Genomic DNA, 115,343 nt, shown 5'->3' with positions numbered 1-115,343 from the left:
GAGCAGGGTGTCGTCCGCCGACAGCCCGGTCACGCTCGTGACCGCGTCGAGGAAGTAGGCGAGGTTGGCGTGGGTGACGGCGATGGCCTTGGGCTCGCCGGTGGAGCCGGAGGTGAACATCAGGTAGGCGACGGACTCGGGCGCGCACAGCACCCTCTCGTCCACCGCGTCCCCCGCGCCGTCCAGAAGGCTGTCGACCGGCACGCTCACGGCGGTGTCCGTGTCCTCCGCGGCCGCCGTCCGGGGCACCTCGCCGGTGTCCGGCGAGGTCACGACGACGGCGGGCGCGGCCTGCCGCATGATCAGTTCGCGCCGCCGGGCGGGGAGGGCCGGATCGACGGGAACGTGGACCGCGCCGGTCCGCCAGGCGGCCAGCATGCTGACGACGGTGCCGACGCCGCGTGCGGTGTGGACGGCGACCCTTCGGCCCGGTCCCGCGCCCGCCGCCCTGAGCCGGGCCGCGGCGGCGGTGACGTACGCGTCCAGTTGCCGGTAGGTGAGTGTGGTGGTGTCGTCCCGCAGCGCGGGGGCGTCGGGGCGGACGCGGGTGTGCTGGTGGATGCGGCCGGACACCGTCGTCAGCGGTGCGGTGTGCGCGGGCGGGCGGGGCCACGGCGCGGCCGCGTCCCGGAGGGCGGCGGCCACCTCGTCGTCGGGGCAAGCGGCGAGCCGGCCGAGGACGGTGTGCATGTGCCGGCCCAGCCGTTCGACGGTGGCCGCGTCGAAGAGGGCCGTGGCGTACTCCAGGAAACCGCTGACGGCTCCCTGGGGTTCCTCGAACAGGAAGAGGGACAGATCGAGCCGGGAGGTGCCGGTGTCCAGGTCGGTCATCTCGGCCCGCAGCCCCGGCATGTCGTGGTGGCGTGCCGCGTCGGGCTGGAAGCCGAACATCACGGAGAACAGCGGGTTGCGGTCCAGCAGCCGGGGAGGGTTGAGGGCTTCCACCAGGTCGCCGAAGGGCAGGTCGGAGTGCTGCATCAGCCAGCCGATCTCCTCGTGCACCCGCTGGGCGAGCTGCCGCAGTGTGCGTGGGGCGTCGAAGCGGGCGCGCAGGACGCAGGTGTTGGCCAGGTAGCCGACGGTGGTCGCCAGTTCGGGGCGGCACCGGTTGGCCACCGGGATGCCCACGGCGATGTCGTCGCTGCCCGCGGCGCGGTGGAGCACGGTGAGGTAGGCGGTCAGCAGCAGGGAGGAGAGGCTGACGCCGCAGTGCCTGGCGGCGCCGCGCAACCTGTCGGTCTCCTCCCGGCCGAGGGTGAAGGGGACACGGGCGCCCTCGAAGCTCTGGCGTGCCGGGCGGCGCCGGTCGGTGGGGAGGTCGATGCCGTCGGGCAGCCCGGCCAGGCGCGTGCACCAGGCGTCCAGGAGTTCCCGCTGCCGGGCGCGCCACCCCTCGTCGGGGTCGTCGCCGCCGGCGCTCCAGACCACGAAGTCGGCGAACTGCAGCGGTGGTTCGGGCTCGCCCTGGGCCTGTCCCGTGCGCCGCTGACGATAGGTCTCGAAGATCTCGCCGAGGAGGACCTGGAGCGACAGGCCGTCGCAGACGGCGTGGTGCACGCACAGGCCGAGCACCGCGTGCCGGTCGGACAGCCGTACCAGGGCGGCGCGCATCAAGGGCGGCCTGCCCAGGTCCCATCCGCGCCGGGCGAGGTGCCGCAGCACCCGGTCGAGTTCCCGCGCACGGTCCTCGGCGCCGTCCCCGCTCGGCTCCACCTCCTGCAGGACGACGGAGACCCCCTCCTGGACGATCTGGAGCAGGCCCTCGTCGCTCTGGCGCAGTGCGGTACGCAGTGCCTCGTGCCGGGCCACCACCTGGTTGAGCGCGTGCTGCAGGTCGTCGGCGTGCAGGTCGCCGTGGAGGTCGACCCGGGCGGCGAGCGCGTAGGCGGGTACCGATTCGGGGCTCACCTGGTGCAGGAACCACAGCCGCCGCTGCCCTGGGCTGCTGGGGAAGGCGAGGTCTCCGGGGAGTCGGGTGCTCGTCATCGTGCCTCCTGCCGGGTCTGCGGCCAGTGCATGTGACGGGTGCGGTCCAGGCGGCGCACCGGACGGTCGGTGTGCGCGGTGCCGGCCCTGGGCGCCGCCGCGATCACGCCCTCCTGCTCGGCGATGGTCCGGGCGTTCCACAGCTGGGCGACCTGCACGTCGGCGCCGAACTCCGCGGTGACGAGCTGGGCCAGCCTGGCCAGCAGGAGGGAGTGGCCGCCCGATTCGAAGAAGTCGTCCCGGGCGCCGATGGCGGGCACGTCCAGCAGCTTCCGCCACAGTCCGCCGAGCCGCTCCTGCACCTCGCCGACGAGGGGGGCGTCCTCTCCGTGCCCTATCCGGACGGCGGGAAGACGTGCGAGGCGCTGCCTGTCGGGTTTGCCGTTGCGGTTCTTCGGCACCTCGTCCAGCACGGCGTAGTCGGAGGGCACCATGTAGCCGGGGACGAGCGTGGCGAGCCGGTCCCGCACCTCGCGGAGCCAGGAGGTGACGTCGCCGGGTACCGGTTCGGCGGGGACCAGGCAGGCCAGCAGGCGGCGCTGGGTGCCGGTGCCGACGGCGTGCACCACGACCTCACGCAGGGGGGTGGTCCGGCGCAGGCAGGCTTCGACCTCGCCGAGTTCGATGCGGAAGCCGCGGATCTTCACCTGGTGGTCGACACGGCCGGCGAAGTCCAGCAGGCCGTCGGGCCGCCAGCGCACGAGGTCGCCGGAGCGGTAGAGGCGCGCGCCGGGACGGTCGGGGTCGGGCAGGAACCGGGCCGCGGTCATCGCCGGTTCGCCCGCGTAGCCGAGTGCCACGCAGGGGCCGCCGATGAGCAGTTCGCCGGTGGCACCGAGCGGCACGTCCCGCAGCCGCTCGTCCACCACTCTCAGCGTCGTCCCGCCGAACGGACGTCCCAGCGGCACCGGATCGCCCGTGCCGGGGCCGACCTCGGACCAGGTCATGTACGTCGTCGTCTCGGTCGGGCCGTACATGGCCACGATGCGGGCCCGTGGGCACTGGCGTGCGATGTCCCTCACGAGCGTCCCGCTGATGGTGTCCCCGCCCATGGTGATCAGCCTCAGCCCCGGCGGCAGCGCCTCCCGCTGGACGCAGGCGGCCACCGCCGAGGGGACGCTGCTGAGGAAGGTGCCGGACGGCGGCTCCGCCAGGTCGATGAGTTCCAGGGCGTTCTCCAGCAGCCGCACCCGCCGCCCGGCGGACAGCGGCAGGAAGATCTCCCACACCGACAGGTCGAAGTGGACACCGCTGACGGCGAGGGACTCGCCCAGTTCCTCCGCGGTGAAGCAGCGCCGGCCGAATCGCAGCAGGTTGACCGCGGACCGATGCGCGATCACGACGCCTTTGGGCCGCCCGGTCGAGCCGGAGGTGAACATCAGGTAGGCCGGGTCGCCGGGGGCGACCGCGGGTTCGGCATCGGTGCCGGCGGGGGCGGCGGGCCGTGCGGGGACGGTGGCCGCGGGCACGGTCGGACACGGCAGCGCGCGGCCGAGTTCCTCGGTCGTGGCGTCGGTGACCACAGCGGCGCAGCGCGCCTGGGCCACCACCTGTGCCAGGCGCTGCGCCGGCGCCGACCGGTCGAGGCCCACGTACGCGCAGCCGGCCCGCAGTACACCGAGGAGCGCCGGGACCAGGTCCCTCCCCCGGCGCAGCAGGACGCCGACGGTGCTGCCGGGTGCGGCTCCGGCACGCCGCAGCTCGGCGGCGAAGGCGGCGGAACGCTCGGCGAGTTCGCGGTAGGTCAGCTCACCGTCGCGGGTGAGGACGGCGGTCCGGCCGGGGTGGCGCGCCGCCGCGTCCAGCACCTCGCCGTGCAGGGTCGACTCGTCGATCCCCGGTTCCTCCGCCGCGCTGCTCCAGGCAGCCAGCAGCTCCCGGTCCGCCGGGGAGACGGTCTCCACCTGCTCCAGCGGTGTGTCGGGGCCCGTGATGAGCGCGTCGATGACGGTGGGCAGCATGGCCGCCAGCCGCTCGGCGAGCCAGGCCGGGTGGTGCGCCGGGTCGACGTCCACGAACCCGCACATGTTCCGGCCGTCGTCGGCCAGTGCCGTGGCCAGCAGCCACGGTCCGACGCTCACCGGCGGAACGACCGTACGCATCGTGAGGCCGCCGAGCGGGATGGGAGCCTGCGAAAGGAGCGCCGCGCCCAGGCCCTTGAGCCCCGCGGGGTCCTGGAACATGGCGAGGGTGGCTTCGGGCGCGGGCATGCCGATGCCTGTCCCGCCGTCCGGGGCCACCAGGTCGGGATAGCCCAGGCAGTTGTGGGCGAGCGCCCCCCGGAGCGTGCGGTGGACGCGCAGGATGTGCTCCCGCGCTGTCCCGGTGACGGTGTCGACGGGCAGCACCGCGGTGGTCAGCGCGTAGCCGACCGCCCGAGCGTTGTCGCTGTTGCGTCCGTGCATGGAGACGGCCAGGGGTGTTCTCGCGCTGTTGCCGAGGCGGCCGAGGGCGAGGGCCTGTGCGGCGAACAGCACGGTGTAGCGGGAGACGCCGCACTCCTTGGCGAACTCGCGGAGCGCCTTCGTCCGGGCCTCGCCCAGGTCCACGGGCACCCGGCAGGTGGCCCGGGACATCCCCGGACGCTGGGGGCCGGCTGTCGCGCGGGGCAGGTCCACGGGGTCGTGCCCGTCCTCCCACAGGCCGCTCCAGAACGTCCGTGCCCGCGCGAGGCGCGCCGCCGGGGCGGGCGTGTGCGTCAGGGGAACGGCCGGGGGCAGTACGGTCTCCCAGGAGTCGGGTTCGGTCAGACAGAGCTGGTACAGCTCCGCCATGAGGACGCCCACGGCCCACAGGTCGGCGACCGCGTGGTGGACGCGCACCACGAAGCGGACCGGCGCCGTCCCGTCCTCCTCCGCGACCAGCACGGTGGCCCGGAACAGCGGGCCTTCGGACAGGTCGGGGCACTCCCGGCAGCGTTCTTCGAGCAGCGCCTCGACATGTGTGCCATCGGCCCGCGCAGGGAGCGTCTCCAGCTCGCAGTACCGGTGCGGTTCCGCCTCGACCCGCTCCACGGGATCGACGACCCGCAGCCACCGCTCCTGGGAGCGTACGAACCGGGCCCGCAGCGCCTCGTGGCGTCTGACGAGTTCCCGCAGTGCGCGCACCAGCAGCGCCGGATCGCACCCGCCCCCGACCTCGAAGGCCATCGCCAAGGTGAGGCCGGGGCGCTGGGGGTCCAGTTCCTGCGCCAGGCACAGCACCTGCTCGTGGGGCAGCGCCGGGCGGCTGCCGGGTGTCCCGGTTTCTTCCGGGTGTGTTTCCCAAGCAGGCGGCCCGCCGGGACCCGCGCGGTGTCCGCCTGTCGTTTCCCGATCCATGCGCACTGCGTTCCTCCACTCGGGAAAAAGCGTGCCGGGTATCGACGTCCAGCGATGTTAGGGAGATTCGCGGCGGGCGCCAGGATCTCTGTCAGTCTACGGAAGGAAGGTGAAAAGAATCGCCGCTCAGCGGCCTGTGCGGACCGCAACGGCAATACGGGCGGGTTTCTTTCCCGCTTCTTTCCTGCCCTCTCCCGGGCCCCGGCGGTTGCTTGTACGGTGTGGGGCCCGGCCGCGATAAACGCCTGCTCACCGCCGCGGCCACCGGATCGCGAGACCCATTTTCATGGACCAGCTCTCTGGAGGCTCCATGAGCAACGCTGCGGCCGTCTCAGTTCCCGTGCAGCTCCCCGGCCCCGTACAGATTCCCCTGGTGGGCTGGCGGACCCGGGGCCTGCGGATGCTGGGTGATCCCGCCGAATACTTCATGCGCCAGTACGCCAGGTACGGGGTAGTCAGCGCGTGGAACCCGCAGAACCCGCGCCACGTTTTCGCGTTCGGCCCCGAATACCTGAAAAAGATCTTCGCGGAGCCGGAAGTTTTCATAGCGGATTCCTTCCGGGAGGTCCGCATTCCGGAGCAGAGCTCCTTCTACCGGCTCACGAACGGCCTGCTGCGGCGCAACGGGGATCCGCACCGCAAGCATCGCCGGCTCATGCAGCCCGCCTTCACCGCCCGCCGTGTCCTGGTGCACCGGGAGACCGTCGCCGACGTGACCGAGCGCTGCCTTTCCGACTGGCGCACCGGCGACGTCGTACCCATGCACGACGCACTGGCGCGGATCATCATGCTCACCGCGATGCGGACCGTGTTCGACATCGACGCGCCCGCCAAGATCGACCGGCTCCAGGGGCTCATCAGCCGCCTCCTGCGGGTGGCCGCTTCCCCCCTGACCCTGCTGGTGCCCTACGACCTGCCGGCCAGCACGTTCCGCACGGCGCTGCGCACCTGCGAGGAGATCGAAGCACTCCTGCTGGAGATGATCCGCGAGCGGCGGGCGGGCGCGAGCGCCGGCCGGGACGTGCTGACGAGCCTGGTCAACGCCGTGGACGAGGACGGCAGCAGGCTGACCGAGGCCGAACTCGTCGGAGAGGCCTACACCGCCTTCTGCCACGACAGCAGCACCGCCACCCTGATGTGGACGCTCCTGCTGCTGGACCAGCATCCGCAGCTGATGAACGACGTGGTCGACGAGGTGCGGGCGGTCTGCGGCGGCAGTCCCCCCGACGACGAACAACTCGGCCGCATGCCGCTGCTGGAGGCGGTCCTCAAGGAGACCCTGCGCCTGCTGCCGCCGGCGCCGATGCTGATCCGCTACACCTCGCGGCCGACCCCGTTCGGCAGGTACCAGCTGCCCTCCGGCGCGATGGTGTTCTTCAGCTCGTACGTGACCCATCGTCTCGAAGAGGTCTACCACGACCCGCTCCGCTTCGACCCGGGCCGCTGGGAGCGCGAGAGCCCCTCGACCTACGAGTTCCTGCCGTTCGGGGCCGGCGCCCACAACTGTGTCGGACGGCACTTCGCGATGCTGGAGATGAAGACCGTGCTGGCCGTGCTCCTGCAGAAGTTCCGGCCGGCGCTGGTGCCCGGTACGCGGGTGGACAGGTCGATGCGCGTCTCCCTCGTTCCCAGCCACGGCCTGCCGATGCGGCTGCTGCCCCGCGGAGCCAGGACGTCACCGGCCCCGCTGCGGGGCAACATCCGCGACAGCGTGCGGCTGCCGTAGCCGGCCGGATCCGGCCGCCCCCACTGACAGAGCACCATCAGGAGTCCTCGTGTCCACCGATACGCCCACGGTCATTGTTTCCGGCGCGGGTCCCACCGGCCTGGCCCTCGCCTCCGAACTCAGCGGTGCCGGTATCCGGTGCCGCGTCGTCGAGAAGCGGCGCCAGCCCTCACCGTGGTCCCGCGCCTTCGGCCTCATGCCCCGCACGATGGAACTGCTGGACATGCGCGGGCAGCTGGACCCCTACCTCGACGCGGGGCTCCCCTGCACCCGCCCGCCGCTCGGGGACCTGCGCGGCCACCTGGACTACCGCCGCCTGGACACCCCGTTCCCCTACATCCTGATCCTCCCCCAGTCGCGCACCGAGGAGCTGCTGGAGAAGGCGGCACTGGAGACGGGCGCGGAGATCGAGCGGGGCGCCGAGGTCACCGGCGTGCACCCGGGCCCGGACGCGGTCCGGGTCGAGGTCACCGGCTCCGACGGTGTCCGGCGCACCGAGCGGGCCGACTTCCTGGTCGGCTGCGACGGGGTCCGCAGCACGGTGCGGCAGAGTCTGGGCATCCCCTTCCCCGGGCGCGACTACCACCAGTCCCTGATGATCGTGGACGCCCCGCTGGGCAACCCCCCGGAGCCGGAGGTGTACGCGCGGATCACCCGGCGGGGCATGGTGGCCGCCTATCCCTTCGGGGACGGCACGTTCCGCCTCATCATCCTCGACCGGGAGAAGATGGGCGTCCCGGTGGAGCAGCCCCTGACGCTGGAGGACGCCTCGGACAGTATCCGCGGCATCCTCGGCCTGGACCTCGCCCCCTACGATCCGCTGTGGCTCTCCCGGTTCCGCAGTGCGCAGCGGCATGCCGCCCAGTACCGGCGCGGCCGGGTCCTCCTGGCCGGCGACGCCGCCCACACGCACATCCCCTCCGGCGGGCAGGGGCTGCAAGTGGGCATCCAGGACGCCATGAACCTCGGCTGGAAACTGGTGGCCGAGCTGCGCGGGTGGGCGCCCGACGGCCTGCTGGACTCCTACGAGCGGGAGAGGCTGCCGATCGCCGAGGCCACGTTGCGCAAGACTGACATGAACTTCCGTTTCGAGACCTCGGACTCACCGCCCGCCCGGCTGGCGCGGTGGCTCATCATGAAGGGCGGACGCATCGGGCCGCTGCAGACCCCGGTGCTGAAGGAGTTCGCCAACTTCACGCTGCGCTACCCCCCGCCCGCAGGCTTCGAACGGAACCCCCTGGTGGGCACCCGGGTGCCGGACGCGACCTTGCACGGCGGCGGACGGCGGGGCGGGCGGTTGTTCGAACTCTTCCGGGAGCGGCGGTTCGTCCTGCTGGACCAGTCCCCCGGCGGCCGGGCGGCGACGCTCGCGGCCGGCGGCTGGGGCGACCGCGTCCACACCGCGCACAGCAACGCGCAGGGCAGGGTCCGGCTGCCCGAGGTGCTGCTCGCCCGCCCGGACGGTTATGTGGCATGGGCCGGTGACGCCGAGGACCCCGACGGTCTGCGGAAGGCACTGACCCGCTGGTGCGGCGCCGCCGGGAACGGCCGGACGGACCGCTGACTCCTCCTCACCCTCCTCGCACGTTCCGACAACCACGAGATCCGAAGGGAACCTTCCGTGTTGGACCGACGTACGATTCTCCGCCTGGGAACCGGGGTGGCGGCAGCGGGTGTCATCGGCGCCGAGGCGCAAGTGGGGCTCGGCCTGGCGCGCGAGCGCCTCCCCTGGGACAAGCTGCGGGACACCTTGCGCGGCGACGTGGTCCTGCCCGCCGACCGCGGCTACGAGCAGGCCAAGAGGATGGTGCTGGGCCAGTTCGACTCGGTCAGTCCCCAGGCGGTCGCGTACTGCGAGACGGCCGGGGACGTGGCGCGGTGTCTGCGGTTCGCGGACAAGCACGGGCTGCCGGTCGCCGCCCGCAGCGGCGGCCACAACTTCGCCGGCTGGTCCACCACACCCGGTCTCGTGGTGGACGTCTCCCGGATGAACCGGGTCCGCCCGCATCACGGCTCGGTCCGTCTGGGTCCGGGCGCGCAGGCCGTGGACATCGTCTCCCAGTTGGCGCCGCACGGTCTGCAGACCATCTCGGGGCTCTGCCCGACGGTCTGCCCGGGTGGATACATCCTGGGCGGCGGCATCGGCTGGGCGACCCGCAAGTACGGCATGGGCTCCGACAAGCTCCGGTCCGCCGAGGTGGTGCTCGCCGACGGCAGCGTGGTACGGGCCTCGGAGAAGTCCGAGGCCGATCTCTTCTGGGCGCTGCGGGGCGGCGGTGGCGGCAACTTCGGCATCGTCACCGAGTTCCAGGTCGAGCCCGTCTCCATCCCCTCGCTGGTCAACTTCAACCTGACGTGGAAGTGGGAGGACGCGCTCGACGTCACCCAGGCCTACCTGGAATGGCTGCCGCACGCCCCCGACTCCTGGGGATCGACCCTGGTGATGTTCATGGCGGAGTCGACACCTGAGGCGGTGCCGCAGCTGCTCCTCCAGGGTGCCTACCTCGGCGGCGAAGCCGGCTTCCGGGCCGCCCGTGACGAACTCGTCGACGCGATCGGGCGGCGGCCGGCCACCGAGGACATCGCCGACCTCCCCTACGACCAGGCTTCGATGCAGTTCTACGAGTGCGAGGACTTCTCCGTCGAGGAGTGCCACCTGGTGGGCAACAACCCCGAGGCGAAGCTGCCCCGGTACCACTTCGCGGTGGACCGCGGACGGCTGGCCGACCGGCCGCTTACGCGCACCGCGGTACGGGAACTGATCGAGGCGTTCGGCGCCGACCGCGTCAAGGAGCAGTTCCGCTACCTGACCTTCTTCGCGCTGGGCGGCGCGGCCAACCGGGTGGGCCGTTCCGAGACCGCGTACGTGCACCGGACGTCGCAGTACTACATCGGGTACACCGTCGGACTGAACGACGACACACCCGACGCGGACAGCCGCGGGGCCGCGCAGTCGTGGGCCGACAAGGCCTTCGAGGTGTGCGACCGGTACGGGATCCCCGAGAACTACATCAACTTCCCCGACCCGCATCTCGACGACTGGCGGACGGCTTACTACGGGGAGAACTACGCGCGGCTCACCGAGGTGAAACGGGCCTACGACCCCGACAACTTCTTCCGGTTCGGCCAGAGCATCGGAAGCTGACCGGCGAAGGGGGCGGTGCCGCGCACACACGCGGCACCGCCCCCTTATACGTGCCCGGCGGGCCTCACAGACGGAAGACGGCCTTGAGCCACTCTTCCGCGCTCTCGGAGCGGAGCAGCGCACGCCTCTCCTGCGCGCTGCCACCGGCCGCACCACCGGCAGCGCGCAGGGCCTGCTCCATCACGCGGCTCGTCTGGTCGATGTCGAACGGGTCGAGGGTGAGAGCGAAGGCACCGAGCTGCTCGTGCACCCCCGCGTTGGCGGACAGCAGCAGCGAGGCGTCGTCACGCAGCAGATAAGCCGCCTCCTTCGCGAACAGGTTCAGGCCGTCGTACGTGGAGTTGACGACCGCGGCGGTACTCATCCGCAGCGCGGCGACGACGCAGTTGCGCGAATCGCGGCCCTTGCCGGGCTGGACGAGAGTGGCCGCCTCCCTGCCCGGTGCGCCGAAGCGCTCGTTGATGCGGTGGATCGCCGCCTCGGTGGCCTGCTGGTAGGCCAGATGCCGGCCGGCGGCGCGGCTCGCCGGTGTGGCCACGGCGACGAACCAGCACTCCTCGGCCAGCCGTGGATCGCGCTCCAGAGCGGCTTCGTAGGCGGCGAAGCCACGGGGCATGTTCTTCCACAGGTCGATCCGGTCCGCCCGCACCATCACGCGCCGGCCGGCCGCCATCCGGGCCAGCCGCTCGGTCCACCGGTCGGTCGCGGGCTCCTCCACCATCGTGTCCAGCACGTCCACGTCCAGCGGGAACGGCACGGACACCAGACGGGTGACATGCCCGCGGTGGGTGACGGTGTCGCCCTCGACCTCGGCCTGCGGCAGGAACCTGGCACAGCAGGCGAGGAACGCGTCCGACCAGCGCCGGGCGTGGAAGCCGACGACATCGCACGCGAGGAGCGATTCCAGGATCCGGGTGCGGACGTGCGCGGGGAGGACGGTGAAGTAGTCGGGCTCGCACCACGGCGTGCCCAGGAAGTAGGTGAGCTTGCTCTTCCTGCGCACCTGCTGGGAGGCGAAGAACTCCGGGACCAGCATGAGGTGCGGGTCGTTCAGCAGGATCAGCTCGTCGGCGCTGTTGGCGGACAGTTCGGTGAGCCGCTTGGCGTACTGCCGGTTCACGGTCTCGTATCCCGCCCAGGCGTCACCGAGCGCGCTGTCGAAGACGGGCTCGACGGAGGTGTCGTGCATGTAGTGGAGCATGCCGAGCAGCAACTGGATGGAGATCGTGTCGTAGTGGCGGCGCCGCAGTTCCTCGTCCAGTGCCACGGGGTGCAGCGTGATGCCGCCGTCCAGGGACACGGACTCGGACATGTCGCTGCCCGGCGGCGCGGTGAAGACCCACTCCCCGCCGTGCTCGTTGAGCAGCGCGATCAGCATGGGCACCAGGCCACCGGGTGAGCGGGGATTGAGCTGCCCGTCTTCCCACTGCGGGCAACTGTTGCTGCAGGTCAGTATCTTCATGTCAGCGTCCTTGGGGTCTGGTGGAGCACTCTGGCCGCGACGCGGCGCAGCTGGACGAGGGCGAGCGCTGTCAACGCCGCGGCACACAGGGCCAGCAGGTGGTAGCCCCACGCACCGGGAAGCGCGGCGACGAGAGGGGCGACCACCACGGCGGCCGTGCCCATCGTCGCCTCGCCGATCCCCTCCGCGTGGGGGCGCAGCCCGTCGGGAACCGCTCCGGTCAGCAGCGTGCTGGCGCCGACCACGCCGCAGTTCCAGCCGAGCCCCGCCAGCACGAGGTAGGTGGTCGTCAGCGCTGTCGCGTGGCCGTCGCTCAAAGCACCCAGCACACAGGCCGTCAGGGAGACCACCGCGCCGACCAGTACGACCGGCACGGGCCCGTGCCGGTCGGCCACCCGGCCGGTGAGCGGCGCGGGGGCGAACATCCCCACGACGTGCAGCGCGACCAGCAACCCGACGGTGCCGTGACCGGCGCCGTGCTGGTCGAGGTGGACGGGCGCGATCGTCATGATGCCGACCATGACGAAGTTGGTCCCGGCCAGCGCGCTCAGCGCGACCATGGTGGCCGGCTCGCGCAGCGCCGACAGCAGTCCGGCCGCGCCCCGGGTATGACGGGCGCCGGAGGTGAGTATCCGCGCGGCCCGGCCCAGCAGGGGCGTCCGCGGTGTCGATCCCGCGGCGAGCAGCAGGGCGGAAGAGCCGAAGGTGACCAGAGCCACCAGGTACAGGCCGGAGAGCGCGGGCAGGTCCATCGCACCTGCGACCGAGCCGCTGGGGCCGAGCAGCAGCGGGCTCACCACCGCGCCGAACGCGGTGGCCAGGAACACCGCGCCCACCGCTCTCCCCCGGCTTCCCTCCCCCACCGCCTGCGCCGCCGCGTAGCGGACGAGGAAGATGGAGGAGTTGGCGGTTCCGAGCAGGGTGCTGCCGACGAGCATCACCGGCAGGCTCCCCTGCCGCGCGGCGAACACGACGGTCAAGGCGCCCACGGCGCCCAGGAGCAGTCCGAGGGCCAGGCCGCGCCCCCGGTGGCCGAGACCCGCCTGGTGCGACACCAGGAGCGCGCCGACGGCCGAGCCGCCCAGATGCAGGGCCACGGGCAGGCCGGCCACGGATGGGGTGCCGGCCAGTTCGGTGGCGAGCAGGGCGCCGGCCGTGCCGCCCGCCGCCAGTCCGATACTGGCCAAGGCGGTGGCACCGGCGAGGAACGCCGGTACGCCCCGCCACGGGTTGTCCGGTTCGGTTGTGGGTGGAACATGGTCCGGGGTGGCAGCACTGCTCACCGAGCGCCTCCGGTGGGGCAGTTCACTGCACAACGGATCAGCCTCAAGGTCCTCCCCTCGTCCGCCGACCGAGAGGCCCCGGTTCCTCCCGGGCTCCTCGGCCGGCATCGCGGCGGCTCTCGGCCGGCCCCCCGGCCGGCCGGTGCCGATGGCGTACGTCGTGGCGCGGTCGATGCCTCAGGCGGCGAGCTTCTCGGGCATCGGTCCCGACTCGTAGGCGAGCCGCCCCGCGGTGGTCGCGTGCCGCATGGCGAGCGCCATCTTCATCGGGTCCTTGGCCTTCACCAGCGCGGTGTTGACGAGCGTGGCCGCGGCACCCATCTCCATCGCGAGCGCGACGTGCTTGGCACTGCCGAGCCCGCCCTCGACGACGACCGGGACACTGGAGGCGTCGATGATCTCCTGGATGGGTCCCGGGTCGATGATGCCGTGTCCGGAGCCCACCGGCGCCGCCATCACGCGCAAGGCGGCGCAGCCGGCCTCTTCCAGTGCCATGGCGGTCTTCAGGTCGGGCAGGATGAACGGCAGCAGTTCCCAGCCCTTGTCGCGCAGTTCGTGGGCCGCCTCGACGGTCTGCTGGTTGTCCGGCACGTTGTCCTCGCCGCGCACGTCCAGCTTCAGGATGCCGATGCCCAGCGAGTCACGCAGGATCTCGGCCGTGCGCAGGGCGCTGTCCTTGGAACGGGAGAAGGAAGTCGTTCCTATCCAGACGAACCGGTCGAGGTCCAGCGCGTTGTCCAGGTCCGAGAGCAGCAGGCTGCTGCGTCGGTTGTCCGGGTCGACCGTGGTGATGAAGACATCGGCCCCCGTGACCGTGAGCACGTCCCGCACCACGGGCACGGAGTCGTACTGCTCGATGCCGACGATGAGCCGGGAACGGAAGACGTGTTCGCCGATTCTGAGCCAGGGCTCGTCGAGGATCTCGGTGGACGCGGAACTGTGAGTGGTCAAGGGATCATCCCCATAGGTCCGTGGAAGAAGCGGTACGCGGCAACAGCCGCGTCACGTTGCCGCAACATTGGACAGCGGGGAGGAGGACCTGTCAGCCGTTCCTGTCCGGGCTCTTTCCACGCTCCGGAAGACGGCGCCCTTCCGTCTGCCGCGGAGGGCTGAGGCCACAGCGCCCGGCGGCGACTTCCGGTTCCGGGGAACCCGCGGGAGTCTGTCGTCTTCCTTTCGCCGCGCCCGTCTCGTGGCCCCTCGTGCTGCACCATGTCCATCCTCACAGCGAAGGATGGGGGAATCCGATGGGTGAGGACGGCAGACTGAGGCGCGCCGAACGCCCGCAGCATTCCGGTGGAACGGGCGCCGCCGCAAGCGCATACGCCACCGCGCCGACGCCGAGACGCTTCTTCCCGGGAATCGAAGGTCTACGCGGCATCGCCGCTTTACTGATCCTCTTCTATCACGTCGGTGTCTATTCGGGTGAGGTCGCCTCTTCACTGTGGCACCAGTCGGGGAACCCCGTCGGCGCGGCCGTACTGGCCAACGCGGAAGTCGGACTGCCGGTGTTCTTCCTGCTCTCCGGAATGCTGCTGTACCGGCCGTTCGTGATGGCCACACTGACGGACACCCCGCCACCGGCGACACGGCCGTACCTGTGGCGGCGGGCACTGCGCATCATGCCGGCCTTCTGGGTACTGGCAATCTTCTCGCTGGTCCTGCTCGCCCGGGACTCGCTGCACAGCCCGTGGGACGTGGTGCGGCCCCTGCTGCTTCTGCACATCTACCAGCAGGACGTTCTTCCCCCCGGCATGGGGCAGACCTGGAGCCTCGCTGTGGAGGTCAGCTTCTATCTGCTGCTTCCGCTGTTCGCCGCCCTGTGCGCGTCATGGGCGAGGCGTGCCGTGGACACCGCTGCCCGGACTCGTCGTGCGCTGTGGATACTCGCGGCCGCCGCGGTGCTCAGCGTCGGCTGGACGGTGGTGTCCCATCTCCCGCGTATGGGCGCCTATCCGTTCATCTACCTGTGGCTGCCCGAGTACCTGGTCTATTTCGCGGCGGGCATGGCCCTGGCCACCTTCTCGGTCTGTCTCCAGCTGCGGATCCGGGTCTGGGAACCCTACCGGTGGCTGGTCGCCCACCCGGGGGCATCCTGGCTGCTGGCGGCGGCGGTCTTCGCCTGCGCCTGCACGCCACTGGGCGGCCCGCACACCATCGACTACCCGTCGGTGCCGCAGGCGCTGCTGACCAAGATGTGGTACCTGCTCATCAGCGTCCTGCTGGTCACCCCGTTCACCGCGACGACCGCGGAACCACGTTCGCGCGTCCACATGGTGCTCGCCAGCCGCCCGGTCCAGTTCTGCGGAAGGGTCTCCTTCGGCGTCTTCCTGTGGCATCTCTTCGTCCTGGACGCCTATTACGCCTGGGGCGACACCCCGCAGGGCACCGCGGACTTCGCCCCGCTGCTCGCTCTGGTGCTGCTCACCTCGCTGGCCGCCGCGACGGTGAGCTTCTATGTTGTCGAGCGCCCCGCCATGCGGCTGCGTCCCCAGCTCGGCCGGGCCCCCGAGGCGCGGAGCACGCCGGTCGCCGCCGGCACTCCCACGGCGTCACCACCCAAACTCTCCTGAGCAACACGGCCGGCGGCACCGGGGAACGGGTCAGCGGTAGTCCGCCGGGTCCACCTGGGCCGGGTCGAGGCCGCCGGAGACCACTTCCTTCATCCAGCGCGGCCAGTCGGGACGGGAGCCGTCCAGATCGTCGACCTGGTAGGCGTCGGCCAGCTCGTGCGAGGTCACGATACGGCCGTTCCAGCGCGCCCGGTCGTCGTCGGCCGCGAGAGCGGCGATCCCCCGACCCAGCAGATGCGGGGTCTCCGACAGCACGAAGTGCGGGTCCACCGCAATGCCGTCGCGCCAGTTCTCCTCGCCGACCTGGAAGTGGTCGAGCATCGCCTCCGAGCGGAGGAAACCGGGGGTGGCCGCGAGGGCCGTTCCCCCGCGTTCGGGAAGCTGTTCGGACAGGCCCAGCGCCAGGCGCCGCACTCCGGCCTTCACCTGGTCGTAGACGAGCGAGCCCGAGTTGCCGTCCGCCACGCCGTCGGTCACCTCGACCACCAGCCCGCCGGGCCGGGCCGTCAGGAGCGGCAGAAGAGTGTGCAGGGTCCGCAGATGCGTCTCCAGTCCGTTGCGCCAGGCCCGCACCGACCGCTCCACGTCCTGCTCCCAGAAGGGGGTGTCCCAGTCGATGAGAGGGTCGCCGCCCCACACGTCGTCGATCAGGATGTCCAACTGCCCGCCGGCTTCCGCGACGACGCGGTCGCGCAGGACGTTGATGTCCTCCTGTTCGAGAAAGTCGCAGCGCACCGCCACGCCGGTCCCGCCCGCCTTGGAGACCAGCTCCGCGGTCTCCTCGATCGTCTCCGACCGGTTCATCTCACTGCGCCGGGTGCGGGTGGAGCGCCCGGCCGCGAACACCGTCGCACCCAAGGCGCCCAGTTCGACCGCGATCGCCCGCCCGCAACCACGTGTCGCTCCGCTGACCACCGCGACCTTGCCGTCGAGTGCTGACGTCATCGTCTGCCATCTCTCCTTGAAGTAACCGAAAATGTGCGCGGCGCGTAGGTGCGCGGCACGCAGGGCCGGAGGGGCCCGGACGAGGGCTTTTCACGGCCGCACCCGCCACCGGCGCGGGCCGGGTCAGAGGGCGCTCCTTGGCCCACGCCACGCGGACATGACCGAGTCGAGATCCTGGCGCAACCGGTCGGCCAGCGCACCTTCCGGGCTCAACGCCCAGTCCTGCTGCAGGCCGTTGACCAGCGCGGCCAGAATCCCCGCCGCCTGCCGGGCCGGAGGCGCGTACGGCAGGCCCGCCTCCTCCAGGAGCGGCGTGAGCACCGAACGGACAGCCCTGCGTTGAGCCGCGAACCCCTCGCGGAGTCCGGGATCGGCCAGATCGGCCCCCAGTTGCGCCAAGTGCTGCGCCGCCGTCTCCGGATCGTCCACCCCGACCGCAGCGAGCACCAGCGACTCCCGCACCGCGGCCACAGGGTCGGGCTGTGCCGCGATGATGCTCCGCATACGGGCCTCGAGCGCCGCCGTGCCCCCCGCCATCAGGGCCAGCAGCAGACCGTGCTTGGAACCGAACCGCCCGGCCACGGTTCCCACCGATACACCCGCGACATCAGCGACCTGCGCGAGCGTGAAACCGGGGCCGTGCCGGCCGATCGCCCGTTCGCAGGCTGCCAACAACTCGCCGTCGGAGATCTTCTTGGGACGCCCCATGCCGCTATTGAACCACGGTTCGGAAACTGTCTGACGGCTCGGCAACACACTTTGCGCCGCGCTGTCGACGCTTCCGCTTACCGGCACGGACCCGCCGCGGAGCAGCCGCGCCGAAGGTGGCTCACAAGGGGCAGTGCCACCGTCGGGCAACGGGTTCGGGAGCGGTCTGACCAGAGGCTGTGCAGGCTCCGCCCCAGGCCCCTCGGCCAGTGCCGGGGCCCGGGTGCGGAGGGTGTGTGGCTCGTGGAGGAACAACGGCCCAGCACGGAGATCGCCTCGGGCACCGGCCCCACGTGCACAGTGGTCACGTCGACCACGACCCGCTCGCGATGCGCCATTCCGAGGCGCCCGGCCCAGCGTGAACATCCGTTACCTGTACGCGGACATGGGACACACGGACGTCGTCGGTCCCGTCCGGCAGTCGGCTCGCGACGAGCCGCTCCACCGCGGCCGACAAGGAAAAGAAACACGAGAAGGCCCAGGAGCTGTACAACGGCAACGGCGCGATCCCCTGCGATCCCCTGCATCTTCCGTGAGCCCTCCCAGACGGTGGAGCTCTTCCACGGAGACTGTGACAAGGCATTGCCTCCGGAGCCGGACCTCCTGGATGCTGGAGCGATGAGCGGGTGGAGGACGAAGCGCTTATCCGCGTCAACCGGGGTCACGCCGGTGGAAGACCCGGCGGCGGAGGCAGCGGAGCCGTCGGCCCAGATCGTCGACGGGAAGATCGGGGCGCATGCGCGGTCGCTCCTCCCGGTCGGGGGAGCGACCTCTGCTCCTTCCGTCTTCGTGCTGTCGACCCCGCGACCCGACTCGGGGACCATCGCCATCCACTGCGGCCCGGAAGTGTTCCGCCAGTGGTGGAAAGCCGGGATTGAGTACGAACGCACCGTCATCCGGATCGCGGACGAGATCCGGAAAGCCGAACGGGCGGTGGAGCGTGCCCGGGTATGGATCCCCTTCGAGCGACGACGCGCCGCGCGGGCGCTGGAGAACCTCCGTAGCCGCTGCGGAAAGGAGCTCATGGAGGCGGAGGCGGCCTACGCGCCCGTACGCAAGGAGATCGCCGGCCGGCTGAGCCTGGAGCGGTGGATGCGGCAGCGCCGCGTCATCGACGAGGAGATCTGGGGCTGGACGAAGGCCGCCCGCGAAGACGGGACGGTGGTGGTCCACCTCTTCCGTCACGACGTCCCGCCCTCGGACCTCGACCAGGCGGCCACGGCCGGCCGGCCGCGCCTGTCCCTTCCGCAGCTGCGGGAGGTCATGATCGAACTGGGCCGGACGAACGCCCGCTGGGACAAGGCCGCTCTCGCAGCCACCGAGAGGGCGTTGGCGGGCACCGGTTTCGCCGCCCTGTGGCACAAGGAGTTCCGCGAGGACTTCTTCACAGGCCACTCATACGCGACCGGCCCGGTGACAGGCCGGGGCAACTCCTCCAGCGGCAGCTCCACCGGCGGCACCGGCGGCTACACCGGCGGCGGTTTCTTCTTCTGAGCGGCTTTGTGGGCGTACAGCGTCCAGGGACGAGTCGCTCACACACGGGGCCTGAGTGCGGTGGGTACCGCCGGCCGTGCGTCCCTGCCGCGCCGGGGAAGCCGCTGTTCCCGGTCTCAGCAGCGGAGTCCGACGATGCCCCAGCCACGGCGGTCGGCTTCGGTGACGACGTCGCCCCATGCACCGAGCACTGCGGTGAACGCCTCGAAGTCCCTGATCCAGCCGGTTTCCGTCCGGGCGTGCTCCCCGAACGGCTCGCGCAGTGCCGCGAGTCCGCTCCTCGCCCGGGTCCAGAAATCCTTGAGCAGGGCGACGTCCTGCGGGGGGCACCAGGTCAGGACCTCCGTGTCCCAGGGGCACTCCCGCTCCGGAACAGCGCCGGGGTCCTCCCCCACCAAATACGCGAAACCGTGCTGCCAGAAGAGCGGTCCGGTGAAGCGGTCCAACGCGGTACGCAGGCCGGGTTCCGCGAAGTCCCGGACGTCCTCCCAGCGTTCGCCCGCCCAGAAATGGAGCTTGTAGGAACCGTTGCGGTGGAAGGCGTACCGGCCGTACCAGTCGGCGCCGGCCGATGCGGGCCAGGACCAGCCGAACCCGTCCGCGCTCCCCTCCCACACCGTGTCGCCGAAGGCCGCCTCATCCACCAGTTCACCCCGCTGCTCCGCGGGGGCGGCTTCGACTCGTTTCCAGTCGACGATCAGGACTTCGATACCGATTCCCACGTCCGGAAGCGTATGACGAGGAGCCGGTGGCGTGTGGGGGCGGCGGACAAGGAAGAGCGCGTGAGGTCGGCCGACGGGCAGCTGGGGCAGGCAGCGGCGGCGCACGCCGGTCAGCGACCGCTTCGGGCCCGGCCCTCTGTCGTAAGCAGCTTGCACAATTGCGGTTACTCAGGATCACGACGCCCTTGAGCGGGGTCTTGTCAAGTTTGGTGCGGCGAGTTATATAAGGAAGTGTCTTCAAGTGGGCATCCCGTCGTCGGGAAGGAGGAGGCACCGATGCTCATGCGAACCGACCCCTTCCGCGAGCTGGACCGGCTCACCCAGCAGGTGCTGGGAACCACCGCGCGGCCCGCGGCCATGCCGATGGACGCCTACCGGGACAAGGACACCTTCGTCGTCGAGCTGGACCTGCCGGGTGTGGACCCTGAGCGCATCGACCTGGACGTCGAGCGCAATGTGCTGACGGTCAGGGCCGAGCGTCTCCCCAGCACCGGTGAGGACACCGAGGTCGTGGTCGCCGAGCGTCCGACCGGTGTCTTCAGCCGCCGGCTCTTCCTCGGCGAGACCCTGGACGCCGAGCGTATCGACGCCTCGTACGACGCCGGTGTGCTGCGGCTGCGCATCCCGGTCGCCGAGCAGGCCAAGCCCCGCAAGATCGCCATCAGCGGCGGCGAGGGCCGCAGGCAGATCAGCGGCTGACGACCGGCTCCGTCAGGTTGTCCAGGTGCCGGGACCGGTGCCGTGCGCACCGGCCCGGCCTTCACCGCACGCCCCGTCTCGCGGGGCCCGGCCCGTGTGGGAGGAAGCAATGCGCATGCGGTGGGAAGCGTTCCTCTCAGCCGTCCAGGAACGCGGCGAATACCCCTCCCGGGGTGAGGCACAGCGGGTGGCCCGCGTCGTGCTCGCCCTGCTGGGAGCGCACCTGGTCGGAGAGGTGCGAGCCGAGGTGGCGGCCAGGCTGCCCGAGGCGTTCGCACTCGTCCTGCTCAACCCCCTCCCGGCTGCCGAGCCCCTCTCGCCGGAGCGGTTCATCAGGGCCACCGCGGCATGGATCGAGGGCGCCACCGAACAGACAGCGACATGGGATGTCAGCGCGGTGCTCAGCGTCGTGGCCGACTCCCTCGGCGGCGATCTGCTGAACCGGACGCTGCTCCAGCTCCCACCGGGCTACGACCTGCTCTTCGGACGGCCGGAACCGGCCTGAGCCGCCACCGCCCCGCCGGTCCCCGCCGGCCCCCTCCCTGCGGTGATCCGGTATCCGGCGGCGAATCAGTCGTCCCTTTTGTGTACACCTGGACGAACTGGACCGCGCCGAGCCCAGAGTCGTTGTGTGCCCGCTCCCGGTGCCGGCGCCGGTAGGCGGCCTCGGGACGGGGCCGGCGGCGGGAGACCGGGGGCACTGCCAGGGCGGCGCCCCTCACGTCCGGAGGACGACGCCACCGGGGTCGCGGGAGACGACGCCGCCGGCCGGGGCTACTGTCCCGGGGAACCGAACGAGGAATGACGCCGGGTGGCGTGGAGGGAGCCGAGGAGTTCCAGGGCCTGGGCGCTCGGGCTGCCCGGTTCGGCGTGGTAGATGACGAGTTGCTGGCCCGGGGCGTCGCGGACGTCGAAGGACTGGTAGGTCAGCGCGAGAGGGCCGACGTCCGGGTGGAGGAGGTGCTTGGCGTCCTGCGTCTTGCCGCGCACGCTGTGTGCCTCCCACAGCCGCCTGAACGCGCCGCACCGCTCGGTGAGCGTGTCCACGAGCGCGCGTAGCCGGGGGTCGTCGGGGTCGAAACCGGCTGCCTGGCGCAGGTTGGCGACGACGGCCTGGGCCGACCGGTCCCAGTCCGCGTAGAACTGCCGTCCCGCCGGGTCGAGGAAGGTCATGCGGGCCAGGTTGTCCGCCGGGTCGAACGGGGCGTAGAGCGCGTCGGCCAGGGCATTCGTCGCGAGGATGTCGAGGTTCCGGCTCATGACGAACGCCGGAGTGTGGGCGTAGCCGTCCATCAGCTGGCACAGGGCGGGGCTGACCCGCTCGGTGACCTGCGCGGAGGCCGGATCGCCCGGCGGAGCCCCGGCCAGCCGGTACAGGTGGGCCCGGGCGTCCGCGTCGAGACGCAGGGCGCGGCCGAGGGCGTCCAGCACCTGCGGGGAGGGGTGGCGCTCGCGTCCCTGCTCCAGGCGGGTGTAGTAGTCGGCGTTGACCCCTGCCAGGACGGCGACCTCCTCACGGCGCAGTCCCGCGACGCGGCGCACGCCGTAACTCGCCATGCCGACATCCTGCGGCCGCACACCGGCGCGGCGCGCGCGCAGGAACTCTCCCAGATGGTTGCCGTCCATGCCCCCAGGCTAGGCGGTGGCCCGCCGCCCTGCCTGGGTGTGCCGCACCCAGGCAGCACACGTCCTGGTCGCCCCCTGCTGACCTGCGCAGACTCGGTGGAGCACGGCATCACCGCACCCCACGAGGAAGGCAGGCCCCATGGGAGGGACCACCGACGGGAACCGAGCCGGCCGGGCCGGACAGGCCGGGCCCGGCAGCAGCGACGGCACCCTGGAGAACGCGAACGCCGACGTCGTCGGCATGTGGGTGACCGCGGACGGCCACATCCGACAGGAGCTGCTGCCCGACGGCCGCTACGACGAGGCCCGGGGCAACCGGAAGAGCGCGTACACGGGCCGGTACACGGTGACCGGCAACCACCTGGACTACGTCGACGACACCGGCTTCACCGCCACGGGCGACATCCGGGACGGCGTGCTCTACCACGAGCACCTCGTGCTCTATCGGGAGCAGAAGGCACCGTGACGGCTTCGCGGGACTCCGGCATCGACCAGAAACAGAGGGATGTATTCATGGCAGGCAAACGACTTGACGGCAAGGTCGCACTGATCACCGGCGCGACCGGGGGCCTCGGCACGGCGACCGCCGAGCTTTTCGCCCGGGAGGGCGCCCGGATGGTTCTCACCGATGTCGCCGAAGGCCCCCTGCGGGGCCTGGCCGACCGGCTCGAGGCACTCGGCGCGGAGGTCGCCACGTCCCGCCTCGACGTCTCCTCCGCGCGGGAGTGGGGGGAGGCGATCGCCGTCGTACGTGAGAGGTTCGGCACGCTGGACGTGCTCGTGAACCTCGCCGGCATCGTGGACTGGCCGGGTATCGAGGAAACCAGCGAAGAGGCTTGGGACCGCGTCATCGACGTGAACCAGAAGGGCACCTGGCTCGGCATGAAGGCGGCGATGCCGCTGCTGCGTGCGAGCGGCAACGCGTCGGTGATCAACACGTCGTCGGTGCTCGGCCTGGTGGGGAGCGGCTCGGCCGCCGCCTACCAAGCGTCCAAGGGCGCGGTGCGCCTGCTGAGCAAGACCGCCGCGGTCGAGTACGCCCGGCAGGGCGTCCGAGTCAACTCGGTGCATCCCGGAGTGATCGCCACGCCGATGATCCAGGAGATCCTGGACGAACAGGGCGACCAGCAGCCGGACATCCAGCGCACCCCCATGCGCCGGGCCGGCCGCGCCGACGAGATCGCACCCGCGATCCTCTTCCTCGCCTGCGACGACTCCTCGTTCGTCACCGGCTCGGAGGTCGTGGTCGACGGCGGGCTCACCGCGCACTGAGCCGCCGGCCCCGGCCCCGGCGGGCACTGAGCCGCCGGCCCCTGCTCCCAGGGACCCCACCACGGCACCACCTCACCGCCGCACCAGACACGCGGGCGTCCCGGCGCCTGAACCCACCCTCTCCAAGGAACACACGAACACACCATGACATCCGCGATCCCACCCACCGAAGCCGCCGAGTTCGCCGGAAGGACCGCCCTCGTCACGGGGGCGGCGCGCGGCGTGGGCAAGGAGACGGTGGCGCTCCTCCATGCCCGTGGCGCACACGTCGTCGCCGTCGACATACGCCCCGAACTCGACGCGCTGGCGGCCGAGTTCCCCGACACCGTGACGCTGAGCGGCGACATCACCCTGGAAGAGACCGCCACCCGGGCGGTCCGGTCGGCCGTCGAGACGTTCGGCGGACTGGACATCCTGGTCAACAACGCCGGGCGCACGCTGAACAAACCCGTCACCGAGACCACCGCCCAGGACTGGGACGGTGTGATGGCCGTCAACGCCCGCGGGGCCTTCTTCTTCGCCCGCGAAGCCTTCCGGGCAATGGAGGAGCGAGGTGGCGGTGCCATCGTCAGTACCGGCTCCTACACAGCCACCGTCGGCCTGCCCGAGGGCGCCGCCTACAGCGCCTCGAAGGGTGCCCTGGCCCAGCTGACGAAGGTGCTCGCCCTGGAGGGCGGCCGCCTGGGCATCCGTGCCAACCTCGTGGCGGCGGGCGTCATCGAGACCGACTTCCTCGACGGTTTCCGCTCCGACAGCCGCTCGTACCTGGCGTCCTTCGCCGATGTCCACCCCCTGGGGCGGGTGGCGCAGCCCCGGGAGATCGCCGAGGTCCTGTGCTTCCTCGCCTCTCCGCGGTCCGGTTTCGTCACGGGCGCCGTGGTCGCCGCCGACGGCGGCTTCACCGCGGCCTGACATCCTCCGCGGCGTCGCGCGCTCCCGGCGGAGTCCGCCGGGAGCGTGGACGCGCGGTGGGCGGTGTCATCGGCGATCCGTCCTGCGGGTCAGGAGTGGCCGAGAACCGGGTGGGGTCGGTAGGGGGCCTCCAGCCGGGCGACTTCCTCCTCGCCCAGCGACACCTCCACCGCCGCGATCGCGTCGTCCAGATGGTTCAGCTTGGTCGCGCCGATGATCGGCGCGCTGATCACAGGCTTGCGCAGGAGCCACGCGAGGGCGATCCGCGCGGGCGGAAGCCCCCGTTCACGGGCCACCTCGCGCACCGCGTCGACGACGTCGAAGTCGGCGTCCCCATACAGCTGTCCGGCGATCTGGTCGCTGCCCGCGCGGACCGAGAGCGAGGTGCCATCACGTTCCCGGGTACCGGCGAGCAGACCGCGGGCCAGCGGGCTCCAGGGGATGCAGCCGACCCCCTGGTCGAGGCAGAGCGGGATCATCTCCCGCTCCTCCTCGCGGTAGGCCAGGTTGTAGTGGTTCTGCATCGACACGAACTTCGTCCAGCCGTGGGTCTCCGCGACGTGCTGGGCCTTCGCGAACTGCCAGGCGAACATGCTGGACGCGCCGATGTAGCGGGCCTTGCCGGAGCGCACCACGTCGTGCAGGACTTCCATCGTCTCCTCGATCGGTGTCGCGTCGTCCCACCGGTGGATCTGGTACAGGTCCACGTGATCGACGCCGAGACGCCGCAGTGAGGAATCGATGCCGGACAGGATGTGCTTGCGCGACAGACCGCCGTCGTTGGGTCCCGAGCCCATCGGGAAGTGGACTTTCGTCGCGAGCACGTAGTCGTCGCGGCGGGGGAGGAGTCTGCGGAGCAGGCGCCCGGTGATCTCCTCGCTGATGCCGCGCGCGTACATGTCCGCGGTGTCGAAGAACGTCACCCCGGCCTCCACCGCCCGCCGCACGAGGGGTTCGGCTGCCTGCTCGTCCAAGAGCCACTCCCACTGGGCGGGATCGCCATAGCTCATCATGCCGAGACAGACCCGTGAGACCTTCAGTCCTGTCGAGCCGAGCCTGGTGTATCGCATCACGTCTCCTTGTGCTGGTCCGGCTGCCGGAACCGCCGACGCCGGGCCAGGGTGAGGGAAGAGCGCGCTCTCCCCGATGCGGGGCCGGCACCGCATGCGTCGCTGTGCGGGCCATGCGCGGTATCTTGCAGAGCGCTGACGCCGCATGGAATGTGTGTTTGAAGCTGGGGGGTGCGAGATGCCTGGAGAATCAAGGTCGGCAAGCCAGAAGGCCTGCAGCGAGCGGGGAAAGCTCCTCGACGCGGTGAATGTGCGTCTGCTCTCCCAACTCCACGACGACCCGCGGCTGTCGATGTCGGAGCTGGGCCGCCGCGTCGGGATGTCCGCGCCGGCCGTCACCGAACGGGTGCAGCGCCTGGAGCGGCTCGGCGTCATCACCGGCTACCGGATGAACGTGGACCCCGCGTCGCTGGGGATGCCCGTGACCGCTCTCGTCCGCGTGCGCCCGGGGCCGGGGCAACTGCCGAACATCACCAGGGCCGCCCGCGAGAACCCGCAGGTTGTCGAGTGTCATCGGATCACCGGAGAGGACTGCATCCACCTCAAGGTCCATGCCCCGTCGATCGAGGGCCTGGAGAAGATCCTCGACACGTTTCTTCTCTTCGGGCGGACGACCACCTCGATCGTGGTGTCGACACCCGTGCCCCTGCGTCCGCTTCCCGTCTCGCCGCCCGGCCAGGAATGACCCGGCGGGCGCCGAGGACGGCGCCGCCTCGACCGCCCGTGCCCTCTCGCGCATGTGTGCGAAAGTATGGCAGGCTGCCCGGTCACATGCCCAACGCGTGCCGTTCCGGGAGCCGTTGACGCCCAAGGGGCGGCACGCGCCGTCGAGAGGACCCCCCATGCGTGTTGCCCACGCTCCTCTGACCGCCGTGCTCGGCGCCTCGGCACTGCTGGCGCTGGCCCCGGCACCGGCAGCGGCGATGCCGCTCGGCCCCGACTCCCCCGACTCCCCCCGCGCGTCCGTCTCCGCCCCCTACGCCGCACCCGACGACTACTACCAGGACGCCGAGGGCAAGACCGGACCTGAGTTGAAGGCGGCGCTCCACGAGATCATCAAGAAGTCCGACACGCTCTCCTACGACCAGGTGTGGGACGCGCTCAAGTCCACCGACCAGGACCCCGACGACCCCTCGCACGTCATCCTCCTCTACACCGGCCGCTCCCAGAACGCCGACGACCACGGCTCAGGCGCCGACCAGTGGAACCGGGAGCACGTGTGGGCCAAGTCCCACGGCGACTTCGGGACCGCGCCGGGGCCCGGCACCGACATCCACCATCTGCGGCCCGCCGATGTGTCGGTCAACAGCGAGCGCGGCAACAAGGACTTCGACGAGGGCGGCGACGAGGTCGGTGAGGCTCCCGGCAACTTCACCGACGCCGACTCGTTCGAACCCCGGGACGAGGTCAAGGGCGATGTGGCCCGCATGGTCCTGTACATGGCGGTCCGCTACGAGGGAGAGGACTCCTTCCCCGACCTGGAGCCCAACGACAAGGTCGACAACGGTTCCGCCCCCAGCCTGGGGCGGCTGTCCGTCCTGAAGACGTGGAGCGAACAGGACCCGCCGGACGCCTTCGAGAAGCGCCGCAACGACGTCATATACGACCAGTTCCAGCACAACCGCAACCCGTTCGTCGACCACCCGGAATGGGTCGGCGTGATCTGGTCGTAAGAACCGCGACGTCTGGTCGTAAGAGCCGCGACGTCCTGACCGTCCCCTCGCGGGGCACCCGAGGCCGGGGTGCCCCTGGTGCGACGGCTGCCGCCGGCCGAGGACGGGGCCGCCTCGGCCGGAGGCCGCACGGTCATCCGTCTTTGGCCGTGCGGTCCTTCGCCGAGGCGAAGCCGAGCCAGGTGTGCCGGTTGTTCCACCAGCACCAGCCGACCTTGGGAGCGTTGCGGCGCTCGCGGCCGTCCCTCCCGGTTCCGTTGCTGATCCAGAGGGCCGGGGTGCGGGCGTCCATGGTGCCGTTGGCCTTGCGGAGCCGGGAGCCGATGGTCATGAAGCAGCGGTTGCGTTCGAGTGCCTCCGGCTGCTGGAGCACCCAGTGGATTCCTTCGGTGAGCAGCAGCGGAGTACGGCCCTCATCCGTGAGGGCGGGCAGTGCCTCGCTGGGGCTCCAGTTGGCCATGTGGTCCCCGCGGTCGGGTGCGGTGACGAGGTAGAGGGGGGCGTCGGGCAGCTCGACGGCGCAGGGGGTGAAGAGGTCGACGTCGGGCATGTCGGTGACGACGAACCCCGGCTTGCCGTCGCGTCGCAGCAGCGGCGCGAGCGCCGAGGCGGGGGCACGGCCGGGGTGGACGGCGAGCAGGGCACCGTCACTGCCCTGAGAGCCCTCGGCGTTCGCCGCGAAGGCTCGGATCTCGTCGGCGGCCAGTCCCGAGAACGCGTGCACTCCCAGCTCGATCAGCCGCTCGGCCTGGGCACCCAGGGCCGGGAGCGCGGGGAGGACGGTCGAAGCGGTGGGTGTGGCCTCGGACATGGTGCTCCAGGGTCGGTGGGCGAGTACGGGCTCAGCGACAACGTGCCGGCCCGCTCGCACGTTCCCGCCACCACCCCTCGATCGAGTGGCCGGGCCGCGGCACCTTTTCGCCGCGCCGGGGAAGGAATCAGAGCGGAAAGGGCGATACCGGTCCACCTTCACCAAGTGAGGTTTTCCGTCATGTTCGCGTATAGCGCTTCTTTTCTCTCCGGTTACGATCTGCTCGTCCACAAGGTGACCTGCCCGTTGTTCTGGCGGTGCTCGACGCGGCACCTGATCCGGCTCTACCGGCGCCACACCGGGGACCGGCACCTCGATGTCGGACCCGGGACGGGCTCGCTGCTGCGGCGCTCGGGGCTGCGTTCCACGACAGCTGTGCATCTGCTGGACCGCGATGAAGCACCCTTGCGAACGGCACGCGAGGCGCTGCCGGACCATCATGTCCAGACCTATCAGCAGGATGTGTTCGAGCGGTGGGCGCTGGACGAGGCGAGCGTGGATTCCGTCGCCATGTCGCTGGTGTTCCACACGCTTCCGGGGCAGGGCATCGGGGCCAAGGCGCACGCGGTCGAGGAGGCGGCACGTGTGCTCGGACCGGACGGGCGCTTCTTCGGCGCCACCCTCGTCCGCCACGGCCGCGGCGTGAAGGTGCCGGCGCGGGCCCGATGGCTGATGGACGCCTACAACCGGCGGGGCATCTTCGCCAACGCCCACGACGACGCCGACGACCTCGAGGCGGCCCTGCGTGCGTCGTTCCGTTCGGTGCACCTGTGGTCCCGTGGCTGTGCGGCCCTGTGGGTGGCGTTCAAGTAACCACGAGAGGCCGCACGTGACCGGCCTCGGCCCGGCCCGGTCCGGCCCCGGCCTCAGCCGTTCCCGGCTTCGGCTCGGCGTCCGGCCCGCGTGCGCCCGCGCCTCCTCTTACACGTCCGAAGCCTCGTGCGCCTCCGCCACCAGGGCGGCCAGGATCACGGCTGCTTCGGCCAGCGTCGTCCCGGCGTCGAACCGGGCCCGCGGCACCGGAACGCCGATGCGGGCGGCGATCCGGCCGCGGATCTCCGTCGCGGTGAGCGAGTCGACACCCGCTTCCGGAAAGGTCAGGTCCGGCTCCAGCTCCGCCGGGTCGTGGTAGCCGAGCACCGACGAGGTGCACTCGGTGACGACATCCAGCAGGAGGCGCTCCCGCTCCCCGGCGGACATACCGCGCAGCCGGGTGCTCAAGGACGGGTCTGCGGCAGGCACTCCGACTCCTCTGTTCCGGTCCGTCCCTCGTTCCGGTCCGTTCCTCGTTCCGCACAGTGCTTCCGCGGCGTCCCGGCCGGCGTGTCGCACGCGGCGTTCACCGGGCCGCGTGCGCGCCGGTGCCCCGCGCGTCCTCGCCGGTTCCCCCGGTGTGCCCTCCGGAGCCGAGCCATGCTCCGAGCACGGCCATGAAGCCTTCCGGCTCGTCGTGGTGGAGCAGATGCCCGGCACCCGGCAGCGTGACGACCTCGAATCCGCGCCGTGCCAGTTCCCGCTCGTCCAGCTCCGGTGCCACCCCCGGGATGCCGGCCCGCAGCACGAGGGAGGGGGCCGGGGTCCTGCCGGGTATCCGTGGCATGTCGTGGGCGTGGAGGTCGACCATGGTGCGCGGGTCCCAACGGGCCCTGGCCGCCGCCTCGGCGGCGACGATCCGTTCGGGCCAGGTGGGGTGCTGGGCGGCGATCCGCTCCGGGGTCACCGCCATCAGCCGGTTCGCGGACGAGGCGTCGGGCAGCTCGGAGACGGCGTCGATGTCCCAGTAGGGCTCCGCGTAGCCGAGCCGCCGGGGAGCCAGTGCCCCGGCGGCCAGGCTCAGCACCGCCGCGCCGACGGAGTGCCCGAGGGCGAGAGCCGCTCCGACGGGGAGCGTCTGGCAGAGGTCGTCGGCGAGCGCCCGCGGGCTGTAGTAGCCGCGCGGGCTCCTTCCGTGTCCGCGCAGATCGGGGGCGAGGACGCGGTAGCCGAGCCGGGCGATGCGCGGCGCGACCGCCTCCCACGTCCCGGAGTCGGAAGCGAGCCCGTGCACGAGCAGCACCGTGCGCTCTGCTCCCCCGCCGCCGCTCTCCTCCCCCCACGACCGCAGACGCAGTCTCATCGCCCCTCCCCCGCACCGGTCCCCGGCCGCGTCCCTTCACCGGCACCGGCACCGGCACCGGCTTCGCGCAGCCGCGCCACCACGCGGGCCGCCAGTTCGGTCACCGTCGGGCCGGAGGCGATCTCGACGACGGCCGGCTCGCAGCCGAACTCCTGGCGGACGGCGCTGATCAGTTCGGTCGCCATGATGGAGTCGATGCCGAGCTGGTCGAGAGGACGGGAGCGGTCGATGCCGCCCGGCGGGGTGCCGAGGACGCGGCCGACGACGCGGCTCAGCATCTCCTCGGCGACGCTTCGCGCCTCGTCCGGCGGGCCGTCGACGAGACGTTTGCGCTGGGCCTCCAGCGCGGTGGAGTCGACGTGCCCGGACAGCGGGGCGAGGTGCCGCAACCGGGCGCGCTCGCGGATGTAGGGGCGGACCTCGGCCAGCCGCTCCCAGTCGATATTGATCACGGCGGTGACGTCGGTGGCGGCGGTGTGCTGCTCGCCGGGGCGATCACCGCCGCCGTGGTCGAGCAGCTCCTCCAGCGCGGCGAACGCTTCCTCCAGGGTCACCAGACCCATCCCCCGCTTGCGCACGCTCTCCGCGAGGACCTGGTCGGCCAGCGCGCCGACCCCGTCGATGCCGCCCCACTGCACCGCGAGGCCGGGCAGCCCCGCCCGGCGCCGTTCGCGCACGATGGCTTCGGCCGCCGCGTTCGCCGCGGCGTAGGTCGCCTGGTGCGGGTTGCCGACGGTGTTGGTCACCGAGGAGTAGACGACGAAGAAGTCGAGGTCGAGCGTGCGCGTCGCGGCGTCCAGCACGCGGGTGCCGGCCAGCTTGGGAGCCAGGACGGCCCGGTCGGCGTCCTCGTCCCCGTCCTCGAACGCGGCGTCCCGCAGCACGACCGCCGCGTGGATCACGCCCCGGAGCGGGGTTCCCTCCGCGGCGAGTTCCGCGAGCAGGGCCCGCACCTGCGCGGGCTCGGAGACGTCGACGGCGTGTGCCGTGACATGCGCGCCCGACTCCCTCAGTTCGCCCAGGAGCGTGCCGGCGCCCTCGGTGGCCTGGCCACTGCGGCTGACCAGGGCCAGACGCCGGGCGCCTCGCGACGCCAGCCAGCGGGCCGTCCGGGCACCGAACCCGCTCAGACCGCCGGTGACCAGATAACAGCCCTCCCCGTCGAGTGTGAGGCGGGGGTGCCGTCGGCGGATGCGAGGGGGGCGGCCGAGGTCCAGCACCGTGTGTCCCGTGCTGAAGCCCTTGCGCATCCAGTCGAACGCCTCAGCCGCCCGGTCTCCCTGGTGGCAGGTGAACGGCAGCGGCCGGTAGGCGCCCTCGGCGACCAGCCCTGCCACCTCCCTGAAGAGCCGGGCGGTGGCAGTTGGGCGCGCGGTGACGGCCCACTCGGTGTCCACCGAGGCCAGGAGCACATCGCTGTGCCGCGGTCGCGGCGCCCGGCCGTCGTCCTGTGCTCCCTGTACGACGCGGACGAGACGGCCACCGGGAGGCAGCAGTTCGGCGGCGTCGGAGGCGTCCGGACCCGCGCAGTCCAGCACCACGTCGGGTCCCTGCCCGGTGAGCCTTCGCAGGTACCGGGGAAGTGCGGGATCGCCGCTGTCGAAGACCTCGCTCACGCCCGCCGTCCGCAGCATGGCACGGTCCGCTTTCCGCCCGGCGGCGGCGATCACCCGGGCCCCCACCTGCCGGGCGTGGTCGAGGGCCGCGAGGGCGAGGCCGCCCCCCGCGCCGCGCAGGAACAGGGTCTCGTCGCGCTGGAGCCGCGCCAGCTGCCCCAGCCCCCGCCGGACGGTGAGGTAGGCCGCGGGCAACGTGGCCGCCTCCGTGAACCGCATGCCGTCGGGGATCTCAGCCAGCAGGTCGGCCCGTGCCCGCACCCGGGTGGCGCAGGCCCCACGGGCGAGGCCGTAGACCCTCCGGCCGGCGGTCAGACCGGTGACCCCTGGCCCCACACCGACCACCACGCCCGCGAGTTCGGCGCCGGGCCGGTGGCGGCCGGCTCCGTCGGCGGCCGCCGCCACCTCGCCCCTCGCCCGTGCGACGTCCCTGGGGGCAACCGAGGCGGCCCGGACCTCGACGAGGACCTCACCCTCCCCCAGGCCGCCCGGCTCCTGCGGTGCCGCCTCCTCCCATGCCAGGCCGTACCCGGGCCCGGGGTCGTGGACGAGCAGTTCGCGGGTGCCCTCCCCGGACGCGGTCAGCGCGCGCGGTGCGGGCAGCAGCCGGGAGACGAAGCGGCCCTGCCGGGTCAGTACGATCTCGTCCTCGTCACCGGGAGAGAGCAGTTCCTCGACGAGGAGGCGTGCGTCGGTGTCCGGGTCGCCGGTGGGGCGCAGCGCGATGTGCCGCACGCCCAGATCGGGGCGCTCGGCGTCGAGTGCGTGGGCCAGCCCCCATGTCACGGCCTCGACGGGCGACGGGGCGGCACCGGGGACGGGGAGGGCGCCGGCGGAGGTGTTCACGATCCAGAGGCGCGGGACGGGCGCCCTGCCGCCCCTCCGCATGCCGCCGGTGGGGTCCGCTGTGCCGTCCACCGCCTTGAGGAGTGCCCGGAGCGCGGCGATGCGAGCGAGCGCCGCCGCCATCTCGCCGTGGGCGGTGCCCGGCCCGGACGTGCCGGAGTGCGAGGTGTCGCCCTCCGCCTGGGCGGCCGGTGAACCGGTCACCAGCACCACCTCGTCCGGCCGGACCTCACCGACCAGCGTGTCCCATTCCGCGGCCGTTCGGCGGGTGCGCACGACGGTGACGTCGCCGCCCGACTGCGCCAGGCAACCGCAGAGCACGTCGGCCAGTGGTCCGCTCCCCTCCTCGCCGACCACCGCCCAACGCCCCCGCACCCGCCGCCCCGGTACGAGGAGCGCGGGCGACGGCTGCCGGACGCTGTCCGGCAGCTGGGCGAGCAGCGCCGATTGCTCCTCGCCCGCGGAGGATCCGGCTTCCCCGGTTCCCTCCGCCGCCCCGAGGCGGACGACCGACTCGAAGCCGCACGTGTGCAGCACGTCCCGCCAGCCTTCCGCGCCCAGCAGGGGCGACGAGGCGCGCAGTCCGGTGTCGCGGTAGTTCCAGAACCCCTCGAGCAGGCCGAACACGAGCGCCAGCGGCCGTGGGTCGTGGTTCTCGATCACCAGCAGTCGCCCGGCGGGGGCGAGGGTGGAGGTCACCCGTCGTACGGCGTCCGTCAGATCGGAGGCGACGTGCAGCACGTTGACCGCCACCACCAGATCGAACCACTCCCCGTCCAAGTTCTGCTCGGCAGGGTCCCGTTCCAGGTCGAAGGGCTGGTACCGCACGAAGTCATAGGGCGCGAACCGGGTGCGGGCCTGCTGGAGCAGGTGGGCGGAGACATCGGTGAAGACGTACTCGGTCCGGTGTGCGGGCAGCAGCGGCAGCAGCGCCGCGGTGAGCGAACCGGTTCCGCCGCCGACCTCCAGGATCCGCAACGGACGGTCGGAGGGCCAGCGTTCGGCCAGTGCCGCGACCGCCGCCGTGGCCCGCTGGATGCCGTTGCGCACCCCGGGCGCCGACTCGTAGCAGTACTGCGCCTGGTGCGTCTCCCCGTCGGGGAAGACGACCTGCACCGCGTCCGCTTCCCCCGTCAGCACCGCGCGCAGATGACGGCTGCACCTCTCGTACAGCAGGCGAATCGGCGTGTGACCCGGAAACGCCCGGTCGATCGCTTCCAGCTGTTGTGCCGTCCCGGTCCTGACCGGTGCGCACACCCGCCACCGCGGCTGCTGTCCGGACGGGGAGAGGTTCTCCAGGAGGCCCTGCTGTTCGGCGGTGGTGGCGAGCAGCGAGACCAGCTTCCGGTACCGCGGCAGCACCCCCGCGGCGGACAGTTCGTCCAGTCCGAACGGGCCGTCGCCGGCTGCCAGTTCGCGCAGCACCTTGGCGCCGTGGTGTCCGGTCACAGCGACCAGGGCCCGGTACAGGGCAGCCGCCGTCTCCTCGTCGCTCTTCTCCACCGCCTGTGCCGCCGCCTCGGCCAGCTCCTGGGGGGAGGGGAGTGCGCGGGGCGGGGGTGCGTCGGGCCGCGGGGCCGGGCCGGGCCGCGACGCCGCGCGCAACTCGGTGCGGTAGTGGCGTGCCCCCTGCGCCGTGCCGCGGAACCGCTTCGCCCGGTACTCCTCGATCTCCAGCGTGACCACCCCGGCGGGGTCGGTCAGGACCATGTCGAAGACGGCCTCGTCGGCGGTGGCCGCACGGAGCCGGACGTGGATGTGACCGGTGTCGGTGGGCGGTCGCCATCGGCGGACGGAGCCGAGGAAGTCCGGGAGGAAGGGGTCGCCGCCCGCGTCCGCCAGCAGTACCGCACCGGCCTGCAGCGCCGCGTCCAGCAGCGCCGGGTGGACCTCGAACCCCGGTCCGGGCCGCTCCAGCGAGTAGGCCGCGACCGCACGCGAGCCCTTTGCGTGCAGCGTGCGCAGGGTACGGAAGGCGGGGCCGTAGTCGATTCCCGCCGCCGCCATCCTCGCGTAGTGCTCCTCACCGCTCCAGCGGCGTGCGTCCGGGGCGCGGGTCACCTCGCGGACATCGGGCGGAGCCGGGGGCTCGCCGCCCAGCGGCCGCACGAAACCCCGGGCGTGGGTCCGCCACTCGCCCTCGCCCGCGTCACCCGCCCGGGCCGCGATCTCGACACGTCCGCCCTCGTCGACGGACACCTGTGTGCGCACGTCCATCTCCGGGTCGTCCCACGGAAGGGACAGCAGGCGCCGGATGTCGAGGTCGTACACCTCGGCACCGGCCGCGACGGAGGCCGGGTCCACGGCGGAGGCGGTTGTCCGGAGGGCGTGGCGTCCGGCCGCCATCGCCATCTCGGCGAACGCCGCGGCGGGCATCACGACCGTGCCGCCCAGCCGGTGGTCCGCCAGCCACGGCAGCCGGGACGGCTCCACCTCACCGTGCCAGCCGGGTGCGCGGAGCGGTGCCCGTACGCCGAGGAGCGGGTGCTCGTAGCGTCCCCGCCCCTTCCCGGTCAGCGGAGCCCACCACTCCCCCGCACCGTTCCAGTGCCGTTCGCGCTGCCAGGCGATGCGTGGGAGGTCGGTCACCTCGGCCCGGACGGGGAAGAACGCGCCCCACTCGACCTGTGCGCCGCAGGCGAGCACCGCGCAGGTGGCGGCGTCCAGCTGTGCGGGCCCCCGCCCGCTTCCGCGACGCGGCTCGTCGCCGCACTTCTCAGGCGCTCCGTCCTTCTCAGGCGCTTCGTCGCGTGGCCTTTCACCGGCGCGGGTGCTGCCCGCGGGCCCCTCGGCGGCGGGCGGCCTCAGCAGCGTGGGGATGACGGCGGTCCGTCGCCGCCTCCGGCCTCCCGCCCGCTTCAGGTGGCCGCGCAGTACAGGATGGGGGGCGATCTCGACGAAGATGTCGTGCCCCTCGGCGGCGAGTGCCCCGACCGCCTGTGCCAGCAGCACGGGTTCCCGTACGTTCCGCCACCAGTACTGGGCGTCCGCCTCCCCCGGTCCGAGTGGGGCGCCGGTGACGGTGGAGATCATCGGGATGTGCGGGGCCCGCGGGCGGAGCCCCGCCAACGCCCGCAGCAGCGGCTCTTCGAGGGGGTCCATCACCCGGCTGTGAAAGGCGTAGTCGAGATCGAGTGCGCGGAAGAAGACACCTTCGAGTGAGAGCCGTTCTCCCAGCTCCCGCAGCGCCTGGGCAGCCCCCGCCACGGTGACGTTCTCCTCGTCGTTGATGCCGGAGATCTCCAGCCGGCCACCGAAGGCGTGCAGTTCCTTCTCGGCACGTGCCACCGACAGACCCACCGCGGCCATCCTGCCCCGCCCCGCCGTGCCGCCCTGTGCACGGCTGCGCTCGGCCACGACCCGCGCGGCCGATTCCAGGTCCAGCGCTCCACAGGTGTAGGCGGCGGCGACCTCGCCCACGCTGTGGCCCGTCACGGCTGCCGGCCGTACGCCCCGTTCGGCCAGCTCGGCCACCAGCCCGGCCTGCACGGCGAAGAGCGCCGGCTGGGCGAACTCGGTGCGGTGGAAGCGCGCGCGTCCGGCCGGTGCGCGCAGCTCCTCCAGCACGGACCAGCCGACGAGTGGACGCAGCGCGGCGTCCACCCGGGCGGCCTCGTCGCGGAAGGCCGGCAGGGTGTCGAGAAGGTCGGCTCCCATCCCGGCCCACTGCGAGCCGTTGCCGGAGAAGACGAACGCGGTTTTCCCCGTCTCCACGGCGGTGCGGAGTGCGCCGGAGGCGTCGGGGGTTCCGGGCGCGGGCGTGTCCGTGGCGGTGGCGGCGGCCCGCGCGTCGGTGGCGGTCCGCGTGTCGGAGGCCAGTCCGGCCAGCAGTTCGGCCGCCTCCGCCGTGTCCGAGGCCAGCACGGCGGCGCGGTAGGTGTGGTGCCCCCGGCGGGTGCAGGCGGTCGCCGCAAGGTCGTAGAACTCGGCGGGATCGGCGGAGCGGAACCGTTCGGAGAACGCGCCTGCGGCCTGGCGCACGGCTGCCTCGGTGTGCCCCGAGACGACAACGGGAAGCCGCTTGGAAGTCGCCTTGGCCGCTCCCCCGGCGCGCACCGCCCTCCCCGTTGCCGTCGGGTCCGGTGGCGAGGTCGCGTCCGGGCCGGCCGTACGGACCGACCGGGTCGCCGCTGCCGGCCGGACCGGCCGGTGCCGGCGAGGCGACCGAGGCGGCGGTCCGAGCACGGCGTGGGCGTTGGCGCCGCCCGCGCCGAAGGAGTTGATCCCCACCAGGCCCCGGCCCGCGCTCTCCAGGGGCCGCAGGGTGCGTACCGGATCGATTCCCAGGCCCGTGAAGTCGATCTCGGGATTGAGTGGCTCCGCGTGGAGGGAGGGGGGAACACTGCCGTAGCGGAGCACGGAGATCGCCTTCAGCAGCCCCGCGACCCCGGCCGCGGCCTCCAGGTGCCCGATGTTGGTCTTGACGGAACCGATGGGCAACGCCGTGGACCGCTGCCGGCCGAGGGCTTCCCCGATGGCGGTGCACTCTGTCAGATCCCCGGCGAGGGTGCCGGTGCCGTGCGCCTCCAGATAGGCGAGGTCGTCTGGCACCACACCTGTACTCGCGTACACGTCCCGCAAGAGGTCCCGCTGCGCCGCCACGTTGGGGTGGGCCAGCCCCGGTGTGCGTCCGTCGCAGTTGGTTCCGCTGCCGAGGAGCACGGCGTGCACCCGGTCCCCGTCGGCCACCGCGTCCCGCAACCGCTTCAGCAGCACCACCCCGCCGCCCTCGGCCCGTACGAAGCCGTCCGCGGCGGCCGAGAAAGCGCGGCTGCGCCCGGTCGGGGAGAGCATCTGCGCCTTGGAAGCGATGATGTACTCGTACGGGTCCAGGACGAGATTGACCCCTCCGGCCAGCGCCAGACCGCAACTGCCCCGCTCCAGCGCCTCGCATGCCTGGTGCACGGCGATCAGGGAGGAGGAGCAGGCGGTGTCGACCGTGAGGCTGGGACCGCGGAGATCGAAGTGGTAGGACACCCGGTTGGCGACGGCTGTGCCCGCGCTGCCCATGGCGGTGGGGGCGTCGATCGACGCCGGGTCCCGCGTCTGGAACGCCCCGTAGGTGTGCGAATAGACGCCCATGTAGACGGCGGTCGAGGAGCCGCCCAGCCCCGCCGGGTCGACTCCCGCGTCGTCGAACACCTCCGCGGCCATCTCCAGTGCCATGCGCTGCTTGGGATCGATCCGCGCGGCCTCGCGCGGAGAGATGCCGAAGAAGGCGGCGTCCCAGCTCTCGATGTCGTCGAGAAATCCTCCGGCGAAGGTGTAGCTCTTGCCCGGCCGCCGTGGATCGGCCGAGCCGAACCACGCCTTGTCGAAGCGGTCGTCGGGCACCTCACTGATCAGATCCCGGCCCTCGCTGAGGGCGCTCCACAACGCGTCGATCCCGTCGATCCCGCCTGGGAGGCGGCAGGCGACTCCGATGACGGCGACAGGCTCGTGACGTACGGGACGTGGCGCGTCGGCCATGGACATCCTTTCAAGAGCGGTAGGAGCCGGAGGAGAAAAAGGGGTGGGGAGGAGAGGGGAACGGCGAGAGGGCACCGCTCAGGAGGGCGCGATCGTCTGGCTGCTGGGAGCGGCCTGCTCCCCTTCCCCGTGCACCAGGCGCCGGACGGCTGCTTTGTCGACCTTGCCGATGCCGGTGCGGGGCAGCTTCCCCACCACGAGGAGCCGGTCGGGAGATTTGAACGCGGCGAGCCCTTCGGTGTGCAGGAAGGCACGCAATTGACGGAGCGTCAGGGGCGGGGGAACCGGCCGCTGCCCCGGCGGTCGCTGTGCCGCCGGCTCCGCCGCTTCGGAAGCCGCCTGCCGTGCCGTCCCGGGCTCGGCCACGATCACCGCGCAGGTCGCCTCCCCGTAGAGAGGGTGCGGGAAGCCGACGACGGACACCTCGCGCACCCGCGGATGCCGTCCGATGACGGCCTCCACGTCGTCGGCGGCGATCTTCTCCCCGGCCCGGTTGATGACGTCCTTGGCGCGGCCCGTCACCAGCAGGTTGCCGTCAGGCGTGAGGCGCACCAGATCGCCCGTGCGGTAGTGCCCCTCCGGCCCGAACCTGCCCGCCTCCCGCGCGGCCCTGCCCGCGTACGCGGTGATCGTGCTGGGGCCCCGCGTCCACAGCTCCCCCTGCTCCCGGCCGTGCACGGGACGCCCGTCCTCTCCGACGACCAGCAGTTCGTCGCCGGGCGCGATCGGCCGGCCCTGGGTGCCGGCGACGACTTCCCCGGGATCGTCCAGCCGCGTGAAGCACAGCAGCCCTTCGCTCATGCCGTACACCTGCTGGAGCCGCCAGCCCAGCTCCGCGTGGACGCGCCGCGCCGTCGCCGGGGCGAGACGCGCGCCGCCGACCTGGAGGACGAGCCCAGGGGGCGGCGGTGCCGACTGGTGGGGCGCTCGGGCCAGCAACTGCTCGACGAGGGCGGGGACGAGTGCGCAGTGCGTGGGCCGTTCCGCCCGGGCCAGCTCCAGCACCAGTTCGACGTCCCCCGACTCCGCGAGGACGACCGCACCGCCTTGGGCCAGCGCCCCCAGGATCCCGGGGTGGGCGAAGGAGAAGCTGTGTGTGGTCGGCAGGGCCGCCAGATAGACGCTCTCTGTGCCCAGCCCGGCGGCGACCGCGGCGTGCCGCATGACGAACCCGAGGGACTCGTGGCTGCGCGGAATCGCCTTGGGCGGGCCGGTCGTACCGCTGGAGAGGAAGTACAGGGCGACGTCCTCGGGCGCCGCGCGGTGCACTCGGTCGGCAGGAGGCGGGCCCGGGCGCAGCAGGTCGTGGAGATCCGCGTCACCGCCCTCGCCGTCCAGCACCAACGTCGTGGTCAGTCCCGGGTGGTGCCGCCGCAGCTCGCGCACCATCGCGGGGGAATCACCCAGCCTGGTGCGGCCCGGCACGGCCGCCGCGACCGGAGCCAGATCGGTGACGAGGGGTGCGAGTTCGTGTTCCCTCAGCGCCGGGTGCGCCAGGATCGGCGGACAGCCCATACGCATCAACGCCAGGCTGAGCACGAGCATCTCGACGCTGTTGGGCAGTTGCACCAGCACCGGGTGCGGTGCCCTCAGCCCCAGTTCCGCCAGCCGGACCGTGGCCGCGTCCACGGCGGAGGCGAGCTGGGCATGGGTCAGCGGTCGCCGTCCCAGTACGGCCGGCCGCTCCCCCGCACCGGGGGCGTGGCACAGCACCACGTCATCGAGCCGTTCGGGACGCCACCAGCCTCTGGCCCGGTACAGCCCCGCCCGACAGTCCTGCGCCGCCTCCACATGTCTCTCCCCCCAGCCGGCTCACCACAAAGAGCATCGGCAGCGGCGGTCAAGCTAAACGCGGCAAACCCACTAAAACGTACATGTCACTCTCTTGGGTGACAGATCGGCGCGGCGTGCGTGAGCGGCGCCGGGAATCGGCTTCGTTCGATTGCACACAGTAGCCAATCTGGTGCCGAGCGCTGTCACGCCTCACTTCTCGCCCGTAGGACTCCTCGCGCGCGAGCGTCCTGGGGCCCGCTGTTGCACACTGGGAAGTGCGGGGTCGGCCTCTTGACCGTAGTGACCCCAGCCACTACTTTGCGGTGGACGCCCGACCCCTCATCACCGGAAGGAGGCGACCAGCGGATGAACACCAGCTCTGATCTGTGTCGCCTCGCCCACCGCACGGTCTGGGTTCCGGGTCGGATCGCGCACGGCTGCTGAGCACGCCGTTCTGATGTGCCCTTCCACGGCGCATTCCGGGTTTCCCGCCATCATCTGCTGACACGTCGTCGCTACGTGTCGTCCTGCGTCCGCTCCTCCCACGTGGCGCGTCTGAACACAGAAAGCTGCCTGAAATTGGCGAACATGATGAATCGACCTGCGCGGGTCACGGTCAATGGGACAGAAACCCCGATCTCACCGGCCGCACCGCACACCACAGTGCTGGACTTCCTGCGCGAGCGTGGCCTCACCGGCACGAAGGAGGGCTGTGCCGAGGGTGAATGCGGTGCCTGTTCGGTCCTGGTCGCCCGGCCCGGGGTGACCAAGCCCACCGACTGGGTGGCGGTCAACGCCTGCCTGGTCCCGGTCGCGGCGTTCGACGGTCAGGAGATCGTCACCTCCGAGGGCCTCGCCAGGGCCGACGAGCCCGGTGTGCCGCCCGCCCTGCACCCGGTGCAGGAGGAGATGGCGGTCCGCGGCGGCTCGCAATGCGGCTACTGCACGCCGGGTTTCGTCTGCAGCATGGCGGCCGAGTACTACCGGCCCGACCGCTGCGCGCACACGGAGCCGTCCGACAGCGCGGACGCCGAGCACGGTCCGAACGGTTTCGACCTGCACGCGCTGAGCGGAAACTTGTGCCGCTGCACCGGCTACCGCCCGATCCGCGACGCCGCGTTCGCCGTCGGGGAACCCACCGACGACGATCCGCTGGCGCGGCGGCGTGAGCAGTCACCGCCCGCGCCGGTCACCACCGAGTACACCCGGGACGACAGCGCGTTCGTGCGCAAGAGCACGCTGGCCGAGACGCTGCGGCTGCTGCGCGAGCGGCCCGACGCGGTGGTGGTCGCCGGCTCCACCGACTGGGGTGTGGAGGTGAACATCCGCTCCCGCCGGGCCGCTTGCGTGGTCGCCCTCGACCGGCTGCCCGAGTTGCGGGAGCTGCGCGTCGAGCCCGACCGCATCGAGATCGGGGCGGCGCTCACCCTCACCGAGATCGAACGCCGGCTCGATGGCAGCGTCCCGCTACTGGCGGAGCTGTTCCCGCAGTTCGCCTCCCGGCTCATCCGCAACGGCGCGACCCTCGGCGGCAACCTGGGCACCGGCTCCCCCATCGGTGACAGCCCGCCGGTGCTGCTCGCGCTGGAGGCGTCGGTGGTGCTCGCCGACGCCGACGGTGAGCGCGAGGTCCCGCTGGCGGAGTACTTCACCGGCTACCGGCAGAGCGTGCGCCGTCCGGACGAGCTGATCCGCGCGGTACGCGTCCCGCTGCCGCTGTCACCGGTCACGGCCTTCCACAAGATCGCCAAGCGGCGCTTCGACGACATCTCCAGCGTGGCGGCCGCCTTCGCGCTCGACATCGAGGACGGCATCGTCCGCAAGGCACGCATCGGCCTTGGCGGTGTGGCCGCCACCCCGATCCGCGCCCTGCCGGCCGAGGCCGCCCTGGAGGGCGAACCGTGGACGCCGGAGACCGTCGAGGCCGCCGCCCAGGTGCTGCGCGCCCAGGGCACGCCGATGAGCGATCACCGCGCCAGCGCCGACTACCGGGCGGCGATGCTCGGTCAGAGCCTGCTGAAGCTGTACGCACGAACCACCGAGGCGGTGCCGTCATGAGCCAGCTGTCCGAGCGCCCCGAAAAGCCCCTCGTCGGCGTGGCGATGCCGCACGAGAGTGCCCGCCTGCACGTCACCGGTGCCGCGCTCTACACCGACGACCTGGTCCCTCGCACCAAGGACGTGCTGCACGCCTATCCGGTCCAGGTCATGAAGGCCCACGGCAGGGTCACCGCGCTGCGCACCGAGCCGGCGCTCGCGGTGCCGGGCGTGGTCCGGGTGCTGACCGGTGCCGACGTGCCCGGTGTCAACGACGCCGGTATGAAGCACGACGAACCGCTGTTCCCCGACGAGGTCATGTTCCACGGCCACGCGGTCGCCTGGGTGCTCGCCGAGACCCTGGAGGCGGCCCGGCTCGGTGCGGCGGCCGTCGAGGTGGAACTCGACGAACAGCCCTCCCTGGTCACGCTCCAGGACGCGATGGCGGCGGGCAGCTATCACGGCGCCCAGCCGGTGATGGCCACCGGTGACATCGACGCCGGTTTCGCCGACTCCGCGCACGTGTTCACCGGCGAGTTCCAGTTCTCCGGCCAGGAGCACTTCTACCTCGAGACGCACGCGGCGCTGGCCCAGGTCGATGAGAGTGGGCAGGTGTTCGTCCAGAGCAGCACCCAGCACCCCTCCGAGACCCAGGACATCGTCGCGCACGTGCTCGGCGTACCCAGCCACGAGGTCACCGTGCAGTGCCTGCGGATGGGCGGCGGCTTCGGCGGCAAGGAGATGCAGCCGCACGGTTTCGCGGCCGTCGCCGCACTGGGCGCCAAGCTGACCGGCCGGCCGGTCCGGTTCCGGCTCAACCGGACGCAGGACCTGACGATGTCCGGCAAGCGCCACGGGTTCCACGCCAAATGGAAGATCGGTTTCGACGCCGACGGCCGCATCCAGGCCCTGGACGCCACGCTGACCGCGGACGGCGGCTGGAGCCTGGACCTGTCCGAGCCGGTGCTGGCCCGCGCGCTGTGCCACATCGACAATACCTACTGGATCCCCAACGCGCGCGTCGCCGGTCGTATCGCCAAGACCCACACGGTCTCCAACACCGCCTTCCGCGGCTTCGGCGGCCCCCAGGGCATGCTGGTGATCGAGGACATCCTGGGCCGGTGCGCGCCGCGGCTCGGTCTGGACCCCATGGAGCTGCGGGAGCGCAACTTCTACCGGCCGGGCCAGGGACAGTCGACGCCGTACGGGCAGCCGGTCACCCACCCCGAGCGGATCGCCGTCACCTGGCAGCAGGTGCACGAGAGCGCCGGCATCGCCGACCGCAAGCGCGAGATCGCCGCCTTCAACGCCGCGCACCCGCACACCAAGCGGGCGCTCGCGGTCACCGGTATCAAGTTCGGCATCTCGTTCAACCTCACCGCCTTCAACCAGGGCGGCGCGCTGGTGCTGATCTACAAGGACGGCTCGGTCCTGATCAACCACGGCGGCACCGAGATGGGCCAGGGGCTGCACACCAAGATGCTGCAGGTCGCCGCGACCACACTGGGCATCCCCCTGCACAAGGTGCGGCTCGCCCCGACGCGTACCGACAAGGTGCCCAACACCTCCGCCACGGCAGCCAGTTCAGGGGCCGACCTCAACGGTGCCGCGGTGAAGAACGCCTGCGAGCAGTTGCGCGAGCGGCTGTCGCGGGTGGCCGCCACCCAGCTCGGTGCGAACGCCTCGGACGTGCGCGTCGTCGAGGGCGTCGCGCGCGCCCTGGGCAGCGACAAGGAGCTGGCCTGGGACGACCTGGTGCGCACCGCGTACTTCCAGCGGGTCCAGCTGTCCGCGGCCGGCTTCTACCGGACCGAGGGCCTGCACTGGGACGCCAGGACGTTCCACGGCTCCCCGTTCAAGTACTTCGCCTACGGCGCCGCCGCGGCCGAGGTCGAGGTGGACGGCTTCACCGGCGCCTACCGCATCCGGCGGGTGGACATCGTCCACGATGTCGGCGACAGCCTCTCCCCGCTGATCGACATCGGTCAGGTCGAGGGCGGTTTCGTACAGGGCGCGGGCTGGCTGACGCTCGAGGATCTGCGATGGGACGTCAGTGACGGGCCGAACCGCGGCCGGCTGCTGACCCAGGCCGCGAGCACCTACAAGCTGCCGAGCTTCTCGGAGATGCCCGAGGAGTTCAACGTCACCCTGCTGGAGAACGCCACCGAGGAGGGCGCCGTATACGGTTCCAAGGCCGTGGGCGAGCCTCCGCTGATGCTGGCGTTCTCGGTGAGGGAAGCGCTGCGGCAGGCCGCCGCCGCGTTCGGACCCAGCGGGGTCGCCGTCGAGCTGGCCTCGCCCGCTACGCCGGAGGCGGTGTACTGGGCGATCCAGGCCGCCCGCCAGGGTGATGCCTCCCGCGAGGGCCAGACCCGCGGCGGCTCCGCCGCCAACGGCCACGCCGGGAACGGACGCGGCGCGAACGGACAGGCCGGAGACGGGCACACCGCCCACGGCGCGTCCCGGGCCGCCACCGACGCGAAAGCGCCGAGCGGTGCCTGACATGACATGGGTCGCCGCGGTCGCGCGGTTGCGAGCACGCCGGGAACCGGGCGTGCTGGTGACCGTCGCGACCGTGCGCGGCCACGCCCCCCGTGACGCCGGTGCCAAGCTCGTCGTGGGGCGTTCCGGGACGTGGGGCTCGATCGGTGGCGGCAACGTCGAGGCCGTCGCGATCGACCGGGCCCGGGAGATGATGGCCGCCGCCGCTCCGGAGCCGGAGCTGATCGATTTCGCGCTGAACGACAAGGTCACCAACCAGCACGGCGTGCAGTGCTGCGGCGGCACGGTCTCGGTGCTGCTCGAACCGCTGCCGGTGGTACGAGCGGTCGCGATCTTCGGCGTCGGGCACGTCGGCCTGGAACTGGCACGCGTCCTGGCACGCCAGGACCTCGACCTCCACCTGATCGACACCCGCTCCGACCTCCTCACCGAGGAGCGGCTCGACGTGCTGGCGGACGCGGTGGCACAGGTCCACGTGCACCACACGCCCCTGCTGCCCGAAGAGGTGCTGGAGCAGTTGCCGCACGGCACCCACGTCCTGATCATGACCCATGATCACGCGGAGGACGCCGCCCTGTGCGACGCCGCTTTGCGCACGTCCCATCTCGGTTCCATCGGGCTGATCGGCTCGGCCGCCAAGTGGGCGCGCTTCCGCAAGCGCCTCGCCGACGAGGGCGGTCACGGCGAGACCGCCATCGACCGGATCAAGACCCCGATCGGGCTGGCCGACATCACCGGCAAGGACCCCGCGACCATCGCCGTGAGCGTCGCGGCCGATCTGCTGCGCACCTTCGAAGCCGAGGAGAAGCGACTGTCCGGCCGGGCGAGCTGAATCATCGGCACCATGTGAGCCGGCAGCACCATCTTGCGAGCACGCCCGCCCGGAACGGCGTCGTCGGCGCCGCGCCGAAAGCCGGCCGTCGAGTACACCCGCCGCCGCACCGCCGAGATCCACCACGCCGCCGCTCACACGCCGAGCGTGCCCGTCCTCGCTGCCGGACAGCGGGACCGCAGTGCTGTGGTGTGTTTGAGCGCGTTCAGGGGCTTGCCCGGCGACCGCGCAGCAGGACCCAGCCCCGGCGGTCCTTCTTGGGGAAGGCGATCGCGGGAAGAGACCGCAGGTGGGAGACCTCGACGAGGGTGGCATAGGCGCAGTCGGCGCGCTCGGCCCAGAACTCCTCGCCGGTGGCGCGGATCCGGGCGGCGAACCGCTCGCGCAGCTCGTCGATGCGGTCCCCGGTGAGCTGGTAGCCGGCGACCGGACCGGCGATGAACGCCCCCACGACCGCGCCGCCCGTCTTCTTCACCGCGACGACGTCTCCTTCGGCCAGGCAGCCGTAGGGGGCACATCTCACCCGCGAGAACCGCGACTCGATCGTTTTGCTGCCGTCCATCAGCAGACTGAGGAACGGCTCGGCCAGCAACGCCAGGTGCAGTGACACAGCACCGCTGCCGAGCCGGCCGAGCGCGTCCGCCCAGACGGGGTCGCCGCCGAGCTGATCGGTGAGGTGGCCGAGCAGTTCCCTGGTCGGTCCCTGGATGGTGTCCTCGCTCACGAAGCTCCCTGGTGCGCCGGAATCGTACTCGTGGCCAACGGCGGTCTACCTCAACCAGCGGACCACGGGCGCCCACTTGCGACTGCGTGGTGCGGTCCGTTTGCGGGCCCCGGAAAGCTTTCACGAGAGCCCCTGTCAGTGCCGGAGACTACGCTCATACGGTGCACGCTCCGTGTGGTCTCATCCGTTCGCATTGCTGACGCCTCCTAGGAACGAGAGTCTCCCGTGTCCGATCGCCTTGTCGTTCGTGGAGCCCGCGAACACAATCTCAAAGACGTCACCCTCGACCTGCCGCGCGACTCGATGATTGTTTTCACCGGCCTGTCCGGGTCCGGAAAGTCGAGCCTCGCCTTCGACACGATCTTCGCCGAGGGCCAGCGCCGCTATGTGGAGTCACTGTCGGCATATGCGCGCCAGTTCCTCGGTCAGATGGACAAACCCGACGCCGACTTAATCGAGGGGCTCTCCCCCGCGATCTCCATCGACCAGAAGTCCACCTCGAAGAATCCCCGCTCGACGGTCGGTACGCTCACCGAGGTCTACGACCACCTGCGGCTGCTCTGGGCGCGGATCGGCAAGTCGCACTGCCCGCTTTGCAAACGCCCCATCACCCGGCAGTCCCCGCAGCAGATCGTCGACCGGGTGCTCGAACAGGACGCGGGCGCCCGCTTCCAGGTGCTGGCCCCCGTGATCCGCGGCCGCAAGGGGGAGTACACCGAGCTGTTCCGGGAGATGCAGACCAAGGGGTTCTCGCGGGCCCGGGTGGACGGCACCCTGGTCAGGCTCGACGAGCCGCCGGTACTGAAGAAGTACGAAAACCACGACATCGAGATCGTCGTCGACCGGCTGTCGGTGAAGGAGTCGGCACGGCGCCGCCTCACCGACTCCGTGGAGACCGCCCTCGGGCTCTCCGGCGGGACGATCCTCCTGGACTTCATCGACCGGGCGGACGACGATCCGCACCGCGAGCGGCTCTACTCCGAGCACCTGTACTGCCCCCACGACGACCTGTCGTTCGAGGAGCTGGAGCCCCGGTCGTTCTCGTTCAACTCCCCGTTCGGCGCCTGCCCCGAATGCACCGGCCTGGGCAACCGGTTGGAGGTCGACCCGGAGCTGATCATCCCCGACCCGTCGAAGACGCTCAGCGGCGGGGCGATCGCGCCGTGGTCGGGCGGGCCCGTGAGCGAATACTTCGGCCGCCTCCTGGTCGACCGCATGCTGGAGGCGCTGAGCAAGGCCATGGGGTTCGACCTGGACACGCCCTGGGAGCAGCTGCCGACGAAGGTGCGGGAGACGATCCTGCACGGCCACAGCGAGCAGGTCCACTTGTCCTACAAGAACCGCTTCGGCCGGCAGCGCTCGTACGACGCCGACTTCGAGGGCGTCATCGCCTGGGTCCAGCGCCGGCACTCCGGCACCGACAAGGAGCTGACCCGGGAGCGCTACGAGGGGTTCATGCGGGCGATCCCCTGCGCGGCCTGCCAGGGCGCCCGCCTCAAACCGGCCTCGCTTGCCGTGACCGTGGCCGGGAAGTCGATCGCCGAGGTCTCGGCGATGTCGGTCAGCGAGTGCGCCGAATTCCTCGGAGCACTCGAACTGTCGGACCGCGACCGGCAAATCGCCGAGCAGGTGATCAAGGAGATCAACACGCGGTTCGAATTCCTGCTCGATGTCGGTCTCGACTACCTCACCATCGACCGGTCGACCGACTCGCTCGCCGGCGGCGAGGCACAGCGGATCCGCCTCGCCACGCAGATCGGAGCCGGACTCGTCGGCGTTCTCTACGTCCTGGACGAGCCCTCGATCGGACTGCACCAGCGCGACAACGAGCGTCTGCTGAGGACGCTGGAGCGCCTGCGGGACATCGGCAACACGCTGATCGTCGTCGAACACGACGAGGACACGATCCGCGCCGCGGACTGGGTGGTGGACATCGGCCCGGAGGCGGGAGAGCACGGCGGCCAGGTAGTGGTCTCGGGGACAGTGGAGGAGCTGCTGGCCTGCGAGCAGTCGCTGACCGGTGCGTACCTCTCCGGCCGGCGCGCGATAGCCGTACCCCGGCAGCGGCGAAGCGGCGACAGCAAGCGCGCGCTGGTGGTGAAGGGCGCTCGCGCCCACAACCTCCAGGACATCGACGTGGAGTTCCCGCTCGGTGTCCTCACCTGCGTCACGGGCGTCTCCGGCTCCGGCAAGTCGACTCTGGTCAACGACATCCTCTACAACGCGCTCGCCCGGGAGCTGAACAGAGCCCGCACAGTCGTCCCCGGCAAGCACACCCGGATCACCGGCACCCAGCTGGTCGACAAGGTCGTCCATGTGGAGCAGTCGCCCATCGGACGCACGCCGCGCTCCAACCCGGTGACCTATACGGGCGTGTGGAACCACGTGCGGAAGCTCTTCGCGCAGACCACCGAGGCGAAGGTGCGCGGATACGGACCCGGCCGGTTCTCCTTCAATGTGAAGGGCGGTCGATGCGAGGCATGCTCCGGAGACGGCACCGTCAAGATCGAGATGAACTTCCTGCCGGACGTCTATGTGCCGTGCGAGGTCTGCCACGGAGCCAGGTACAACCGGGAGACCCTCCAGGTCCACTACAAAGGGAAGACCGTCGCCGACATCCTGGACATGCCGGTCGAGGAGGCTCTGGAGTTCTTCGGCCCGATCCCGGCGATCAAACGTCATCTGCAGACCCTCGACGATGTAGGACTGGGCTACGTCCGGCTCGGCCAGCCCGCCACCACTCTCTCCGGAGGGGAGGCGCAGCGCGTCAAGCTCGCCGCGGAGTTGCAGAAGCGCTCCACCGGCCGGACCGTCTACGTGCTCGACGAGCCGACCACCGGCCTGCACTTCGATGACGTCAACAGGCTCCTCGGGGTGCTCGGCCGGCTCGTGGACGCCGGCAACACGGTCATCGTCATCGAGCACAATCTCGACGTGATCAAGACGGCGGACTGGATCATCGACATGGGCCCGGAGGGAGGCTCACGCGGTGGAACGGTCATCGCCGCCGGCACCCCGGAGGAGGTGGCCGCCGTCGACGGGAGCCACACGGGCCGCTTCCTGCGAGAGCGCCTCGTCCAGCCGTGACGTCATGTGCCCGGTGCCATACGGACGTTCATGGCGGCACCAAGGCTCACCGCCCCATGACCGGCCGAAACCATCGTCAGACGTCCGGACAGATCGGGAGGCACCATGGGTCCCATGCCCGCACTCGAGATGTTCTCGCGGGTGACGCGGGAGTGGTTCACCGCGTCCTTCGCCGCGCCGACACCCGCGCAGGAGCAGGCGTGGCAGGCGATCGCTCGCGGCGAGAACACCTTGGTGATCGCCCCGACCGGTTCCGGTAAGACGCTTGCCGCCTTCCTGTGGTCGCTGGACCGGCTCGCCCAGGGCACGGCCCCGGGGGCCGACGGAGCCGGCAGTCGGCCGGGCCGGAAGTCGAGGCGGTGCCGCGTGCTGTACGTTTCGCCGCTCAAGGCGCTTGCCGTCGATGTGGAACGCAATCTGCGGGCCCCGCTGACCGGCATGAAGCACACCGCGCGGCGGCTCGGTGCCCCGGAACCGGACATCTCGGTCGCGTTACGCTCCGGGGACACGTCCGCGAAGGAGCGGCAGCGGTTCCTCCGGGAGGCCGCCGACATCCTCATCACCACCCCCGAATCGCTGTACCTGCTGCTGACCTCGCAGGCCCGGGAAACGCTCCGGGATGTCGAGACCGTCATCGTCGACGAGGTCCATGCCCTCGCGGGTACCAAGCGCGGTGCCCACCTGGCGTTGGCGCTGGAACGGCTCGATGTGTCGCTGTCCCGCCCCGCGCAGCGGATCGGACTGTCAGCGACGGTCAGGCCGGTCGTCGAGGTGGCCGCCTGGCTCGGCGGCCCCCGCCCCGCCACGGTCGTCCAGCCGCCGGCCGACAAGCGCTTCGACCTTCGGGTCGTGGTGCCGGTCGAGGACATGGCCGAGGCCGCGGAGTCGGGTGAGCGGAAATCGATCTGGCCACACGTCGAGCGCCACCTGCTCGAGGAGATCGAGAACCATCGCTCCACGATCGTCTTCGCCAACTCGCGGCGCCTCACCGAGCGGCTCTGCGGGCGGATCAATGAGCTGGCCGCGGAGACCGAGCCGCCTGGCACGGACCCGGCGCGGACGGCGGGGCGGGCGCAGGGCGCGGCGGCCCCTCCAGCCGTGACGGCCCCTCCAGCCGTGACGGCCTCTCCAGCCGTGGTGGCCCGCGCCCACCACGGCTCGGTGTCCAAGGAGGAGCGCAAGGAGATCGAGGAGGCCCTCAAATCCGGGCGGTTGCCGGCCGTGGTAGCCACCTCGAGTCTGGAGCTGGGCATCGACATGGGCGCGGTCGACCTGGTGGCTTGCGTGGAGTCACCGCCCAGCGTGGCGGGCGGGCTGCAGCGGATCGGCCGAGCCGGACACCAGGTGGGTGCGGTCTCCAAGGGGCTGATGTTCCCGAAGTACCGCGGCGACCTGATACCCACGGCTGTCGTTGCCGAGCGGATGAAGTCCGGCGACATCGAGGAGCTGCGCTATCCGCGCAACCCGCTCGACGTCCTGGCCCAGCAGATCGTCGCGATGACGTCGATGGACGTGTGGACCGTCGACGAGCTGGCAGCCGTGATCAAACGCGCGGCCCCCTACGCCACTCTCCCCCACAGTGTGCTGGAGGCCACGCTCGACATGCTGGCCGGCCGTTACCCCAGCGAAGAGTTCGCCGAACTGCGGCCGCGCATCGTGTGGGACCGGGTCGCCGGCACCCTCACCGCCCGCCCGGGCGCGCAGCGGGTCGCCGTCACCAACGGTGGCACCATTCCCGACCGCGGGCTGTTCGGAGTCTACCTCGTCGGTGAGCGCAAGTCCAGAGTGGGCGAACTCGACGAGGAGATGGTCTACGAGTCCCGTGTGGGGGACGTGTTCGTGCTCGGGGCGTCGTCCTGGCGGATCGAGGACATCACCGCCGACCAGGTGCTCGTCACCCCCGCACCCGGCCAGCCGGGCAAGCTGCCGTTCTGGACCGGTGACACCGCGGGCCGCCCCGCCGAGCTGGGCCGGGCGATCGGCGCTTTCCTGCGGGAGATCGCCTCCTCGGCGGATCCCGCCGAGCGGCTGCGCGCCGCCGGACTGGACGCGTACGCGGTCGGCAATCTGATTGGTTATCTGCGCGAGCAACGCGAGGCCACGGGCCACGTCCCGGACGACCGCACGATCGTGGTCGAGCGGTTCCGCGACGAGCTGGGCGACTGGCGAGTCGCCATCCATTCACCCTACGGGTCGCGGGTCCACGCCCCCTGGGCGCTGGCGATGGCGCAGCGGCTGCGGGAACGGTACGGAACCGGGGCCGCCGCCGACTCCCAGGTACTGCACGCCGACGACGGAATCATGCTGCGCATCTCGGATTCCGCCGAACCGCCCCCGGCCGATGTCGCCGTTTTCGAACCCGATGACATCGAGCGGATCGTCACCGCCGAACTCGGCGGTTCCGCGCTGTTCGCCTCCCGGTTCCGCGAGTGCGCCGCGCGGGCGCTGCTGTTGCCGCGCCGCCGTCCCGGCAAGCGGACCCCCCTGTGGCAGCAGCGGCTGCGCTCGTCCCAGCTGCTCGCCGTGGCGGAGGGATACGGCTCGTTCCCGATCACCCTGGAGGCCATGCGGGAGTGTCTGCGGGATGTCTTCGACATGCCCGGCTTGGTCGAGCTGATGCGCGGCATCGCGAGCCGCCGGATCCGGGTGGTCGGCGTCGAGACACCCACTGCCTCGCCGTTCGCGGCCTCTCTGCTGTTCCGCTACGTCGGGGCGTTCATGTACGAAGGGGACGCCCCGCTCGCTGAACGCCGAGCCCAGGCGCTCACCCTGGACTCCGCGCTGCTGGCCGAGCTGCTCGGCCAGTCCGACCTGCGGGATCTCCTCGATCCCGAGGTGGTCGAGCAGGTCGGGGTCGAACGCGCCCTCCGGGTGCCGAGGGACCTGGAAGACGCCGCCGACCTGCTCCGCACCCACGGCCCCCTGGAGGACGGGACCCCCTTCATGGCCGAGCTGGAGGCCCGGCACCGCGCCATCCGGGTACGGATCGCGGGAGAGGACCGGTGGGCCGCCGCCGAGGACGCCGCCCGGCTCCGCGATGCCCTCGGCGTGCCGCTGCCGCCGGGCATCCCCCAGGCGTTCCTGGAACCCTCGGCCGACCCGCTCGGCGATCTCGTCATGCGGTATGCGCGCACCCACGGGCCCTTCCACTCCGCCGACGTGGCCGCCTGGTTGGGCGTCGGCGTCGCCGTGGTGACCGATACCCTCAACCGGCTCGGCGACCGTGTCGTCGCCGGACGGTTCCTCCCGACCTCGGGTGGCGGAGGCCGCGGCGAGGAGTGGTGCGACGCCGAGGTTCTCCGGCTGATCCGCCGTCGCTCCCTGGCGAAACTCCGGCACGAGGTGGAACCGGTGCCGCCGGAGCAACTCGCCGTCTTCACTCCCCGCTGGCACGGCATACACGCCGGCAAGGAATCCCGCCGGATCCCCGCGATGGACGCGCTGATAGCGGCGATCGAGCAGTTGCAGGGCGCGGTGGTACCCGCATCCGCCCTGGAGACACTCGTACTGCCCGCCAGGGTGCCCGGCTACTCCCCCGCACTGCTGGACGAACTCACCGCCGCGGGCGACGTCGTCTGGGCCGGACACGGCGCGCTGCCCGGCGCCGACGGCTGGGTCGCGCTCTACTTCTCGGACACCGCGCCCCTTCTGCTGCCCTCACCGGAGGAGATCGCCCTCACGCCGCTGCACGAGAAGATCCTCGCCGCCCTCACCAGCGGCGCCCACTTCTTCCGCACCCTGTCCGGCCAGGTCACCGCCGATGACGCACCGGTCGGCGACGCGGCGCTGGTCACTGCCCTGTGGGACCTGGTGTGGGCGGGCCACATCACCGGCGACACCCTCGCACCACTGCGGGCGACGCTCTCCGGCGGACGCCCCGCACACCGGCCGCGGACGAGGTCGCGACGGGTCGTACTTCCGTCCCGCAGCGGCCCGCCCACCGCCGCCGGACGCTGGTGGCGGCTTCCCGAACCGGCCGACCGTCCGGAAGAGCGCGCCCGAGCCCGGACCGAGGTGCTGCTGAACCGGCACGGTGTCTTCACCCGGGGCGCGATCGCCGCCGAACGCCTGCCCGGTGGTTTCGCGGGCGTCTATCCGGTGCTGCGGGCGTTCGAGGAGAACGGGCACTGCCGCCGGGGCTATTTCGTGGAAGGGCTCGGCGGGGCACAGTTCGCCCTCGCCGGAGCGGTCGACCGGCTGCGGGCCGACAGCCCCGGCGAGGGATGCGTGGTCCTGGCTGCCACGGACCCGGCGCAGCCGTACGGCGCGGCACTGCCCTGGCCGTCCGAGGAGGGAACCCGCCCCGATCACCGGCCTGGACGCAAGGCCGGTGCCCTGGTCGTGCTCGACGGCGGTCGGCTCGCCCTCTACCTGGAGCGCGGCGGAAAGACCCTTCTCACCTTTGTCGAGGACCCGGGGCGCGCGATCGAAGCGCTCGCGTCAGCCGTACAGCACGGAACTCTCACCACCCTCACCATAGAGCGGGCCGACGGTACGCCGGTGCACCAGACACCGGTCGCCGGCCTGCTCGAGGGGGCAGGATTCCACGCCACGCCCCGTGGCTACCGGTTGCGCCGGCCCTGACCCACCCCATGGCCCTCGGACGGGGATCAGGGCTGGAGGCGGACGGTCCGCCAGCCGTCCTCGGTGAGGTCGTAACGGAGCCTGCGGTGCAGGCGGGAGGAGGACGAGGCCCAGAACTCCACCGACGTCGGTTCCAGCCGATAAGTGGCGAACCGGTCGGGCCGTGCCAGCGTTTCCTGGAGTGGTGTCAGACGTTCGGCTTCCTTCAGCATCGCCTCGGGATCGTCCAGCCGGTCACTCTGCCAGGAGACGGTGGACATCGGACGCAGGGGTGCCGGCCTCGCTTCCCAGTGACGATCGGCCTCGGCCGCATCGAGTCGTACGACCGGCCCCGAGAAGATCAGCTGCTGGGCGGTCTCCCGCCAGTACAGCAGCCCGGACGCCCAGCCGTTCTCGGCGATCTCCCGGCCCTTCCGGCTGGTGGAGTGGGTGCTGAAACGCAAGCCGTGCTGGTCGATCTCCAGCACGACCACCGTCCGGCTGGAAGGGCGGCCGCGGCGGTCGGCGGTGGCCAGGGCCAGAGCCTTGGGTTCGCGCACACCGGTGTCGATGGCGGACGCCAGCCACTGGGCCGCCAGCTTCAAAGGCTCGGGCGGCGGGTTGTCGTACTCCGGGAAGTCCGGATCCGCGGGACCCGTGAGGGTTTCGTACTGGCTAGACATGGATCACTCCTTCGGCAACGGGTACGGCTTCACCGGAAACCAGAGCGCGGCCCCCCGCTTCCGCGCGGGCCCGCATCACTGAGTGCTTTCCCATCTCGACGCCCTGATGGATCTCGATCCAGGTGTCGAACCCGATACGTCCGTTCCGTCCCAGGTGCAGGGCGAGCGGGCCGGCGGCGGAGCCGGTGGCCGCGTCCTCCTGCACCCCGTACGCCGGGGAGAACATGCGGCTGCGCCAGCGCGTCCCCGATCCGGCGAAGCAGTTGGTCGCCATGTCCTCGAAGGCTGCCAGCGCCCGGTGGTCGGGGCGGAGTGCCGCCAGGTCCTCGATGCTCGGGAGGCCGACGAAGACATGGCGGGGCCCGTTGACGTAGATCTCCACCGGGAGGGTGGAGCTGTCCAGCCCCAGTGCCGCCAGTAACTCATCCTCCCGCTCGAACCTGGAGAAGGTCGGGGTCGGCTGCTCCATCGTCGCCGCGACCACGTGGCCGCCCGTGCGCTCCAGGTCGAAGGGGATCACGCCCATCTTGGTCTCCAACCGCAGCCGGTCCCCGTCGACGGATCCACCGAGGGCTACCGCGGTCCCCAGCAGCGGGTGACCTGCGAACGGCAACTCGTTGACCGGGGTGAAGACACGGACGTGGTAGTCGCTTCCCTCGCGGGCAGGCAGGACGAACGTCGTCTCGGAAAGGTTCATCTCCTTGGCGATCGCCTGCATACGGTCCGCGGTCAGGTCCCCGGCGTCGAAGACAACGGCGACCGGATTGCCGGACAGCGGGGTTTCGGTGAAGCAGTCGACGACCGTGTAGCGATGGGTCATGAGGGATGGTCCTTCCGATGAGGGAACAGAGTCTCAGGTCGGGGTGCCGTCGCGCTTGACCCTTCGTCACGGCACAGGGTCCGGCCGGGTCAGGACAGCCGGAGGTGAGGGCGGTAGATGTCCAGCCACGCGCTCATATCGAGCACTTGCTCAATACGGTTGCGGTCACCGATGGGCATCGTGGCGGAACCCCGCCGCACGATGTCGTCCAACCGGCTGCGCTCGACGAGGTCGAAGACGGGATCGTCGGTGGTGAGCAGCTCCTTGGCCTGCTGGAGCAGAGCGCCGGCATACAGGGGATCGCGTGTGGCCGGGTAGGGCGCCTTCGCCCGCTGCAACACGGACCGCGGGAGCAGATCCGCGGTCGCGGCGCGCAGCAGGCTCTTCTCCCTTCCGTCGAACGCTTTCATCGACCAAGGGGTGTTGTAGACGTACTCGACGAGCCGGTGGTCGCAGAAAGGGACCCGGACCTCCAGCCCGACAGCCATGCTGATGCGGTCCTTGCGCTCCAGGAGCATGCGGACGAAGCGGGTCAGATACAGGTAGCAGATCACCCGCATCCGTCTTTCGTGCTCGCTCTCTCCCCCGGCCGGCTCGACCTCGGATACCGCGCCGGCGTACTGGTCCCGAATGTAGTCGGGCAGATCGAGGGCCGCGGTGATGTCGGCGTTGAACCGGTCCGACACCTGGGCTCGCGCACCGCTGACGGGGACCGCCATCCAGGGAAACGTATCCGCTGCCTGCACGACGGGGTGATGGAACCAGCTGTAACCGCCGAAGACCTCGTCGGCGGACTCCCCGGACAGGGCGACCGTGGAGTGCTCACGGATGGCCTGGAACAACAAGTACAGCGACGTATCCATGTCGCCCATGCTGAACAGGCTGTCGCGCGCGGTGATCACCGCGCGGCGTACCTCCCGGTCGGCCATCGCGGAATGTTCGAGCACGATGGCCTCGTGCCGCGAACCGACGTGCGCCGCCACCTCTCGCGCGTAGGGCGCGTCGGGAGTGCCACGCAGGTCATCACCGACGAAGTTGTCCGCCTGTCCGACGAAATCGACCGCGAAACTGCGCACCTGCTCGTCACACTCGGCAGCGGCCAGCGCCGTCACCACGCTCGAATCCAGTCCCCCGGAGAGCAGCGAGCAACGCGGCACGTCGGAGACGAGCTGACGGCTCACGATGTCTTCGAGCAGCGAGCGAACGGTATCGACGCTGGTCTGCTGGTCATCGGTGTGGGGCCGCGTCCGCAGGGTCCAGTAGCGGCGTTCACGCAGTCCGGCGCGATCGACGACGACCATGCCGCCCTGTACCACCTCGCGCATGCCGCGCCACACAGCGGCCCCGGGCGGCTGGGTGAAACCGAACAGCCCGCGCAGGCCGTCGAGGTCGACGGTGCGGTCGGACAGCGGGTTGGCCAGAATCGCCTTCGGTTCGGAGCCGAAGACCACCCCGTCGTCGGTGCTGAAGTAGTAGAGCGGCTTGATGCCCAGCCGGTCACGGACCAGGAGGAGCTTCGCGGCCCCGGCGTCCCAGACGGCGAAGGCATACATGCCGTTGAGGTGCTCGGCCACGGCCTCGCCCCACTCCAGGTAGCCGTGGAGCACCACCTCGGTGTCGCTGCGGGTCCGGAACCGGTGGCCGCGGCGGACCAGTTCGGCTCTCAGCTCGGTGAAGTTGTAGACCTCGCCGGTGTAGACGATCGTCACCAAGCCGTCGCCGGTGCGCACCGACATGGGCTGGGTGCCGCCCTCGATATCGATGACCGCCAGTCTTCGGTGCCCCAGGGCCGCATGCCGGTCGGACCATGTGCCTTCGTCATCCGGCCCCCGGCAGGCCATGGTCGCTGTCATCGCGTCGAGGTCTGCCTGGTGCTGCACCAGATCCCTGTCGAACGAGACCCAGCCGGTAAGTCCACACATCGATTACCCCTCTTGCTTGCAGGTGGCCCGGTTCGGCGCCGTCGGGGCGGCCGGTGCGGCTGCAGACCCCGGAGCATGACCGCGCCTCAGCGGTTGGTCGGACGGTCGCAGGTCCTCAAGGCCGCGACGTTCACGCGGTCGGCACCTCCCCGGTGTCCATCAGCGGCGGCAGCGGGGCGGTGAGAATGCTCGCCCTGTCCTGGGTGAGTACCGATTCGAGGGAGCGTTGGCAGGAAGTCGGAGGCCAGGACGGTCATTCCCCTCCTCAGACCTGCTCCGTCGTCGGCCGCCAGGCCGAGACCACCGAGACGGCCTGCCGGGGGTTGAGCCTGGGGTCACAGAGCGTCGTGTATGTGTCTCCGCCTCCCCCGACGTCGTCCTGGGTCTCCACGCATTCGGTCACGTCGTCGGGGGTGGTCTCCAGGTGGATGCCGCCCGCGACGCCGCCGGCCTTGTGCACGGCGGTCTGGAATTCCGCGACCTCGCGGACAAGCGTGTCCACGACCCGGGTCTTGCGTCCTTCGGAGGTGAGCACGGTGTTGGCGTGCATCGGGTCCACCATCCAGATCACCGGGTGCCCGGCGGCACGCACCGCCTCCACCATCGGCGGTAGTACGTCCGCGGCCGCGTCCGCGCCCATCCGGGCGATCAGTGTGAGCCTGCCCGGCTCCCGTTCCGGGTCGAGCCGCGCGCAGAGCCCGAGCAGTTCGGCGACCTCCGCCTTCGGCCCGATCTTGCACGCCACAGGATTGACCACGTCGGACAGCAACGCGACGTGTGCGCCTTCGAGTTGACGGGTCCGTTCACCGATCCACGGCCAGTGGGTGGAGGTGAGCGCGAGTTGGCCCACCCGGTCCCGGCGTTTCATCGGGAGTTCGTAGTCGAGCAGCAGCGCCTCATGGCTGGTCCACAGAGGCGGATCGATGGTTGCGGGGGACGGCGAGCCGAGGTGGGTCATCACCTCACTCGCCGCCCAGTAGCCTGCCAACAGGCGCCAGGGATCGGATCGGCGTTTCGCGGGGTCCGGCTCCGGGCTGTTCACCATGTGGCCCCGGTACACCGGGATCTCGGCCCCGTCGATCCACTCGGTGGGCGCCGACCGTGGCTTGGCGTATTGCCCTGCGATCCGGCCGACCCGCATCACCGGTTGCCGCGTGGCCTGCTCCATGACCCTGGCGAGCAGGCCGAGAAGCCCCGCCTTTCGTTCCACGTCCTCCGCCGTGCATTCCGCGGGATCCTCCGCGCAGTCGCCGGCCTGCACCACCAGCGCCTTCCCGGAGGCGACCCGCGCGAGTAACCTCCGCAGCCTGCTCAACGACTCGCTCTGCACGAGCGGGGGAAGCGCCGCGAGCAGGTCCCGGACCTGCCCGACCTCTACGGTTCCTTCCCATGGAGGCTGCTCCCGGGCGACCGAGATGACATTCATGCTTGCTCCAAACTCATGACATGCCGAGAACTCGACTTTGTGCCTGCCGTGCTGAGCCCGGCGAGGTGTCCCCCGGCAGCCACGGCGATACCGAAGCCGAGGGCGCGGGGGTACGGCGAAGAAACAGACCGGCGGTACGGCGGAAAGCTGTCACAGGCCAGTCAGTCGGACCCAGGGAAGACGCGAGCGCCGCCACAGCGGTCGGAGCTTGCGTGAAGCCTCTGTCCCACCACTGCGGACTTGTGACCTGCGGAGACGACGAAGCGGAGAGAGCCCTGAGATCCTCGGATCAGGTTCCGGGGATGGGCGGGTACGGGTTGTCCTGGATGTACAGCCACGTACCGTTCGGCTGCTCGTGCAGCGTGTTGCAGAAGTACCCCGTGTACCTGACGCGGTTACCGTCCGGGCCTGTCTGCTCCAGCACGTAGTCACCCATGGTGACTGCCGTGCGGCCACGAACCTTGCCGCCGCCTCCGCGCTTCCCGCCCGAGATGACGGTGCTACGAGGGTGCACCGTGAGCTGCGGGTTCGACTTGAACCATTCCACGTAGAATTCTCGGATCGTCGCCAATCCCCTGATGGTTGAGCCGTTCCGTTCGACAAGAGCGGCCTCGGGCTCATGGATGGCGACGACTCCGTCCACGTCCTTGGCTTTGATCATCCTGCTCATGGCCTTTATCGCCTCAGCAGGAGTATCGGCACCGGACGAGACGGCCTCGCGGGCTCCCGTCTGCGTCGTGGCGCCGGTCCGCTCGTTTGCCGCGGGCCGCTGGGCGGAAGCGGGAGCGGCAGCATAAACGGCCGCCAACAGAAGAGCCGCGACCGATCCCCCGGAAATGATTTTCTTCATGACAGTCCCCCGACTCTTCATGACAGCCCCTCGAATGGCGGTCAGGATCACGCACTCCCCCCGTGCCGCCATGGGGCCTTGCACAGAAAGTAGTTGTCTCGTCAAGCCGACGTCAAGTGTCCGACTTCTCCAGATTTACTCAACTATGCAGAGCTTTTCGGCGTCCCGTTCGGTGCGGGTTCGGCAGTCGGCAAAGACCGTCCACCGACGTATTCCGGAACCCCATGACGGCAGCCCCGGCAAGAGCGAAGTTCCTGGTCAGGTGCGTGGAATTCCAGCACTGGCGCACGAATCAGAGAGTCATGACGGGGAGCGGAACGACCAGCTCGTTCCTCCCTGCGGCATCATCTGTCACGTCGGCCTCCACGAATTTTCCCCCACTCACGATGTTCCGTAGGCGGCTTTCATGCAGGGCCTGATCGGTGCCCGGCCGGAGACATTGTTCCGCGCACGTACGACCAGGCGACCCCGTGGATTCCCGCTGGCAGGGGCCGCTCCTCCTGATATTCGTTGACAGCCCCTGATGCCCCGGTTACCGTACCCGAATCAGACCGGAAACGGGTTTCTGACGGTTCTCGACCTCAGTTCTCCCGGCTGGTAGAGGAATCCATGATTCCTGATCGGTACCGACCGGTGGCGGAATCGAGTATTCCCGCCCTCTCCCTGTTGGCGAGGGAATCGAGGATTCCTGATCTCTCCCAGCCGGGAGAGGAATCCGGGATTCCTGATGGCCGACTCACGGTTACTGGCACAGCCGGCACCGGCCTCAGCCGCCGGCGCCGGCCTCAGAAACCATGACCAGACGTCGTCATGCGGCCTGCCGCACGATGTGACGTGTTGTCGGGCGCTCGGCGCCCCGAGTAACGGAGGCACTCGCATGGCAGGTCCCGAAAGCACCGCGGAAATGCACGGCATTTTCAACACCACGGCCGCGGAGTACGACCAGGGTGGTGTGGAATTCTTCGGTCCCATCGGCCGGAACCTGGTCGAGTTCGCGGCGATCGGGCGCGGGGACCGCGTACTGGACGTCGGCTGCGGACGTGGCGCGGCCCTGCTGCCCGCAGCCGCGGCCACCGGCCCGGAAGGCGAGGTCATCGGTATCGACATCGCCGAGAACATGGTCAGCTACGCCGAGCGGGACGCACGGGAACACGGCTTCACCCATGTGACCACCCAGGTGGCCAACGGTCAGTCACCGGGCTTCCCGCCGGGGCACTTCGACGTAGTGATCGGCAGCTTCAGCATCTTCATCTGGACCTACGGACCGGCCGACCTCGAGCCCTACTCGCGGCTCCTGCGCCCAGGAGGACGATTCGCCGTAAGCGCCCCCTCGTTCATCCTGAAGCCGGGTGAGAAATGGGGCTTCCTCCCCGAGCCGGTGCACGATCTGCTCTTCCCGCACCTGGTCGACCCCAAGGACCCCGACGGCTACGACTGCCCGTACAGCAACGTCCGCAACAACTGGCTGGCCTCCCAGAAGCTGGCCGCGAGCACGCTCCGGCAGGCCGGATTCACCGACATCACGGTGTGGGAGGAGGACCGGCAGCTCGTCCTCGACTCCGGTATGCAGTGGGTCCGGTGGACTCAGACACACGGGATGCGGCGTTTGTGGCAGATGCTCGGCGAACAGGAGCGCGAGGAACTCGCGAACGAGGTCGCCGACCGGCTCGACACCACCATGCGCAAGCCGGACGGCACCCTGACCGTTCCCCACCCGGTCGTGTACGCGAGCGGGCACGCACCAGCACAATGAGCCCCCCTTCGTTCGGCCCTCCATCGGCACGGCCTAGGCACTTCTCAAAGCCGTTGCCGGGCGGGAAGAACCGCGGGGCGATGTCCTGCCCGCACAGCCGGGCCGGCTGCTCGGTGGAGTGGTAGGCGATTTCGGTGCCGGGCCTGCCCGGGCCGCGCCTGCCGGGGGCACGTCGCGCGCGTCCAGCAGACGGCCGACAGCTTCGTACTTCAGCTCGGCGTTCTGTATTCGACTCGGGCAGGCGCCGCATACGGCCGGGCGGACCTGGCGTGGCGGTTTCAGTCCCGAGATCTCCGGTGCTCAGGGAGGCGACTTGTCATGCGTGAAACCCTTCCGGACGGCGCGCGGCGACCGCGGATCGCGGTGTTCGCCGGGCCGACGGCGACGATTTTGAACACACCGGACCTGATCACATCGAACAAGGCACGCATACGCCACGGCCTTCCGCTGCGGCCCTCGCCGTTCGACGTGCTGCGCCCGCAGCGGCTCGCGGCGCCCGTGACGGTGTACATCGAGGCGTTCAGCGCGCACCCGCTCGAACGAGACGCAGCTGCTTTGTACGCGCCGCCGGACGGCTGGCTCGACGGCGACGGCACGTTCCACGACGAGCGGCCTTCCGAGGACGCCACGCCGGTGTATGTGGCCGAACTCCGCCCCGACGACGGCCTCTACCCGCTTCCCTACATGGCGAGGCAGGCGAACGGCTCCGCTTGGGAAGAAACCGGGACCGCTCCGTTCGCACCCCCTGGAGCCGCCCGGCAGACCTTCTACCCCGATGCCCGCCGCCTCTACGAGGAGATCGAGCGGTTCGGCCTCGCCGACTACGGCACTTCCGTCGAGCTGGGGACGAGCGCCGACTTCGACTTCTTCCGGGCCGCTCCGTCGGGCGGGTACACCGCGGACCCCGACTCCGAGTGCCCCGGGCAGGACTTCTTCGTCTACTACCCCTATCACCTGCAGCAAGAACCCGGTCTGGCGAACCTCGCCCTGGCGACCAACCAGGTACAGGCCGTCCTCGCCACTGGTGAGCACGTCGGCGTCCAATGGCTGGAGGGAAGCCCGACCGTGGACGAGACGTTGTACTGGCTCGGACTCGTCGTCGACACCACGGTGCCGATCATCGGACACGCGGCCCAACGCCGCCACCAGTCATTGAGCGCCGACGGCGACCGCAACGTGGTGGACGGCGTCAAATACCTGGTGTCGGGCGTCTCCTTGAACGAGCGGGGCGAAGACCGCGTGGGCGCCTGCCTGATCGTCGACGAACTCGTCTACACAGCCCGGGACGTGACCAAGGTCGACGCGCGGCCGGGGGGTTACGAAGTCACCGGCGGCCACGGAGGAATCGTCGCCGACCTGGGCGGTTACGGTCCGCCCCAACTCACCTACCTTCCCGCCCGCCGCCACACGCACCGTTCGGACCTGCGCCTCACGGTGCTCCCCGAAAAGGTGAGCGGCGTCACCGGAACACTGGACGCCGGCGTGTCCCTGGTCGATGTTCCGACCAAGGACACCGAGGGACTGGTGCCCGCCGCCATGCCGCACGTCGTGATCACCAAGTACGGCCGGTACGTAGCGGCGCGGACTGGCGCTGATGGCCTGCCCGCTCCTGACGACGAAGTGGAGGTCCTGGCGCGGATCAAAGCCAACCTTGCCGCGGCGCCGCTGGCCGGTTTCGTATGTGAGGGCATGTCGCCGTTCGGGATGGCTGATCCGGCGAGGAACGCGGCACTGAGCGTCGCCATCTTCGCGGGCATGCCGGTGGTCCGCACCGGCCGCGGCAACACCGGGGGCATGGCGTATCGGACCGACCCGACGTTCATCTCAGGGAACAACCTCACAGCCACCAAGGCACGCATGCTTCTCATGGCCGCGCTGCTCAAGCTCGGGGCGCTGCCCCCCGCCCAGGATCCTTTCCACCCGACCCCTGACGAACGTGCGGCCACACAAGAGGCAGTCGCTCGGTACCAGGCCTTGTTCGACACCCACTGAAACGCTGCTGCCCGGGTCGAGACTGCGAGGTACTCACAAGGTGATGTTGACCATCCACGTGATTCCGAACTGGTCCACGAGCGAGCCGGCCTCGTCACCCCATGACTGCTTCTCCAGGGGTAGCGTCACGGTTCCGCCGACGGACAGTTTCTCGAAGTATTCGCGAAGTCTGGTGTCGCCTCCGAGGAAAACCGCGACGTTGTTGCCTGACTGAAAGGGCATCCCGTCCCGGACGTCCCAACCCATCAGCGTGTAGCCGTCCGGGGTGTCGAGCCGGGCATGCATGATCTTGTCAGCGTGTGCGTCCGTAGAACCGAACTCGGCGTAGGTGCCCATCTCCAGCTTGCCGCCGAAGATGTCCCGATAGAACTCTATCGCCTGCCGCGCGTTTCCGTTGAGGGCGAAGCACGGGTTGAGTCGAGATCCCATCTGAGGCTCCTGGGCATGAGTGGTTGCGAATGTCGTGATCCTGGCAGCGGGCTACGGAGGATCGTCCGAGCCCTGGCGGCGTCGCAGGTCGCTCAGCACGCCCCAGCCGTAGGGCGACGCGCGTCCTCGGCCTCGGCCGCACCCTGCTAACGAGCGAGCAACCCAACCGTTCCGGCTCCATACCGGACACGGTTCCGGCTCAACAACTGTCGGACGCGGCAATTCCGCAGCAAGCGGGCCCGTTGAAAGCCCGCACTGCCACCGGGAGTTCGCGCCGATGGCAGCCGAGATATCGGCCCCGAGCAGCCCTTTCGGGGCAGCTCGGGACCGTTATACGGTTCGGTCACGGGGGAGGTTCTCATGATTGATCTGGCACATCGTTCCGCCCGCGAACACGCTGCCGCCATCGCGGGAAAAGAAATATCGAGCCTGGAACTGCTCGACCACTATCTGCATCGTGGAGAACAGTTCGACGCACAGGTGAACGCCATCGTCGTCCGGGATGTGGAAGGGGCGCGAGCCGCGGCGCGCGAAGCCGATCGCGCCCTCTTCCGCGGCGAGCCGCTCGGCCCGCTGCACGGCGTCCCGGTGACCGTGAAGGACAGCCTGGAGGTCGCGGGCATGCGAACCACCGGGGGCTCCACCCGTTGGGGGTATCACGTCTCGACCAGGGACGCCGAGTCGGTCGCGCGGCTGCGGGCCGCGGGAGCCATCGTGTTCGGCAAATCCAACCTGCCGGCCGACGCCCGGGACTGGCAGACCTACAACGACATCTACGGAACCACGAACAACCCGTGGGACCTGGCCCGCGGGCCCGGCGGTTCCTCCGGCGGATCCGCCGCAGCACTCGCCGCTGGGCTGACGGGCCTGGAACTGGGCGCGGACTCGGCGGGTTCGATCCGCGTACCTGCCCACTTCTGCGGCGTCTACGGACTGCGTACGTCGTACGGGATCGTGCCGGGGCTCGGCAGTGTCTCCGGACACGCCCCGGGGACTCTGACGGAGTTCGACATGGCGGTGCTCGGTCCGCTCGGCCGGCACGCGGACGACCTCGGCCTGGGCCTCGACGTCCTGGCTGGAGCACCTCTTGACCTCGCGCCGGCGTGGCGACTGGAACTGCCCCCTGCCCGGGCTTCCAGCCTGCGGGAGTTCCGGGTCGCGGCCTGGCTGGACGACCCGTGCTGCCCCGTCGACAGCGAGGTGGTCGCGGTGATGCGGAGGGCACTGGACGCGGTGCGCGACGAGGGCGCGACCGTGATCGAGCGCGAGGGTCCGGTCGGACTCGCTGAGACCATGGAGCTCTACCGCCCGTTGCTGCTGGCGCAAGGAGGGCTGATCGAGCCGGAGGAGTCGTACGCCCGGCTGGTGGAACGCGCCGTGTCGGAGGGGGCCGGGGGCGGGATCGCCTCGGGCCTGACGGTCAGCTTTCGCGACTGGCACGCGCTCGACGAACGGCGGCAGCACTCCCGCCGGCGCTGGGCCGAGTTCTTCCGCGAGGTCGACGTGCTCGTCTGCCCCGCGGCCCCCGTCAGCGCGTTCCCCCACGACCAGCGCACCGATCCCGGCCGGACCATCCGCACCCTACGGATCAACGGTGCGGACCGCCCGTACGGCGACCTGCTCCCCTGGACAGCGCCGTCGTCCCTCAACTACTTGCCCGCCGCCGTTGCTCCGATCGGGCTCACCGGAGGCGGGCTTCCCGTCGGTATCCAGGTGATCGCGCCCTACCTGCACGACCGCACCGCCGTCCGCTTCGTACAGTGCCTGGCGGAAGTGATCGGGGGCTTCCAGCCGCCGCCGGGATACTGAACGTCGCCGCCGGCTCGCCTCGGCCCCGCCCACCCCGCCCCCACGGGGAGGGGTGTCGGACGCCGACCCGCCGTTCAGTTCCCCGGAGAGGAGCGCGGTGCCGCGATCAACGCGGTTGTGTCCATGGGCAGTTCGGCGACCCGCTCGACGTCCAGGCCGGCCCGGTTCAGCAACTCCGTGAACCTGCTCACGGTGCGGTGCCGGCCACCGGTCGTCATCAGGAGGTGCAGATCCCACAGCGGCGGAAGTATGGGAGAGTGCTCGGCGTCGTCGACGACACGGTCGAAGATGATGAGGCGTGACGAGCTGTCCACCATGCCGCGTCGGCAGTGCTCGAAAACCTTGACGACCGCGTCGTCGTCCCAGCCGGCAAGGATTCGGCAGAGGGTGTATACGTCCCCGCCTGTCGGAACGCCGTCGAACATGTCACCCGCGACCAGTTGGACCCGGTCCAGTCCGACCGTGTCGGCCAGGTGCTTACTGGCCGCAGGCATCATGTGTGTGCGGTCGAAGAGCGTACCCCGGGCATCCGGTGTGGCTTTCAGGATCGCGGCGAGCAGATCCCCGCCTCCGCCACCTATGTCCACGACCATCTTGTCGCCGGAGAAATCGAAGACCTCCGGCACTTGCGGGAAGAACATGTTTCCGGCGTTCATGGTGCGCTGGAAACGTTTGGCGGTGCCCTCGTGCTGGCCAAGATGCGTGTAAAAGGAATGGCCGTAGGCCGCCTCAAAACCTGACTCGACCTTGCTGATGGCCTGGTGGGCGTGGCCCCAAGCGGTGTAGAACTCCTCGCCGTGCAGCAAGCACATATCGCGCAGGGAATGAGAACCGTCGATCAGTGCTGCGCTCACAGCGGTGTTCCGGTAACCATCCCGCTCGTTCCCCTGAAATACCCCCATGGCCACCAGAAGACGCATCAGGCGGCGGATGCCCTCTTCCTTCGCCCCCGTAGCCTCCGCGAGTTCGCCGCAAGTGGCCCGGCCGGCTTCTATGTGGTCCGGTATTTCGAGTTTGACCGCCACATAGAGGGATTGCGCTCTCCATCCGCCGGTGATTATTTCTATGACATCCCGAGTCGCCTGCACGTCAACTGCCATCCGCTCTCCAAGGGAGTTCTGCCGAGCTGTACCGTTCCAGGGATTCGGCCCCCGTTGACAGCGTGGATCGGGTCACGCGGGCGGAGTGCGGGGGGCGTACTGCTCCGCGATCCATCGGCAGATCACTTCGACGACGTAGTCCTGCTCTGCCGCATCAAGCGCACGTCCGACGGGGATTCCGTGCCAGCGTGACAGGCAGGTACGGCAGCACGTGGCCGTGGCGTGCTGTGCGACGAACACCGGATGCCCGCGATAAGGCGTCTGACGGCCGTCCTTGTACGGTTCGGCCGGAGCCAACCTGCGTTTGATCAATTCCTCGGCGTGCCTGCGTACAGTGGCGATACCCCGCAGGTCCACCACCGCACGGTCCCGGCCGCGTAACCGGAACTTCGCGCGGAAATCCTGCTGTCCGATCCGCTGCAACCGCGCGTCCAAATCATCCATAGCGGGATTGTACCCATGGGCTCGTTCCCCCGGCCATACGCTTTGCACAACAGAGCGGACGCAATCCTGGTCGAGCGCACCAGAGAAATCGCCAACGATTTCCTTGGTCCACTCCAAGACCGTGCTCATTCGACGACACACACATTGATTTTCTTTGATCCGTGTGCGCCGGATCGCTGCGCAGAGGTACAGACAGAGATACGCATGAGCGGTGATCGTGTCGAGAGCCGGGGCGGTGTTGGCCGGGGCCGCCTTGGTGGTACTGCGGGCGGGGACGACGGGGAGCGTCAGGGCGGCGCCGGCGACCAGCAGCCCGCCGAACAGCGGGCGCCGGTGACCCAGCCGTCGTCGCGCGAGCCGGGAGCCGAGCCCGGAGCCCTCCCGATGGCGATGATGCCGATCGGGACGTTGACGAACAGCACGGCCTCCGGCCGAACCAGTCGGTGAGCAGCCCGCCGAGGAGCGCCCCGGCTGCGCCACCCGCACCGACGACGGCGCCGAGAAGTCCGAAGGCCCGGTTGCGCTCAGGGCCGGGCGCGAACAATGTCGTGATCAGCGACAGTGCGGCGAGGGCTACCAGCGTCGCGCCGAGGCCCCGCGCGGCGCGCGCCGTGACCAGGGCCGCCGGAGTGGGCGCCAGGCCGCCCGCGAGTGAGGCGACGGTGAGCAGGGCCGACCCCGGATCGAACATCCGGCGTCCTGCCAGTTCGGCGACCCGACCGCCGAACATCATGAATTCGCCGAACGCGAGCGTGCAGGCGTTGCTGCCCCACGACGAGTCGGCCTGAGCGAAGTGCAGGTCACGGCCGATGGCCGGGAGCGCCATGTGCACGATGGAGGCGTCAAGGGCCAGCACGAGCTGCATGGTGACAAGCAGAGCGAGTGCAAGGCCCTGGGCCTGCGCCGACTCCTCACACGAACCCGGATTCCGCTACCGCGGGAAGGGTCGGACAATACGGAATCCGGCTTCACCTTGTCAACTTCCCTGTGATTGACTGGTATTGATGACCAACCAGATGCCGTCTCGCGCCGATCGGCCTCTCCGAGCCGACGCGCGCCGCAACCGGCAGCGCGTCCTGGAGGCCGCGCGCGACGCGTTCGTCGAGGACGGCACCGACGCGCAGATGGAGGACATCGCCCGGCGCGCCGGGGTCGGTGTCGGGACCATCTACCGGCACTTCCCGACCAAGCAGGCGCTGATCGACACGCTGGCGGACCAGTGGCTGGCCGACAGTGCCGCCATCGCGGCCGAAGCGCTGGAGCTGCCCGACGCCTGGGAGGCCCTGAGCGCGTATGTGCGGCGGAGCGCCGAGGACATGATGCGGAACCGCGGGCTGCGCCAGGTCTACGGCGGCCTCGGCAGGCTGTTCGAGAAGGGCACCGGCGGCAGGAACTCGGAGCTGGTCACCAACGTCCGCAGGCTGATCGACAGGTGCCACCAGGCCGGGGTGCTGCGCGCCGATGTGGGTTTCGCCGAGTTCCGGGCACTGATGTACGGGCTCGCGATGGCCACGAGCAACGCCGACACCCTCGGCGCCCAGCAGTTGTACGCCGACGTGATACTCAAGGGCCTCCGCCCCTGACCCCGGCCCCACGCAAGGGCCTCCCCCTCCCCCCGGCGGCGTCAACGGCTCACGGCGGTCTCGCGCTCCGCGGCCGACAGCTTCTCCGGGTTGCGTTCGGCGTAGAGAGCCCCGCGCCGAGGCCGTCCTGGGAGTGCATCGTCATGAAGGGGCAATCGCGCCACCTTGCCGACTTGCTCGGCCGAGCAAGTCGGTGGTGTCGGCGGTTCGTTCGCTTCCTTCTCTCTTGCCCAACCCTTGCCCGTTCACCCCTGGTGCTGCCACACGCAGGACGCCGGGCACCCGCATTTTGTGTCACCCCGCATCCAGTGGCCCACGGCACGTCATCCGCCGCCGAACGGATCGGCCGACGAGGCCCTTGTGCCCGCGCGGGGATCACTCGCCCTTGCCGCCCTAAAGGGGAAACCACCAACCCGCGTCTCGTCGGCCGTCTACTGTACGGACAAGCCGTGCTGACCTTCGCGGCCCACCTGAGGAGGAACCCTGTGTCATCGCCCTACGGCCCCCAGCACGCTCCCGCCGGCGATGTGGGCGCAGCACTCATGATGATCGACTCCCGGCTCAAGAGCGTCCACGCCGGAAAAACCGGGACCGACCCCGAACAGCAGGCGCTCATCGACCAGCTCACGGCGTCGATGGGCCCCGAAGGGGCCAAGGATCTGCTGGACGGAGCCTGCACACTCATCTACATGTTCATGACGTGGCTGCGGAAGGCGCACGAGGACCACGGCAAGGACGTCATCGAGTACGTGGTGCCCAACCTCGTGGCCACGATGCGCATGATGCCCAAGAGTGTCAGCCCTGAGGCCATCCCCATGATGGCGGGCCTGGTCATCGCGGCGGGCACCGGGCTGAGCCCCAACCTGTGGCGCAAGCAGTACGGGGACTGGACGGGAAAGGAGATGAACCCCCTGGAAGTCACCGCCTTCCTCCTCGCCGAGCACATCAACCGCATCACCGACGATCCCGACTTCGCCACCCGCATGGTCACGGAAGCCCTGTCGAGCTGTGACGACGACTGACGTACCGGCTCGCCAAAAAATCCTGGGCCCCTCGTGAACTTTTCCGTCCCGTCGGTGATCGAACTTCTTCGTAAGGTTCCGTTCCCTCCTGTCCGGCAGGGGGTACGGGACACCTGAACGATCCCGCACGTCCTGGTACGTGCGTGCACGAGAGGGACTACATGCGCAAGCTCAAGCGCACAGCAATCGTCGGCGCCGGCCTTCTGGCCTTCTCCGGGCTCGCTGTCGGAGCCGCCCAGGCCGATGTTCCCCGGCCCCCCGGCTTCATGATCGGGGACCAGTACAAGGAGCCCAGCGCGGACGAGTGCATGAAGGACGGCCACTCCTGGCCGATCAAGGAGTTCACCTGCGTCGGTCCCCACGCGGACGGCTCGTGGACCCTCACCATCACCAAGCTCTGAGCACCAGGGGCCGCCCCGTACAGGGGCACTGATCGCTGAGTGAAGGCTGAACGGCGGCTCCCCGCCCCCCTGTTCCGGGGCCGGGGAGCCGCCTTCGTGCTGAGAGGGGACAGCACTACCGCCGGCGCGTGACGCCCGAGGTGGTTGGTCGCGCGGAAAGGGGCGGGTTCGCCAGGCGGAAGGACCCGCACCGCCGGTGGGGGAAGATACGGTGTCATCGTGGCCCGGTACCGGATGCGCCCGACGTCCGGGCAGGCGAACCGCTGCTGCACATCACCGGCTCATACGGCAGTCTCAGCCGACATCGACGCAGATCCCACCCGCCGCCGTCCGGCGCCGCCGGCCTGGAAGGGCCCCGCGCACGGCCCGGCGGCGGAAGGGCCTGGGAAAGGAAGCCCGGTGAGCTGTTTCGACCTTGCCTCCATGGAGGCTCGTCCCCGCGCCAACCTCCTCGCAGCGTTGATAGTCCCCCGGCCCATCGCCTGGGTGACGACGACGAACAGCACCGGACGCACCAACGCCGCACCGTTCTCGTTCTTCAATCTGATGTCCGGCACCCCACCGGTGCTGTGCATCGGTATGGGGGCGCGGGACGGGAGACCGAAGGACTCGGCGCGGAACATCGAGGAGACCGGAGAGTTCGTGGTCAACCTCGTGACCGACGCGTGCGCCCCGCTGATGAACGCCACCGCCATCGATTTCGACGCCGAGGTGGACGAACTGGCCGAGGTCGGAATCGACACGGTGCCCTCGGCGCTGGTCAAACCGCCGCGCGTCGCCGCCAGCCCTGTCGGCCTCGAATGCGCACTCACGCAGATCGTCCCCATCGGTGCCGGGCAGCGCATCATCATCGGGCAGGTGCTGGCCGTGCACGTCGAGGACGAGTACGTGAGAGACGCCGACCGCGGACACATCGACACCGCGTCCCTCGCACCGATCGGCAGGCTGAACGGCGGCTGGTACGCGCGCACGACCAGCCGCTTCCATATGCCCCAGGTGTCGGAGAGCGAGTGGCGGTCCCGGGGCACGGCCACCGCGGGTGACCCGCACGATGACTAGCAGGTGGCCCGCACGACGACCAGGACGGCGCCCGGCGAGACCGGCGTGTGCCGTGGTTCCGTCCGGTGGCGGCGACGCCGCTACCCTCCGCGGACCGTACGGCGGAGCTGGGCGAGGCGCTCGTGCAGGACGCCTTCCGCGCCGTGCCGCGTGGGACGGTAGTAGTCCTTGCCCACCAGGGCGTCCGGCGGGTACTGCTGTTCCAGGACTCCCTCGGGCGTCGCGTGGGGGTAGCGGTAGCCGACGGCGTTCCCCAGCTCCGCGGCGCCCGCGTAGCGGCCGTAGCGCAGATGAGCGGGCACCTCACCGACGGCGCCCGCCCGGACGTCGGCCATGGCCTCGTCGATTCCGGTGATCACCGTGTTCGACTTCGGTGCCAGGGCCAGATGTACGGTGGCCTGCGCCAGGGCGAGGCGGGCCTCGGGCATTCCGATCAGCTGGACCGTCTGGGCCGCGGCGACGGCGGCCTGAAGCGCTGTGGGGTCGGCCAGCCCGACGTCCTCGCTGGCGTGCACCACCAGCCGCCGTGCGACGAACCGCGGGTCCTCCCCGGCAACGAGCATGCGGGCCAGGTAGTGCAGCGCGGCGTCGGGGTCGGAGCCACGGATCGCTTTGATGAACGCGCTGATGACGTCGTAGTGCTGGTCCCCCTGCCGGTCGTAGCGCACGGTGGCCTCGGCGACGGCCCGCTCCACCGCCGGCACGTCGATCACCGTACCGCCCGTGTCAGCCACTCCGTCGGCGCTCGCCTCCAGCGCGGTCAGCGCGCTGCGGGCGTCTCCGGCGGCGAGGCGGACCAAGGCGTCCTCGGCCTCGGCCGAGAGCGAGACCGCACTGCCGAGGCCGCGCGGATCCGTCACGGCCCGCCGCAGCAGCTCGCGGACCTCGTCCTCGTTCAGCGACGTGAGCTGCAACACCAGCAACCGCGACAGCAGCGGCGAGACCACCGAGAACGACGGGTTCTCCGTGGTGGCGGCGACAAGCAGCACAAGCCTGTCCTCGACGGCCCCGAGCAGCGCGTCCTGCTGGGTCCTGGAGAAGCGGTGCACCTCGTCGATGAACAGCACGGTCTGCCGGTGCTGACGATCGCGGCGACGACGCGCGTCGTTGATCACCTCGCGCAGCTCCTTGACGCCGCTGGAGAGCGCCGAGAGGGCGACGATGTGCCTGGTGTCGACGGCGGCGAGCAGGCGCGCGAGCGTGGTCTTGCCGGTGCCGGGCGGGCCGTGGAGCAGGACCGACGCCGCGTCCCCGCCCTCCACCAGCCGACGCAGCGGCGCGCCCGGCCGCAGCAGGTGCGCCTGCCCGACCACCTCGTCGAGGGTGCGCGGCCGCATCCGCACCGCTAACGGCGCGTCGGCCCGCACGGGTTCCGCGGGCGGGGTGCCGGTCGCCGGCAGTGTGAACAGCCCCTCCTCCTCGGCGGCCATCAGTCCGCCCTGCCTTCGGTACGGAGCACGGCTCGGTGCCGGCGTCCTTCGCGGGTCCGAGGATCCCGGTCGCCTCGGCCCGGTGCGGAGGCCACGGCCGGCCGGGCCTCACGGCGACCGGTGGGGGATGTTCTGCTGGGCACGCGCCGTACCCTTTCCGCTATGGGTCGGTAACTCATGAAACGACCCTACGTCCGCCGCCCTCCGGCAGTCGGCGGATCGCGCGCTTCCGCGGGGTCTTGCCACCGGGGCCGCTGTCGGCGGTCGCGACGCGCCGCCCGGCAGCGGCCCGCTCATGGCAACGGGCGGAGGTGCTCGATCGTGATGTCGTAGCGCTCGCTGAGCCGCTGGGCGACCAGCGACCGGTGGCAGGCCTCGGGGTCGCGCTCGACGCAGAACAGCGCGGCGGTCCCGCTGCTCGGCAGCGCCGACACGATCGGCTCCAGGTCCACGGGATCGAGGATCTCGCTCGTATAGCGGCGGGTGTACTCGGCGGCCAACTCGCGGCGCGAGCGTTTGCCGACGCCGAGGCGGTCGTCCTCCGCGTACTGGAGCTGACGTAAATCGGTGGTCGGAGCGAGTTCGCGGTGGTGCTCGTAGGCGATTCCGGCCTCGTCGAGGGCCGCCTGCAGCCGGCGCGAGTTCGCCCACGCGTATTCGGGTCCGCGGACACCGCGGCGCTGACGTATGTCGAGCAGCAGGCGGACGTCCGCCTGTCGCAGTCGTTGCAGATAGGACTCACCGTCGAAGCCATAGACGCCGATCGTTGCCAACTTGAGCACCGCAGATCTCCCGTCCGCTGGTTGTTCGTGCCCGCCTGACGATGCTGGGCTGCCGCCGTCAGCCATGACGGCGGCCAGATCCGTGCCGTGCGCGGTGGTCCCGCCGGCTCGGCCGGCGGGGTCGTTCGCGGCTGTGATGAGCATGCCGGCCTCCATCGGTGAACGCGGGCGCCCGGGAACGTCCCTGTGTCACGACGGGAGGCGTGGCGCCGCGATGAGGGCGGTTGTTTCCATGGGTAGCTCGGTGGTCCGCGAAACGTCCAGGCCGGCCGTGTTCAGGAGCGCCGTGATCCGGCTCAGGGTGCGGTGCTCGCCGCCGGTGGTCATCAGAAGGTGGAGGTCCCACAGGGCGGGCAGCACAGTGGGGTTCTCGTCCTCGACGAAGCGATCGAGTATCAGCAACCGCGATGTGGAGTCCGCCATGGCGCGGCGGCAGTTCTCGAAGACCTGGACGACCGCGTCGTCGTCCCAGCCCGCCAGCACCCGGCAGAGGATGTAGACGTCCCCGCCCGCCGGGACGTCCTCGAACATGTCGCCTCCGACCAGTTGGACGCGCTCCAGTCCGACGGTGGCCGCCAGGTGCTCTCGTGCCTTGGGCATCATGTGCGCACGGTCGAGGAGCGTTCCCCTGGCGTCCGGTACGGCGCCGAGGATCGTGGCGAGCAGGTGCCCTCCGCCTCCGCCGACATCCACGATCATCTTGCCGCTGGAGAAGTCGAAGACCTCGGGCACCTGGTGGAAAAACATGTTCCCGGCGTTCATGGCGTGCTGGAACCGCCTGGCGGTGGCCGCGTCCTGACCGAGATACTCGTAGAACGGCTCACCGAAAGCGGCTTCGAACCCCGAGCTTGCCGTGCTGATGGCCTGATGGGCGTACCCCCAGGCGGAGTAGAACTCCTCACCGTAGAGCAGGCACATGTCGCGCAGGGACTGGGGCCGGTCGAGCAGTACTGCGCTGATCCGGGTGTTCCGGTAGCCGGTGGACTCGCTTCCCTCGAACACGCCCATGGCCACCAGCAGGCGCAGCAGGCGGTGCACTCCCCTCTCGTCCGCCCCGGTCGCGGCGGCCAGTTCGCCGCTGGTGGTCCGGCCCGCCTCGATGTGGTCCGGCAGTCCGAGCTTGACCGCGGTGTAGAGGGCCTGCGCCCGCCATCCACCGGTGATGATGTCGACCACACCTCGTGTGGCCTGCACGTCCTCCGTCATTGGGACCTCCCCATCCCCGACTTCCCAACCGCCTGCCGGTCGGCCCACTCCGCCGCTGCTTCCACCGCGGCGTCATCGCGCTCTGCGAGACGGCTTACCCTCATCGCTCCGTCACGACGCGGCCGTCGCCCGTGAGCGAGGCACCGGAGCAGCGTGCGCGTGAGCGCCCGGTACCCGAAGACCTTCCGGTGTGCAGCGGCACATCGAACAGCCCACCTCGCGCCGGGAGACCGTCGCTCTTCGCCCGCCAGCCGGCCGCTGCGCCCCCGGCCTGGTCATGGCGGCGGGCGGTGAGGGGCGTACTGCCTCGCGATCCACCGGCAGATCGCCTCGACGACGTAGGCACGCTCGGCGTCGTCGAGTTCATGCCCGGCGGCGATGCCGTGCCACCGCGCGAGGCAGGTGCGGCAGCACGTCGCCGTGGCGTGCTGGGCGACGAAGACGGGATGCCCGCGGTAGGGCGTCTGACGCCCGTCGTTGTGCGGTTCGGCCGGGGCCAGCCGACGGCCGATCAGGTCCTGGGCGTGCTTGCGGACCGTCGTGATCCCGCGCAGGTCGACCACCGCGCGGTCCCTTCCGTACAGCCGGAACTTCGCGCGGAAGGGGTGCCGCCCGATCCGGTCCAGCCTGTCGTCCAGCTCGTCCCTGTCGTCGGACTCGTGCGTCATCGGTTCCGGGTTCCTCCGAAAGCATGGGTGCCGTGGTCTCGGACAGCGCGGACCCGGCCACGGGCCCGGAAAACATTCCGACCCGGGTCGCGTGCCGGGCGGGCGGCAACGCGACCCGGTGGCCTCGACGGTGCGCTCGCGACCGCGTCGGCTGATGAGTTGAGGCCCCTACGTGGGTATTCCGCCACGCTTGATCTTCGGCACCTCGATACTCAGGGCGCGCAGCTGCTGGAAGGGGTTCATGAATTCGCGGTTCTGCTTGATCTTCCCGTTTTCGAGCAGGAAGGAGTGTATGAAGTGGTTCTCATAGTACCCGGGCGGGTAGTCCGGGTACCGGATTTCCCCCCTCCCGTCGCACTCGACCCAGAACCTGTTGGGATCCTGCGTCTCGAAGATCTCCACGTTGATCCATTCCCAGTCCGGGAACATGCGCAACGACCACTCGCCGTGCGCCTTGAGCTTCTCGTGCCCCTGCGAGACGACCGGTTCGCCGGTGTCGGTCGTGTACAGGCCGGCGCTGCCGTCCTCGGTGAAGAGCAGATACCGCGTCAAGCGGTTCTCGCCCTTCCGGCTCATGTAGTCCGCGACGACCTCACGGTGCCGGCGGCGGAGTTCGGCGTCGGTGCCGAACCCCTCGGACGGCGTATCGGTGCCTGCCATCTCGAATCCCCTTCCTCCATGGTGACGCTCTGGTTGCGGCCTGCCCTCGGTGCCGTGGCGCCCCTGCCCTGCGCCGCTGCCCGTGGCCGGGACGGTCCCCGAACGCGGGCAGCGGCACGGTGTCAGGAGCGCGTGGCGACTGCTTCGACCTCGAACAGAATGTCGGGCATGGCCAGGCCGGCGACCCCGATGACGGTCTGCGTGGGCGGCTTCTCGGCGCCGCCGCTCGCCACCGCCTGGCCGATCGCCCCGAGCTTGTCGACGTCGGGGTCCACCACATACGTCCTGAGCTGGACGACGTCGGTCAGGTCGAGCCCGTGGGCCGCAAGGGCCGTGCGCAGATTGCTGAACGCCTGCCGCACCTGCTCGTTGAAGTCCTTCGAGACAACCATTCCGTCCGGCCCCGACCCGTACTGACCGGACACGAAAACCAGCTCCGTGCCGGACGGGACCTTGGCGGTGTGGCTGTAGCCGAACGGGCCCGGGTCGTGCAGACCGTCTGGATTGACGATCGTGTGCGGCATATGGATTTCCTCTCTTCAGGGCGTGGTTTCACCTGTTCCGGCGAACAGCCGGCGGCAGGGCTTTGTGGTCCCGGCTGCACGGGAGTCGTCAGTGCAGCCGGAGCTCGGGGCGGTAGATGTCCAGCCAGGTGCTCAGATCGAGTACGCGCTCCATGCCGTTGCGGACGTCTATGGGCATCGTGCCCGGGTCGTGCTGCGTGATCTCTCCCAGCCAACCGCGGTCGACCAGTTCGAAGACCGGATCGTCGGTCGCGACCAGTTCCTTGCACTGCTGCAGCAGAGCATCGGTGTAGAGCGGATCAAGGGTGGCCGGGTAGGGAGCCTTCGCCCGTTTCAGCACCGAGGGCGGGAGCAGATCCGCGGTCGCGGCGCGCAGCAGGCTCTTCTCCCTTCCGTCGAACGCTTTCATCGACCAGGGGGTGTTGTAGACGTACTCGACGAGCCGGTGGTCGCAGAAAGGGACCCGGACCTCCAGCCCGACAGCCATGCTGATGCGGTCCTTGCGCTCCAGGAGCATGCGGACGAAGCGGGTCAGGTGCAGGTAGCAGATCACCCGCATCCGCATCTCGTGGTCCGTCTCACCCTCGCCCCGCCCGACCTCCAAGACAGCGTCGGCGTACCGGTCGCGGATGTAGGAGGGAAGGTCGAGGGCGGCGGTGATATCGGCGTTGAACCGGTCGGACACCTGGGCCCGCGCACCGCTGACGAACACGGCCATCCAGGGAAAAGTGTCCGCGGCCCGCGCCTCCGGCTGGTGGAACCAGCTGTACCCGCCGAAGACCTCGTCGGCGGACTCCCCGGACAGGGCGACGGTGGAGTGCTCACGGATGGCCTGGAACAGCAAGTACAGCGAAGCGTCCATGTCACCGAGGCTGAGCGGGCTGTCCCGCGCGGTGATGACCGCACGGCGCACCGCCGGGTCCGCGAGCGCGGCATGGTTGAGCACGATGGCCTCGTGCCGCGAACCGACGTGTGCGGCCACCTCGCGCGCGTAGGGACCGTCCGAGGTGGGGCGCAGGTCGTCGGCGACGAAGTCGTCGTCCCGCCCCACGAAATCCACCGCGAAGCTGCGCACCCGCTCACCTCGCTCGCGGAGCCGGGCGGCGGCCAGGGCGGTGATCGCACTGGAGTCCAGACCGCCGGAGAGCAGGGTGCAGCGTGGTACGTCGGAGACCAGCTGACGGTCCACCACGTCCTCGAGCAGCGTGCGCACGGTGGCGATGGTGGTCTGCCGGTCATCGGTGTGGGCGCGGGTCGGCAGAGTCCAGTAGCGGCGCTCGCGCAGGCCGCCGCGGTCGACGGTGACCACCCCGCCCGGTACCACCTCGCGCATCCCGCACCACACCACGGCCCCCGGCGTCTGCGTGAAGCTGACCAGTTCACGCAGTCCGTCGAGATCGACCGCGCGGTCCGCCAGTGAGTGGGCGAGGATCGCCTTCGGTTCGGAACCGAACAGTACCCCGTCATCCGTACCGGAGAAATAGAGCGGCTTGACGCCCAACCGGTCGCGGATCATCACGAGTTTCTCGGCCCTGGCATCCCAGACGGCGAAGGCGAACATCCCGTTGAGCCGTTCGGCGACCGCCTCCTCCCACTCCAGGTAGCCGTGGAGCACCACCTCGGTATCGCTCTGGGTACGGAACCGGTGGCCTCGGCTGCGCAACTCACCGCGGAGTTCGGCGAAGTTGTAGACCTCTCCGCTGTAGGTGATCGTCACCGCACCGTCGTCGGAGTGCACCTCCATGGGCTGGCTGCCGCCCTCGATGTCGATGACCGCCAGTCTTCGGTGGCCGAGCGCCGCGTGCCGGTCGAGCCGGATGCCCTCGGCGTCCGGTCCCCGGCAGGCCATGGTCGCCGCCATCGCGTCCAGGTCCGCGCGGTGCCGGGTCAGATCCCGATCGAAGGAGACCCAGCCTGCGATTCCACACATCGGTTTGCCTTCTTCCTCTGAAGGGCACTGCTGCCCGGACCGGACTGCCGAAAGTGGTGCGCTCCGGTGTGGTCGGCGCCGGCACGCCCGGCTCGCGGACCGGGCTCGCGGCCGCGCTGCCGAACCAGGTCCTGGGCGGGCTCATCGGCCCGGCGGGCGGGGTGGAGATCTCGTCGGCCACCGGCGAGCCGGCCGACGCGCTCACGACGACTCCTCCGCCGGTTCGAAGGCCAGGCCGTGGTCGGCCGGCCGCCCCGGGTGGACACCCTCGACGATGGCCTCGACGTCGGTCACCATGCGGTGGGTCGGCGGGTATCCGATGAGTTCGGCGGCCCGGTTCGGCGGCATCGGTGCCGTCAGGTCGGCTGTGGACTCCCACAGCATCACCGCGCCCCACCGGTTGTTCCGCCGGTCGGATATCCAGAACTTCAGCCGCAGCCCCTCGACCTGTTCCCACAGCTCCACGCCCTCTTCGCGCAGGTGGTCACGGAGGGAGCCGATGGTCTGCTCGGATCCGGACAGGTCCCACCAGGAGATGGTGGCTCTCATGCGTTCAGTGCCTCCTCGGTCTCCGTCAGCGGCGCCAGCAGCTCTTCCAGGAGGCGCTCCCCGTCCTGGGTGAGCACCGATTCGAGGTGGAACTGCACCGAGCTGAAGTGCGGACCGCGCAGGGCGTGCACCTCTCCCGTGCCGGCGTCCCGGCTGACCCGCACCGTGCCGACACCGGGGCACTCCAGCTCCCCGGCTCCCCCATAGGCCACGTAGGAGTTGTAGAAGCCCACCCGTTCCCGCGCGCCGAACAGGTCGATCTCGCGCTGGGTGCCCTGGTTCGGGACCTCCCGGCGCCGCAGCCCGAGCCCGAGGTGCCGGCAGAGCAGCTGATGGCTCAGGCACACGGCCAGAAAGGGGGTGCGCGCCGACAAGAGGTGCTCGATCGCCGAGGCGAGGTGGGCCATCCGGGGGTGCCCGGTCTCCCGGGGGTCGCCGGGGCCGGGTCCCAGGACGACCAGATCGTGGTCGTCGAAGCGGTGGGGCCCGTCGAACCGGCCCAGCTGCACCGTCAGCCCGATGGCCCGCAGCTGGTGGACTAGCATCGAGCTGAAGGTGTCCTCGGCGTCGACGACGAGCGCCCGGCGGCCCGCCAGCGCCGGCCGCGGCTGGATCCGGGAGTCGGCGTCGCTGAGCCAGAAGCTCGCGAGCGTCGAGTTGCGCCTCCCCAGGGCTTCCCGGATCTCGGGATTCCCATCGAGCCGCTCGTCGGCCCCCAGTGCCGCGATGAGCCCCGCGGCCTTCGTGCGGGTTTCCGCGACCTCGGAGGCTGGGTCGGAGTGCCGGACCAGGGTGGCGCCCACTCCGACCTCGACGCGACCGGTGTCGTCACAGTCCGAGGCGGTGATGTCGGCGGTGCGGATGAGGATGGCGGAATCCAGGGTGCGCGTGCCGTCGGCCTCACGGCCGATGAGGGCCGCGACGCCCCCGTAGTAGCCGCGGCCACGGGGCTCGTAGCGGGCGATGACCCGGCAGGCGTTCTCCAGCGGGCTGCCGGTCACCGTGGGAGCGAACAGCGTCTCCCGCAGTATGTCCCGGGGATCGAGAGCACTGCGCCCCTCGATGACGTACTCGGTGTGCGCGAGGTGGGCCATCTCCCGCAGGAACGGCCCCACCACCCGGCCACCGCCCTGACAGACCCGGGCCATCATCTTCAGTTCCTCGTCCAGGACCATGTACAACTCGTCGGTCTCTTTGCCGTCCGTGAGGAAGTCCATGACCTCCGAGAGGACGGGGCCTGTCGGGGGGTAGCGGTAGGTGCCGCTGATCGGGGTCATCGCCGCGACACCGTCCCGCAGGCTGACGTGGCGCTCGGGCGTGGCGCCGACGAAGGTCCGGGTGCCGGTGTGTACGAGAAAGGTCCAGTAGGCGCCGGTCTCCCGGGTGAGCAGCCGGCGGAACAGGCTCAGCGCGCTGCGCGTGGAGTAACCGGTGATGGTGGTGACGAACGAGCGCTTGATGACGAAGTTCGAGCCCTCCCCGGTACCGATCTCGTTGTCGAGCACGGCACGCACGATGTCGGCGTAGGCGTCGTCATCGATGTCGAAACGGCCGCCGGTCAGGGCGATCGGCTCGTCCGGCAGCCGGCTCAGCGCTTCGGACCTGGCGATCTTCTGCTGCTCGGCCACCGACATCGCGAGCAGCGGTGAACCGTCCGCGGCGGCGGCGAAGCCCCGCTCGGTGATCTGCTGGTGCGGCACCAGGACCAGCGTCTCCTGCCGGGCCTCACCGGGCCGCCCGGTGCCGTCCGCCGACGGGATGTCCGCGAGCCGGGCCGGGGCGCTGACCCGGCCCAGCAGGACCTCCAGCCGGTCCGGGCCGAGGGTTTCGGGCCGGTGCAGCAGGGCGAAGGCGCCCGGATCCCCTCCCAGCACGCGGTCGAGCAGCTGCGGCGAGTTCATCCGAAGACCTCCTCGGTGCTGGTGACCACCGAGCAGCGAGCGGCCGCGTAGTCGAGAGCCAGCCGGTGGTAAGCGGCGGAGAAGTCACCGACGGCGTCGGCGACCAGGAACGACTCGATGTCGTTGGTGAACGCGTCGAGGGCGGTGGCCAGGACACCGACGTGCCCGTACACCCCGCAGACGATCAACTGGTCGCGGCCCTGGTCGCGCATCCGCGCCAGCAGGTCGGAGCGGAAGAACGCGCTGTAGCGCCACTTGGTGAGCACACGGTCCGCCGGCCGGGGTGCGAGCTCCGGGACGATCAGACGGTCGAGCGGGTCCACCGTCATGCCCGGGCCCCAGATGTCCTTCAGCAGGCCGCGCTCCTGTTCCGTCATGCCACCGGGTTGCGCGGTGTAGAACACCGGGATCTGCAGCGCGGCGCAGCGCTCCCGCAGCAGCGCGCAGTGGCGCACCAGCGGGTCTCGTACCGACGAGGCGAACGGCGCGAGGAAGTACCGTTGCATGTCGTGGACGAGCAGCACAGCGCGGCGCGGGTCGAGGGACCACCGCGCGGTGCTGGTGGGCAGCTCGTCTCGTGTCGGCAGGGGGTAGGCGGGGATCGGCGCTATGCCCGGCACGGTTCTCCCTCGGCCTGGTTGGTCAGCTGGGTCCGCCAGGCCGAGACCACGGATACGGCCTGGCGGAGGTTGAGCCTCGGATCGCACAGCGTCGTGTAGTTCTCCCCGATCCGGTGGGTGCCGCGGTGGGCGTCGACGCATTCGGTCACGTCATCGGGGGTCGCCTCCAGGTGGATTCCGCCCGGCGTGCCACCGGCCGAGCGGACGGCGGCCTGGAACGCCACCACCTCCCGGACGATCGTCTCCACCACCCGTGTCTTGCGCCCCTCGGCAGTGGTCACGGTGTTGGCGTGCATCGGATCGACCAGCCAGATCACCGGGTGCCCGGCGGCGCGCACGGCCCGGACCAACGGCGGCAGCAGATCCATGGTCGCGTCGGCACCCATGCGCGCGATCAGGGTGAGCCGGCCCGGTTCCCGTTCGGGGTCGAGCCGCGCGCACAGCCCGAGCGCTTCCGCGACCGTCGTACGCGGCCCGACCTTGCACGCGACCGGGTTCACCACGTCGGCCAGCAGCGCCACGTGGGCCCCTTCGAGCTGACGGGTACGCTCGCCGATCCACGGCCAGTGGGTCGAGGTGAGCGCGGCGCGGCCCTGCCGGTCCCGGCGCAGCATCGGGATCTCGTAGTCGAGCAGCAGGGCCTCATGACTGGTCCACACGGCCGGCTCGGCACGCGCTCGCGAGGTCGGACCGAGGTGGGCCATGAGCCGGCTCGCCGCCCGGTAGCCCGCCAGCAGACGTCGGGGGTCGGGCCGCCGTGCTTCCGGGTCCGGCTCCGGTCCGTTCACCATGTGGCCCCGGTACACCGGGAGTTCGACGCCGCCGACCCACTCGGTGCGCGCCGAACGGGGCTTGGCGTACTGGCCCGCGATCCGGCCCACCCGCACCACCGGACGACGAGCGAGCGCGCCCATGACGTCGGCGAGCACGTTGAGGAGCCCCACCTTCCGCTCCACGTCACCCGCGGTGCATTCCGCGGGGTCCTCCGCGCAGTCACCCGCCTGCACCACCTGCGCCTGCCCGGTGGCGACGCCGGCGAGCAACTCCCTGAGTCTCCTCAGCGATTCGGTGTCCACCAGTGGAGGAAGGCCCGCCAGCACATCCCGGACCTGCCGGACCTGTGCCGGGTTCTCCCACTCGGGCTGCTGCCGCGCAACCGGGGCCTGCGGAACTTCGAGCGAGGTGACGTTCACGTCTTCTCCCAACCTCGGACGTGTCGGCAGCTTGGCTTTCCGGGAATTGTGAGCGCCAGGAATTCCCGGTGGAAGGGCGGTGGAGTGGGCAGGCGGGCGCGGGCCTGCATGCTGGAGTACGAGCACAGCGGAATACCCCGGAGAACGCAGGGGAATTCCCCGCCGATATGACCGGCTCACCGAGAAGCGGGCCGAGGACGAAGACGACGTTTCCGCCGGCAGGACCGGGTCAGTGGTGCGGCGGGTACGGGTTGTCCTGGAGGTACAGCCACGTGCCGTCCGGCTGCTGGCGCACGATGTCGCAGAAATTGCCGGTGAAGCTCTCGCGGGTGCCGTCCGGCCTGTTCTGCTCCAGCGTGTAGTCGCCCATTATGGACGCGGTCCGGCCACGTATCTTTCCGCGCTTCCCGCCCGCCTCCACGGTTTGGCGGGGGTTGACGGTGAGCACCGGGTCCGACTTGAACCACTCGACGTACATCTCGCGGATGCCCTTGTGGCCCCGGGCGATCGACCCGTCGTATTCGACAACAGCGGCGTCGGGTTCGTGGAGAGCGATGATCCCGTCCAGGTCCTTGGCCTTGATCCGCTCGCCCAGCAACCGCAGCAGCTCGGCGGGGGATTCCGCCCCGGTCCGCTTGCCGTTGCTGGTCGCCGGGGCCGTGGCAGCGGTCGATGTGCTGGTGGCCGACGAGGCGTTCGCCGTGTCGGCCTGGACGGAAATGGCCGACGCGCCGACGAAGCTCCCGGCCGTCAGCAGAATGGCTATACCAGCGATCGGCAGTGTGCGCTTGGCTGTCTTCATGTCATCTCCCCCAAACTGGAGATGGCAAGCAGGTGAATACGACACATCTGCGGCCTTGGATCCTCGGCCCGCCGTCGACGGAATACTGAATTCCGCCTACTGGCGGGGTCGGCCCCCCGGATCCGCCCTTCTGCGGAATACTGAATTCCGTCCGTGGGCGGGTACGGCGCCACTGCCCCCCGTTTGCCATCCTGTCCCCGTGATGGCAGACATACAACAGTTCAAAACTGAGGCTTGTCAAGCGATAAAAATGCAGGGGGTGTCGCATATTCGCCTCTCCGATCGCACCCCGGTGCACCTTTACGACAGCCACAACTCTTGATCCTTAAGCGTTCAAGCTGGTCAGCGATGCGCCACCCTTGACAGGGGCACGACTACTGTGACCGCACACGCTTTTCCGGGACGAGTTGTGCCGGGCTTCGTGTTGCCGGTGGTGCAAGTGGTGCCAGAGTTACGGCTGTAGCGGAAGGAAAAAACGCCGCAAGGTGACGGGGGCCCGGTCGTCGTGGTCGGCGAGGAATGGGTGCGCCCGAGGTGTGGTACGGGCACGACGAATTCCGAGGTCGTGTGGTGGGGGCCGGTCTTCGTCCGTCCGCCCGAGCCATTCATCACGCCACGCGGAGCCAGGAAGGCCACGTAGGGGGCCAGGGAGGCCACGTAGGGGCAAGGAAGCGGGAACTCCCCCGCTCCGACGTGCGTTGCGGAAGGTGACCGGATCGTTCGACATGTGATACGGCGGCGTCCACGCTGTCGGGAGAAGTGAGTAGCCCATGGCCATGGTGGGCCTTTTCTGGATCGCCGAGGGTGACGTGTACGTGGGCGCGAAGCCGTCCGGTCTGGCTCCGGGGGTACGCCTCTCCCCGGACGGCGTGGTGGCACTCGGCGACAAGCAGTCCGGCCGGTTTCCGTGGGAGGACGTGCGCACGCTGACCGTGGCGGACGTCCCCGTGAAGACCCTGAAGCGGCAGGTGGGCGTCGCCACGGAGCTGGCTCTGGACACGGTGGTGAACATGGTCATGCCCACGAGCCCGAGCCGGCTGGGGGACGCACCGGCGATGCTGACGATAGGCGTGGAGACGCGGGAAGGCGACCACGAGTTGTCGGCCTACGCGGCGGCGGCCGTCGGCTACTCCCCCGCGGAACTCGACCTGTCCCGCGCCCTCCTGTCCCGCCTGACGAAGGGCCGCCAAGAAGCGGCCACGACGCTTGCCGCGATGGCGGAGTGGGGCCGCACATGGGAGGGCGGCTCGCCTGGGGGGACGGAGCGGGAGAGCCTGCTGCGCAAGTGGGTGGGCTGAGTCCCCGGTCGCCATCGGAGCGAGACGCCGGCTGGGCGCGGTGAGACGCGGTTCCGCAACAGCCCCGTCCGCCCCCTGCCATGTCCTGCGGCGACGCCCGGGACCCCTCCCCGCTCGGTGACCGCCCCGGCCCGCACAGCAGGCCCTCAACCCCTGGCAGAAATCAGAGGTTTACCGGCATTTTCGCCTCTGTTGGGCGCTATAGCCCTGTTCATAGGCTCCTGGTACCAACCGCTCAGCAGCCGACGAGAGGGCAGTATCCGTGTTCGACAAAGGAAACGAGCCGAAAAACGTCACCCGGCGCACGGCACTGGAGCGTGGCGTGGGCGTCGCCGCGCTCGGTGCGGCCTCCGCGTTCGCCGGCGTGGTATCCAATGCGCCCGCGGCTTCGGCCGCCGCCCGCACGCCGCGCGGCAACGCTTCGACGGCGCGCACCGAGGCGCTCCCCCGGGAGGTGGCTGGAATCCGTATTCCCAGGAGCGAAGTAGCGCAGAAGGCGGCGGCGTTCGCCCGGGAAGAATCCTCTGTGACGCTCTTCAACCACGTCATGCGGACCTACCTTTTCGGCTGCGTGATGTTCGATCAGCGCGGTGTCCACTACGACCGGGAAGTCGCCTTCGTCGCGGCAGTCCTGCACGACCTCGGGCTGGTCGAGAAGTACCGGTCACCGAGTGAGCGCTTCGAGCTGGACGGTGCCGACGTCGCACAGCGGTTCCTGCGGAAGCAGCGCATGCCGGCCGAACGCGTCGAGGTCGTCTGGGACGCGATCGCCCTGCACACCAATCTCCCCATAGCGCTGCGGAAGAGGCCGGAGATCGCCATGATCTCCGTCGGCTCCGGGCTCGACTTCACCGGGAACGAGCTGCGGAAGGTCCCCTCCGAGGTCCTCGAGGACATCCTTGACGCCTTCCCCCGGGAAGGTTTCAAGAAGAACGCGGTCGACACCATGGTGTCGCTGTGCCGCACCAAGCCCACGTCGGTACTCATGCACCCCTTCGCCGAGGTCGGCCGCCGTCACCTTCCCGGCTTCGCCGTGCCCACCGTGGAAGACCTGCTGCTCGCCGCTCCTTTCGACGAGTGACAGGACTGCTGATCGGGGGGCCCGCTCTCCGGAGCGGGCCCCCTGCCTGAACGACCGGTCGCGGGTTGACCGCTCCTCCGTGCGTCAGAATGAGGGAGGGAGCTACTGCGAGGGGGCCGCGATGACCGACGACGCCAGGGATTCCCCGGCCTCCCTTTACGGGCCCGTCTCCCTCACGCTCGGCCTCATCTCCCTGATCGGCCTCGCGGTCGGCTTCGCCGGCCTGGCGTTCACGGTGCTGAGCGGTGGTCTCGCCGCCACCTTCGGCGTCCTGGGTCTCCGCGGTCGCGTCCGCCGCGTCCAGTGCGCCATCGGCCTGGCCACCGGCGGCATCACCGTGCTGGTGCTGATCACGCTCCTGTTTCTCTGGTCCCTCTGACACCCCGCCGTGTGACGGCTCCGCTGCCGCAACCGGGGAGCCGCCGCACGGAGGCTGACGGGGTCAGTGCTGGAGGGAGATCAGGAACTCCCCGAGGGCGGAGGCGACAGCGGCGGGGGCTTCGACGGGGAGCAGGTGACCGGCGGCCGGGACGGTGGTCAGGGTCGCGTGCGGGATGTGCGGCAGGAGGCATGCGCGCAGGACATGGGGAGGTTCCACCACATCGTTCTCCGCGCCGAGCACGCTCACCGGGACCTCGATGTCCCGTACGGCGGAGGTGATGTCCTGGGCGATCCCTCGCAGCGGCCACTCCTGCCGGGCTTCGGCACCGGCGGCAAGGCTGTCGCGCACCGCGGTGCTCCGTACCGCCTCGGGCAGCGACGTGGCGGCGAGAACGTGGTCGAGGGCGTACCGCACCGTCTCGGACGAGTCGTACGCGTGGGACAGGTTCTGCTGGTATGCGTCGGTCACCGTGGCGGGCGGCCGCGGTGGGCCGGGCGCGACGAGCACCAGACCGGCGAGGCCCGCCGGACGGCGGGCCGCCACGAGTTGGCTCACCTTGCCGCCCATCGAGTGGCCGACGAGGACGAACGGCCCCGGTACACACGCGTCGACCACACGGGCCAGGTCGTCGGCGAGCTGGTCGAGGTGGTAGGGGCCGGGCAGCGCACGGGAGGTTCCCCAGCCGCGCTGATCGAAGCGGACCGTCGCCTGCTCGGATGGCAGGTGGTCGATCACGCCTGTCCAGGTGTCGGCGGAGCCGCCCCAGTAGTGGACGAACACCAGTGCCGGGCCGGTGCGCCCGCCGACCCGTACGTCCAGGGTTCCTCCCGTCAGGGGCACCGGTATTGTTGTTTCCGTCATCGTCATACCTTTCACCTCGACCGTGCGAGCACCACGCGCCCGGGGCTGCCACGGTCTCGTACGGATCGCCTGACCTGTCTGTAAGGCGTACTGCCGACCGTATGGGAGGCACGGTTCCCGCAGCGGTGGAAAGGAGCCCGTTCATTGTGGAAAGCGGACACAGTGGTGTGCGGCAGCTACGCTACCTGCCTGCCGTCGGCTCACCGTACGGTGTGGAGGTCATGGACCTCGCCGCGCTGCGTTCCATGGACGCCCGCCGCCGTCGCGCACTCCCGCAGCGCCCCGACTTCCACGTGCTCGCCCTGATCGGCTCCGGAACCGGCTCGCACGAGGCGGATTTCTCCGGCTACCGGCTGGGGGCGGGCAGTGCCGTGTGGATCCGGCCGGGCATGGTGCACCGCTGGAGCGACATCGACGCCTGCGACGGCCCGCTGGTGCTCTTCCGGCCCGGTTTCCTCCCCGGTTTCTCAGCGGAAGAGGCAACCGCTCCGGCGTGCTGGCATATGGACGATCAGCGTCTGGAACTCGCTCTGCTGGCAGCCGAGCACCTGGCGCGCGAGCACAGAGCCGCCGTGCGCGCGCCGAGTCCGGCCTCTCCCGCGCTGCTGTCCCACCTGCTGGCCGCGCTGTTGCTGCGCGCACTCCCCGACACCCCCGCCCCAACCGACGCCGCCCGTGCCGGGAGAGGGGCCACCGAGGTGTTCCGCGCCTATCGGGACGCCGTGGAGGAGCACTTCGCCACCTGGCACCGCGTGGCCGACTACGCGCGGACGCTGGGGTACGACGTACGCACTCTCACCCGGGCGACGCGTGCCGCCGCCGGCACGGGTGCCAAGACCTTCCTGGACCAGCGCATCCTGCTGGAAGCCAAGAGGCTGCTCGCCCACACCGACCTCCCGGTCACCGCCTGCGCCCGGCGCCTCGGCTTCCGGGACCTCGGCAACTTCACCACGTTCTTCCGGCGCCAGGCCGGCACGCCTCCCGCCGCCTGGCGCGCCGCGTACGGTGGCGCGTACGGCGCGGCCGGCGCCGAGGGAACCTGAAACCTCCCCCGACACCTGGCCGCCGCATCCCGCCGAACCGGTGGCGTCACCCGTCATACCGCTCGGCCGGGTGGTCCTTTGGCCCAGTCAGGGCCGGATGTCCAGCTCCTTCCACGCTGCCGCCAGCCGCCGGGCCGTCGCGGTCTGGTCCCACATGCCGGCCGGGTCGGCGGGCATCGCGGCGTCGTAGAGTTCCAGACGCGCGACCTCCGGTATGCGACGGAGCAGGTCGCGGGCGTCCCTGGCCGCTGTCACCTTCAGCCCCAGGACCTTGCGGGTGTCGGGCGGCAGGAAGTTGTGCGCGGACTCCACGATGTTCGGCAGACCCGCCAGCAGCAGTGTCGCCGCGGCCGGGTCGAGGCCGGTGCCCTCGGCGAGCAGGGCGGCCGCGGCGGGGTCGAAGGCGGCCGGTCCGCTGCGCTCCAGCTCGTCCACCAGCCGGAGGAGCCGCTCGGGCGTGGCCCAGCCCTCGGGAACCGCTCGGGTGTCGAGCACACCCGCGGGAGCGGGCAGCGTGCCCCGTTGCAGAAACGCCACCACGCGCCAGGTGTCGCCGGAACGGGAGCGGCCCCACTCACCGTGCGCCATGGTGATGTCCAACGGCATCAGCGCGCCCTTCTCACCGGACAACGCGGCGCGCCGCTCGCTGTCCAGCAGACCGCGGCTGAGCCCGGGTCCGGCCAGCGGAGAGAGAGCCCAGAAGCGCAGGAGACGGGTCAGCGCCCGGCGGTGCGCGGGACTCGTGACGGCGCTGACCGCGCGGAACGCAAGGCCCCCGATCCGTCCGGGAAGCTCCGTCCAGTCGTATGCGCTGGTGAGGTCGGCCCAGTTCTCCATCGCGGTCGCCGCGTCGGTCGCGCCGGCGAAGAACGCCGACGTGAGTTCGATCTGGGTCGCCGTACCGCCGTAGCCGCTGCTGTACTTGCTGACCAGGCCCTCCAGCGCCCCGCCGAGGTCCTCCTCCGAGACCTTGAGCCGTGCCTGGCGTGGGCGGGCCAGCCGGGCCAGGATCCGGTCCCGGTGGGAGACCATGTCGGCGGTTGCCCGGACACATCCGAGGACGCCTCGTACGAGCAGCCGGTGGCCGGCCTCGGGAAGCAGCTTCGCCACGGCTGCCCGCAGCTCCTCCTCCGACGTGGCCGCGGCCTTCAGCAGGCGCCGCACGGTGTCCTCGGTGATCCGCCGGAGGGCCCGCGATCCGGCGGGGTCGCGCGGGCTGAGGAAGTGCCAGAAGGCGGGCGGTGGTATCAGCCGTGTTCCGGCGGCCACCGGGTCGGGTTCGTTGTCCACCCAGCCGTTATTCTTCCGCTCGGCCTGCCAGTAGCACTCGCCCGTCTCGGCGTCACGGGCGAGCACGGGGTGGCGGTGGCCGATGCCATGGCTGAGCACCAGGCGTTTCTCCGTGCCCGGTACGTCGAGGAGCCCCCAGATGGCGGTGATCCCGGACCCGTCGAGCACACCGTGCGCACCGTCGACGCGGTGGTAGCGGACCCGTCCGGTCGCCGTGTCCTCGGCCACCCGGAGTCCCACACGCGTGCCGTCGCTGCCCAGCGGCGACCCCTGGACGCCGTAGGGCAGGGGTGCCAGGTACGAGGACTCGAAGTTCCAGCGCTCGCCCTCGGCGAGCAGGGACGGGTCGAAGAACTCCGGCGGATCTGCTGCGACCAGCTCGCCGGTCGCAAGGTCGACCCGGTGCACCCGCGATTCCAGGCCGTCCCTGCTGAGCCACCAGAAGTCCCGGCCGTCGTGGAGCATGTGGCCGTTCGGACCGACCCGCTCCTCCCGGGGGCCGAGCACCTTGTGGCCCATGAAGCGCCGGCCGTTCGGTGCCATGAAGGTGTAGCCGGGCTGTGTCGCTTCGTGGTGGAGCGAACGCCACATGCCGAGCCGCACGGTGAAGGTTTCGTCGGGTGCGTCGGACCAGTAGTGCCGCTGTTCGCCGTTGACGTAGTGGAGGACGAGGAACTGTCCGTCCGAGAAATAGACCTCGGGCTCGTGGTGGAACCGGGCGGCTTCCTTCGGCACCCGCAGCCGGTGTTCCGCGATACGGCCGCCGGGCCCGATCGCGATGGCTTTCTCCCGGTCGTGCACCACCATGGCGGGCCAGCTCGCGCGGCACCAGGAGTCCTTTCCCGTGAGTTCCGCGGCGGCCTCGTCCAGGGCGGGCCAGCCGTACTCGTCCAGGATGCCGGCGCGCAGGGTACGGGTCAGCGGCGTCACCAGGTCGAGGGCCGCCAGCCGGGAGGGGAGGCCGGGCATCCGGTCGAAGACCTGCGGGTGGAGGTTCTCCTCCAGCCAGCGGAGAGCGAACGCGGCGTCCGCCAGGCCGCCCGCCTCGAGGCGCCGGACCCTGCGTTCGACGATTCCCCGCAGGACCGGCAGAAGGGCTTCCTTCCGCCACAGCGTGCGGAACTCGTCCCCCTCCTGCGGGACGGACCGGATCAGCACCGGCCCGAACCTGTCGTCGTCCATCAGCGCCCGCAGATCGATGCGCGCGGGCGCCTGCCAGTTCCGCAACGCCGCCGCCGGGCCGGGCGCCTCCACCGGGACACCCGCCTCCAGGCAGCCGGCCAGTACGACGGCGTCGATGCGGTAGTAGTCGTCGGGCGCGCCGGGGTTGAACCGTACCGGCGTGCCCGCCTCCCGGATGGTGTCCGCCAGCAGGGGAACCAGGCGCAGCAGTCCTTCGGGGACCGCGGGGGATGTGGCCCGGGCGTACCGGCCGAGCATCGCGGACAGCCATTCCCCGGCGTCACCCGCGAGTTCGCCGAGCGCCCCGGTCTCTTGCAGCAGATCGCACCACCAGGTGTCCATGGCCGAGGCCGGCGCCTCTGCCAGCCGCCACAGCAGTCGCTTCCTCAGTCCGGCGGAGGCGGCGATCGCGGGCACCAGCAGCCTGCGCTGCCCCGTCCAGAAGCTGTCCGCCGTCCGCCACAGGGCCGGTGTGTCCACCAGGCTCTCCAGCAGTCGCCGGTGCTCGGTGGCGACATCCAGCCCCGCGGCCCCGGCCAGCTCGCCGGTCTGTTTGAGCATCTCGGGCCACGGCGCGAGCCCGCCCCGGGTACGAAGGACGGCCAGCTCCCGCAGTTCGCGGTACGCCTCCAGGGGGTCGGATTCCCTGGACAGTTCTCCGGCGTATGCCTTGATGTCCTTGGCCGAGAGGGCACCGGCCAGCGCGAACTCCAGGAACACGGCGCGGCGCCTGGCCGGATCGACGCCCATGGTGGCGTGCCGGTCGGCGGCCCGGGCCCGGCCGAACATCGTCGCGGCCTGTTTGTCCCGTCCGGCGGCGAGGAAAAGGCGGCCGGCCTCTTCCCAGAACATGGGTACGTGGTCGGCGGGCAGGGTCGCCGCGATCCGCTGGAACTCCTTCGCCGCGGGTCCCGGCGCGGAGGCGATCATCCGCCCGGCCCGTGCCATCTCGACGCCCGCGGTCAGCGCGGCCTCGGTGTGCGCGAGGTCATGGGCCAACGCCCACGCCGGGTACCGCGGTGGCGGTGGCGGCCCGGCAGCCACGGGCTCTCCCACGTCCGGCGCGGAGTATCCGGCGTCGGCCAGGAGCCGGTCCTCGAGGGGTGCGACCGTCCGTTGCGCGAGCCGCACCACGGGTCGTGTACCCAGCAGCGGATGGCTGTAGCGGCGGGCGGTGATCTCCTCACCGCCCGCTGTTCCGACCGGGGCCAGCCCTGCCGCCAGTGCCGACGGGAGGTCGGGGGCGGCGGTGTCCGCCCCGGTGCTCGCAGACGTCTCGCGTGTCATCGGTCCTCGGCCCCCCGTCGTGCAGGCGCGCCGTATACCAGTTCCGCCATCCTCCGGCCCTCGGACCAGGCCACCGGGCCCACCTCGCCCAGTGGCACCGGCCGTTCCGCCTCATCGACCCACATCAACCGGCCCGGCTCCGCGGGCGCCCCGGGCTCGCCGCTCCCCAGCCGGCAACGTGCCTCCAGCGTGACGCCGCGCTCGGTGATCCGCAGCACGGCGAAACCGCCTCGTACGCCGAAACCGTGCTCGGCGGCGCGTGACCGCGTCGACCAGTACTGCCCGGAATCCTCGTCCGCCTCAACGCCGATGCCGGTGGCCGCGGGGTCGTTCCCCTCGCGCTGCCGATGCACCGAGCGGCTCAACTGCTCGACGGCCTGGGTGCCTCCGTGCTCTTCCAGCAGCCGCTGCCACGCCGCGGGGTCGTCCAACAGGGCCGGGTGCACCAGCGTCACGGGCGATCCGACGGGTGGTTCGTACGGCGCGCCGTCGAGCTCCCGTATGCGCGCCCGGCCGTCCTCGGACACCTCCTGCAACAGCCCGGCCCGTCCACCGGCGCGCACCACAAGGTGCCGCAAGCCGGTCCGCCAGCTCGGATCGGGCCATATCCGTGCCAGGAGCCGGGCGGGGATGGGCACCCCGCCCAGCAACCAGGACTCCACCGCGGCGCGGCACTCCTTTTCGTGTCCGGCCAACTGCTCCTGAAGGGCGGCGAACCTTCTGCCGACCCGGCTTGTCCGTACAGCGCCGGGGACGGACTTCAGGACTCGTCCATCGGTCTTCCGGCATGTCAACGTCGTCCCGTCCAGAGCCAGTTCATGGCCAGGTATCGCGGGCACCCATGCGAGCGGTGTCATGCCGCAGACTATGCCAACGCCCACTGACAACGGACCGCGGCGCCCGGCGCCGAGCCGTGGCTCAGCGGCGGGCCAGGGTGCGGTCGAGGAGTGGGAGCAGGCGGTCCCAGTGGCGCCGCAGCCCCGCGGGGTCGAAGGCGGCGGTGTCGGACATCGTGAACCCGTGCACGGTGCCGGGGTAGATCTCGGTGGTGTAGGCGACACCGGCGGCGTCCAGGGCCTGGTTGAACTCGGCGAGGGTCTCGGGTGACATGTCGCCTTCGGCGAGGCCGATGTGGACCTCGGCGGTGAGCCGGGACACGAGGCGGTGCGGGCTGTCGGGCGCGTCGGTGACGAGGAAGCCGGGGTGGAATCCGGCGAGGGCCGCCACCTTGTCGGGGTGGGCCGTCGCGGTGCGCATCGCCAAGGAGGCGCCCCAGCAGTAGCCGATCACTCCGACAGGTCCTGCGCCGGCCTCGGGCTGTGCGGTGAGGAACGTGAGGTAGGCGTCGGCGTCGCGCAGGACGTGTTCGGTGGTGTGCTGCTCGATCAGGGGCATCATCCGGCCGATGAGCGAGGGCCGGACGTCTTCTCCGATGTACTCGGGAAGTTCGACCACCGGTGCCGGAGCGTGCCGGTAGTAGAGGTTGGGGACGAGTACGTAGTACCCGTGCTCGGCGAGTTCGACGGCCTTCTTCTCCAGCTCGGGCCGCACGCCGAAGGCGTCCGTGTACAGCAGCACCCCGGGGTGACGCTCTCCTGTGCCGGGGAAGGCGGCGAAGGCGTCGGCCTGACCGTCCGGGGTGGGGATCTGAAGCTTTCTGGTGGGCATGGCGGATCGTCCTTTCTCATCCGGAACCCAACCCTAGCCGTGGTCTGCCGCTCCGCCGCCGGGGCCCGGCGGCGGCGCGGCAGAGCCGATGCCGAGCGGCGCGCCGGGGGCATCGACATCCATGAGGGGAGGGGTTCTGTCACTCCGTGAGGACCGCCGGCCTCAGGACTTCCCCGCACCACTGGCGGAAGGTCGTCGGACTCGCCGTCCCAGGTGTGCGCTGCACGCCGTCGTCCAGTCCTTCGTCCTTGGCACGCATCATGTCGACGTAGCCCTGCACGAACGCGTCCCCGATGCCGCGTCCGGCGAGTGCGGCACGGAAGTCGTCGAGCGACTGCCGCTCGTAGCGGACCGGGCGGCCGAGCACGTCGGTCATGACGCACGCGAGGTCGTTCGGCGACAGGTCCTCGGGGCCGAGCACCGGGACCTCGCCCGTCCCCGTCCAGGAGCGGTCGAGCAGCAGCCCGGCGGCGGCCGCGGCGATGTCCCGGGTGGCGGCCATCGGTGCTGCGCGGTCGGCGGTGACGAGGTCGGTGAAGACTCCGTGGTCGCGGATCGACGGCACATCCCGCAGCAGGTTGTCGATGAAGGTCGGACTGGCGAGCGCCCGGTAGGCCACGCCCGTGCTCGCGATGAGGTCGTCCATGGCCAGCGACGCCGTCACCTGCCCGGCTCGCCCGGCGACGGGGGTGCCGCGGCCGAGTGCCGAGACGCCGACGACATGGCCGACTCCGTGGGACACGAACGCCTTCGCGGCCGGGCCGGTGAACCCGGAGTACGCGGCCTCCAGGCTCGGTGCCCGCGGGGCGGGCGGAACCAGCCAGAAGACGGCGTCCGCGCCGGCGAAGGCGCGGTCGACGACCTCGGCGTCGCCGTGTGAACCGGTGACGACGTCGACGCGGGCACGGACCGTGTCGGGGAGTTTCCGGGGGTCGCGCACGATGACGCGCAGCTCCTCGCCGCGCGCGGGGGCCTCGTCGAGCAGCAGGTCCAGGAGCCGGCTGCCGATCTGTCCGGTGGGAGCGGTGATGACGATCATGTTGGAAGTCTCGGCGCGGCAACTCGCGGCGTCCAATACCCTTTCCGGCGATTGATACCTTGCGGGCATGGATCTCGATCTGCGCAAGCTCCGCTATTTCGCCGCGGTGGCCGAGCACCGGCACTTCGGCCGGGCGGCGAAGCAGCTCTACATCGCCCAGCCGGTGCTCAGCCGGCAGATCAGGGCCTTCGAGCAGGAGTTGGCGTGCACGCTGCTCGTGCGCACCACCCGCAGTGTGGAGCTGACATCCGCCGGCCGGCAGCTCTACGAGGAGGCGCAACGGATTCTTCCGTCCGTCGGCGCGGCGGTGCGCCGCGTGCAGGACGCAGACCGGGGCGTCCGGCGACTCGTCGTCGCCTTCTCTCCCGGGCTGCACGTCTCGGAAGCGATCAAGGCGTTCACCTCACGGCACCCGGACGTCGAGACGGACGTCGTCCCCGCGCACTGGTGGGAGCCGGACGCGCCGCTGCGCGACGGCCGGGCACAAGTCGCTTACCTGCGGCAGCCGTTCGACGATTCGGGCCTGCGCACCGTCCCCATCGGCCACGAGCCCAAGGTCGCCTGCATGCCCGCCGGGCACCGGCTGGCGCACCGTCGGGAACTCACCACCGCGGATCTCGACGGGGAGCGGTTGCTCGACGCGCCGACGCGGCGGACCTCGTCACTGGAGGAGAAGTTCGAGCTGATCGCCTCCGGGCAGGGCATCGCCTTCGTCCCCTTGAGCGTCGCACGGGCCCACTCATGTCCCGGCCTCGTCCGTCTCCCCGTCGCGGACGGCCCGGTGGTCGAGACATGCCTGGCCGTCCCCGCGGACCGGCGCGGGAGGCTGCCGCGAGAGTTCCTCGACATCGCCACCAGGACACTGCGGGACGGCGCCGGGCTGCCGTCCCGCTGATTTTTGGTCCAGACCTCTTGACGAAAGGTCTGGACCGCAGAACGCTCTCCGCGACCCCACACTCAGGCGGAGGGACACCCCATGCGCACAACGTCCGCTCGAAGACGACGGCCCTGGTATCTGCTCGGCATCGGCGTGGCGCTGGCGTGCGTCGTCCAGCTCCTCACCGCGGCGGCCCCGCAGGCGGTGGGACGCTCGCACCCCGCCGCCCCCTCCTCCCGGGCCGCCGAGACCTGCCCGGTGAAGGGCAAGCCCACCGGCAAGGTCCTCCAGGGCTACTGGGAGAACTGGGACGGCGCGGCCAACGGCGTCCACCCGCCCTTCGGCTGGACCCCGATCACCGACTCCCGTATCCGCGCTCACGGCTACAACGTCCTCAACGCCGCCTTCCCCGTGATCCGTTCGGACGGCACGGTGCTGTGGGAGGACGGCATGGACTCCACGGTCAAGGTCGCCACCCCCGCCGAGATGTGCGCCGCGAAGGCCCAGGGGCAGACTCTTCTGATGTCCATCGGCGGGGCGACGGCGGGCATCGACCTCGGCTCGCGCACGGTCGCCGACCGATTCATCGCGACCATCGTGCCGATCCTGAAGAAGTACAACTTCGACGGCATCGACATCGACATCGAGACCGGCCTCACCGGCAGCGGCAACATCAACCAGCTGTCCACCTCGCAGGCCAACCTCGTGCACATCATCGACGGCGTCCTCGCCCAGATGCCGCCGGGATTCGGCCTGACGATGGCCCCCGAGACGGCGTACGTCACGGGCGGCAGCGTCGTCTACGGCTCGATCTGGGGCGCGTACCTGCCGATCATCAAGAAGTACGCGGACAACGGCCGCCTGTGGTGGCTGAACATGCAGTACTACAACGGCAGCATGTACGGGTGCGGCGGCGACTCGTACTCCGCCGGCACCGTCCAGGGCTTCACCGCCCAGACCGACTGCCTCGACAAGGGCCTGGTCGTCCAGGGCACCACCATCCGCGTCCCCTATGACAGACAGGTACCGGGTCTCCCCGCCCAGCCCGGCGCGGGCGGCGGCTACATGTCACCGTCCCTGGTCTCCCAGGCCTGGAACCACTACAACGGCCAGCTCAAGGGCCTGATGACCTGGTCCATGAACTGGGACGGCTCGCGTAACTGGACGTTCGGCGACAACGTCAGAGCACTTCAGGGGCGGTAGCCGCGACCCGCTCCCCGTGGCGCGGACCGTGCACGCACACCCGGCCATGGACCCCTTCTCGCACCGGTATAGTATGGCCGGTATAGTTATTGGTTGCATGAGAAGGGCGCCCCATGATCGAGCTTCTGAACCACCCCACCCTGCTGGCCCGGGCCAAGGGCACAGGCGCCCTGGTCGCCGACATCCTGCAGACGCTGAAGGGCCGCAGCACCGTCGGCACGAACCTTCTGGACATCGACCGGTGGGCCAAGGCCATGATCCTCGAAGCGGGAGCGCTGTCCTGCTACGTCGACTACGAGCCGTCCTTCGGGCGCGGCCCGTTCGGCCACTACATCTGCACGGCCGTCAACGACGCCGTGCTCCACGGACGGCCCCGCGACTACACGCTTGCCGACGGTGATCTGCTGACGCTCGACCTCGCCGTCTCCAAGGACGGAGTCGCCGCCGATGCGGCCATCAGCTTCCTCGTGGGCGACGCCAAGCCCCCGGAGAGCGTCGCGATGATCGATGCGACCGAGCGCGCGCTCGCCGCGGGGATCGCCGCCGCCGGACCGGGGGCCCGCATCGGCGACATCTCCCACGCCATCGGCACCGTCCTCAGCGAGGCGGGATACCGGATCAACACCGAGTTCGGGGGCCACGGCATCGGATCGACGATGCACCAGGACCCGCACGTGCCGAACACCGGACGGCCCGGCCGCGGATACAAGCTGCGCCCGGGGCTGCTGCTGGCACTGGAGCCGTGGGTCATGGCGGACACCGCTCGACTCGTCACCGACGCCGACGGGTGGACGCTCCGGAGCGCGACCGGCTGCCGGACAGCGCACAGTGAGCACACCATCGCCATCACCGACGACGGAGCCGAGATCCTCACCCTGCCGACGCACGGGCGGCCGTGAGGCCGGGTCCTCTTCCTCCTTGTCGCCGGCCTCCCGCGCCGCGCCCTTCACCGGCTCGCGGGCCCGAAGGCGCGGCGGACTTCCCGCGGCAACCTTGACACTCTCCTGAGCCGTGCCCATAGTGCTCCCCTCGCAGCGCAACAGCGTTGCGCTGAGCGCACCGATCGCCCCGCACGACGTCGCAGGGCGCAGCATGGCAGGAGAGGCGTATGGCGAAGACCGCGGACCGTTCGCCGCGGGCGGCGGCGGAGTCCACGGACAGCGGACGGTCACGTACCCCGCCGAGCGTGCTCCAGTCCGCCGACCGTGCGCTGGTGGCGTTGCTGTCCTTCACCGAACAGCGCCCCGAGTGGGGCGTCAGCGAGCTGGCCAGGCACCACGGCTGGGACAAGGCGGTCGTCCAGCGGCTGCTGACCACGCTCACCGGGCGGGGCTTCCTGACCTGCGACAGCACCACCCGGCGATACCGGCTCGGCCCGGCGGTCTCCCGCCTGGCGCGAGTGGGTGAGCACAGCGGCGTACTGCCCTCCCTGGTCCGGCCGGTGCTGGCCAGGCTGTTGCGGGAGACCGGCGAGAGCGTCGTTCTCAACGTGCCCAACGGCGGCGGCTACCGCTGCGCCGCCGCCGTGGACGGCACCGGTCCGATCCGCTACACCGCCCTCGTGGGTGCCCTGATGCCCGGCCATGCCGGCGCCTCAGGGCACGCGATCTTCGCCTACTACCCCGAGGCGGAGATCCGGCAGACCTTCGGGGCCACCGCCCTCCAGCGGTTCACCGGCACCACCCTCACGAGCGTCGAAGCCTTGCTGGACCGCTACGCACGGCTCCGCGAGAAGGGCTGGGGCATCAGCCACGGCGAGTACGACGAGGCCGTCACCGCGATCTCGGCCCCGGTGTTCCAAGCCGGGACCATCGCGGCTTCCCTCACCGTCATCGGCCCCAGTCACCGCGTCACGGGAGCGGCCGACCGCATCGTCGAGGCGGTACGGGCCGGGGCCGCCGACGCCACCGCCGCCTTCGGCGACTGACCGGCGCGCTCTCCTCTCCGCCCCTGTCTCCTCTCCGCCCCCTGTCTCCAGCTCCTGTCTGTTCCCAGCCCCTGGTTCCCCGTTCCGGTTTCCCGTTCCGGTTTCCCGCCCCGGCCTTCCCGTCTTTCGCCGCGCCCCGCCCGGCCCCCCACTTCCGCGCCTCCTCCCCCGGTCCCCCTGGTCCCCCCGGCCCCCACATCCCCAGCACCCTCCGCCCCTCACCAGGCCCCCTCCCCCACGGTCCGGCCGCGGTGCCGTGCGCGCGACGTGAGGCTGTCCCGGCTTGCCCTCTCCCGGCCTGTCCCGCGTCGCTTCCCCCCGTCCCCCCGGTTCCCCCGTTCCCTTTCCGCCCCGTGCCGTCCTCGTGAGGTTGCCATGCCTTCTTCCGCCACACCGGACACGGACGCGCCCGCCGCGTCCCCGGACAACGGGCCCGTCTCCCACCCCAGGGCCGGCGAGCCCTTCCTCCTCGTCCTGCTGGTCGTCCTGTCGGTGGTCGGCGCCGTCATCGGCATCGACCTGGTCGCCAAGCTCGGCATCTCCGCGAACACCGCGGTCGTCGGCGCCCTGATCGCGATGCTCATCGGACGTATCCCGCTGGGGATGCTGCGCCGTATGCGCTCGGTGCACCGGCAGAACCTGGCCCAGAGCGCGATCTCCGCGGCGACGTTCGCCGCCGCCAACGCGCTGCTGACCTCGGCGGCGATCCCGTACGTCTTCGGCCGCGAAGACCTGGTGTGGCCGATGCTGGCGGGCTCGTTCCTCGGGCTGCTCATCGACGCCTGGGTGCTCTACCGTTCCTTCGGCTCCCGGCTGCTGCCCGCCGAGGCCGCCTGGCCGCCGGGGGTCGCCGCCGCCGAGACCATCAAGGCGGGGGACAAGGGCGGCAAACGCGCCGCCGTGCTGGCCGGCGGCACCGTGGCCGGCCTGGTGGGTACGTTCTTCAGCCTCCCGCTGTCCGCGGCGGGCGTGGCCTTTCTCGGCAACATCTGGGCGCTGCTGATGTTCGGCGTCGGGCTGGGCCTGCGCGAGTTCGGCCCGGACCTCTTCGGCACCGACCTGGGCGCGGGCTACGTCCCGCACGGCGTGATGATCGGCGCCGGCATCGTCGCGCTCGGACAAGCGGTGACCGTGCTGGCCCGACGCCGCCCGCACGGTGGCGGCACCCGCGACGAGCGGACCGGCCGGGAGAACGGCCCCGCCGGGGAGGAAGACGGCGACGGCGCCACGCGGCCGGCCCAGGGTGCCCTGGTCGACGAGGCCGCGCTGCGGCGTACCCTGCTGCGCGGTTACGCGCTGTTCACGGCGGGAGCCGTCGTCCTCGCGCTGGTCGGCGGCCTGCTGGGCGGGATGAGCGTGCCCGCGCTGGTCGGCTGGGTGCTGTTCGCCGCGCTCGCCGCACTGGTCCACGAACTGATCGTCGGGCTGGCGGCGATGCAGTCCGGCTGGTTCCCCTCGTTCGCGGTGACCTTGATCTTCCTCATTCTCGGCCTGGTCATCGGCATCCCCTCCGTCCCCCTCGCCCTCCTCGTCGGCTACGTCTCGGCGACGGGGCCCGCCTTCGCCGACATGGGGTACGACCTGAAAGCCGGGTGGCTGCTGCGCCGCGACCACCGCCCCTGGGACGCTTTCGAGCGGGCGGGCAGGCGCGAGCAGTTCCGGGCCGCTCTCCTCGGCTTCGCCGTCGCGCTGGTCGTGGTGGCGGTGCTGTGGCAGTCCTACTTCCACCAGAAGCTGATCCCGCCCGTCGCGCAGGTCTACGCCGACACCGTCCGGCACGGGCTCGGTGACCCCGGGGCGCTGCGCACCATGCTCCTGTGGGCGCTGCCCGGCGCCCTGATCCAGCTCCTGGGCGGCACGCGCCGGCAGATGGGCGTCATGCTGGCGACCGGCCTGCTGATCCTGACGCCGCACGCCTGCCTGCTCGTACTGGCCGCGCTCGCGGTCCGCGTCGTCTACCGCAGGGTGCGCGGCGAGCGGGCCGACGCGGAACTCAACCTCGTCGGCGCCGGCCTCATCGCGGGCAGTTCCCTCGGTGACTCGGCACAGATCGTCAAGGCCGAGTGACGCGGCCCCGCTCGCCGTACCGCGCCCGGCCACCGCCCCGAGACCCCCTGCCACGTTTGCGGGTTCCTCCGCCCGACCGGCGGACCGCGCAGCACGCACCACAGCTCTAGGAGAAGTCCCATGGAAATGCACAGCCGTCTCGAACCCCGTCCCGAGTACCTCGGCTTCGAACTCGCCCTGGCCGCCCGCAAGCTGGTGGAGCAGGTGATGCTCGTCAAGCCCGGCGAACACGTCGTGCTCACCGGCGACACCAGCAGCGACCGCCGGGTCCTCGACGCCACCGCGCACGCCGTCGCCGCGGCCGGGGCGCACCCGGTCATCGTCTGGTACGAGACGCTGCCCGGCTCCTCCATGGAACCGCCCCGCCCGGTCGCCGGGGCCATCGCGGACGCGGACGTGTGGATCGAGTTCGCGGTCTCCTACCTGATGCACTCCGACGCCTTCCGCGCGGCCATGAGGAACGGCTGCCGCTACACCAACCTGACCGCCATGGACGTGCAGATGCTCGTCGCCACGGTCGGCCGCCCCGACTTCGACGGCGTCATACGGCTCGGCAAGGCGCTGGTGCGGCTCCTGGAGGACGCCGACGAGGTCCGCATCACCTCCGCCAACGGCACCGACATCACCGCCCGCAACGGTGACCGGCCCATCAACCTGCGCGGCAAGCCCGCCGAGAAGCCGGGCGAGACCGTGATGCTGTCCGGGCAGATCTCCTGGAACCCGCTGGAGGAGACACAGAACGGCACCCTCGTCTTCGACGGCGCGCTGTGGCCGCCGGACGAGCTGGGGCTGCTGCGCTCCCCGGTCCGCTGCACCGTGGAGAACGGCGTCGTCACGGCCGTCGAGGGCGGAGCGGACGCGGAGACCTTCCGCCGCTGGATGGAGTCGTGGGACGACCCGCACATGTTCCGCGTCGCGCACTGGTCGCTCGGCTTCAACCCGGGCGTGCCCGCGCCCACCGGCCGCATCGTCGAGGACGAGCGGGTCTTCGGCTGCGTCGAGCTGGGAATCGGCACCAAGGGGGCGTGGATCGGCGGCGAGCCGTGGGTCGCCGCCGCGCACACCGACGGCAGCGTGCTGGGCCCCACCATCCACCTGGACGGGCAGGCCATCGAGCAGGACGGCCGCTACGTCCACCCCGAACTGGTCCGCATCTGCGCGGAGTTGGGCGTCGCCGGGTACTGAACCGCCCGTCACCCACCGGACGTACCCGGGGACCACCGGACCACCCGGGGAGGGGCAGGCCGGCGCCGCCCCTCCCCACCGGTGCCCCTCCCCCATCCACCCCTGGAGGCATCCGATGAACAGCACCCCGGCCACCGGAACCGCCGAACCGGTCACCTACCGCCACAGCGGTCTGGTCTGTGCCGACCACACCCTTGACGTGCCCCTCGACCACGCCGATCCGTACGGCCCCACCCTCTCCCTCTTCGCCCGCGAGGTCACCGCCGCGGGCCGCGAACACGAGAACCTGCCACGGCTGCTGTGGCTCCAGGGCGGGCCCGGCGGGCGGGCCGAGCGCCCGAACGCCGCCGGGGCCTGGCTGCGGCGCGCGCTCCAGGACCACCGCGTCGTCCTCATGGACCAGCGCGGCACCGGCCGCAGCACGCCGGCCGACCGGCGAACGCTCGCCGCGTTCCCCGACGCGGCGGCGCGGGCCGCCTATCTGAAGCACTTCCGCGCCGACTCCCTCGTCCGCGACGCGGAACTGCTGCGCGCCCACCTCGCAGGCGCGGGCCCGCAGGGCGCTCCGCCGTGGACCGTGCTCGGGCAGAGCTTCGGCGGCTTCTGTGCCCTCACCTATCTCAGCCTCGCCCCCGAGGGCCTCGACAAGGTCCTCATCACCGGCGGCCTCCCCACGCTCACCGGGCACGCGGACGACGTCTACCGGGCCGCCTACGCCCGTACCCTCGCCCACAACGAGCGCTATTTCGCCCGCTACCCGGCCGACCAGCAGCTGGCCGACGCGGTGGCCGCCCACCTGGAGACGCACGACGTGCGGATGCCGTCCGGTGAACGGCTGAGCGTGCGCCGCTTCCAGACGCTGGGCATCACCTTCGGCACGTCCGCGAGGTTCGACAGTCTGCACTACCTGCTGGAGACCGCGTTCGTGCGGGGGCCCGCGGGTCCCGAGCTGTCGGACGCGTTCCTGCGCGGCGCCGATGCCGTGCTCTCCTTCGCCGAGCGCCCCCTCTACGCGCTGCTGCACGAGCCGATCTACGCCCAGGGCGGCAGGCCGACCGCCTGGTCGGCGCACCGGATCCGGGAGGAGTTCCCGGCCTTCGACGCCGAGGGCATCGCCCAGGGGCAAGCGGGCCCGGTCCGTTTCACCGGAGAAATGATCTATCCCTGGCAGTTCGAGGAGGATCCCGCGCTGGTGCCGCTGCGTGAGACCGCGGACCTCCTCGCACACCACACCGACTGGCCCCCGCTGTACGACCTCGACCGGCTGGCCGCCAACGAGGTGCCGGTCACCGCCGCCGTCTACCACGACGACATGTTCGTCGACCGTGAGCAGGCGCTGGAGACCGCCTCACTGGTGCGGGGCCTGCGGCCGTGGATCACCAACGCGTACGCCCATGACGGCGTGCGCGCCGATCCCGCCGTACTCGACCGGCTCCTGGCGATGACCCGCGGAACCGTCTGACGCCCGCGGTCGTCCCCGGGGCGCGCGACAGCATCCCGCCGGGTGTCACTCCGCAGATGCCGCGCCCCCACCGGGAGCCGTCAACGCTTGGGCGGCTCGGGTCATCTCGGCTATGAGGGCGTGCACCGCCGGGGTCTCCGTCGCGGGAGCGGTGGCGGCCGCGATAGTGCGGGACACGGCGGGCCGGCAGCGCAGCCACCGGACGCCTGGCACTTCCGCGGTGATGGCCATGCGCGGGACCAGCGCGGTGGTCAGACCGGCGGCGACCAGTTGGAGCTGGGTGGCGTAGTCGGCGACGCGGAAGCGCACCCGGACGTCGGCCATTCCCTGCCGGCGCAGCAGTTGCAGGAGGGCGTGATGGGCATCGCTGCCCTCCGGGCAGCTGGCCCAGACCCGTCCGTGCAGGGCCTCGAGCGGAACCTCCCCCGCACCGGCGAGCGGATCGTCCTCGTGGACGGCGAGCAGGGCCTGTTCGTCGGCGAGGGCATGGGTACGGATCCCGGAAGGGATGCCGGCCGGGGCGTGTGTCCAGCTCTCCATGACGACGGCGTCCAGCTGCCCGGAGCGCAACTCCGGGAGCATGTCGGCCGCTTCCCCGTCCCGGATGCTGAACTCGAGGCGGGGGTGGCGGCTCTTGAGCGCGAGCAGCGTCCGGGGAACCAGCGCGCGCAGGGCGGAGGCCACAGCTCCGATGCGGAGGGGTCCCGCGACCAGCCCACCGATCTCCGCGAGGTCCCGTCTGGCCTGGTGGGCTGCCGTGACCATGGCGCTCACGGAGGACGAGAGGACGCGTCCGGCGTGCGTCAGCCGGATGCCGCGTCCGTCGGGTTCGACGAGTTCGCACCCGGCCTCCCGTTCCAGGCGGCGAATGTGCTGCGAGACCGCGGATCCGGTCACGTGCAGTTCCTGAGCGGCCGCGCGTACGGATCCGAGACGGGCCACCGCCTCGAAGACGCGCAGTCTTTCCCATGTAAACACCCAAGCCACACTACTCATTACCGCTGACAAACAATAAGTAGTGCTCATAGGTGCACGGTGACATGCTCGATCTGTGTCTGTCCCACCGAAATCTCGTGCCACCACCGCGTCCGTGACCTCGCGAAAGGCGGCTGCTGCCCGGACCTCCGCTGTCGTACTGGTCGTCAGCGGTGCCGCCTGCCTGTCGGCCTCGGCCGTGTTCGTGAAACTCGCCGACATCGACGCCGGGACAGCGGCATTCCTGCGCTGCGCCGTGGCGCTGGTGCCCCTGGTCCCCATGCTGCTCCACGAGACGAGGCGCAGGGGACCGCTGCCCCGGCACCTGTGGGGTTACGCCACGGTGGCGGGCCTCTTCCTCGGTGCGGACTATGTCATGTGGACGATCAGTGTTCTCGACGTCGGTGCGGCGATCGCGACGGTGCTGATCAATGTGCAGGTCATCGTCTTCCCCGTCCTGGTGCGGGCCTTCAGCGGGACGAGGATTCCGCGCCGCTTCCTGTACGCCAGTCCACTGATGCTCCTGGGTATCGCGCTCGCCGCCGGTGTCCTGCAGCCCGGACAGCAGGCAAGTCATCCGGTACGCGGCGCGGTGCTGGGTGTCGCAGCCGGTGCGGCCTACGCCGTCTACCTCTGTCTGTCCCGCCTGTCGGGCCGCCACTCGCCGGAACACCTCACCAGCCCGGTGTGCGTGTCCACCGCCGCGGCGGCCGGGACCGCCGCACTCATCGGCACGCTCACCACCGGGCTCCCCCTGGATGTCCCGGCGCGTGCGTGGGGCTGGATCACCGCACTGGCGCTGCTGGGACAGGTCGCGGCCTGGCTCCTCATCAACAGGGCCAGTCCTCGCCTCGCCCCCGGCACCTCGGCCGCACTGCTTCTGCTGCAGCCCGTCCTGGCGATCGGTTTCGGGGTTCTGGCCCTCGGCGAGAAACCCTCGATGACGCAGTTGTGCGGCTGCGCCCTCGTCCTCGTCACGGTACGGATCGCGAACCGCGCACCCGGGAGGGCCGGCCGGGCGTGAGAAGCCGCTGCCGCGCACAGCCGGCGCTCCGGTTCCATGACGACGCTCACTCCCCCGTCGCCCGCCGGTGTCGGCCGGGCCACCCCCGCCAGGTGGCGGGCCGCCCGCGCGCCGCCCTGCTGCGGCGGCCCCTGCGGGCGCCCTGAGCACCCTCGGCATGGGTGTGGGCGACGGCGGTTGTCCGCCGCCGCCCACCGACCGGGTCCACCGGCATCAGCGGCGCATCAGCGGCTCGATCCGCTTCCCCTCCTACGGGGACTCACCGAGCGAGCCGCCGGACCCGGTCATCCCTCGACCGGGCCGGCCGGACGGCCGGAAAGACCTGTCTAGTCCTGCTGGCTGCCGGAGGGCAGCTTGCGCAGCTTCAGGTCCTTCGCGTGGTCCGTACCGAAGCCGTGGTCCAGCAGCTTGGCCGCGTCGTCGTAGCGGTCCTTGCTGTTGAGCACGGTGCCCACGAGCGTCTTGTCCCCGCGCGTCGCGGCGAAGACCAGGCACTCGCCGGCCTTGCTGGTGGTGCCGGTCTTGATACCGATGGCCCCGGGGTACGCCCCGAGCAGCCTGTTGGTGTTCGTCCAGGTGTAGTGGCGCATACGCCCGTTGGCAGCGGGCGCGTCACCCTTGTACTGCTTGGTGCTCACGACCTGGCGGAAGACCGGGTTCTTCATCGCGTGCCGGGTGAGCCGGGTCAGCTCCTCCGGCGTGGTGGTGTCGTCACCGGTGCCGTCGAAGGTCTCGAAGTGGGTCTTGGGAAGACCCAGCTGGACGGTCTTGGCGTTCATCTTCCGCTTGAACGAGGCGACTCGTTCGGCGGGCGTGTCACCGTCGCCGACCTTCTCGGCGAGGGCGTAGGCCGCGTCGGCGCCCGAGGGCAGCAGGGCGGCGTAGAGCAGCTGGCGGACGGTGACCTTGTCGCCGGTCTGCAGGTCCGCCGTGCTGGCGTGGTGCTCGGTGACGTAGTCCCGGTACCGCTGCTGCACCTCCACCTGGTCGTTCAGGTCGACGTTCTCGTCGAGCACCACGGAGGCGACCATGATCTTCGTCGTGCTGGCCAGCGGACGGGCGGTGTCCCCGGCCTTGTCGTAGACGGACTCGCCGCTGTTGACATCCAGCAGCTTGGCCCCCTTCGCCGAGACCGTCGGCGGAGCGTCCTCGGACGCGACCGCCGACGCGACCAGCGGCGTGCCCGCGAGCAGCGCACCGCCGGCGGCCACGCCGATGACAACTCGGCGTGTTTTCAGTCTTTTTCCAACCATGGAGAAAGAACTCCGGATCTGCGGCACCTTGACGTACCGCATAGTGATGTACAGATCAAACGAGGCGCCCGGACCACTCGGAAGCGTACCGGGCGCCCGTGGAGTCCGATGGCGGCGGCAGAGCGGAAGTTCACGGGGGCTGTGTGACGGTTTCGCGGAGACGCGGGTGAGGCCCGGCGCTCCGCTCAGCGCCATTCCAGGACGAAGCCGGAACGCAGCGCCTGGTCCGCACCCGCCGCCTCGATCTTCTCCGGGGCCGAGCCCGGCTTCGTGTCGACGCGGAAGTGCTCCTCACGCGTGCCCTGCCGCGAGGTGATGATGATCTGCCGTCCGTCGGGAGACAGCGCGCGCAGAGTGTTCTCCCGACTGGTCTTCGGAAGTATCGGCTTGCCCGACACGTCCCCGGGCGGCTCCTCGTCCTCGCGGAGGCGAGTGGTGTCCACCGTCCAGAAGTTGTTCTTCCTGGCCGGATCGTCCTCCGTCATCTCACGGGGGCCGCACAGCACCGTGGTGTCGTCCGTCCACCCCCACGGCATGCAGCTGCTGGGAAGCGGGGAGAGCGGCGCGTCGTCGTCGCGCTGAGTGGTGGCGCGCCGGGGAACGTCCACGACGTTCATCCCCTGGAGTTCGTGGAAGCCCGCTGCCTTGCGGCCGTCGGGGCTGATCCGCAGGACGCTCGCGGTGATGGCGGCGGCCGGCTCGCCCGCCAGGGTGAAACCGGGACGCTGCTCGGTCAGCTGGTCGCCCGAGCCGTGCGGGGAGGGGGTGCCCGGCTTTCCTCCTGTCATCCTGCTGCTGAAGAAGCGGGGTGCGTCCTCGTCCTTGCCCTTGGTCATGTACCAGACCTCGCTGCCGCCGCTGCCCGGGGCGAACACCGGGTGCTGCTCGGTCGGGGCGTCCGCGAAGTTGGACGTGTCCTCCTTGGCGACCATGGTGGCCCGGCCCTGGGGCGTCACCACCGCGGCCCGTGTTCCCCCGGTCCCGGAATCGCGGAGCACCACGGCCAGCCGGGTGAAGTCGTCGTTGAACATCTGCCGCAGGCGCGGCTCGGCGAGGGCGTTGGGGCCCTCCTCCCCGGAACCCGCATCCGCCTGCCCGGGCATGCCGTCCTCGCACAGGTCGGCCAACGGCGATCTCGCCTCGTCGTTCGTCAGCACGGTTTCCTTCGGCAGTGTGAACGCCGTGCTGCCCACCTGCTTCCACGAGGTGGGATTCCACGCCTCCACGGTCACCTTGGCCAGGTTGTTCGCGGGCACGGTGCACCAGGCACTGACGACGACGTCCCTGTCCGGGATCGCGCCCCCGCTCTTCGGTGCGTTCTTCTTCGCGGCCTGCTCGCCCTGCTTCCCGGCCTGCTCGCCCTTCGGGCCGTCACCGTCACCGGAGGCCCCGCCCCCACTGCCGCAACCGGCAAGCGACACCGTGGCGGTGAGCGCGAGAGCGAGTGCCGCGAGATGTATGTGATGCCTGTGTCCCCGCATGGTGCGCGAGTTTATCCGGCCCGCGCTCGGCAGTGACGAACACGGCGCCACGGTTGCGTTCTTGTTCCGTGAAGCCGCCGGCTAGGCGCCGCAACTGCCCGGAGGGAGCTTGCTGCCCGCCCGTAGTGCCGCGACGGCCGACGCGGGGTCGTCGGCGTAGAAGCGGAAGACGCGGGCTTCGGCGGGCCTGCCCAGTACCCGTGTGTAACGCACCGGCTCGGTGAGGTGAACGGTGACCGTGGTCTGGCCGGCCACGGCCAGCTCGGTGAGCCCGCTCTCCTCCGCGGCGGCCCGCCTGCCGTCCGGAAAGTGCCGCTCCAGGTGGGCGGAGGCTATGCGGTCGGCCGGGACGCGGATGTCCAGCAGCGCGCCGTACCGCAGGCGCAACGACCCGTCGGCCCCGATCACGTGGGGGCGCACCACGCAGGAGGCGTGCAGCGCGATGAGGACGTAGCAGCCCCAGACATCGAGGACGAGGGTCACCGCGTGGACGGCCGGCCAAGGGATCAGAAAGGCCAGGGCCGCGGTCTCGACGACGCAGACGAAGAGGAAGCCGTACATGGTCGCTGCCTGGCCCGACGCGTACGGGACGGGAAGGTCGCCGTCCCGTACACCGTGCGGACCGCGACGGGTGACCCAGCGCAGAAAGCCGGCGGAGAGGGTGATCTCGTGGACGATCAGCCTGCGCACCGCCGCCGGGACGCTGTCAGCGAGCGCGGCCGGGAAAGCGGAACGCCAGGGCAGGCCCTCGCGGAGGTGCCGTCCGAGGTCCAGGAGGAGCAGCGTGGTCGCCGCGGCCACGAACGCGAGACACCCCAGCTCCACAGCCCTCCGGACCCCGGCGGCGGGACGCACCCCGCCGGCCACGCACAGGATGACAACGAGTTCGCAGAGTGCGAAGGCGGCGAAGGACCGGCGTACGGTCTTTCTCAACGTCCGCATGCGGAAGGCTCCTTGAGCAGTGCGACAGCGCGCCGCACGACTGCCGCCTGGGCGGGAGCGAAGTCCGCGAAGAGTGCGTCGGCGAAGCCGCTGTCCCCGTCTTCCCCGCCCTCGTCCTCCGCGGCCTGCAGCGCCTGCGCCGCCTCCTCCGGAATGCTCGCGACGAGGGCCCGTGCGGTCTCCTCCACGCGCGGGTCGTCCGCGGGCGCCCCGGCCAGTTCGTCCAACTGGGCGTAGACCTCGTAGGCGCGCCGCATGGCCTCCGCGTCGGCGCCGAGGGTGCGCCCCATGGCGTGGAGCCAGCCGCGCTCTTCCTCCGGCGAGCCGGTCTCCAGCAGGGCCAGCAGCTCCCGTTCCCTGGCCGCCATCACCGGCTCGGGTCCGGCCAACCGCGCCGAGGTGCGGGCCATGCCGTCGAAGAGAGCGGTCAGTTCGGGGGAGACGGGGGCCTCGGCGGGCAGCCGCCCGGTCCGCCGGGCCTGGTCGAGCAGTTGGGCCAGGCGGACGCGGCGCTGCCGGACGGCCTCCTCCTGGCGGGCCAGATCGGCGTCCAGTTCCACGAGGATCTCGACGAGGTCCTTGCCCGCGTCGTCGGCCAGAACATCCCGTACTTCGTCCAGACTCAGACCGATCTCGGTGAGCCGGCGGATGCGGGCCAGCTCGACGGCGTCGCGCAGCGTGTACTCGCGGTATCCGTTGGGCTGCCGCGACGGCTCGGGCAGCAGTCCGATGCGGTGGTAGTGCCGCACGGCGCGGGTGGTGATGCCGACGACCCCGGCAAGCTCTCCGATTCGCATGCCACCAGTAGAAAGGTTGTCGTCGCGACAAGGTCAAGCACGGACCCAGAACCTGGGCCGACGGCGAAGCGGTCCGTCGGTCCGGCTCATCCGGTGCGCTGCCCCGCTCCGACAGCCGCCGCCCCAGCCCGCCACGGTCGGGCGCGTCTCACGCGGCGGTGCCGTCGCCGTTCCCGGGCGTCTCCTCCTCGGCGGCACGCTCGATCTCCTCGCGGGCACGGCGGGCACGGCGGCGGTCGTCCCGGGTGGCGTCGGTGACGTCCAGGAAGATGTGGTCGACGTCGGAGCACCGCTGGGCGAGGTTTTGTTTGACGCGGACCAGGGCGCCCTCGACGTTCTCGCTGTCCACTCCGGGGACGAGGTCCACGCGTGCGGCCAGCAGCACCGAGTCGGGGCTCATCCGCATCGTGAGCACCTCGATGACCGCGTCGATCTCCGGCTGCCCGTCCAGGAAGTCGATGATCTCCCGCTGCAGCCCCGGCTCCGCCGCCTCGCCGATGAGCTGGTCCTTCGCGCTGCGACCGAGGGCGAACGCGATGTAGACGAGCAGCACCCCGATCAGCAGCGACGCCACACCCTCGTACCAGCCCCGCCCGGTCACCATGTGGAGTGCCATACCGGCGATGGCCAGCAGCACGCCCAGGCACGCGGCGCTGTCCTCGGCCAGGACGGTCCGCAGGGCGGGGTCCTCGCTGTGCCGTACCTCGGCGGCCATCGAGCGGGCCTGTGCCCTGGCCTGTGCCCGCACCTGGCACAGCGCCCGGACGAGCGAGGTGCCCTCGGCGAGCAGCGCGACGACCAGCACGGCGAGGCCGGTGACATAGCCGGCGAACGTTTCCTCGCTGCTGGAGTGGAACGCCTCGAAACTCTGGAAGAACGAGAAACAGCCGCCGGTTACGAAGATGCCGACGGCGGCGATCAGGGACCAGAAGAACCGTTCCTTGCCGTAACCGAACGGATGGGCGTCATCGGCGGGCCGACGGCTGCGCCTGAGGGAGGCGAGGAGGAAGACCTCGTTGAGGCTGTCGGCCACCGAGTGCGCGGCTTCCGACAGCAGCGCGGGCGACGCCGCGACGAAGCCGCCGACCAGTTTGGCGACCGCGATGAGCAGATTGGCGCCCAGCGCGACCCACACGGTCGTCCTGGTCTCGCCGTCCCGCCGGTCCCCTGCCGCCCCCTGCGGTCCGGGGCGGGCCTCCGCCACGTGCTGGTCCCGGGGACGAGCGCGGCCGGGGGATTCCGCCTGGCCGGTCAGCCCGTCGACGCGGCCCGTCTTGGGACTCGCGGTCTCCACAGCCGCGCTCCCCGCACCCGCCGCCTCCGTGCGCGTCGTCTTCTTGCGCATCGCCTTTCTGCGCATCGCCTCCGCGCGTGTCCTCGTCGCCTTCGTGCTGGTACTCGTCTTCCTCGTACTCGCCGTCTTCGCGCCCGCCGTCACCTCGTCCATCGGCTCCCCGGCCTCCCTCGCTCGGCCTCCCTCGTCATCCGCTTCCGCGTACCCGGCAATCCCCCGGCGACGCGTACTCGCCCGGCCCGGGGGCGGGCAGTCAGGCAGACCAGGGTGCCGTCCTGCTCGTCGTCATGCTCACGCACCTCGGCCCGCGTCTCGTCGGAAGGGAACGCCCCGGCGACGATGACGTCGAATCGAGGTGCGGCTCCGCCCTTGACCACCTGTCCGGGATCCCCGCCTCCGGCTGTCGGGGCCCCGTCTCCGGCCCGATCCGCGTGCGCAGCCGGAAAGTCACCACCGCACTAGAGTGATGCGGTGACCTCTCTGTCGGAAGACCCGTCGCGGCTGATCGGCGAACCCGACCGCGACACAGCCGTACAGCGCCTGCGCGAGGCGTACGCCGAAGGGCTCATCTCGCACGACGTCCTGGACGAACGCCTGGACCAGGTGCTCGCCGCCACGACGCACGGCGATCTCGCGTTCGCCCTGGACTCGCTCCCGGCGGAGAAGGCGGGGACCACCTCCACCCTCGCCGCCGCCGGCGGGCGGATCCGGCGGCGGGGCGCATGGCGGGTTCCTCGGTTCCTCAAAGTCGCGTCCGCCTTCGGCAGGGTGCGCCTGGACCTCTCCCGCGCGGTCATCGAGCACCCGGTCGTCGACATCGAGCTGCACATCGGTACCGGGAAGGTCAAGATCACGGTGCCCCGCGACGCGGTCGTCGATGTCGAGGGGGTGCGCACGGGCTGGAAGCCGACTCGCTACAAACCGCGAGAGCACTCAGGCCCCGACGGTCCGACGATCCGGATTTCCGGCGTCGTGGGCTTCGGGCGGCTGACGGTCCGCCACGCGTGGCGGTGAACCAACCGCTTCCCGTGCCACCTGGCTTGTCAGGTCGCCGGGGGCCGCGCCTCCGGCCCCCGGCTATCGGCCCCCGGCTGTCGGCTCCGAGCCGGGGTCCGGTCCTGTGGTGCGGGCCGCCGCCGGCTGTCGCGGCGCCGGCCACAGGACCGCCGAGGCTCCAGCGGATGGGCCGTGCAGGGACCCGCCCACGACGGAGCCGGCCGACGGAAATTCCCTACCGCGGTGGCCGGAGCAGGCGGAGACTTGCCGTATGGCTGGCATGGGGGCGGCGTTATGGCTGACATGGGGGCGTTCCGGGAGGCGGTCGTCGCCTGGGCAGCGGGTGGTCCGGGCGACCCCGCACGTGAACTGGCGGCGCGGTCGTCCGTCCGGACGGTCGTCCTGCTCGAAGGGCTGAGTGACGTGGCCGCGGTCGACGCACTGGCCGCGCGCCGGGGCCGGGACCTGGCCGCCGAAGGCGTCTGCGTGCTGCCGATGGGCGGTGCGATGAGTGCGGGGCGCTTCGCCCACCTCCTCGGGCCACCCGGCCTGGGCCTCCGCCTCACTGGTCTGTGCGACGAGAACGAGCACCGTTATTACGCCCGTGGCCTGGAGCGGGCCGGCGCGGCACAGGACGGGTTCTTCGTCTGCGCGGCGGATCTCGAGGACGAACTCATCCGCGCGTTGGGCGTGCGACGGGTGGAGGAGATCATCCGCGCGGAGGGCGACCTGCGTGCCCTGCGGACCTTTCTGCGGCAGCCCGCACAGCAGGGGCGCACCCCGCAGCAGCAGTTGCGGCGTTTCCTCGGGACGAAGAAGGGGCGCAAGATCCATTACGGTCGCGCTCTCGTGGAGGGTCTCGCCCCGGACCGCGTACCCGCCCCGCTCCAGGGCCTGCTCGCCGGCCTCTGACCGCCGGGGGAACCGCCCGTCGGGGGCGCAACCACGCGGGCCGATGCCGGGACTTTCCGGCAGGGCCGCCGCGCCGTCCGGATCTCGGGGAGGAATGCGTTGCCTCATGTGTGAGGACCTCAAAGCTCGGCCCGCGACTCCTGGGTCATCTCGCCCTTTTTCAGGGCGTGGAGTACTTGCGCCCTCACGTTGGCCCGGTCGGCGCCGCGTTGTGTGGTCACGGCAGCGGCCAGTGTTCCGGCAATGCCGAGCTTCAACACGTCGGTGGGCCGGGTGAAGGAGGAGAACCTGCGCCGCGACCCGCGCGTCCGCCTTTCGCACGCGGACGCCGCCGAAGGTGCGGCACATCGTCGGTGCGGAGCGGTTCCGGTCCGGCGGCCCATCGAGCCCACCGGCACCTCACCGGCCTCGTGAGCCGCGTCCCGGGGCCCCTCGCACCGGGCACGCCCTGGCCGTCGGTCGGACGATCGGCGCGAGCATCCTAGTCGTCCTCGTCCTCGAAGCTCCACCGGAAGTCGACCTGCGCGGCGGGAGCGACCGCACGGACCGTGTCGTGAGATCCCTGCTCGATCCGGTCGGCCCAGCCGCCGAAGCCGGACACGATGACCGGGAAGTCGGTTCCCGCGAAGACGCGGCCCGCCGACGCGTCCTCGGTCACCACCACGTCCCTGTCGAGATCGTGCTCGGTCAAGAACGCGGTCAGCGCCTCGGCGACGCGCCTGGGTTCCGCTCCCGGCCGCAGTGCGGAGACGTTGAGGCTGAGGCCCACAGATATCGACATGCGCACAACCTACCGCCCGCCGCTGTCACCCCTCGAAGCACAGCCGTCCGGGAACCAGGTGACTCGGCGGGCGAGAGCTTGACTTGAAGTGCTCTTCAAGTCGGAGCATCCGGTCATGGACACCAACGACAACGACATCCTGCTCTTCCACAACACCATGCGGATCACGGACGGCCACCTGGAGGACTTCCGGGCGGCCATCGACAAAGCGGTGCGGTTCGCCGAGCGGAACGGTCCCCAACTCATGGTCGAGGTCTTCGTCGACGAACAGCGGATGACCGCACACAGCTTCCAGCTCTTCCGGGATTCCGACGCGGTCCGTGCGCACTGGAGGCTCGCGGACCCGTACATCCAGGAGGTCATGGAACACTGCCGAGTCGCGCACTTCGAGGTGTTCGGTGAACCGGACGACGATGTGGTGAGCGCCGTGCGAGGGGCCATCGGGGACGGGGAGTTCGCCCTGGCTCCCCGTACGGCCGGTTTCGCTCGTTTCCGTGCACCGTCGGAAGAGACACCGAAGGCGGAAGACCAGCTCTCCGACGGCTGAACAGATCCCAGGGCCCCGGCTGGGCGGTGAGGAGCACCGATCGAAGAGGCCTGGTGGGCGTCGCGTATCTTGCTCGTCCAACGGGCCTCTTCGGCAGGGAGTTGGACATGGGCGCACAGGAGGCGCGCGACACGCACGACGCGCAGGAGACGGCCAAGAGGCTGCGGGCGATCAGCGACGAGTTGTCGGACCGCTTCTACGAGCGGGACGACGTGGTGCGGACGCTCGTGGTCACCCTGCTGGCCGGGCAGCACTCGTTGGTGCTCGGTCCGCCGGGAACGGCGAAGTCCGAGATGGCCCGGGAGCTGGCGGGCAGAGTCGAGGGGGCGGCCTACTGGGAGATCCTTCTGTCCAAGTTCACCGCGCCGACGAGGATGTTCGGCCCCATCGATGTCGCCGCCCTGGCCCGGGGCGAGTACCGTCAGGTCTACGACGGCCGCGCCACGACGGCGCACGTGGCGTTCATCGATGAGATCTTCAAGTGCTCGACGGCGGCGCTGAACGAGACGCTGGGCTTTCTCAACGAGCGGATCTACCACCCGGAGAGCGGCGGCGAGCCGATCCGCTGCCCTCTGATCGGGGCCATCACGGCGAGCAACGAACTGCCCAGCGGGGAGGATTCCGCCGCGATCTACGACCGGTTGCTGGTGCGGATCGAGGTCGGGTACCTGGCGGATCCCTCGAACTTCGCGGCGCTGGTCCGCTCCGCCGTCGGCCGCCCCGCGGCACCGGCGCGGACCACCGTCGAACTGGCCGCGCTGCAGCACGCGGTGAGCGAAGCCGTTCCTGCCGTGCTCGTCCCCGACGCGATCGTGGACGCGGTGTGCACGCTGCGGGCCGCTCTCCGCCGCAAGGAACTCGTCGCCTCCGACCGCCGGTGGCGGCAGGCGGTGGGCCTGCTCCAGGCATCCGCGTACCTCGACGGCCGCCCGGCGGTCGCCGGGACCGACCTGTCGCTGCTGACTCATGTGCTGTGGGACTCCCCCGCCGAACGCCCCGTCGTCGAGCGCGAAGTGCTGCAACTGGTCAACCCGGACGCCGGGGAGACGCTCGACCTGTCAGACCTCATCGACGAGCTGGAGGCCCAGCTCGACTCCATGGCCGGGCAGTCGCGCGAGGCGCTGAGCGAGTGGGTCATCAAGCAGGCACACGGCCGGCTGGCCATGGCGGGGAAGCGGCTGGAGAAGCTGCGCGAGGAGGCGGCGCGCGCGGGCCGCTCCACCGCGGCCATCGACCGGGTCACCGGCCGCCAGCGCGCCGTCCGCGCCCGTGTCCTCACCGAGGCGCTCGGCGTGGACGCGAGCATGGTGCAGGCCCGGCTCTGAACCACCGGGGGAACGGGAGCAGGGGGAACGGGACCATGGGCGAGACACCGGGCACGCCGGGCGGGCCGGCGAACGCGGCAGGGGGGCGCCCGGACGGGCCCGGCTCCGCCGCCGGGCGGCACACGGCGGCCGTGGTCGCGGACCGGTTCGACCTGATCACCTGGCGGGACGTCTACGCGCAGTCGGCCGGGCTGCGCGAACTGGCCGGGGAGTTGCACGAGCGCCACGCCTGCGCGGCCGATCTCCTGGCCGACGCCTTCCTGGCCGCCTACGCGCCGGCCCCGCGGTTGCGCGAGCGGGCGGACATGGACCTGTCCCGGCTGGTCAACCACCAGGTCATCACGTCTTTGCTGGGGTCACCGGAGTTCACCGGGCTGCGCCGCGAGACGGTCGGCGACCCCTACGCCGCCGCCATGGCCGTCCTCGCCCAGGGCACAGCGCTGCGCGAGATGCTGGAGCGTTTCCGGGAGGTCCAGGAACGAACCGAGCGGGCGGGGAAGGCCCAGCGGGACGCCGAAGCAGCCGCGGTCGCCGCGGTCGAGGCGCCCCGGCAGGCCGCCGGCGGGGGCGACGAGGAGAACGCTGTCCAGGTCCCGGCCACCGAGGCCGGGCAGG

General features: G+C 70.8%; 90 protein-coding genes and 2 pseudogenes (1 of these 92 running past the window's edge). 43 read left to right on the top strand and 49 right to left on the bottom strand.

Annotation, left to right across the window (positions count from 1 at the left end):
* Together FM076_RS31590 and FM076_RS31585 are read right to left on the bottom strand one after the other, a co-directional pair.
* Positions 1-1,986: the 5' portion of a non-ribosomal peptide synthetase gene (locus FM076_RS31590; RefSeq protein ID WP_173874246.1), read on the bottom strand. The gene continues 1,308 nt to the left of window position 1, outside the view; the window shows 1,986 of its 3,294 coding nt (coding positions 1-1,986); the start codon lies at positions 1,984-1,986; its stop codon lies beyond the left edge, outside the window.
* Complete coding sequence (locus FM076_RS31585) at positions 1,983-5,306, bottom strand: non-ribosomal peptide synthetase (RefSeq protein ID WP_173874245.1); 3,324 nt, start codon at positions 5,304-5,306, stop codon at positions 1,983-1,985. The genes FM076_RS31590 and FM076_RS31585 overlap by 4 nt, the downstream gene beginning before the upstream one ends.
* Before the next feature lie 310 nt (positions 5,307-5,616).
* Between FM076_RS31585 and FM076_RS31580 the strand changes: the two genes are divergently transcribed.
* From FM076_RS31580 to FM076_RS31570, 3 genes are read left to right on the top strand one after another with little or no spacing between them, the layout of a single operon-like run.
* Complete coding sequence (locus FM076_RS31580; RefSeq protein ID WP_243274695.1) at positions 5,617-7,032, top strand: cytochrome P450; 1,416 nt, start codon at positions 5,617-5,619, stop codon at positions 7,030-7,032.
* Positions 7,033-7,081: 49 nt separating this feature from the next.
* Positions 7,082-8,596, top strand: coding sequence for an FAD-dependent monooxygenase (locus FM076_RS31575; protein ID WP_173874243.1), 1,515 nt, complete (start codon positions 7,082-7,084; stop codon positions 8,594-8,596).
* 57 nt (positions 8,597-8,653) lie between these two features.
* Positions 8,654-10,177 (top strand): FAD-binding protein, encoded by a 1,524-nt coding sequence (locus FM076_RS31570; RefSeq protein ID WP_173874242.1) that lies wholly within the window; start codon positions 8,654-8,656, stop codon positions 10,175-10,177.
* 64 nt (positions 10,178-10,241) lie between these two features.
* On the opposite strand, the gene FM076_RS31565 is transcribed toward FM076_RS31570, so the two are convergent.
* The 3 genes from FM076_RS31565 to FM076_RS31555 all read right to left on the bottom strand — a co-directional run bounded on the left by FM076_RS31565 (position 10,242) and on the right by FM076_RS31555 (position 13,873).
* On the bottom strand, positions 10,242-11,639 hold the full coding sequence (locus FM076_RS31565; RefSeq protein WP_173874241.1) for a trehalose-6-phosphate synthase: 1,398 nt from the start codon (positions 11,637-11,639) through the stop codon (positions 10,242-10,244).
* On the bottom strand, positions 11,636-12,826 hold the full coding sequence (locus FM076_RS31560) for an MFS transporter (RefSeq protein ID WP_173874240.1): 1,191 nt from the start codon (positions 12,824-12,826) through the stop codon (positions 11,636-11,638). The genes FM076_RS31565 and FM076_RS31560 overlap by 4 nt, the downstream gene beginning before the upstream one ends.
* Positions 12,827-13,099: 273 nt before the next feature.
* On the bottom strand, positions 13,100-13,873 hold the full coding sequence (locus FM076_RS31555; RefSeq protein ID WP_173874239.1) for a thiamine biosynthesis protein ThiG: 774 nt from the start codon (positions 13,871-13,873) through the stop codon (positions 13,100-13,102).
* A gap of 296 nt (positions 13,874-14,169) precedes the next feature.
* On the opposite strand from FM076_RS31555, the gene FM076_RS31550 reads away from it, so the two are divergent.
* Entirely contained in the window at positions 14,170-15,495 is a 1,326-nt protein-coding gene (locus FM076_RS31550; RefSeq protein ID WP_173874238.1) for an acyltransferase family protein, read from the top strand.
* Positions 15,496-15,525: 30 nt separating this feature from the next.
* Here the strand turns inward: FM076_RS31550 and FM076_RS31545 are convergent, their stop codons facing one another.
* Together FM076_RS31545 and FM076_RS31540 are read right to left on the bottom strand one after the other, a co-directional pair.
* Positions 15,526-16,440, bottom strand: coding sequence for an SDR family oxidoreductase (locus FM076_RS31545; protein ID WP_173874237.1), 915 nt, complete (start codon positions 16,438-16,440; stop codon positions 15,526-15,528).
* 123 nt (positions 16,441-16,563) lie between these two features.
* A complete protein-coding gene (locus tag FM076_RS31540; protein WP_173874236.1) occupies positions 16,564-17,148 on the bottom strand; it encodes a TetR/AcrR family transcriptional regulator in 585 nt (194 codons plus the stop codon).
* Between the two features lie 618 nt (positions 17,149-17,766).
* Between FM076_RS31540 and FM076_RS31535 the strand changes: the two genes are divergently transcribed.
* Positions 17,767-18,642 (top strand): hypothetical protein, encoded by an 876-nt coding sequence (locus tag FM076_RS31535; RefSeq protein WP_173874235.1) that lies wholly within the window; start codon positions 17,767-17,769, stop codon positions 18,640-18,642.
* 116 nt (positions 18,643-18,758) lie between these two features.
* Here the strand turns inward: FM076_RS31535 and FM076_RS31530 are convergent, their stop codons facing one another.
* Positions 18,759-19,364: a hypothetical protein gene (locus FM076_RS31530; protein ID WP_173874234.1), complete on the bottom strand. Its 606-nt coding sequence runs from the start codon at positions 19,362-19,364 to the stop codon at positions 18,759-18,761.
* A 276-nt stretch (positions 19,365-19,640) separates the two neighbouring features.
* Here FM076_RS31530 and FM076_RS31525 point away from each other — a divergent pair, with 276 nt between their 5' ends.
* Both FM076_RS31525 and FM076_RS31520 read left to right on the top strand, forming a co-directional pair.
* Positions 19,641-20,063, top strand: coding sequence for an Hsp20/alpha crystallin family protein (locus FM076_RS31525; protein ID WP_173874233.1), 423 nt, complete (start codon positions 19,641-19,643; stop codon positions 20,061-20,063).
* 109 nt (positions 20,064-20,172) lie between these two features.
* Complete coding sequence (locus tag FM076_RS31520) at positions 20,173-20,568, top strand: DUF2267 domain-containing protein (RefSeq protein ID WP_173874232.1); 396 nt, start codon at positions 20,173-20,175, stop codon at positions 20,566-20,568.
* A gap of 269 nt (positions 20,569-20,837) precedes the next feature.
* Here the strand turns inward: FM076_RS31520 and FM076_RS31515 are convergent, their stop codons facing one another.
* Positions 20,838-21,689 (bottom strand): helix-turn-helix transcriptional regulator, encoded by an 852-nt coding sequence (locus tag FM076_RS31515; protein WP_173874231.1) that lies wholly within the window; start codon positions 21,687-21,689, stop codon positions 20,838-20,840.
* A 241-nt stretch (positions 21,690-21,930) separates the two neighbouring features.
* On the opposite strand from FM076_RS31515, the gene FM076_RS31510 reads away from it, so the two are divergent.
* The 3 genes from FM076_RS31510 (at position 21,931) to FM076_RS31500 (ending at position 23,873) form a co-directional block, all read left to right on the top strand.
* Positions 21,931-22,155, top strand: coding sequence for an Atu4866 domain-containing protein (locus FM076_RS31510; protein WP_173875136.1), 225 nt, complete (start codon positions 21,931-21,933; stop codon positions 22,153-22,155).
* A gap of 47 nt (positions 22,156-22,202) precedes the next feature.
* On the top strand, positions 22,203-22,961 hold the full coding sequence (locus FM076_RS31505) for an SDR family NAD(P)-dependent oxidoreductase (protein WP_173874230.1): 759 nt from the start codon (positions 22,203-22,205) through the stop codon (positions 22,959-22,961).
* A 144-nt stretch (positions 22,962-23,105) separates the two neighbouring features.
* Positions 23,106-23,873 (top strand): SDR family NAD(P)-dependent oxidoreductase, encoded by a 768-nt coding sequence (locus tag FM076_RS31500; protein WP_173874229.1) that lies wholly within the window; start codon positions 23,106-23,108, stop codon positions 23,871-23,873.
* 89 nt (positions 23,874-23,962) lie between these two features.
* Here the strand turns inward: FM076_RS31500 and FM076_RS31495 are convergent, their stop codons facing one another.
* The gene (locus FM076_RS31495; RefSeq protein WP_173874228.1) at positions 23,963-24,943 is read right to left on the bottom strand and encodes an aldo/keto reductase; all 981 of its coding nucleotides are present in this window, start codon (positions 24,941-24,943) and stop codon (positions 23,963-23,965) included.
* A 244-nt stretch (positions 24,944-25,187) separates the two neighbouring features.
* On the opposite strand from FM076_RS31495, the gene FM076_RS31490 reads away from it, so the two are divergent.
* Both FM076_RS31490 and FM076_RS31485 read left to right on the top strand, forming a co-directional pair.
* Entirely contained in the window at positions 25,188-25,628 is a 441-nt protein-coding gene (locus FM076_RS31490; protein WP_345945363.1) for an Lrp/AsnC family transcriptional regulator, read from the top strand.
* A 157-nt stretch (positions 25,629-25,785) separates the two neighbouring features.
* Complete coding sequence (locus tag FM076_RS31485) at positions 25,786-26,616, top strand: endonuclease I family protein (protein WP_173874226.1); 831 nt, start codon at positions 25,786-25,788, stop codon at positions 26,614-26,616.
* 133 nt (positions 26,617-26,749) lie between these two features.
* Here the strand turns inward: FM076_RS31485 and FM076_RS31480 are convergent, their stop codons facing one another.
* Positions 26,750-27,427, bottom strand: a complete 678-nt coding sequence (locus FM076_RS31480) for a DUF5701 family protein (protein ID WP_173874225.1) — start codon at positions 27,425-27,427, stop codon at positions 26,750-26,752.
* A 180-nt stretch (positions 27,428-27,607) separates the two neighbouring features.
* Here FM076_RS31480 and FM076_RS31475 point away from each other — a divergent pair, with 180 nt between their 5' ends.
* Positions 27,608-28,240 (top strand): class I SAM-dependent methyltransferase, encoded by a 633-nt coding sequence (locus tag FM076_RS31475; protein WP_173874224.1) that lies wholly within the window; start codon positions 27,608-27,610, stop codon positions 28,238-28,240.
* 108 nt (positions 28,241-28,348) lie between these two features.
* On the opposite strand, the gene FM076_RS31470 is transcribed toward FM076_RS31475, so the two are convergent.
* The 4 genes from FM076_RS31470 to FM076_RS31455 form a co-directional block, all read right to left on the bottom strand.
* Positions 28,349-28,669, bottom strand: coding sequence for an acyl carrier protein (locus tag FM076_RS31470; RefSeq protein WP_345945362.1), 321 nt, complete (start codon positions 28,667-28,669; stop codon positions 28,349-28,351).
* Positions 28,670-28,766: 97 nt separating this feature from the next.
* Positions 28,767-29,543: an alpha/beta fold hydrolase gene (locus FM076_RS31465; protein ID WP_173874223.1), complete on the bottom strand. Its 777-nt coding sequence runs from the start codon at positions 29,541-29,543 to the stop codon at positions 28,767-28,769.
* Positions 29,540-37,474, bottom strand: a complete 7,935-nt coding sequence (locus FM076_RS31460; protein ID WP_173874222.1) for a type I polyketide synthase — start codon at positions 37,472-37,474, stop codon at positions 29,540-29,542. Before FM076_RS31460 ends, FM076_RS31465 begins: the two co-directional genes overlap by 4 nt.
* Positions 37,475-37,552: 78 nt before the next feature.
* Complete coding sequence (locus tag FM076_RS31455) at positions 37,553-39,265, bottom strand: AMP-binding protein (protein ID WP_173874221.1); 1,713 nt, start codon at positions 39,263-39,265, stop codon at positions 37,553-37,555.
* Positions 39,266-39,835: 570 nt separating this feature from the next.
* On the opposite strand from FM076_RS31455, the gene FM076_RS31450 reads away from it, so the two are divergent.
* Genes FM076_RS31450 through xdhC form a run of 3 tightly spaced genes read left to right on the top strand, consistent with a single transcriptional unit; the run spans position 39,836 to position 44,617 of the window.
* Positions 39,836-41,305, top strand: a complete 1,470-nt coding sequence (locus FM076_RS31450) for a xanthine dehydrogenase small subunit (protein ID WP_428815116.1) — start codon at positions 39,836-39,838, stop codon at positions 41,303-41,305.
* Complete coding sequence (xdhB, locus tag FM076_RS31445; protein ID WP_173874220.1) at positions 41,302-43,785, top strand: xanthine dehydrogenase molybdopterin binding subunit; 2,484 nt, start codon at positions 41,302-41,304, stop codon at positions 43,783-43,785. The genes FM076_RS31450 and xdhB overlap by 4 nt, the downstream gene beginning before the upstream one ends.
* A gap of 1 nt (position 43,786) precedes the next feature.
* Entirely contained in the window at positions 43,787-44,617 is an 831-nt protein-coding gene (xdhC, locus tag FM076_RS31440) for a xanthine dehydrogenase accessory protein XdhC (RefSeq protein ID WP_173874219.1), read from the top strand.
* A 205-nt stretch (positions 44,618-44,822) separates the two neighbouring features.
* Here xdhC and FM076_RS31435 read toward each other — a convergent pair whose 3' ends face one another.
* Positions 44,823-45,341 carry a hypothetical protein gene (locus FM076_RS31435; RefSeq protein ID WP_173874218.1) on the bottom strand — a complete coding sequence of 173 codons (519 nt, stop codon included), beginning with the start codon at positions 45,339-45,341 and terminating at the stop codon, positions 44,823-44,825.
* Positions 45,342-45,566: 225 nt separating this feature from the next.
* On the opposite strand from FM076_RS31435, the gene uvrA reads away from it, so the two are divergent.
* Positions 45,567-48,428, top strand: coding sequence for an excinuclease ABC subunit UvrA (uvrA, locus tag FM076_RS31430; RefSeq protein ID WP_173874217.1), 2,862 nt, complete (start codon positions 45,567-45,569; stop codon positions 48,426-48,428).
* A 105-nt stretch (positions 48,429-48,533) separates the two neighbouring features.
* Positions 48,534-53,012 (top strand): ATP-dependent helicase, encoded by a 4,479-nt coding sequence (locus FM076_RS31425; protein WP_202034937.1) that lies wholly within the window; start codon positions 48,534-48,536, stop codon positions 53,010-53,012.
* Between the two features lie 26 nt (positions 53,013-53,038).
* On the opposite strand, the gene phzG is transcribed toward FM076_RS31425, so the two are convergent.
* The 5 genes from phzG to FM076_RS31400 form a co-directional block, all read right to left on the bottom strand.
* The gene (phzG, locus tag FM076_RS31420; protein WP_173874215.1) at positions 53,039-53,674 is read right to left on the bottom strand and encodes a phenazine biosynthesis FMN-dependent oxidase PhzG; all 636 of its coding nucleotides are present in this window, start codon (positions 53,672-53,674) and stop codon (positions 53,039-53,041) included.
* The gene (locus tag FM076_RS31415) at positions 53,667-54,494 is read right to left on the bottom strand and encodes a PhzF family phenazine biosynthesis protein (RefSeq protein WP_173874214.1); all 828 of its coding nucleotides are present in this window, start codon (positions 54,492-54,494) and stop codon (positions 53,667-53,669) included. Before FM076_RS31415 ends, phzG begins: the two co-directional genes overlap by 8 nt.
* 89 nt (positions 54,495-54,583) lie before the next feature.
* On the bottom strand, positions 54,584-56,416 hold the full coding sequence (asnB, locus tag FM076_RS31410; RefSeq protein WP_173874213.1) for an asparagine synthase (glutamine-hydrolyzing): 1,833 nt from the start codon (positions 56,414-56,416) through the stop codon (positions 54,584-54,586).
* Between the two features lie 265 nt (positions 56,417-56,681).
* On the bottom strand, positions 56,682-57,842 hold the full coding sequence (locus tag FM076_RS31405) for a 3-deoxy-7-phosphoheptulonate synthase (RefSeq protein ID WP_173874212.1): 1,161 nt from the start codon (positions 57,840-57,842) through the stop codon (positions 56,682-56,684).
* 289 nt (positions 57,843-58,131) lie between these two features.
* A complete protein-coding gene (locus FM076_RS31400; RefSeq protein WP_207730280.1) occupies positions 58,132-58,743 on the bottom strand; it encodes a nuclear transport factor 2 family protein in 612 nt (203 codons plus the stop codon).
* A gap of 826 nt (positions 58,744-59,569) precedes the next feature.
* Here FM076_RS31400 and FM076_RS31395 point away from each other — a divergent pair.
* A complete protein-coding gene (locus tag FM076_RS31395) occupies positions 59,570-60,445 on the top strand; it encodes a class I SAM-dependent methyltransferase (protein ID WP_173874210.1) in 876 nt (291 codons plus the stop codon).
* Between the two features lie 318 nt (positions 60,446-60,763).
* A complete protein-coding gene (locus FM076_RS31390) occupies positions 60,764-62,437 on the top strand; it encodes an asparaginase domain-containing protein (RefSeq protein ID WP_180217874.1) in 1,674 nt (557 codons plus the stop codon).
* 33 nt (positions 62,438-62,470) lie between these two features.
* Here FM076_RS31390 and FM076_RS31385 read toward each other — a convergent pair whose 3' ends face one another.
* Entirely contained in the window at positions 62,471-62,866 is a 396-nt protein-coding gene (locus FM076_RS31385) for a VOC family protein (protein WP_173874209.1), read from the bottom strand.
* Between the two features lie 360 nt (positions 62,867-63,226).
* On the opposite strand from FM076_RS31385, the gene FM076_RS31380 reads away from it, so the two are divergent.
* Positions 63,227-64,675: an amidase gene (locus FM076_RS31380; protein ID WP_173874208.1), complete on the top strand. Its 1,449-nt coding sequence runs from the start codon at positions 63,227-63,229 to the stop codon at positions 64,673-64,675.
* Between the two features lie 74 nt (positions 64,676-64,749).
* Here FM076_RS31380 and FM076_RS31375 read toward each other — a convergent pair whose 3' ends face one another.
* The 3 genes from FM076_RS31375 to FM076_RS35455 all read right to left on the bottom strand — a co-directional run bounded on the left by FM076_RS31375 (position 64,750) and on the right by FM076_RS35455 (position 67,084).
* Positions 64,750-65,775, bottom strand: a complete 1,026-nt coding sequence (locus tag FM076_RS31375) for a methyltransferase (protein ID WP_173874207.1) — start codon at positions 65,773-65,775, stop codon at positions 64,750-64,752.
* Positions 65,776-65,847: 72 nt separating this feature from the next.
* Positions 65,848-66,219, bottom strand: a complete 372-nt coding sequence (locus FM076_RS31370) for a DUF4186 domain-containing protein (RefSeq protein WP_173874206.1) — start codon at positions 66,217-66,219, stop codon at positions 65,848-65,850.
* Entirely contained in the window at positions 66,212-67,084 is an 873-nt protein-coding gene (locus tag FM076_RS35455) for an MFS transporter (RefSeq protein ID WP_173874205.1), read from the bottom strand. Before FM076_RS35455 ends, FM076_RS31370 begins: the two co-directional genes overlap by 8 nt.
* Before the next feature lie 139 nt (positions 67,085-67,223).
* Here FM076_RS35455 and FM076_RS31360 point away from each other — a divergent pair, with 139 nt between their 5' ends.
* The 4 genes from FM076_RS31360 to FM076_RS31345 all read left to right on the top strand — a co-directional run bounded on the left by FM076_RS31360 (position 67,224) and on the right by FM076_RS31345 (position 70,284).
* Positions 67,224-67,802, top strand: coding sequence for a TetR/AcrR family transcriptional regulator (locus FM076_RS31360; protein ID WP_173874204.1), 579 nt, complete (start codon positions 67,224-67,226; stop codon positions 67,800-67,802).
* A 485-nt stretch (positions 67,803-68,287) separates the two neighbouring features.
* A complete protein-coding gene (locus tag FM076_RS31355) occupies positions 68,288-68,824 on the top strand; it encodes a hypothetical protein (RefSeq protein WP_173874203.1) in 537 nt (178 codons plus the stop codon).
* Between the two features lie 143 nt (positions 68,825-68,967).
* The gene (locus tag FM076_RS31350; protein ID WP_345945360.1) at positions 68,968-69,225 is read left to right on the top strand and encodes a hypothetical protein; all 258 of its coding nucleotides are present in this window, start codon (positions 68,968-68,970) and stop codon (positions 69,223-69,225) included.
* A gap of 423 nt (positions 69,226-69,648) precedes the next feature.
* Positions 69,649-70,284, top strand: a complete 636-nt coding sequence (locus FM076_RS31345; RefSeq protein ID WP_173874202.1) for a flavin reductase family protein — start codon at positions 69,649-69,651, stop codon at positions 70,282-70,284.
* A gap of 80 nt (positions 70,285-70,364) precedes the next feature.
* On the opposite strand, the gene FM076_RS31340 is transcribed toward FM076_RS31345, so the two are convergent.
* The 12 genes from FM076_RS31340 to FM076_RS31285 form a co-directional block, all read right to left on the bottom strand.
* Entirely contained in the window at positions 70,365-71,714 is a 1,350-nt protein-coding gene (locus FM076_RS31340; protein WP_173874201.1) for a replication-associated recombination protein A, read from the bottom strand.
* Between the two features lie 293 nt (positions 71,715-72,007).
* Positions 72,008-72,640, bottom strand: a complete 633-nt coding sequence (locus FM076_RS31335; protein WP_243274694.1) for a DUF488 domain-containing protein — start codon at positions 72,638-72,640, stop codon at positions 72,008-72,010.
* Positions 72,641-72,685: 45 nt separating this feature from the next.
* The gene (locus tag FM076_RS31330) at positions 72,686-73,702 is read right to left on the bottom strand and encodes a methyltransferase (RefSeq protein ID WP_173874200.1); all 1,017 of its coding nucleotides are present in this window, start codon (positions 73,700-73,702) and stop codon (positions 72,686-72,688) included.
* Positions 73,703-73,977: 275 nt separating this feature from the next.
* Positions 73,978-74,370, bottom strand: coding sequence for a DUF4186 domain-containing protein (locus tag FM076_RS31325; protein WP_173874199.1), 393 nt, complete (start codon positions 74,368-74,370; stop codon positions 73,978-73,980).
* A gap of 168 nt (positions 74,371-74,538) precedes the next feature.
* On the bottom strand, positions 74,539-75,030 hold the full coding sequence (locus FM076_RS31320; RefSeq protein ID WP_173874198.1) for a PhzA/PhzB family protein: 492 nt from the start codon (positions 75,028-75,030) through the stop codon (positions 74,539-74,541).
* A 122-nt stretch (positions 75,031-75,152) separates the two neighbouring features.
* The gene (locus FM076_RS31315) at positions 75,153-75,554 is read right to left on the bottom strand and encodes a RidA family protein (RefSeq protein ID WP_173874197.1); all 402 of its coding nucleotides are present in this window, start codon (positions 75,552-75,554) and stop codon (positions 75,153-75,155) included.
* An 88-nt stretch (positions 75,555-75,642) separates the two neighbouring features.
* Positions 75,643-77,484 (bottom strand): asparagine synthase (glutamine-hydrolyzing), encoded by a 1,842-nt coding sequence (gene asnB, locus FM076_RS31310; protein WP_173874196.1) that lies wholly within the window; start codon positions 77,482-77,484, stop codon positions 75,643-75,645.
* Between the two features lie 201 nt (positions 77,485-77,685).
* A complete protein-coding gene (locus FM076_RS31305) occupies positions 77,686-78,033 on the bottom strand; it encodes a hypothetical protein (protein WP_173874195.1) in 348 nt (115 codons plus the stop codon).
* Positions 78,030-79,934: an anthranilate synthase family protein gene (locus FM076_RS31300; protein ID WP_173874194.1), complete on the bottom strand. Its 1,905-nt coding sequence runs from the start codon at positions 79,932-79,934 to the stop codon at positions 78,030-78,032. Before FM076_RS31300 ends, FM076_RS31305 begins: the two co-directional genes overlap by 4 nt.
* The gene (locus tag FM076_RS31295) at positions 79,931-80,554 is read right to left on the bottom strand and encodes an isochorismatase family protein (protein WP_173874193.1); all 624 of its coding nucleotides are present in this window, start codon (positions 80,552-80,554) and stop codon (positions 79,931-79,933) included. Before FM076_RS31295 ends, FM076_RS31300 begins: the two co-directional genes overlap by 4 nt.
* Entirely contained in the window at positions 80,542-81,747 is a 1,206-nt protein-coding gene (locus FM076_RS31290) for a 3-deoxy-7-phosphoheptulonate synthase (protein ID WP_173874192.1), read from the bottom strand. The genes FM076_RS31295 and FM076_RS31290 overlap by 13 nt, the downstream gene beginning before the upstream one ends.
* Positions 81,748-81,976: 229 nt before the next feature.
* Entirely contained in the window at positions 81,977-82,549 is a 573-nt protein-coding gene (locus FM076_RS31285) for a YybH family protein (RefSeq protein ID WP_173874191.1), read from the bottom strand.
* A gap of 770 nt (positions 82,550-83,319) precedes the next feature.
* Between FM076_RS31285 and FM076_RS31280 the strand changes: the two genes are divergently transcribed.
* The 3 genes from FM076_RS31280 (at position 83,320) to FM076_RS31270 (ending at position 85,307) form a co-directional block, all read left to right on the top strand.
* On the top strand, positions 83,320-83,847 hold the full coding sequence (locus tag FM076_RS31280) for a hypothetical protein (RefSeq protein ID WP_173874190.1): 528 nt from the start codon (positions 83,320-83,322) through the stop codon (positions 83,845-83,847).
* Positions 83,848-84,109: 262 nt separating this feature from the next.
* Positions 84,110-84,928, top strand: coding sequence for an HD domain-containing protein (locus FM076_RS31275; RefSeq protein WP_173874189.1), 819 nt, complete (start codon positions 84,110-84,112; stop codon positions 84,926-84,928).
* A gap of 79 nt (positions 84,929-85,007) precedes the next feature.
* On the top strand, positions 85,008-85,307 hold the full coding sequence (locus FM076_RS31270; RefSeq protein ID WP_345945358.1) for a hypothetical protein: 300 nt from the start codon (positions 85,008-85,010) through the stop codon (positions 85,305-85,307).
* Between the two features lie 63 nt (positions 85,308-85,370).
* Here the strand turns inward: FM076_RS31270 and FM076_RS31265 are convergent, their stop codons facing one another.
* Positions 85,371-86,177: an alpha/beta fold hydrolase gene (locus tag FM076_RS31265; protein ID WP_173874187.1), complete on the bottom strand. Its 807-nt coding sequence runs from the start codon at positions 86,175-86,177 to the stop codon at positions 85,371-85,373.
* Positions 86,178-86,317: 140 nt separating this feature from the next.
* On the opposite strand from FM076_RS31265, the gene FM076_RS31260 reads away from it, so the two are divergent.
* Positions 86,318-87,214, top strand: a complete 897-nt coding sequence (locus tag FM076_RS31260; RefSeq protein WP_173874186.1) for a helix-turn-helix domain-containing protein — start codon at positions 86,318-86,320, stop codon at positions 87,212-87,214.
* Between the two features lie 87 nt (positions 87,215-87,301).
* Here the strand turns inward: FM076_RS31260 and FM076_RS31255 are convergent, their stop codons facing one another.
* From FM076_RS31255 to FM076_RS31240, 4 genes are all read right to left on the bottom strand, one after another.
* Positions 87,302-90,973, bottom strand: a complete 3,672-nt coding sequence (locus FM076_RS31255; RefSeq protein ID WP_173874185.1) for a hypothetical protein — start codon at positions 90,971-90,973, stop codon at positions 87,302-87,304.
* Entirely contained in the window at positions 90,970-91,767 is a 798-nt protein-coding gene (locus tag FM076_RS34800; RefSeq protein WP_274598957.1) for a DUF4132 domain-containing protein, read from the bottom strand. Before FM076_RS34800 ends, FM076_RS31255 begins: the two co-directional genes overlap by 4 nt.
* A 124-nt stretch (positions 91,768-91,891) precedes the next feature.
* The gene (locus FM076_RS31245) at positions 91,892-92,641 is read right to left on the bottom strand and encodes a dienelactone hydrolase family protein (RefSeq protein WP_173874183.1); all 750 of its coding nucleotides are present in this window, start codon (positions 92,639-92,641) and stop codon (positions 91,892-91,894) included.
* Between the two features lie 139 nt (positions 92,642-92,780).
* Positions 92,781-93,680: an NAD(P)H-binding protein gene (locus FM076_RS31240; RefSeq protein WP_173874182.1), complete on the bottom strand. Its 900-nt coding sequence runs from the start codon at positions 93,678-93,680 to the stop codon at positions 92,781-92,783.
* Positions 93,681-93,747: 67 nt separating this feature from the next.
* Between FM076_RS31240 and FM076_RS31235 the strand changes: the two genes are divergently transcribed.
* The 7 genes from FM076_RS31235 (at position 93,748) to FM076_RS31205 (ending at position 102,401) form a co-directional block, all read left to right on the top strand.
* Entirely contained in the window at positions 93,748-94,575 is an 828-nt protein-coding gene (locus FM076_RS31235; RefSeq protein ID WP_173874181.1) for a LysR family transcriptional regulator, read from the top strand.
* An 81-nt stretch (positions 94,576-94,656) separates the two neighbouring features.
* On the top strand, positions 94,657-95,760 hold the full coding sequence (locus tag FM076_RS31230; protein WP_173874180.1) for a chitinase: 1,104 nt from the start codon (positions 94,657-94,659) through the stop codon (positions 95,758-95,760).
* Between the two features lie 113 nt (positions 95,761-95,873).
* On the top strand, positions 95,874-96,659 hold the full coding sequence (map, locus tag FM076_RS31225) for a type I methionyl aminopeptidase (protein WP_173874179.1): 786 nt from the start codon (positions 95,874-95,876) through the stop codon (positions 96,657-96,659).
* A gap of 209 nt (positions 96,660-96,868) precedes the next feature.
* Positions 96,869-97,687 (top strand): IclR family transcriptional regulator, encoded by an 819-nt coding sequence (locus tag FM076_RS31220; protein ID WP_173874178.1) that lies wholly within the window; start codon positions 96,869-96,871, stop codon positions 97,685-97,687.
* Positions 97,688-98,062: 375 nt separating this feature from the next.
* Positions 98,063-99,754, top strand: a complete 1,692-nt coding sequence (locus tag FM076_RS31215; RefSeq protein ID WP_173874177.1) for an OPT/YSL family transporter — start codon at positions 98,063-98,065, stop codon at positions 99,752-99,754.
* Positions 99,755-99,874: 120 nt separating this feature from the next.
* Complete coding sequence (locus tag FM076_RS31210; protein WP_173874176.1) at positions 99,875-100,939, top strand: hypothetical protein; 1,065 nt, start codon at positions 99,875-99,877, stop codon at positions 100,937-100,939.
* A gap of 115 nt (positions 100,940-101,054) precedes the next feature.
* Positions 101,055-102,401: an alpha/beta fold hydrolase gene (locus FM076_RS31205; protein ID WP_173874175.1), complete on the top strand. Its 1,347-nt coding sequence runs from the start codon at positions 101,055-101,057 to the stop codon at positions 102,399-102,401.
* 45 nt (positions 102,402-102,446) lie between these two features.
* Here FM076_RS31205 and FM076_RS31200 read toward each other — a convergent pair whose 3' ends face one another.
* On the bottom strand, positions 102,447-103,379 hold the full coding sequence (locus tag FM076_RS31200) for a LysR substrate-binding domain-containing protein (protein WP_173874174.1): 933 nt from the start codon (positions 103,377-103,379) through the stop codon (positions 102,447-102,449).
* 112 nt (positions 103,380-103,491) lie between these two features.
* Here FM076_RS31200 and FM076_RS31195 point away from each other — a divergent pair, with 112 nt between their 5' ends.
* Positions 103,492-104,400, top strand: coding sequence for a DMT family transporter (locus FM076_RS31195; protein ID WP_345945357.1), 909 nt, complete (start codon positions 103,492-103,494; stop codon positions 104,398-104,400).
* A 326-nt stretch (positions 104,401-104,726) separates the two neighbouring features.
* On the opposite strand, the gene FM076_RS31190 is transcribed toward FM076_RS31195, so the two are convergent.
* The 5 genes from FM076_RS31190 to FM076_RS31170 all read right to left on the bottom strand — a co-directional run bounded on the left by FM076_RS31190 (position 104,727) and on the right by FM076_RS31170 (position 110,320).
* Positions 104,727-105,653: a D-alanyl-D-alanine carboxypeptidase family protein gene (locus tag FM076_RS31190; protein ID WP_173874173.1), complete on the bottom strand. Its 927-nt coding sequence runs from the start codon at positions 105,651-105,653 to the stop codon at positions 104,727-104,729.
* A 185-nt stretch (positions 105,654-105,838) separates the two neighbouring features.
* Complete coding sequence (locus tag FM076_RS31185; protein WP_173874172.1) at positions 105,839-107,134, bottom strand: PD40 domain-containing protein; 1,296 nt, start codon at positions 107,132-107,134, stop codon at positions 105,839-105,841.
* Between the two features lie 81 nt (positions 107,135-107,215).
* Positions 107,216-108,076, bottom strand: a complete 861-nt coding sequence (locus FM076_RS31180; protein ID WP_173874171.1) for a hypothetical protein — start codon at positions 108,074-108,076, stop codon at positions 107,216-107,218.
* The gene (locus FM076_RS31175; RefSeq protein ID WP_173874170.1) at positions 108,064-108,873 is read right to left on the bottom strand and encodes a MerR family transcriptional regulator; all 810 of its coding nucleotides are present in this window, start codon (positions 108,871-108,873) and stop codon (positions 108,064-108,066) included. Before FM076_RS31175 ends, FM076_RS31180 begins: the two co-directional genes overlap by 13 nt.
* A 148-nt stretch (positions 108,874-109,021) precedes the next feature.
* Positions 109,022-110,320 (bottom strand): cation diffusion facilitator family transporter, encoded by a 1,299-nt coding sequence (locus FM076_RS31170; protein WP_345945355.1) that lies wholly within the window; start codon positions 110,318-110,320, stop codon positions 109,022-109,024.
* A 318-nt stretch (positions 110,321-110,638) separates the two neighbouring features.
* On the opposite strand from FM076_RS31170, the gene FM076_RS31165 reads away from it, so the two are divergent.
* From FM076_RS31165 to FM076_RS35450, 3 genes and pseudogenes are all read left to right on the top strand, one after another.
* Entirely contained in the window at positions 110,639-111,181 is a 543-nt protein-coding gene (locus FM076_RS31165; RefSeq protein ID WP_173874169.1) for a DUF1707 domain-containing protein, read from the top strand.
* Positions 111,182-111,457: 276 nt separating this feature from the next.
* Positions 111,458-112,075: a TOPRIM nucleotidyl transferase/hydrolase domain-containing protein gene (locus FM076_RS31160; RefSeq protein WP_173874168.1), complete on the top strand. Its 618-nt coding sequence runs from the start codon at positions 111,458-111,460 to the stop codon at positions 112,073-112,075.
* Positions 112,076-112,324: 249 nt separating this feature from the next.
* Positions 112,325-112,405: pseudogene (locus tag FM076_RS35450) on the top strand (PPOX class F420-dependent oxidoreductase); the annotation flags it as partial.
* A gap of 151 nt (positions 112,406-112,556) precedes the next feature.
* Here FM076_RS35450 and FM076_RS31155 read toward each other — a convergent pair.
* On the bottom strand, positions 112,557-112,856 hold the full coding sequence (locus FM076_RS31155) for a hypothetical protein (protein WP_173874167.1): 300 nt from the start codon (positions 112,854-112,856) through the stop codon (positions 112,557-112,559).
* Between the two features lie 115 nt (positions 112,857-112,971).
* On the opposite strand from FM076_RS31155, the gene FM076_RS31150 reads away from it, so the two are divergent.
* From FM076_RS31150 to FM076_RS34415, 3 genes and pseudogenes are all read left to right on the top strand, one after another.
* Positions 112,972-113,403, top strand: a complete 432-nt coding sequence (locus FM076_RS31150) for a hypothetical protein (protein ID WP_173874166.1) — start codon at positions 112,972-112,974, stop codon at positions 113,401-113,403.
* Positions 113,404-113,510: 107 nt separating this feature from the next.
* Positions 113,511-114,728 (top strand): AAA family ATPase, encoded by a 1,218-nt coding sequence (locus FM076_RS31145; RefSeq protein ID WP_173874165.1) that lies wholly within the window; start codon positions 113,511-113,513, stop codon positions 114,726-114,728.
* 35 nt (positions 114,729-114,763) lie between these two features.
* Positions 114,764-115,343: pseudogene (locus tag FM076_RS34415) on the top strand (hypothetical protein); the annotation flags it as partial.

Source organism: Streptomyces albus subsp. chlorinus, from assembly GCF_013302895.1.
In the GTDB taxonomy this organism is placed as follows: domain Bacteria; phylum Actinomycetota; class Actinomycetes; order Streptomycetales; family Streptomycetaceae; genus Streptomyces; species Streptomyces chlorinus.
Note: the sequence above shows the minus strand (reverse complement) of the source record. Positions and strands in the feature narration are given on the sequence as shown.

What these genes read in the sequence shown, in the direction of transcription:
- FM076_RS31340 (WP_173874201.1), bottom strand. Translation starts at nt 71,714, where the DNA reads ATGGCCGCCGAGGAGGAGGGGCTGTTCACACTGCCGGCGACCGGCACC.
- FM076_RS31495 (WP_173874228.1), bottom strand. Translation starts at nt 24,943, where the DNA reads ATGCGATACACCAGGCTCGGCTCGACAGGACTGAAGGTCTCACGGGTC.
- FM076_RS31545 (WP_173874237.1), bottom strand. Translation starts at nt 16,440, where the DNA reads ATGACGTCAGCACTCGACGGCAAGGTCGCGGTGGTCAGCGGAGCGACA.
- FM076_RS31375 (WP_173874207.1), bottom strand. Translation starts at nt 65,775, where the DNA reads ATGGCAGTTGACGTGCAGGCGACTCGGGATGTCATAGAAATAATCACC.
- FM076_RS31265 (WP_173874187.1), bottom strand. Translation starts at nt 86,177, where the DNA reads ATGACGATGACGGAAACAACAATACCGGTGCCCCTGACGGGAGGAACC.
- FM076_RS31370 (WP_173874206.1), bottom strand. Translation starts at nt 66,219, where the DNA reads ATGGATGATTTGGACGCGCGGTTGCAGCGGATCGGACAGCAGGATTTC.
- xdhB (WP_173874220.1), top strand. Translation starts at nt 41,302, where the DNA reads ATGAGCCAGCTGTCCGAGCGCCCCGAAAAGCCCCTCGTCGGCGTGGCG.
- FM076_RS31395 (WP_173874210.1), top strand. Translation starts at nt 59,570, where the DNA reads ATGGCAGGTCCCGAAAGCACCGCGGAAATGCACGGCATTTTCAACACC.
- FM076_RS31235 (WP_173874181.1), top strand. Translation starts at nt 93,748, where the DNA reads ATGGATCTCGATCTGCGCAAGCTCCGCTATTTCGCCGCGGTGGCCGAG.
- FM076_RS31325 (WP_173874199.1), bottom strand. Translation starts at nt 74,370, where the DNA reads ATGACGCACGAGTCCGACGACAGGGACGAGCTGGACGACAGGCTGGAC.
- FM076_RS31175 (WP_173874170.1), bottom strand. Translation starts at nt 108,873, where the DNA reads ATGCGAATCGGAGAGCTTGCCGGGGTCGTCGGCATCACCACCCGCGCC.
- FM076_RS31320 (WP_173874198.1), bottom strand. Translation starts at nt 75,030, where the DNA reads ATGGCAGGCACCGATACGCCGTCCGAGGGGTTCGGCACCGACGCCGAA.
- FM076_RS31155 (WP_173874167.1), bottom strand. Translation starts at nt 112,856, where the DNA reads ATGTCGATATCTGTGGGCCTCAGCCTCAACGTCTCCGCACTGCGGCCG.
- FM076_RS31305 (WP_173874195.1), bottom strand. Translation starts at nt 78,033, where the DNA reads ATGAGAGCCACCATCTCCTGGTGGGACCTGTCCGGATCCGAGCAGACC.
- FM076_RS31540 (WP_173874236.1), bottom strand. Translation starts at nt 17,148, where the DNA reads ATGGGGCGTCCCAAGAAGATCTCCGACGGCGAGTTGTTGGCAGCCTGC.
- FM076_RS31535 (WP_173874235.1), top strand. Translation starts at nt 17,767, where the DNA reads ATGAGCGGGTGGAGGACGAAGCGCTTATCCGCGTCAACCGGGGTCACG.
- FM076_RS31415 (WP_173874214.1), bottom strand. Translation starts at nt 54,494, where the DNA reads ATGACCCATCGCTACACGGTCGTCGACTGCTTCACCGAAACCCCGCTG.
- asnB (WP_173874213.1), bottom strand. Translation starts at nt 56,416, where the DNA reads ATGTGTGGACTTACCGGCTGGGTCTCGTTCGACAGGGATCTGGTGCAG.
- FM076_RS31330 (WP_173874200.1), bottom strand. Translation starts at nt 73,702, where the DNA reads ATGACGGAGGACGTGCAGGCCACACGAGGTGTGGTCGACATCATCACC.
- FM076_RS31280 (WP_173874190.1), top strand. Translation starts at nt 83,320, where the DNA reads ATGGCCATGGTGGGCCTTTTCTGGATCGCCGAGGGTGACGTGTACGTG.
- FM076_RS31480 (WP_173874225.1), bottom strand. Translation starts at nt 27,427, where the DNA reads ATGTCCGAGGCCACACCCACCGCTTCGACCGTCCTCCCCGCGCTCCCG.
- FM076_RS31520 (WP_173874232.1), top strand. Translation starts at nt 20,173, where the DNA reads ATGCGCATGCGGTGGGAAGCGTTCCTCTCAGCCGTCCAGGAACGCGGC.
- FM076_RS31380 (WP_173874208.1), top strand. Translation starts at nt 63,227, where the DNA reads ATGATTGATCTGGCACATCGTTCCGCCCGCGAACACGCTGCCGCCATC.
- FM076_RS31215 (WP_173874177.1), top strand. Translation starts at nt 98,063, where the DNA reads ATGCCTTCTTCCGCCACACCGGACACGGACGCGCCCGCCGCGTCCCCG.
- asnB (WP_173874196.1), bottom strand. Translation starts at nt 77,484, where the DNA reads ATGTGTGGAATCGCAGGCTGGGTCTCCTTCGATCGGGATCTGACCCGG.
- FM076_RS31390 (WP_180217874.1), top strand. Translation starts at nt 60,764, where the DNA reads ATGCGTGAAACCCTTCCGGACGGCGCGCGGCGACCGCGGATCGCGGTG.
- FM076_RS31485 (WP_173874226.1), top strand. Translation starts at nt 25,786, where the DNA reads ATGCGTGTTGCCCACGCTCCTCTGACCGCCGTGCTCGGCGCCTCGGCA.
- FM076_RS31515 (WP_173874231.1), bottom strand. Translation starts at nt 21,689, where the DNA reads ATGGACGGCAACCATCTGGGAGAGTTCCTGCGCGCGCGCCGCGCCGGT.
- FM076_RS31460 (WP_173874222.1), bottom strand. Translation starts at nt 37,474, where the DNA reads ATGGCCGACGCGCCACGTCCCGTACGTCACGAGCCTGTCGCCGTCATC.
- FM076_RS31285 (WP_173874191.1), bottom strand. Translation starts at nt 82,549, where the DNA reads ATGAAGACAGCCAAGCGCACACTGCCGATCGCTGGTATAGCCATTCTG.
- FM076_RS31345 (WP_173874202.1), top strand. Translation starts at nt 69,649, where the DNA reads ATGGAGGCTCGTCCCCGCGCCAACCTCCTCGCAGCGTTGATAGTCCCC.
- FM076_RS31425 (WP_202034937.1), top strand. Translation starts at nt 48,534, where the DNA reads ATGGGTCCCATGCCCGCACTCGAGATGTTCTCGCGGGTGACGCGGGAG.
- FM076_RS31160 (WP_173874168.1), top strand. Translation starts at nt 111,458, where the DNA reads ATGGCTGACATGGGGGCGTTCCGGGAGGCGGTCGTCGCCTGGGCAGCG.
- map (WP_173874179.1), top strand. Translation starts at nt 95,874, where the DNA reads ATGATCGAGCTTCTGAACCACCCCACCCTGCTGGCCCGGGCCAAGGGC.
- FM076_RS31450 (WP_428815116.1), top strand. Translation starts at nt 39,836, where the DNA reads ATGATGAATCGACCTGCGCGGGTCACGGTCAATGGGACAGAAACCCCG.
- FM076_RS31405 (WP_173874212.1), bottom strand. Translation starts at nt 57,842, where the DNA reads ATGAATGTCATCTCGGTCGCCCGGGAGCAGCCTCCATGGGAAGGAACC.
- FM076_RS35455 (WP_173874205.1), bottom strand. Translation starts at nt 67,084, where the DNA reads ATGCAGCTCGTGCTGGCCCTTGACGCCTCCATCGTGCACATGGCGCTC.
- FM076_RS31210 (WP_173874176.1), top strand. Translation starts at nt 99,875, where the DNA reads ATGGAAATGCACAGCCGTCTCGAACCCCGTCCCGAGTACCTCGGCTTC.
- FM076_RS31170 (WP_345945355.1), bottom strand. Translation starts at nt 110,320, where the DNA reads ATGGACGAGGTGACGGCGGGCGCGAAGACGGCGAGTACGAGGAAGACG.
- phzG (WP_173874215.1), bottom strand. Translation starts at nt 53,674, where the DNA reads ATGTCTAGCCAGTACGAAACCCTCACGGGTCCCGCGGATCCGGACTTC.
- FM076_RS31550 (WP_173874238.1), top strand. Translation starts at nt 14,170, where the DNA reads ATGGGTGAGGACGGCAGACTGAGGCGCGCCGAACGCCCGCAGCATTCC.
- FM076_RS31240 (WP_173874182.1), bottom strand. Translation starts at nt 93,680, where the DNA reads ATGATCGTCATCACCGCTCCCACCGGACAGATCGGCAGCCGGCTCCTG.
- FM076_RS31475 (WP_173874224.1), top strand. Translation starts at nt 27,608, where the DNA reads ATGTTCGCGTATAGCGCTTCTTTTCTCTCCGGTTACGATCTGCTCGTC.
- FM076_RS31245 (WP_173874183.1), bottom strand. Translation starts at nt 92,641, where the DNA reads ATGCCCACCAGAAAGCTTCAGATCCCCACCCCGGACGGTCAGGCCGAC.
- FM076_RS31565 (WP_173874241.1), bottom strand. Translation starts at nt 11,639, where the DNA reads ATGAAGATACTGACCTGCAGCAACAGTTGCCCGCAGTGGGAAGACGGG.
- FM076_RS31185 (WP_173874172.1), bottom strand. Translation starts at nt 107,134, where the DNA reads ATGCGGGGACACAGGCATCACATACATCTCGCGGCACTCGCTCTCGCG.
- FM076_RS31190 (WP_173874173.1), bottom strand. Translation starts at nt 105,653, where the DNA reads ATGGTTGGAAAAAGACTGAAAACACGCCGAGTTGTCATCGGCGTGGCC.
- FM076_RS31580 (WP_243274695.1), top strand. Translation starts at nt 5,617, where the DNA reads ATGAGCAACGCTGCGGCCGTCTCAGTTCCCGTGCAGCTCCCCGGCCCC.
- FM076_RS31510 (WP_173875136.1), top strand. Translation starts at nt 21,931, where the DNA reads ATGTGGGTGACCGCGGACGGCCACATCCGACAGGAGCTGCTGCCCGAC.
- FM076_RS31335 (WP_243274694.1), bottom strand. Translation starts at nt 72,640, where the DNA reads ATGCTCATCACAGCCGCGAACGACCCCGCCGGCCGAGCCGGCGGGACC.
- FM076_RS31360 (WP_173874204.1), top strand. Translation starts at nt 67,224, where the DNA reads ATGACCAACCAGATGCCGTCTCGCGCCGATCGGCCTCTCCGAGCCGAC.
- FM076_RS31205 (WP_173874175.1), top strand. Translation starts at nt 101,055, where the DNA reads ATGAACAGCACCCCGGCCACCGGAACCGCCGAACCGGTCACCTACCGC.
- FM076_RS31220 (WP_173874178.1), top strand. Translation starts at nt 96,869, where the DNA reads ATGGCGAAGACCGCGGACCGTTCGCCGCGGGCGGCGGCGGAGTCCACG.
- FM076_RS31525 (WP_173874233.1), top strand. Translation starts at nt 19,641, where the DNA reads ATGCTCATGCGAACCGACCCCTTCCGCGAGCTGGACCGGCTCACCCAG.
- FM076_RS31315 (WP_173874197.1), bottom strand. Translation starts at nt 75,554, where the DNA reads ATGCCGCACACGATCGTCAATCCAGACGGTCTGCACGACCCGGGCCCG.
- FM076_RS31385 (WP_173874209.1), bottom strand. Translation starts at nt 62,866, where the DNA reads ATGGGATCTCGACTCAACCCGTGCTTCGCCCTCAACGGAAACGCGCGG.
- FM076_RS31505 (WP_173874230.1), top strand. Translation starts at nt 22,203, where the DNA reads ATGGCAGGCAAACGACTTGACGGCAAGGTCGCACTGATCACCGGCGCG.
- xdhC (WP_173874219.1), top strand. Translation starts at nt 43,787, where the DNA reads ATGACATGGGTCGCCGCGGTCGCGCGGTTGCGAGCACGCCGGGAACCG.
- FM076_RS31255 (WP_173874185.1), bottom strand. Translation starts at nt 90,973, where the DNA reads ATGACACGCGAGACGTCTGCGAGCACCGGGGCGGACACCGCCGCCCCC.
- FM076_RS31145 (WP_173874165.1), top strand. Translation starts at nt 113,511, where the DNA reads ATGGGCGCACAGGAGGCGCGCGACACGCACGACGCGCAGGAGACGGCC.
- FM076_RS31465 (WP_173874223.1), bottom strand. Translation starts at nt 29,543, where the DNA reads ATGAGACTGCGTCTGCGGTCGTGGGGGGAGGAGAGCGGCGGCGGGGGA.
- FM076_RS31230 (WP_173874180.1), top strand. Translation starts at nt 94,657, where the DNA reads ATGCGCACAACGTCCGCTCGAAGACGACGGCCCTGGTATCTGCTCGGC.
- FM076_RS31300 (WP_173874194.1), bottom strand. Translation starts at nt 79,934, where the DNA reads ATGAACTCGCCGCAGCTGCTCGACCGCGTGCTGGGAGGGGATCCGGGC.
- FM076_RS31150 (WP_173874166.1), top strand. Translation starts at nt 112,972, where the DNA reads ATGGACACCAACGACAACGACATCCTGCTCTTCCACAACACCATGCGG.
- FM076_RS31500 (WP_173874229.1), top strand. Translation starts at nt 23,106, where the DNA reads ATGACATCCGCGATCCCACCCACCGAAGCCGCCGAGTTCGCCGGAAGG.
- FM076_RS31585 (WP_173874245.1), bottom strand. Translation starts at nt 5,306, where the DNA reads ATGGATCGGGAAACGACAGGCGGACACCGCGCGGGTCCCGGCGGGCCG.
- FM076_RS31180 (WP_173874171.1), bottom strand. Translation starts at nt 108,076, where the DNA reads ATGCGGACGTTGAGAAAGACCGTACGCCGGTCCTTCGCCGCCTTCGCA.